The following is a 115,343-nucleotide window of genomic DNA, read 5'->3' as shown; positions in this document are numbered from 1 at the left end:
GCGGCCCTGGCGGCTGCGGTTGACGACCAGACGGCGGCCGTGGTGCTGGAGGTGATCCAGGGCGAATCCGGAGTGCTGCCCGCGCCCGACGGTTTCCTGGCGGCCGCCCGCCGGATCACCACCGAACACGGCGCGCTGTTGTGGGTCGACGAGGTGCAGACCGGCATCGGGCGCTGCGGTGAACTGCTCGTGCACCGGGCCGACGGCGTCACGGCGGACGTGGTCACCGTCGCCAAGGGGCTGGGCAATGGCTTCCCCATCGGCGCCTGCATCGCCACCGGCGCTGCGGCCGGGCTGCTGACTCCTGGCCTGCACGGTTCGACGTTCGGCGGGAACGCGGTGGCGGCCGCCGCTGCGAACGCGGTTCTCGATGAACTCGAGGCCGGGGTGATGGCCAACGCCCGCGAGGTGGGGGACTGGTTCGCTGCCGCCGTGGAGTCCCTGGGTCACCCGGCCGTAAGCCACGTCCGGGGCCGGGGCCTGCTGCGTGGCGTGGTGCTGACCGAGGACATCGCCCCGGGCGTGGTGGAGGCTGGGCTGTCCGCAGGCTGGGTGCTGAACGCGCCCAGGCCGAACGTGCTCCGGGTCGCTCCGCCGTTGATCATCACCAAGGATGAACTGGCTGGCTTCGTCGAGGCGTTGCCCGGACTCCTGGAGACGGCGCGTGGCTGAAGTCGCCCGCTCCGCCCGGCTCTCGCTGCTGCGGGGGCTGCTGGAGCAGGCCAGGTTCACCTCGCAGCAGGAGCTGAGCGCCGCCTTGGCAGCGGAGGGCGTGTCCGTCAGCCAGCCGACGCTCAGCAAGGACCTGGTCTCCCTTGGAGCGATGCGACGCCGGGCCGACGACGGGACGCTGGTGTACGCGATCGACGACAGGCCACAGGGCGCCGCGCTCGTCCAGTTGGCGCGGCTGTGCAGCGAGATGCTGCAGTCCATCAGGGATGCGGGCAACCAGATCGTGCTGCACACCCCGCCGGGTGCTGCCCAGTACTTCGCGGCAGCGATGGACACCGCCCGGCTGCCCGGCGCGATGGGGACGATCGCAGGGGACGACACGGTGCTGGTCATCGCCACCGACGACGCGGTGGCCCGCCGGCTCGTCACCACCTTGTCCGAGATGACCCGGACGGGGAAACCACACACGACAGGAGAACGAAGTGAGCGGAACAGACCAGGGCCGGCTGTGGGGCGGACGGTTCGCAGGCGGTCCCAGCGAGGCAATGTTCGCGCTCAGCAAGTCCACCCAGTTCGACTGGCGGCTCGCGCTGCACGACATCGCAGGTTCCCGGGCCCACGCCAAGGCCCTGCACGCCGCCGGTCTCCTGACCGCTGACGAGGCGGCGGCGATGGACGAAGGGCTGGCCGAACTGGCACGCCGCGTGGAGTCTGGCGAGTTCGTGGCCGCAGACAGCGATGAGGACGTCCACGGTGCCCTGGAGCGTGGGCTGAAGGAGGTCGTCGGAGCCGAACTCGGCGGACGCCTGCGCGCCGGACGCTCCCGCAACGACCAGATCGCCACGCTGATCCGTTCCTACCTGCGCACCGAGATCCGCCTGCTGGCACAGGATCTCGACGGCGTCCTGGCGGCCCTGGCCGGCCAGGCCCGGGACAACCTCGGCGCCGTCATGCCCGGCCGCACCCACCTGCAGTCGGCCCAGCCCGTGCTGCTCAGCCACCACCTGCTGGCGCACGCCTGGCCGCTGGTGCGCGACGTCGACCGGCTGCTAGACCTCGACCGCCGCCTGGCCGTCAGCCCGTACGGTTCGGCCGCGCTGGCCGGCACCTCGCTGGGGCTGGACCCGGAACTGGTCGCGACCGAACTCGGCTTCGCGTCGTCGGTGCCCAACTCGATCGACGGCACCGCCGCCCGGGACCTGGTGGCGGAGGCCGCGTTCGTGCTCGCGCAGATCGGCGTGGACCTCTCGCGCCTGAGTGAGGACGTCATCATCTGGTGCACCGCCGAGTTCGGCTTCGCCAAGCTCCACGACTCCTGGTCCACGGGCAGCTCGATCATGCCGCAGAAGAAGAACCCCGACGTCGCGGAACTCGCCCGCGGCAAGGCCGGCCGCCTCATCGGCAACCTCACGGGGCTGCTGGCGACCCTGAAGGGTCTGCCGCTGGCCTACAACCGGGACCTGCAGGAGGACAAGGAGCCCATCTTCGACGGTATCGACCAGCTGCACATCCTCATCCCCGCTGTCGCCGGCATGGTTGGCACACTGACCTTCGACCGGGAGCGGATGGCCGCCGTCGCTCCCATGGGGTTCTCCCTGGCCACCGACGTCGCGGACCACCTGGTGCGCCGACGCGTCCCCTTCGCCGTCGCCCATGAGGTGGCAGGCGAGACGGTCCAGTACTGCGAGGACCGTGGGATCACGCTGCAGGACCTCACGGCCGCGGACCTTACCGCCATCTCGGAACATCTCGACGAGACGGTGCTTGGCGTGCTGACCGTCGAGGGGTCGGTGGCTGCCCGCAACGGCAGGGGAGGGACGGCCCCGGAGCGGGTCGCCGAGCAGCTTGAGGAGCTGGAGTCGCTCCGGGGTGAGCTCTCGGCTTGGGCGGCCACAGGCGCGGCGATAGGCTGACCGCCGTGAACCAACTCCTTGACGACCTCTCCTGGCGGGGCCTGATCGCCCATTCGACGGATCCGGAAGCGCTGGCGGCGCACCTGGATGAGGGGCCGGTCAAGTTCTACGTCGGCTTTGACCCGACCGCCCAGAGCCTGCACATCGGTCATCTGGTCCAGCTCCTGCTCGCCCAACGGCTGCAGCGCGCCGGCCACCTGCCCCACATGCTCGTCGGCGGCGCCACCGGACTCATCGGGGACCCGAAGGAGACCGGCGAGCGCGTGATGAACTCCACCGAAGTCGTGGCCGGCTGGGTGGAGCGGATCCGGACGCAGGTCGAGCGGTTCGTCGACTTCGACGGTCCGGCGGCGGCCACCATGGTCAACAACTACGACTGGACCTCGGCGATGAACGTGCTGGAGTTCCTGCGAGACGTTGGTAAGCACTTCCCCGTCAACCGCATGCTCGCCCGCGACGTCGTGGCCCGGCGACTTGAGGAGGGGATCTCCTACACGGAGTTCTCCTACGTCCTGCTGCAATCGCTGGATTTCCGGGAACTTCGCCGGCGACACGGTGTGACGCTGCAGTTCGGCGGCAGCGACCAGTGGGGCAACATCACCGCGGGCGTGGACTTCATCCGTCGCAGCGACGCCGAACGGGTGCACGCGGTGGCGACGCCGCTGGTCACGAAGGCCGACGGCACGAAGTTCGGCAAGACCGAGGGCGGGGCCGTCTGGCTGGATCCCGAACTGACCAGCCCGTATGCCTTCCACCAGTTCTTCCTGAACGCAGAGGACGCCAAGGTCGTCGATTACCTGAAGGTGTTCACGATGCGCAGCCGTGCCGAAATCGAGGAGCTGGAGAGGGCGACCGCGGCCGAGCCCCACAAGCGAGCAGCCCAGCGCGCACTCGCCGACGATGTCACGGACCTCGTGCACGGCGTCGCCGAGCGGGAGTCAGCGGTGAAGGCCGCGGCGGCGCTCTTCGGGCGGGAGGACCTGGAGGCGTTGCCGGAGGCGACCCTCGCTGGCGTGATGCGGGAGGTCGGCGCCGTGCCGGTTGCGGGGGAGGTGTCGGTCACCGACGCGTTCGTGGCGGCTGGGCTGGTGGAATCGAAGTCCGCCGCGCGCCGCGCGGTGGCGGAGGGCGGTGCCTACGTGAACAACCAGAAGGTCACCGACGCCGATCTGCCGCTGTCCGCTGAGCACCGGCTCGCAGGCAAGTACGTCGTGCTGAGGAGAGGTCGCAAGACGGTCGGTGGAGTCCACTTCGGCTGACGAGAACCTCAGCGCTCGGTCAGGCCCTCGGCGCCGACCGAGAGCACCGTCGCCCTGGTCCGCGCAGCGGACTCCCGCAGTGCCTTCGCGTCCCCCAGCCCTGCTGCGAGGGCGTCGCTGACGATGTGGACCCGTGCCGGCGCGGCGCTGCGGTGTTTGGTGATCATGGTGGGTGCGAACTCGGCCGCGCTCGATGCGAAGGAGCCGTCGGCGCGTTCGACGAAGGTGAACGTCGCGAGGTAACCGTCGTAGGTCCACGGCTGGGCCGGCCCGCTCTGGGCCATCAGGTTGCCCGCACCGTAGGCCACCCACTTGCCGTTCATCCGGACGATGGGCTGGACCACGTGGGCGTGCTGCCCGATCACCAGGTCTACGTCCGGTGAGGCGGTCATGGCCTCGGCGAAGGCGACCTGCTCTGGGTTGGGGTCAGCCTCGTACTCGGTGCCGGCGTGCATGTGCACCACGACGATGTCAGCGCCCGCCGCACGTGCGCGGGCCGCCTGCGCGAGTGCGTCGTCAGCGTCCATGAGGCTCACAGACCAGGGCTTGCCCTTCGGCAAGGGGATCCCGTTGGTCCCGTAGGTGGAGCTCACCACCCCGACGCGGACCCCGGATGCTGTGGTGAAGATGACGGGGGTGTTGCGCGCCTGGCTCGTTGCGTAGGTGCCGGATGTCAGGATCCCGTGGGCGGCATGCTCGGCGATGGTGCGTTCAAGCCCCGCGAAGCCGTCGTCCAGGGAGTGGTTGGACGCCGTCGTGCAGACGTCCCAGCCGATCGCCGGCAGCGTGGCGGCGATCTCCGGAGGCGCCTTGAACATCGGATAGCTCGCATAGGGCCCTCCCTCGACGGCGAAGGGGACCTCCGAGTGGCAGATGGCCACGTCCGCGGCACTGACGTAGTCGGTCAGCCCGGCAAGCTGCGGCCCGAAGTCCATCGGGCCCCGGCCGTCGATGCGGGCTGACTCCCAGAGGGTGTTGTGCCACAGGAGGTCTCCCGAGAAGTTGATGGTCACGCTCAGGGCCGGGCGCCCACTGGTCGCGGAGGGCGACGGCGTGCCCTGCGGTTGAACGGGTTCCACCGGGGCAGAGGGAGAGACCGGCGGCGATGGCTTTGGTTCGGGAGTGGAACTGCCCTCGACGTACGTGGGACTGGATCCTTGTGGGCTTGACGCCTCTGCGTTGGGTGCAGGGGTCGAGGAAACAGGCACCATGCCGGTGGGAGTGCAGCCGAGCAGCAGCGGGACTACGAGCGCGGCCACCCCTAGTGGTCGGCCGGAACCTCGCCGTGGAAAGTCGGTCACAGCTCCAAACTAGTCCAGCCCGGGTCACCCTCAGGAGGACCCCCCTCGCAGACCCGATTTGCACCCTCGCTGGGCTGTGTGTAGAGTTCTCAACGCTTCGAGGTGAACCGGACGCCAGCTGGTGGCCGAACCCGAAGCCCCACCACCGACAACAGTCCCGGGGCGAGTGTGCGTTCAGAAGGAACCCGCTCAAGGCCTCAGGACAGTGACTGGTGCGGTCCGAGACAGGGCTACGGCCCTCGACGCGACAGGGAACCAGGGCCTCCGGGCCCGCCGACACAACTCAATGAAGGTCGTTGTCAGGTCGATTTGACCGGGGAGCGAACACCTGAGTAGAGTTGGTCGAGTCGCCTCAACGAGGTGGCAAACCGGAAGCCAGCCCCGATTTGATCGGAGCAGGACGAAGGAGTAAGGTAGAAAGGCCGCCAGGGGAACCTGGCAGCAAGAAATTGAACAACTCAACACGGATCCAGGGCCAAGACGCCAAGTTGACAGCCCAAGGAACACCGAGTAGAGTTGATCGAGTTGCCCCAAGCATAACAGACCTGGTCTGGGAGCGCGGGACGCACCCGAAACTTGAGAACTCAACAGCGTGCTTAAAGTCAATGCCAAAACATGCACATTGCAATTTATTGCAGTTGCGAAACCCGTCGATGACTTCGGTCATCTTCGGATTCCTTTGATTAATTGATAGATCCAGCAATGGAACTCTGTCGGGTAATCAAACTAACCAAATTGACGGTAAACAGGCTTCGGCCTGACCGAAAAATTTCAACGGAGAGTTTGATCCTGGCTCAGGACGAACGCTGGCGGCGTGCTTAACACATGCAAGTCGAACGGTAAGGCCCCTTCGGGGGTACACGAGTGGCGAACGGGTGAGTAACACGTGAGTAACCTACCCTTGACTCTGGGATAACACCTGGAAACAGGTGCTAATACCGGATACGAACCTCCTAGACATCTTCGAGGTTGGAAAGCTCCGGCGGTCATGGATGGACTCGCGGCCTATCAGCTTGTTGGTGAGGTAACGGCTCACCAAGGCTTCGACGGGTAGCCGGCCTGAGAGGGCGACCGGCCACATTGGGACTGAGATACGGCCCAAACTCCTACGGGAGGCAGCAGTGGGGAATATTGCACAATGGGCGCAAGCCTGATGCAGCAACGCCGCGTGCGGGATGACGGCCTTCGGGTTGTAAACCGCTTTCAGCAGGGACGAAGCTAACGTGACGGTACCTGCAGAAGAAGCACCGGCTAACTACGTGCCAGCAGCCGCGGTGATACGTAGGGTGCGAGCGTTGTCCGGATTTATTGGGCGTAAAGAGCTTGTAGGCGGTTTGTCACGTCGGGAGTGAAAACTCAGGGCTCAACCCTGAGCCTGCTTCCGATACGGGCAGACTTGAGGAAGGTAGGGGAGATCGGAATTCCTGGTGGAGCGGTGGAATGCGCAGATATCAGGAGGAACACCAGTGGCGAAGGCGGATCTCTGGACCTTTCCTGACGCTGAGAAGCGAAAGCGTGGGGAGCAAACAGGCTTAGATACCCTGGTAGTCCACGCCGTAAACGGTGGGTACTAGGTGTGGGGGACATTCCACGTTCTCCGTGCCGCAGCTAACGCATTAAGTACCCCGCCTGGGGAGTACGGCCGCAAGGCTAAAACTCAAAGGAATTGACGGGGCCCCGCACAAGCGGCGGAGCATGCGGATTAATTCGATGCAACGCGAAGAACCTTACCTGGGTTTGACATATACCGGAAACACCTAGAGATAGGTGCCCCTTTTTGGTCGGTATACAGGTGGTGCATGGCTGTCGTCAGCTCGTGTCGTGAGATGTTGGGTTAAGTCCCGCAACGAGCGCAACCCTCGTCCAATGTTGCCAGCGGGTAATGCCGGGGACTCATTGGAGACCGCCGGGGTCAACTCGGAGGAAGGTGGGGATGACGTCAAGTCATCATGCCCCTTATGTCCAGGGCTTCACGCATGCTACAATGGCCGGTACAAAGAGCTGCGAACTCGCAAGGGTGAGCGAATCTCAAAAAGCCGGTCTCAGTTCGGATTGGGGTCTGCAACTCGACCCCATGAAGTCGGAGTCGCTAGTAATCGCAGATCAGCAACGCTGCGGTGAATACGTTCCCGGGGCTTGTACACACCGCCCGTCAAGTCATGAAAGTCGGTAACACCCGAAGCCGGTGGCCCAACCTTTTGGAGGGAGCCGTCGAAGGTGGGACCGGTAATTAGGACTAAGTCGTAACAAGGTAGCCGTACCGGAAGGTGCGGCTGGATCACCTCCTTTCTAAGGAGCCTCAGTCGAGTACCCAGTGGGTACCCGACCATTGCTGGTTTCCGATGCAAACGTCATCGGGCCGGCAGGCACCGGAATGTGGAACATTGACCTGAAGCCGAAAAGCCAACTTCGTCAGTACAACCAGGTTTACCTGGAGTGGAAAATCGAAGGGACGCGAATCGGCCCAAGCACGCTGTTGGGTCCTGAAGGGTCGGTTGCTTTGCAACGCCTTCTACGCGGACCAGACGCCAGTAGTCACCGAATGGTGATGCCTGGAGCTGGGCCCGCCCGTATCTTGAGAACTTCACAGTGGACGCGAGCATCTTTGTAGTAACAACAAGCTACTAAGTGCGATCGGTGGATGCCTTGGCACCAAGAGCCGACGAAGGACGTTGTAACCTGCGATAAGCCCCGGGGAGCTGGTAAACGAGCTTTGATCCGGGGATCTCCGAATAGGGAAACCTCGAAACACCGGAGTTATGTCCGGCGACCTCTGCCTGAACACATAGGGCAGTTGGAGGGAACGTGGGGAAGTGAAACATCTCAGTACCCACAGGAAGAGAAAACAACAGTGATTCCGTAAGTAGTGGCGAGCGAACGCGGAAGAGGCCAAACCATGTGTGTGTGATAGCTGACAGGCGTTGCACATGTGGTGTTGTGGGGCCGTTCAGGCTGAACTGTCAATCAGCCAGAGAGTCAAAAATGATCAATGAAGTTGAAGGGCCTGGAAAGGCACAGCAAAGAAGGTAATACTCCTGTACACGTAAGTTGATCACTCTCGAGCGTAACCCCAAGTAACACGGAACCCCTGAAATTCCGTGTGAATCTGGCGGGACCATCCGCTAAGCCTAAATACTCCTTGGTGACCGATAGCGGACAAGTACCGTGAGGGAATGGTGAAAAGTACCCCGGGAGGGGAGTGAAATAGTACCTGAAACCGATCGCATACAATCCGTCGGAGCCCGCAAGGGTGACGGCGTGCCTTTTGAAGAATGAGCCTGCGAGTTAGTGGTATGTGGCGAGGTTAACCCGTGTGGGGAAGCCGTAGCGAAAGCAAGTCCTAATAGGGCGATTCAGTCGCATGCTCTAGACCCGAAGCGGAGTGATCTATCCATGGCCAGGTTGAAGCGACGGTAAGACGTCGTGGAGGACCGAACTCACTTGGGTTGAAAACCGAGGAGATGAGCTGTGGATAGGGGTGAAAGGCCAATCAAACTCCGTGATAGCTGGTTCTCCCCGAAATGCATTTAGGTGCAGCGTCGCGTGTTTCTTACCGGAGGTAGAGCACTGGATGGTCTAGGGGGCCCAAAAGCTTACCGAAATCAACCAAACTCCGAATGCCGGTAAGTTAGAGCGCGGCAGTGAGACAGTGGGTGATAAGATTCATTGTCGAGAGGGAAACAGCCCAGATCATCAGCTAAGGCCCCTAAGCGATAACTAAGTGGAAAAGGATGTGGAGTTGCGGAGACAACCAGGAGGTTGGCTTGGAAGCAGCCACCCTTGAAAGAGTGCGTAATAGCTCACTGGTCAAGTGATTCTGCGCCGACAATTTAGCGGGGCTCAAGTTATCCGCCGAAGCTATGGCATTCGTACACATGACCGTAAGGTCGTACGGATGGGTAGGGGAGCGTCGTGTGCGCGTTGAAGCGGCGGGGTGACCCAGCCGTGGAGAGCACACGAGTGAGAATGCAGGCATGAGTAGCGAAAGACGGGTGAGAAACCCGTCCGCCGAATATCCAAGGGTTCCAGGGTCAAGCTAATCTGCCCTGGGTAAGTCGGGACCTAAGGCGAGGCCGACAGGCGTAGTCGATGGACAACGGGTTGATATTCCCGTACCCGTATCATACGGACCCTGCCGAACCGAGTAATGCTAAGCACGCAAGGCTGGTGGACGTCTTCGGACTGATGCCGGCTGAGTCTGCGACCCAAACTCGTATTAGGCAAGCTGCGGAGGGACGCAGGAAGGTAGCTCATCCCGGGCGTTGGTTGTCCCGGGCTAAGTGCGTAGGGCGAAACGTAGGCAAATCCGCGTTTCACAAGCCTGAGACATGACGGGTCTGCACATTAGTGTGGATTGAGTGATCCTATGCTGCCTAGAAAAGCTTCGTGAGCGACGTATGTTATGGCCCGTACCCCAAACCGACACAGGTGGATAGGTAGAGAATACCAAGGCGATCGAGATAATCATGGTGAAGGAACTCGGCAAAATACCCCCGTAACTTCGGGATAAGGGGGACCGGACGCGTATTAGAATTTACTTCGAAAGCGCTGAAGGTCGCAGAGACCAGGCCCAAGCGACTGTTTACTAAAAACACAGGTCCGTGCCAAGTTGAAAGACGATGTATACGGACTGACTCCTGCCCGGTGCTGGAAGGTTAAGGGGAAGTGTTAGCTTCGGCGAAGCACTGAACTTAAGCCCCAGTAAACGGCGGTGGTAACTATAACCATCCTAAGGTAGCGAAATTCCTTGTCGGGTAAGTTCCGACCTGCACGAATGGAGTAACGATTTGGGCGCTGTCTCCACCATGAACTCGGCGAAATTGCACTACGAGTAAAGATGCTCGTTACGCGCAGCAGGACGGAAAGACCCCGGGACCTTTACTATAGTTTGGTATTGGTGATTGGGACGACTTGTGTAGGATAGGTGGGAGACTTTGAAGCCCGGACGCCAGTTCGGGTGGAGTCAACGTTGAAATACCACTCTGGTCGTTCTAGTTATCTAACCTAGGTCCATTATCTGGATCAGGGACAGTGCCTGATGGGTAGTTTGACTGGGGCGGTCGCCTCCTAAAAGGTAACGGAGGCGCCCAAAGGTTCCCTCAGCCTGGTTGGTAATCAGGTTTCGAGTGTAAGTGCACAAGGGAGCTTGACTGCGAGAGAGACATCTCGAGCAGGGACGAAAGTCGGGACTAGTGATCTTCTGGTGGCACATGGAAGCGCCAGGACTCAACGGATAAAAGGTACCCCGGGGATAACAGGCTGATCTTGCCCGAGCGTCCATAGCGACGGCATGGTTTGGCACCTCGATGTCGGCTCGTCGCATCCTGGGGCTGTAGTCGGTCCCAAGGGTTGGGCTGTTCGCCCATTAAAGCGGCACGCGAGCTGGGTTTAGAACGTCGTGAGACAGTTCGGTCCCTATCCGCTGCGCGCGTAGGAGTCTTGAGAAGAGCTGTCCTTAGTACGAGAGGACCGGGACGGACTAACCTCTGGTGTGCCAGTTGTTCTGCCAAGAGCACGGCTGGTTGGCTACGTTGGGAAGTGATAACCGCTGAAAGCATCTAAGCGGGAAGCACGCTTCAAGATGAGGGCTCCCACAGAATAATCTGGTAAGGCCCCCTGTAGCCCACAGGGTGATAGGTCGGATGTGGAAGTGCTGAAAGGCACGGAGCTGACCGATACTAATAGGCCGAGGGCTTGTTCCTACAAAGATGCTACGCGTCCACTGTGAGGTTCCCGAGATACGGTCGGGAATCGTTCGACAACTCAATGAAGTTGCCGGTTCACGATCACTATCTCAATAGTGTTTCGGTGGCCATGGCGAGAGGGAAACACCCGGTCCCATCCCGAACCCGGAAGTTAAGCCTCTCAGCGCCGATGGTACTGCAGCGGAGACGCTGTGGGAGACTAGGACGCCGCCGGACTTACAAAACACCCCCTGGTTCGCCAGGGGGTGTTTTTTTGTTTCAGGGCCTTTGTCCGTTCCGAGGCCGGCCAGCGATGCTTGTCGGCCCAATCTGCTGTGGGAGAATGTTCACATGCCTGCAAAACCAACGCCCGATCCCGAAGACCGTCCGCGTGAGCGACGCGATGACCGTCGCGCGTCTGCTCCGCGAAGTGGCCCGCGCAGGGATGGTGGCCGCCCCTACTCCCGAGAGGGACGCGTAACCGGTCCAGGTGCCCGGGATCGCGATCGGCAAGGGGGCGCAGGGCGCGGAACAGGAGACCGCAGCGGATACCGCGCGGGTGAAGACTCCGCAGGGAAAGCTCGTGCGCATGGGCAGGACGATGATCGGGGAAGCGCCAGTCGCTCTCCGGTGAGCCGCGACCGGCCGCGGGGGGACTCGGCGCGCGGTGGGTTCCGTCGTGACGACTCGCGTGGTGGGGAATCGGGGCGTGGTGGGTTCCGTCGCGATGACTCGCGTGGTGGGGAATCGGGGCGTGGTGGGTTCCGTCGCGAGGACTCCCGTGGTGGGGATTCGGGGCGTGGTGGGTTCCGTCGCGATGACTCCCGTGGTGGGGAATCGCCGCGTGGTGGGTTCCGTCGCGATGACTCCCGTGGTGGGGAATCGTCGCGTGGTGGGTTCCGGGGCGATGACGCTCGTCGGGGTCCAGCTCGTGGAGGAGAAGGTGGAGGCTATCGTCGCGACGACCGTGGTGCGGACCGTGGCGGACAGTCGGGAGCCCGCTCCGATTTCCGGCGAGAGCCTCGAGATGAGGACTACGTACCTCGCCCGGGGACTGCTGCCGCCGTCGACGAACCTGCAACCCCAACGGATTTGGACACCTCGGAGTTGCCCGCCGGCGTTCGCGCCGAGTTGAAGGGACTACCGAAGGAACTTGCGGAGATCGTGGGCGCGCACATCCTGGCGGCAGGGGAGCTGATCGACGTCGACCCCGAACTGGCGTTCAAGCATGCCGAGGCGGCTCGCCGTCGAGCTGGCCGGATCCCCATGGTCCGAGAGGCCGCTGCGGAGACTGCCTACGCGGCGGGGCACTATGACGTGGCGCTGCGGGAGTTCCGCGCCTTGCGGCGGATGAACGGCGGTGACGAGTTCCTGCCGGTCATGGCTGACTGCGAACGCGCGCTTGGGCGTCCAAGGGACGCGCTGGAGCTGCTCGCGTCCCTGGATTCGAACACGAAGGACATCGGCCTGCGGATCGAGTGCCTGCTCGTCGAAGCTGGCATCCGCAACGACCTCGGCCAGCGCGGCGAGGCCCTTCGGCTGTTGAAGTCCGCCATCACGCGAAAGATCGGTCCCAAGCAGGCGCAGGCGCGGCTGCGTTACGCCTACGCCGAACTCATGGAGAACGACGGCCAGGCCGACGAGGCCCGGCAGTGGTTCCTGGCCGCGGAGAAGCTCGATACCGAAGGTCAGTTGGACATCGCTGAGCGCGTGGCGGCGATCGACGGAATCTTGCTCCCGGAAGACTTCGAGCTGGACGAGCACGAGGACGAGGACCACATCAGCGGTCAGGGCGAGGAGGGGGAAGAGTGAAGCGACTGGTCGACTCCTACGACGCCGCGCTGTTCGACCTGGACGGGGTCATCTACCTGGGCCCGCATGCCATCGACGGCGTCCCCGAGGCTCTGGCCGAGCTGCGGTCCTCCGGCGCGCACGTCGGGTTCGTGACGAACAATGCGGCGCGCACCCCAGCCACCGTTGCCGAGCACCTGGTCGAACTCGGGATCGAGGCGGCCGAAGGTGACGTGGTAAACAGCACTCAGGCGACCGTGCGCATGCTCACGTCGGAGCTCCCGGCGGGCGCAAAGGTGCTGGTGGTCGGGACGGGCGCCCTCGCGTCCCAGCTCGCCGACGGCGGTTTCAGCCCGGTGCACACTCTGGAGGACGAGCCCGTCGCGGTGGTGCAGGGCTACCACCCCGACATCGACTGGAAGCTCCTTGAACTCGGCGCCATCGCGATCCAGAACGGCGCCCCTTGGTACGCCACCAACCCGGACATGACCCGTCCCACGGAACGCGGCATCCTGCCGGGCTGCGGTGCGCAGGTGGCTGTCGTGCGTGCCTGCGTGGACGTGGACCCCAAGGTAGCGGGCAAACCGTTCAGGCCGCTCCTGGACGAGACCGTGCTCCGGCTTGGGGCGCAGCACCCCATCTTCGTGGGAGACAGGCTGGACACCGACATCCTCGGCGCGAACACCGTCGGGATGGACTCCCTGTTCGTGTTCACAGGGGCGCACGGGAAGGCGGATCTCGCTGGAGCGGACGCGCAACACCGGCCGACGCACATCGCGTGGGACGTCTCCGGTCTGCTCGCTCCGGAACGCGTCCTCACGATCCAGGACCACCGGGCAAGTTGCGGTGACCAGGTCGCGGAGCTCCGCGAAGGCAGGGTTGAGATTGCCACGGCGCCGACCCAAGTCGACGCCCAGCTGGATGCGCTCTGGGCAGCCCTCCAACTGTCCTGGCGCAGCGGAGCAGAGTTGTCATCCGCCCTCGCCGGCCTGGACCGCATTCGCTGAGGGTATCGTCGATGACCATGAACCAGCCGACGCCGAAGGACGCAGCGCCCGCCGTCGAACGCCGCCGCGAACTGGTGGCGGAAGCCATGGCCAACCTCGCAGAGGTTGAGCAGCTGCCGACCACCGAACAACTGGCCCGCCTGGACGAGACTCAGGCCGTCCTGGCTGCAGTCCTCAACAATCAGGAAGTCAGCCAACTCGGCATTCCGGGCGTCCACGGGAGATCCTGACGGTCTCGGGATGGGAACGTGATGAGGCTGGATGTCGCATTGGTGGCCCGGGGCCTGGCACGCTCCCGCAACCAGGCCGCACGGTTGATCGCCGACGGCCAGGTTCGCGTCGACGGGACCGTGGCCTCCAAACCCTCACAGCCCGTCACCGAGGCCTCGCAGCTCACAGCGACGCTCGAGCCCTGGGTCTCGCGCGCCGCCCACAAGCTCCTCGGAGCGCTTGAGGAATCGGACACAGCGGTTCCCGCGCGCGTGCTCGACGCCGGCGCCAGCACGGGCGGGTTCACCCAGGTCTGCCTTTCCCGGGGAGCCGAACGGGTGTACGCGTTCGACGTGGGGCACGACCAGCTCGCAGCCGAACTGCGTCTGGACCCACGGGTGGTGCGCCGAGACGGCATCAACCTTCGCGACCTCACACTGGCTGACCTTGACGAGAAGCCGGTGGACCTGGTGGTCGCCGACGTCTCGTTCATCTCGCTCACCATCCTCCTGCCACCCCTCCTGTCGGTACTCGACCCGGGCGGGAAGGCCCTGCTACTTGTCAAACCCCAGTTCGAAGTGGGGCGGGACAGGCTCGGGAGCGGCGGCGTCGTCCGTGACGACGCGGACCGCCGACGCGCCGTCGACACCGTCGTCGAGGCTGCGGCGCGTCTGGGATGGCGCTGCGACTGGCGGGGGACCAGCGTCCTGCCCGGTGCCGACGGCAACGTCGAGTTCTTCGTCAGGCTGGTGTTCTGAACCAGCCTTGGGAGTGACTCGATAGGGTGGTACCCGTGGAGAACCGAACTGTCGCAGTGCTGCAGCACCCCGAACGCGGGGAGGCGCTGGAGGCCGCCGTCGAGTTCATCATGCACATGGACACCGCCGGCTTCGACGTCCTCGTGTTTCCGGGCGAGCTGCATCGCCTGCGGGCTCTCCTCCCGACGGCCCGACTCGAGGCGCTCGGTGACCGGCCCGCCGAACTGGCCGTCGTCTTCGGCGGCGACGGCACCATCCTGCGGGCTGCGGAATGGGCACACCCGCGCCGCGTGCCGCTCCTCGGCGTCAACCTGGGCCACGTCGGGTTCCTCGCCGAACTGGAGACCTCCGACATCCACGTCCTGCACCATGCCGTGATCAACAAGGAGTACCAGGTGGAGGAACGCCTGGTCCTGGAGGTTACGGTCTGCGACGCCGGGGGCCGTCGGACGTGGGAGTCGTTCGCCGTCAACGAGGTCTCGCTCGAGAAGCGCGCCCGGGAGAAAATGCTGAACGTCATGGTGAGCATCGACGAGCGGCCACTTTCCCGGTGGGGCTGCGACGGCGTGCTCGTGGCCACCCCGACGGGGTCCACCGCCTACGCCTTCTCAGCCGGTGGGCCGGTGGTTTGGCCCGACGTGCGCGCGATGCTCGTGGTGCCGTTGTCGGCGCACGCCCTGTTCAACCGCCCCATGGTCCTGAGTCCGTCGTCAGAGGTCAGGATCGACATACCCGCGGAGGACACACCCGGGGTCCTCTGGTGCGACGGGCGCCGGACCGCCGACGTCGAGGCCGGTGACGTGGTGAGCGTCTGGGCCGACGACACGCCGCTCCACATCGCGCGGCTGGCCGAGCAGCCCTTCACCACGCGCCTCGTGCGGAAGTTCGCCCTCCCGGTGAACGGCTGGCGCCGGATGCGCGAGCCAGACGTCTGATGTTGACGGAACTGCACCTCACTGGGCTGGGGGTGGTGGCCGACGCCACGGTCGAGCTCGGCCCGGGCCTCACCGCCCTCACCGGTGAGACGGGGGCCGGCAAGACCATGATCGTCGCCGGACTGGGTCTGTTGCTCGGTGGGAAAGGCGATTCGGGCATCGTGCGGCACGGTAGCGACCGCGCGGTGGTCGAGGGGAGATGGCTCGTCGGACCCGAGGTGGCCGAGGTCGTCGCCGATCTCGGTGGTGACCTCGACGACGGGGAGGAGCTGACGTGCCGCCGCCAGGTGGGCTCCAACGGGCGTTCCCGCGCCGTCGTCGGGGGCGTCCAGGTGCCCGTCTCCACGCTCGCCACGGTGTTGTCGGACCTGGCCACCATCCACGGCCAGTCCGAACAGCTTCGGCTCTCCAGCAGTGACCGCCAGCGCGAGATCCTCGACCAGTTCGCCAAACCCATCGGCCTGGTCCAGTACCGCGCCGACCTCAGCGAACGAAGGAGACTGGCCGGGGAACTGGCGCGGCTGGTCGAGGCGGCCGCCACGCGCAGCCGCGAGATCGAGCTGCTGCGGTTCGGGCTGGAGGAGATCAACGCCGTTGAACCCGTCGAGGGGGAGGACCATGCCCTCGCCACCGAGGCGCTGCGGCTCCAGGACGCCGATCACCTCAGGGAACTCGCGGCGACGGCGCAGCGCGCACTCAGCGGCGACGAGGACGTCTTCGAAGCCGTCAGCGCCGTTGCCCTCGTGGACGCGGCCCGCAAGGCTGCCGAGAGCCTCGCAGAGCGTGACGAGACGGCAGCCGAACTCGCCGAACGCGTCCGCGAGGCCAGCTACACGCTTCACGACCTCGCCTCCGAGGTCGCCAGCTACGCGGCCGACCTGGTCACCGACCCCCTGCGTCTCGAGGCCGTGGCCGAGCGGCGCGCTCAGCTCGTCGCGCTCACCCGCAAGTACGGACCCGAACTCACAGACGTCGTGGCTTGGGCCCAGTCTGCCGTGACCCGGTTGGGTGAGCTCGAACAGGCCGACGACCGGATCGGGGCTCTTCGGGAGCGGGTGGCGGAACTCGACGAGCGCCTGACCCGCGCTGCGCAGTCGATCTCGGAGGACCGGCAACGAGCGGCCGACGAACTGGCCGCACTGGTGGCCGACGAACTCCGAGCCCTCGCGATGCCGCACGCAAGGCTGCACTTCGAGCTGACGCGCACCGAACTCGGAGCGCACGGGTGGGACCGGGTTGAACTCATGTTCACCGCCAACCCCGGCAGCGCGCCGGCTCCACTGGGCAAGGTCGCCTCCGGCGGTGAGCTGTCCCGCGTGCGGCTGGCCCTGGAGGTGGTCCTCGCGTCGCAGACGGGCGGTCACACGTTCGTCTTCGACGAGGTGGACGCGGGCGTGGGCGGTGCCGTCGGCCTGGAGATCGGCAGGCGGCTGAAGCGCCTGGCGGCCAAGTCCCAGGTCGTCGTCGTCACGCACCTGGCGCAGGTGGCCGCTTTCGCGGACGCCCATTTCGTCATCGCGAAGTCCAGCGCGGACCAGGTCACCACCTCCGACGTGCATCGCCTGAGCGATGAGCAACGGGCGGCCGAGCTGTCCCGGATGATGGGCGGGTCCGGGGAGTCGGAGGCGGGGATGGAGCACGCCGCGGAGCTGCTCCAGCGCGCGGCCAAGTCCTGAGCGGCCGCGGGCTAGGCTGGGGGCACCTTCAACCAGGGAGAGCCACCATGACCCGAGCACTCATCGTCGTAGACGTCCAGAACGATTTCTGCGAAGGCGGGTCGTTGGCGGTGGCAGGCGGGGCGGACGTCGCCTCACGGATCGACTCGCTCCTGACGGCCGACCACGGCTACGACGTCGTCGTCGCCACGCGGGACCACCACATCGACCCGGGCTCGCACTTCAGCAGCGAACCCGACTACATCGACTCCTGGCCGCCGCACTGCGTCGTCGGCACCCCGGGAGCCGACTTCCACCCGAACCTGGGCCACCGTGACTTCGACGGGGTCTTCGACAAGGGAGAATACGCTGCCGCCTACTCGGGGTTCGAGGGCAGGGACCACTCCCAGGACGACGTCTCGTTGACCGACTTCCTCAGGTCCCGCGACGTGAGCGAGGTCGACATCGTCGGCATCGCCACCGACCACTGCGTGAAGGCCACCGCAGAGGACGCCCTCAGCGCAGGCTTCGACGTCTCGGTCCTGCTGGACCTCACTGCTGCCGTGACTCCGGACAATGTCCCCGCCCTCGTGGACTACTGGGAAGAGGCCGGTATCTGGGTGGGCAAGGACTGACGTCATGGTGGAGCGGAACTGGGCCGGCAACGTCGTCTACGGGGCCGAGCGGCTCCTGCAACCCCGGGGCCTCGACGAACTTGCGGACCTGGTCAGCTCCAGCCCGCAGGTGCGCGTGCTGGGCACCAGGCACTCCTTCAACAACCTCGCCGACACCGCCGGGACGCTGGTCAGCCTGCAGCAGATCCCGGTGGACCCGGAGCGCGACGTCGTCGTGGATGCCGGAGCACGCACCGTGCGGGCACCGGGCTGGATGCGTTACGGCGAGCTCACCCGGGTGCTGACCGGCCACGGCCTCGCTCTGGCAAACCTGGCCTCCCTCCCGCACATCTCGATCGCCGGCGCCGTCGCCACCGGCACGCACGGCTCCGGCGACCGCTCAGGTTCGCTCGCCACCCAGGTGGTGGGGCTGGACATCCTGGACGGTCTGGGTGATCTGCACCGCCTTCGTCGCGGAGACGTCGGATTCGACGGTGCTGTCGTCTCGCTGGGTGCCCTTGGCATCGTCACGCACGTCACGCTTGCCGTCGAACCCGCCTACGACGTGGCGCAGACGGTGTTCGAGGGGGCGACGTGGGACCACGTGCTCGGCGACCTCGACGGCGTCACGGGAGCGGGGGACAGCGTCAGCCTCTTCACGACCTGGGGAGACGCAGACCTCGTCGACCAGGTCTGGGTGAAGACCCGGCTTGGGCGCGAGCCGCGGGCCCCCCTCCCCGGACTCCGGCCCGCGGACGGCCCTCGCCACCCGATTCCAGGCATCGACGCCACCCCCGCCACCCAGCAACTGGGCATCCTCGGCCCCTGGTACGACCGCCTGCCGCACTTCCGGCTGGAGTTCACGCCCTCGGCAGGGGAGGAGATCCAGTCGGAGTACCTGGTACCACGAGCCCGGGCCGTGGCCGCCATCGAGTCGGTGCGGGCTCTGGCCCCCCGGATCTCGCCGATCCTCCAGGTCTGCGAGGTGCGCACAGTAGCGGCGGATTCCCTGTGGCTGAGCGCCGCGCACGAGCGCGACGTCGTCGGGCTCCACTTCACCTGGGTGAAGGACCCCGCGGCCGTGGCCGCAGTGCTGCCCGAGCTCGAGGCGGTACTGCCCGAAGAGGCTCGTCCGCACTGGGGCAAGGTGTTCGCAGACCATGGCCGTGTCGCTGGTCTCTACCCGCGGGCGCGGGACTTCCGGCAGCTCCGCGAGCAGTTCGACCCGGAGCGACGCTTCGCCAACGACTATCTGCACCGCGTCGGGCTCGTCTGAGCCTCAGGCGTCGAAGACCTCTCCCAGGTCGTAGGCCAGGGCACGCTCCACCTGATCGATCCGGCAGGAGCTGGGCTCCCGGTCCGGTCGCCAGCGCAGGAACGAGGCGGCGTGCCGGAAACGGTTGCCCTCGAGCTGGTCGAACGCCACCTCCACGACGAGCTCTGGGGCGAGCGGCACCCAGGACTGGTCGCGGTCACCGGAGAACCGGGAGGCGGGCGCCGCCAGGGAAGGGTCGGCGTCGTCGATCACGAGTTCCTGGAGTTGCTCCAGCAGTTCGCGCCGCGTCTTCATCGGCAGCCCCACGATGCCGCCCACCCGCCGGAGCTCGCCGGCGTCGTCGTACATCCCCAGCAGCAGGGAGCCGACTCCCTCGCCGCTCTTGTGGACCCGGTAACCCACCACGACCGCCTCGGCGGTTCGCTTGTGCTTGATCTTGAGCATCGTGCGCCGGCCCTGCTCGTAGGTGCCTTCGAGCGCCTTGGCGATCACGCCGTCGAGTCCGGCGCCCTCGAACCGGTTGAACCAGTCGGCGGCAACGGCCGGGTCCCTGGTCACCGCGCTCAGGTGCAGGCGCTCGTGGAGATCGGCGTCGAACAGTTCCTCCAGGCGAGCGCGGCGTTGCGTCCACGGCCGGCCGGTCCAGTCGTCGTCGTCCAGGGCCAGAAGGTCGAAGCAGACCAACTCCGCAGGGGTGCGTTCGGACAGGAGTCGGACACGGCTGGCGGCGGGGTGGATGCGCTGGCTGAGGTTCTCCCAGCTGAGGCGCTCCGCACCGGGTTCACCCGTGCGCTGGATCACCTCGGCGTCGATGATGCACCGCTCGGGGAGCGACGCCACGGCTGGGAGCAGTTCCGGGAAGTAGCGCGTCAGCGGCTTCTTGCCGCGGCTGCCCAGTTCCATGAGGTCTCCGTCGCGGATGATGATGCAGCGGTAGCCGTCCCATTTCGGCTCGTAGGCGTAGTCACCGACGGGTACGTCGTCGACGGCCTTGGCCAGCATGGGTTCGATGGGCAACTCCAGTGGCAGCATTGACCCATCATCGCATCGCGCGCCTGTTGTGGCGGGGCATCCGGCAGGTCTAGGCTGGAGGTCCGTGGAGCACACGAGAACGACCAAGCACATATTCGTCACCGGAGGCGTAGTCTCCTCCCTCGGCAAGGGGCTCACGGCCTCCAGCCTCGGTAACCTGCTGGTCGCACGCGGCCTCAAGGTAACGATGCAGAAGCTGGATCCCTACCTGAACGTGGATCCGGGCACGATGAACCCCTTCCAGCACGGTGAGGTCTTCGTCACCGAGGACGGGGCTGAGACCGACCTGGACATCGGCCACTACGAGCGGTTCCTCGACGTCAACCTGAGCGCCGACGCCAACGTCACCACCGGCAAGGTGTACTCCTCGGTGATCGCCAAGGAGCGTCGCGGGGACTACCTCGGTGACACGGTCCAGGTGATTCCGCACGTCACCGGTGAGATCCGGGACGCGATGCTTGCGATGGGCAGGGATGTCGACGTCGTGATCCACGAGATCGGCGGGACCGTCGGAGACATCGAGTCACAGCCGTTCCTCGAGGCGGCCCGCCAGGTGCGCCACGTCGTCGGCCGGGACCACGTGTTCTTCCTGCACGTCTCCCTGGTGCCCTACATCGGGCCCTCTGGTGAACTCAAGACCAAGCCCACGCAGCACTCGGTGGCTGCGCTCCGCCAGGTCGGCATCCAGCCCGACGCCATCGTGTGCCGTGCCGCGTTCGAAGTCCCGCAGGCCCTCAAGCGCAAGATCGCCCTGATGTGCGACGTCGAGGAGGAGGCGGTGATCTCGTGCGCCGACGCGTCGTCGATCTACGCAATTCCCCGGGTGCTGCACTCCGAGGGCCTCGACGCCTACGTCGTGCGGCGCCTGAACCTCAGCTTCCGCGACGTCGACTGGCGGACCTGGGGGGAGTTGCTGAGGCGGGTGGAGTCACCCAGGCACGAGGTCACCGTCGCGCTGGTGGGCAAGTACGTCGACCTCCCCGACGCCTACCTGTCGGTCACCGAGGCGTTGCGGGCGGGCGGTTTCGCCAACTGGGCGAGGGTCAACGTCAAGTGGGTGGCATCGGACAACTGCGAAACCCCCGACGGGGCTGCAGCCGAACTCGGCGACGTCGACGCCGTGTGCGTGCCTGGTGGCTTCGGCATCCGGGGCGTGGACGGCAAGCTCGGCGCACTGAGGTACGCGCGTGAGCAGCGGATCCCCACCTTGGGCCTGTGCCTGGGGCTGCAGTGCATGGTGATCGAGGCGGCACGCAACCTGGCCGGGATCTCCGACGCCGCCTCCAGCGAGTTCCAGGCCGACACCGAGCATCCCGTGATCGCGACCATGGCCGAGCAGGTGGCCATCCTCGACGGCGGGGGCGACCTCGGCGGGTCCATGCGGCTCGGGTCGTGGCCGGCGGAGCTGGCCGAAGGCTCCGTGGTGCGCTCCCTCTACGGTTCAGCCGAGGTCACCGAACGGCATCGGCACCGCTACGAGGTCAACAACGCCTATCGGGGCCGGCTGGAGGAGGCTGGGCTGGTGATCTCCGGCGTTTCGCCCGACTCGTCGCTGGTGGAGTTCGTCGAACTGCCGGCCGACGTGCACCCGTTCTACGTCGGTACGCAGGCGCACCCCGAGCTGAAGTCGCGCCCCACCCGGCCGCACCCCCTGTTCGACGGCCTTATCCGCGCGGCCCTCGCGCGGCAGGAGGCGAAGTGATCGCCGACAAGCCGGTGGCCTGGGAGGTCACCTCCCGCGAGGTGCTGGGCGAGGGCAGGGTCTCCAGCTTCGTGAATGAGGAGGTGCGCACTCCCTCGGGTGAACTGATCCAGCGCCAGTACCTCACCCATCCAGGCGCGGTAGCGGTGCTCGCATGGGACGAGGAGGCCGATACCGTCGCTTGCCTGCGGCAGTACCGGCACCCGGTGCGCATGGAACTCGTCGAGATCCCCGCGGGCCTGCTGGACCTTGACGGCGAGGACTGGGTGGTGGCCGCGCAGCGGGAGTTGACCGAGGAGATCGAGCTCGCCGCCAGCAAGTGGCAGGTCCTGGTGGACATGTGCTCGACGCCGGGGGCGTGCGAGGAGTCGTTGCGCATCTACCTCGCCCGCGGGTTGAGTGCCACGGCGCGTCCCGAGGGGTTCGAACTCGAGGGCGAGGAGGCGCACATGACCTGGGAATGGGTCTCCCGCTCGGAACTGACACAGGCGGTCTTCGACGGTCGCTGCCAGAGCCCCAGTCTCGTCGTGGGCGTGCTGGCACTCGAATCCGCCATCCTGGGGGGCCGCACCGAGGCGTTGCGGCCGGCGATGTCGCCGTGGCCTATCCGTGAGAGGCTGCCCGCGACGGGTTCCGACCACTCATGAGCGCGCTGGCGGCTGTCGTCAACGACTACCTGGGCCACGTCCGGGTGGAGCGCGGACTGGCAGCCAACACCGTCGCCGCCTATCGCCGCGACCTGGCCCGCTACGTGGCCTTCCTGGAGGAGCGCGGGATCCTCGAACTGTCCGAGGTGACCCTCGTGGAGTTGTCGGAGTTCGTGCGCGAGCTGTCCGCGCAGGTGGCCAAAGCGTCGGTGGCCCGCACCGTGGTGTCCGTCCGGAACCTGCACGGCTTCGCGCACGAGGAGGGCGTCACCCCCGACAACCCGGCACTCGACCTGCACCCGCCCAAGCTCGACCAGAGGCTGCCGAAGGCGCTGAGCATCGCGGAGGTGCAGGCCCTGCTCGACGCCCCGGACACCGACGAGGTGGTCGGCCTGCGCGATGCCGCCCTGCTGGAGTTGCTCTACGGCACGGGTGCCCGCATCTCCGAGATCTGTGCGCTTGACGTCGACGACCTCACGGCCATCCTCAAAGACCCTGACGCAGGCCTGCGGTTGCTGGGGAAGGGTGGCAAGGAGCGGCTGGTGCCGTTGGGCAGTTACGCCCGGGCCGCCGTCGATGCCTACCTGGTCCGGGCTAGGCCCGTGCTGGCCGTTCGGGCACGTCGCAGCGAGCACGCCCTGCTGCTGAACCAGCGCGGCGGGCGGCTTTCGCGCCAGTCGGCCTGGGCCGTCATCGGGCAAGCGGCCGCGACCGCCGGCATCAAGACCGAGGTCTCCCCGCACTCGTTGCGGCACTCCTTCGCCACGCATCTCCTCGACGGTGGAGCCGACGTCCGCGTCGTCCAGGAACTACTGGGGCACGCCTCGGTGGCGACCACCCAGATCTACACGCTCGTGACGATCGAGACGCTGCGGGAGGTATATCTGGGTGCGCATCCGCGAGCCCGGTGAAGTCGGACCGCCGCCCGCTACCCGCCGCCCGCCGCCCGCTACCGCTCGTCGGCCGCGCTACCGCTCGTCGGCCGCGCTACCGCTCGTCGGCCGCGCTACCGGTCGGCGGCCGCGCTACCGCTCGCCGGCCGCGCTACCGCTGTGGCGGTGGCATCGAGCCCGGAGTGCAGCGAACGGGGCTTTGGGTGGCGAACGCAAGAAGAGGGGCAAGACGGCGCGGATGCGTAAGCACCGAGTTTTCCACAGAACTTGTCTGCCCCTTGTACGGGACCTCCCAGTTCGGCTGGAATTTAGCCATGGAAGAAGCGCTGCAGCCCAACTTCACCTACTCCCAGCTGGTGGCCACGGGACTGAGCGAGGCCGACATCAGAGCCCGCGTTCGGGCCGGTGACCTCATCCGGCTGCGCCGGGGGATCTACTGTTTCCCCGAAATGCTGGAGCCAGGGGCCGCACACCTCAGGCTCGCCAGGGCAACCATGCCTCTGGTGCATGAGTCAAACGTCCTCAGCCACCAGTCCGCGGCTTGTGTTCACGAGCTGCCGGTGCCGCGCGCCTTGCTGGACACCGTCGCAATGACACGCCGCACGCAAGCCCACGGGAGGGGTCGTTCCAAGCTGCGAATCTACGCTTCCCGGCTTCACGGCGACGAAGTCACCACAGTGCGGGGCCTGCCGGTGACGACGCTGACCCGAACCATCGCGGATCTCGCCAGGACCCAGCCGTTCCACTGGGCCGTCGCGGCTTGCGACGCCGGGCTGGCGATGGGGGTGGGACGCGACGAGTTGCTCTCAGGACTCGCGCGGCATCCGGGCCTCCATGGGCTCCCGGTCGCGAGGAGCGCCGTGCGATTCGCTGACGCTCGGAGCGAATCTCCCGCCGAGTCGTTGAGTCGTGTGCAGTTCCTCCGCCACGGTGTGCCGGCGCCCGTGTTGCAGTTCGCAGTCCGCGACGTCGAAGGGCAGACGGTCGCGACGTCGGACTTCGGATGGCCGGACCTCCGGCTGGTCGGTGAGGTGGACGGCAAGTGGAAGTACGGTGAGCTGCTCAAACCCGGACAGAAGCCCGCGGACGCCATCATGGCTGAGAAACGACGGGAGGAGGCCATCCGGTTGGCCGGGTACTGGATCGTTCGCTGGGACTGGCCGATCGCGACGAACGGACCGGAGCTGGCGCGCCGCGTCCTGCGGGCCATGGAGTTCCAGCGCAAGCAGGTCGCGGCCTGAGCATCTACCCACGCGTGCCGTCGCGGAAGGTCGGCGCCACCGTTCGCCGCCCTCGCCACCGTTCGCCGACCTCGCCACCTCTGTGGCGGTGGCGAACCGGCCGGAGGGCAGCAGGCTGGGTCAGGGGTGGCGAGCGGGCCGGGGGGCAGCAAGCTGGGTCAGGGGTGGCGAGCGGGCCGGGGGGCAGCAAGCTGGGTCAGGGGTGGCGAACGGACCGGGGGCAGCAAACTGGGTCTATGGCGGGACCCACGGAGGTTACCGGGAAGGGGAGGCGTGGCCGACGAGGGCACCGGACTTCCGTCTGTAGGGGACGGCGGTGCGCGACGCGTCGAGGGACTCGCTGGGGATAGGCTGTGCCAAAGTCGACAAGGAGGCATGCCGTGACCGAAGAGGGCCTGTTCACTGATGGCACACCGAAGTTCGAGGTGCCGGACGCACCGGCCGTCTCGACCTTGGTTGACACCGGCGACATCGGCCCGACCGGCAGACCGCTGCCCAAGTTCCCGACCCCTCCACCGCCCGACCCCAACCGTCGAATGCACGCGACCATCATCTCGATGTGCAACCAGAAGGGCGGCGTGGGCAAGACGACCACCACCATCAACCTGGGCGCGGCCATCGCCGAACTCGGGTTCAAGGTGCTGCTCGTGGACTTCGACCCGCAGGGCTCGTTGTCCGTGGGCCTGGGGGTGAATCCGCACACGCTCGAGCGCAGCATCTACAACCTGCTGCTGAGCAGGCAGTTCACCGCCGACGAGGTGATCCAGCACTCCAGCGTCAAGGGCATGGACATCCTGCCGAGCAACATCGACCTGTCCGCCGCCGAGGTGCAGCTGGTGAGCGAAGTGGCCCGCGAGCAGACCCTGACCCGGGTCCTGCGGCACCTGCGCCATGACTACGACTTCATCCTCATCGACTGCGCGCCCAGCCTCGGCCTCCTCACCATCAACGCACTGACCGCCAGTGACTACGTGCTCATGCCGCTGGAATGTGAGTTCTTCGCGCTGCGCGGTATCGCGTTGCTGACCGACACCATCTCCAAGGTGGCGGACCGCCTGAACCCGGACCTCAAGGTCGTCGGCATCCTCGGCACCATGTACGACTCGCGCACCCTCCACGCCCGAGAGGTGCTGGAGCGGGTCGTCCAGGCCTTCGGCGACGACGTGTTCCACACCGTGATCCGACGCACCGTGAAGTTCCCCGAGACCACTGTCGCGGGTGAACCGATCACAACCTACGCCTCCGCCTCCCCGGGCGCCGACGCGTACCGCCAGCTCGCGCGGGAGGTGCTGCAGCGATGCCAGGACCGGTGAACAAGGGCAGGCGCGCCTCGCTGCCGGGCGCCAACGAGTTGTTCCGTCCCACCCGCGCCCAGACCGCGGCCGCCGACCGCGTGAGCACACCGTCGGAGTCCCAAGGGTCCCAGGACGCGGACAAGACCGACGGCGCCACGCCGGCCGCCACCGGCAGGGTCAGGCATGACCAGAAGATCACCGTCTACTTCTCCTCCGAGGAACTGTTCGCGCTAGAGGACGCGACGCTGGCCCTGAAGCGACGCCACGGGCTCGCTCTGGACCGTGGCCGGCTCGTCCGAACCGCCGTCGCCCTGGCCCTGGCGGACCTCGCCGAGCACGGCGAGGCGTCGGCTGTCGTGGAAGAGTTGCGCCAGCAGTGAAGGCCAAGCGGGGCAAGTCGCACCCCCGCCCGGAGCACCAGGACCAGGTGGCGGGCTTCGACGTCCACCTGTCCAACTTCGAGGGCCCCTTCGACCTGCTGCTGCAGTTGATCGGACGCCACGAGCTCGACGTCACCACGGTCGCCCTCAGCAAGGTGACCGACGAGTTCATCGCCTACGTGAAGGCCGGCGGCGGCGTCTGGGACCTGGACAAGACCAGTTCCTTCCTCGTGGTCGCTGCGACGCTGCTGGACCTCAAGGCCTCACGGCTCCTGCCCGGCGGGGAGGTCACCGAACCCGAGGACCTGGCGGCGCTGGAAGCCAGGGACCTGTTGTTCGCCCGGCTGCTGCAGTACCGGGCGTTCAAACAGCTGGCGGCCTGGGTGGAGGGGCACATCGACGCAGCCAGCCTGACCCATTGGCGCCCCGGTGGCCTCGAGGAGCAGTTCCGGGCCGTCCTGCCAGAGGTGGAGCTGCCGTTGACGCCCGACGACGTCGCCCGACTCGCGGCGGGCGCGATGACCCCCAGACCCGCGCCGATGGTGGAGCTCACCCACCTGCACGGCGCACGCGTCAGCGTCGTCGAGCAGATCGCACAGGTCTCGCGGCGCCTCCAGCAGGCAGGTGCGCTCACCTTCCGGGCGCTGGTTGAGGGATGCGACAGGCTGACCACGGTGGTGCGGTTCCTCTCGATCCTGGAGCTGTACCGCGCGCGGCAGGTGGCCTTCGAGCAGGCCTCCGCGCTCGCGGAACTGCACATCCGCTGGGTTGGCGGCGACGAGGCCGAGCTGCCCGACGTCGACGAATACGACCAGCTCCCCGACCTGGAGGAATCATGAGTCTTTCCCGAGCGCTCGAAGCCATGTTGTTGATGGCCACCGAACCGGTCACCGCCACCGACCTGGCCGCGTCCCTGGACGTGCCCGAGGCGGAGGTTGCCACGCAGCTGGAGGCGATCGCCCGGCACTACCGCGACACCGAGCGGGGCTTTGAACTCAGGCGGGTGGCCGGGGGCTGGCGGCTGGCCACAGCGGAGGACCTCGCGGAGGTGATCGAGGCGTGGGTGGTCTCCGACCAACGCGCCCGGCTGAGCCAGGCCGCCCTGGAGACCCTCTCCGTCATCGCCTACCTGCAGCCGGTGACGCGGGGGCGGATCGCGGGTATTCGGGGGGTGAACGTCGACGGCGTGGTCAAGACCCTGTTGGTACGTGGTCTCATCGCGGAAGCGGGGGAGGACCCGACGTCGGGCGCCATGAGCTTCGTCACCACCGCACTGTTCCTGCAGAAGCTTGGCCTGGACTCACTCGACGAGTTGCCCGACCTCGCGCCCTGGTTGCCCGACGCCGTAGCCTTGGAGGCTGAGCTGAGTCAGCTCGTGGAGGACCAGCCGGTCCCCGTCCATCCTGAGGAGAACCAATGAACGCCGAGCCCGAGGGCATCCGTCTGCAGAAGGTGCTGGCGGCGGCCGGGATCGCATCCCGGCGTGCCAGCGAGATCCTCATCGACGAGGGCCGGGTGGAGGTCAACGGCAAGGTCGTCACCGAGCAGGGAATGCGGGTGGACCCGGAACGCGACCACATCCGCGTCGACGGCTCCAGGATCCCGCCGCCCCGTCGCCACCTGTACGTCCTTCTCAACAAGCCCCGTGGCGTGGTGTCCACCATGGAGGATCCCGAGGGGCGGGAGACGCTGAGCGACTACCTGCCCAAGACCAAGGAGCGCCTGTTCCATGTGGGCCGTCTGGACACAGACACCGAGGGCCTCATCATCCTCACCAACGACGGCGATTTCGCGCACAAGATGGCACACCCGTCGTTCGAGGTGCCCAAGACCTACCTCGCCGAGGTGGTCGGCACCGTCGACAACCGGACCATCAAGCGGCTGGAGAAGGGCATCACCCTGGAGGACGGCCCGGTCAAGCCGGACCGGGTCTCGCTCAAGTCCCGCACCGACTCCCGCAGCCTGCTCACCATCACCCTGCACGAAGGCCGCAACCGGATCGTGCGACGGATGATGGACTCAGTTGGGCACCCGGTTGATCGGCTCGCGCGGGTGGCCATCGGACCGGTGCGTCTCGGATCCCTCCAGGTGGGCAAGACGCGCGACCTCACCAGGGAGGAACTGGGGGCCCTGCTGGACCTCATCGGCATGTGACAAGGGCTGACAGCCCGGTTCGGGTGGCTTGCCCGCTTCGGGTAGGATTCCGCACGTGAGTTTCACCCCTGATCTTTCCCGTCCTCGCCGCGCTCTCGTGGCCCTCGTCGCAGTCGCGGGACTCGGGCTGAGTGCCTGTGGCCAGCCCTCCAGCGAGAGCACCGAGACCCCCGACGCCACTGTCTCGCCCTCAGCCAGCGCGACAGCCGAGCCGTCGCCGAGCGAGAGCCCGTCGCCCACGCCGACGATCGAGCCGGCGAGCGACCTCGAGGCAATCACGGTGACCGACGGCGAGGAGCCCGAGGTTGAGATCCCGGCGCCCTGGGCCATCGACGAGACCCGCACCAAGGTGGTCACCCCTGCACCCGAGGGCGGCCAGGTGCTGAAGGAGACGAGCACCGCGAACCTCCACTACGCGGGATACAACGCCCGGACGGGCGAAATGTTCGACAGCTCCTGGCAGCGGGGCGCGCCAGCCACGTTCCAGTTGCAGCAGGTCGTACCCGGCTTCACCAAGGGCCTGACCGGACAGTCCGTGGGCTCGCGGGTCCTGATCGCGATGCCGTCGGAGGACGGGTACGCGCAGGGCAACCCCGCCGCCGGCATCGAGGTCGGTGACACTCTGGTGTTCGTCGTCGACATCCTCGGCGCCAACTTCGAGGAGGCCACCGGCGAGCCCGTGGCACCCGCAGCCGGACTGCCGGCTGTCGACATGTCCAGTGGGACCCCTGAACTTGCCAAGCCCACCGGCGAGGCGCCGAAGGAACTCGTCGTCCAGACCTTGGTCAAGGGCCCGGGAGCGGTTGTCGAGGAGAACTCGACCATCCAGGTCAAGCACCGTTCGTGGGTATGGGGGAGCGGAGAGCTGCTCGAGGACGCCTGGCGTCCCCAGCAGGGTCCCCTCGACACCCTGATCGAGGGCTGGAAGCAGGGACTCGCCGGCCAGACCACCGGCTCCCGAGTGATGCTCGTCATCCCGCCGGAACTCGCCTACCCCGACGGTTCGCCCACGCTGGGCCTCGACGCAGGCCAGACGTTGGTCTACGTGATCGACATCCTCGACGCCACCACGCAAGCGTGAGCAGGCCTTCGACGAGCCCGGGAAACGGGTCGGTTGTCCTGAGCTAGTCGAAGGATCACACCACCCGAAGCATCCCCTCGGCATCGTGCCAGACGGCCCCGCGCCAGAAGGCGCTACCTGCCCGCGGCAGGCCATGGTGTGGCATCGCGGCGAGCGCGTCGTCGGCGGTCTCCTGGGCGCCCAGCCCGAGGGACGCGCTGAGGGTTGCCATCACCTGCCGTTCCGACAGGCCGCGCGCTGCCAGATCTCCCAGCGTGACCGAGCCGTCCCGCTTGGCCAGGCGGACGCCGTCGGGGTTGGTGACCAGCCCGATGTGGGAGTACTGCGGCGGCGTCCCGCCCAGGCGCTCGCAGAGCCACGCCTGTCGGGGCGCGGACGTGAGCAGGTCAGCGCCACGGGTGACGCGCGTGACGCCCTGGGCCAGGTCGTCGACGGTGACCGCGAGGTTGTAGGAGTAAGCACCGTCTCCGCGGACGAGCACGAAGTCGTCGACGAGGCCGGTGAACTCGCCCAGTTGCAGGTCGGTGATGCTGAAGGCCGCGCCCTCGGCACGCACTCGAATGGCCGCCGGCCGCTCCTCGCGCCGTCGGGCGGCCTGGGCGGCACTGAGCTTCGCGCAGGTACCGGGGTAGGGCCGGTAACCGTCGTCGTGCGGGGCCGACGCCGCCTCCGCGATCTCGCGCCGGGTGCAGAAGCATTCGTAGGTTGCCTCACCCAGGGCTGCCACTGCGGCCGCGTAGGCGGCTGTGCGCTCCGACTGCCACACCACCTCTCCGTCCCAGTCAAGGCCCAGGGCCAACAGGTCCGTCAGTTGTTCCTCGGCAACGCCGTCGGCAGCCCTGACGCGGGCCCGGTCGAGGTCCTCGACGCGCACCAGCCAGCTCCCGCCCGCGCGCCTGGTCAGCAGCCACCCAGCCAGTGCCGTGCGGAGGTTGCCCAGGTGCAGACGAGAAGTCGGGCTCGGTGCATAACGATCGATGACGGACACGGCTCAATTGTGGCCTGCGTCCCAATACAGGGTGCGGTAGCCTGCGCGCGGAGGGGGTTTGGAGTGAAGAAGGCCAAGTCCGAGCGGCTGATCAATCTGGTCATCCTGCTGCTGCATTCGCGCCACTACGTCACGCGAGCCCAGATCCGGGAGACCATCGAGGGCTACGCGGGGCAGACCGACGCCGCGTTCGAGCGCATGTTCGAGCGCGACAAGGAGGAGCTTCGCGCCGCAGGCGTCCCGATCGTGACCGGATCCAACCACCCGGACTCCGACGAATTCGACGGCTACCGCATCCTGCGCACCGACTTCGAGCTGCCACCGGTCTCGTTCACACCCGAGGAGCTGGCCGTGCTCGGGGCCGCGAACTCGGTGTGGCAGGAGAGTGTGGCCGCGCAGCGGACCAACGAAGCGCTGGAGACGCTCCGGGCAGCCGGGGCAAACCCCGACCCGCACCGGCTCGACGTGCTGCGCCCCAGGATCCCCGCCGAGCCGGGCTTCGACGAGTTGCTGGAGGCCATCCACCAGCGCCGGGAGGTCGGGTTCGCCTACCGAGGCCAGCCGCGCCGGGTGCAGCCGTGGCGGTTGCAGCAGAGGGGCGGTCGGTGGTTCCTGCTGGGCTTCGACCTGGACCGCACGGCCCCTCGGCACTTCAAGCTGAGCCGGATCAGCGACGGCGTGCGCGCGACCGGCAGACCCGACGCCTTCGCCGCCCCTTCGCCGGAGGTGGTCGAACAGCATCTGGAGTTCAACGACTCCAGCGAAGCCGTGACCGGCATCGTCGGGATACGGAAGGGGGCCGGCGGGGACCTGCGACGCAATGCCACCACTGCGGACTGGGACGGCCCCGTCCCCGAGGGGTTCGACGTCCTCAGCGTCACACGCCCACACCATGGAGCGCTCGTGGACGAGATCTGCTCGCTGGGACCCGATGCCATCGCCCTCGCCCCGGCGTCGGTACGCGACGACGTCGTCGAGCAGCTCCAGTGGGTCGCCAAGAGGTGGGGCCGGTGAGCAACACGCCACAGGTGCAGCGCCTGCTGAACCTAATTCCCTACCTCCAACGCCACGAGTTCGTGGAAGTGTCCAAGGTTGCCGAGGACTTCGGCGTCACGGCCAAGCAGGTTCTGAGCGACCTGGAGGTGCTGCAGTTCTGCGGGCTGCCCGACGGACTCTACGACGACCTGTTCCACGTAGACCTTGAGGGGGCGCGCGAGGACGGCTTCATCTCCTTCCGGAACGCCGACGTGCTGACCCGCCCCCGCAAGCTGCGGGTCGACGAGGCGAGCAGTCTCGTGGTTGCGCTGGAGTCCCTGCTGGAGCTCTCGGGGGGCTCCGATGCCGCCAGCAGCGCGCTCGCCAAGCTGCGCGACGTGATGGGCGACATCGAGGCCCCCGTCAGCGTGTCCGTGGCGGCGGGGAACCCCGAGCACCGCGACGTGCTGCGGCGTGCCATCGAGGAGCACGAGGTGGTGGAACTGGCCTACACCGCGTCGTCCGGAGGTCCCAGCGTCGCAGCGGTGGAGCCGGCACTGCTCAGGATCGTGGACGGCATCGCCTACCTGGAGGCCTGGAGCCGGTACCGGCGCGACTGGCGTTCCTACCGGCTGGACCGGATGGACTCGGTCACCCCCACCGGGGAGCAGTTCGCGCCGCGCCCGGACGTCCCCGAAGCCGACGCGCCCTGGTTCCGCGACGCCGACCAACTCACACTGGTGGTCGAGCCGGCCGCCCAGTGGCTGCTTGAGTACCTGCCCGTCACCTCGGCGGAGCGCGGGGATGACCGCGTGACCATGACGCTGCCGCTGGGTTCCCGGAGCTGGGCGACGGGTCTCCTCCTGCGTCTGGGCAGTCGAGTCCTGGACGTCTCGGACGAGTCCCTCGCTGCGGCCGCGGGCGGCGCCGCAGCCGAGGCTCTGCGGCGATACGCCGGAGCAACTGGAACGGATTGTCTCGATCCGGACCCGGCCGGGTAGCATTCCACCGTGATCTGGGTATACGTGTTCCTGGGCATCGGCCTCGCGGGGCTGGTGACGGCGGTCTCGTATGCCGTATGGCTGGCGCACAAGGCCTCCGACCTGTACAGCGAGGTACGAATGCTGGGTAGGCGGGCTGAGGAGGCGGCTGAACTGGTGGGCCGTCTGCAGCTTTCGACGGATCGCACGACTACACTCGACTGAGCAAGCTATCCCGGCGATTGCCGGGGAAAGAAGGATTCGAAATGCCTGGTGGATGGGAATGGCTCATCATCCTGGCCATTGCGTTGCTGCTGTTCGGCGGTTCGCGGTTGGCTGGTCTCGGCAAGGGCGTCGGGCGCTCTATCCGGGAGTTCAAGGAAGAGGTCAAGCCGCTGGGTGACGGCAGCGACGAGGACAAGCCCGAAGTCGTCGACGCCGAGATCGTGCAGCGTCCCGAGCCCCGCCGCGATCCCGCCCAGATCGACCGCGCGGCCGACATCGAGGCTCGCGAGCGCGAACTCGCTGCCCGTGAGGAAGAGCTCCGTCGCCAGCGCGAAGCCGAGACCGGGAGCTGACATTGGCCACCACCGCCACCGAACCGGACGCGAAGAAGCGCCGGCTCGGTTGGTTGCGCCCTCCGGAGATGGAGGAGGGCGGCACGATGGCGTTGGTGGACCATCTGCGGGAGGTCCGCTACCGGGTGACGATCTCCGCGATCGCGATCATCCTGACCGCCATCGCCTGCATCTTCATCTACCGCCCGCTCATGCTGATCGTGATGCGCCCCTACTTCATCGCAAAGGGTGAGGTGGAGTCCTCCAACGACGAGGCGCTGCTCCAACTCGCCAACAGTGGCGTCACCGGTCCGTTCACACTGGCGGTCGTGACGGTCCTGCTGGCTGCGGTGATCTTCACGATCCCGATCTGGATGTACCAGGTCTGGGCCTTCGTGGCGCCCGGGCTGCTCGCGAAGGAGAAGAAGTACGCCTTCACCTTCCTCGGCGCCGCGATCCCGCTGTTCCTCCTGGGATGTGCCGTCGGCTACTGGGTGTGGCCCAAGGGCATCGCGGTCATGCTGAGCTTCACGCCGGAGGGGCTGGGTGTGATGAACATCCAGGACATGGGTGAGTTCATCATGCTCGAGGTGAAGGTGATCCTGGTGTTCGGGGTCTCCTTCCTGCTGCCCGTGATCCTCGTGACGCTGAACGTCTTCGGCGTCGTCCGGGGCTACCAGCTTGCCAAGGCCCGTCGTTTCGTGATCTTCGGGACCTGCGTGTTCGCCGCAGTGGCGACCCCCTCGACGGACCCCTTCTCGATGCTTGCCCTGTTCGTGCCGATGACGGTGCTGTACTTCGTCGCCGAGCTGATCTGCAAGGCGCTCGACAAGCGCAAGGGCATCACGGAGGAGGACGCGGCCGAGTTCGCGGTCGATGTCGATGTCGAGGACGGTAAGTGACGCGGGCGCTGGCGAAGCCGCGCCTGTACACGGTTGTTGTCAACGAGTCCTCGGGGGGCGGCCGGGCGGGCAGGCAGTTGCCCAAGGTGGTCCGCTACCTGCACGAACACCTGCCCACAGCGGACCTGCACATCGTGCGCTCGGAGTCCTTCGAGGAGGCCGAGAGCGCCTGCCGCGCGGCTGCCGACGCGTGCCGCGAGGGTGACGCAGTCATCGTCATGGGTGGCGACGGCATGGCCCATCTTGGGCTGAACGCCTGCGCCAATCGCGACGCCACCCTCGGCATCATCCCCGCTGGCACCGGCAATGACTTCGCCCGGGGCGTCGGCCTGCCCAAGTCCATCGCGGAGTCCGTGGCGGCCATCGCGAGGGGCCGGACGGGGGTGCTGGACCTTTCCCGGATCTCGAACGAGACTTTTGCCGAGCGCTACGTCGGGGCCATCGTGTCCACCGGCTACGACGCGCGGGTCAACAAGGCCACCAACGACATCAACCTACGCTTCGGACCGCTCAGCTACGGCTACATCGCCCTGCGGGAACTGAAGTCCTTCTCCCCGTTGCAGTACCAGTTGCGCATCGACGGGCAGGAGCGCAACCAGGAGGCGATGCTCGTCGCCGTCTGCAACACCGGCGTGTTCGGCGGCGGGATGAAGATCGCTCCCGACGCGGACCCGACCGACGGCCTCCTCGACGTCACGATCGTCCACCCCACCAGTCGTGGGACCCTGCTGAAACTGCTGCCGAGGATGTACTCGGGGAAGTTCACCCATCCGGCCATCGAGCGGCTGCAGGCCACCGAGGTCGAGATCGACGGTGATGAGCTGTTCGTGATGGGCGACGGGGAGGAACTGGGCACCGTCCCGGTCACCATCACCTCACAGCCGCGGGCACTTCGCATCTTCGTCGACTGACTCACTCAGGGCGCTGCTACGTTGAATGGGTGACAGACGTTGCTTCGGCCGCCCTGGACCCGCGGGTCGTTGAGTTCGCGGACACCTACGAGTTCGGCCTCGACGACTACCAGCTCGACGGCTGCCAGGCCCTCGCCGACGGCGGGGGAGTCCTCGTGGCGGCCCCCACCGGCGCGGGCAAGACGGTCATCGGCGAGTTCGCGGTGTGGCTGGCAATCGACGAGTCCCGCAAGTGCTTCTACACCACCCCCATCAAGGCGCTGTCCAACCAGAAGTACCACGACCTCGTCGAGGCCTGGGGACCGGAGCGGGTCGGGCTGCTGACGGGCGACTCATCGGTGAACCCGGACGCGCAAGTGGTCGTGATGACCACGGAAGTGCTGCGGAACATGATCTACGCCAACTCCCCGACGTTGGGAAACCTCGGCTACGTGGTCATGGACGAGGTCCATTACCTGGCCGATCGCTTCCGGGGCGCGGTCTGGGAGGAAGTCATTCTCGGTCTCGATGAGGCCGTTGCCATCGTCGCGCTGTCCGCCACGGTCAGCAACGTCGAAAGCTTCGGCGAGTGGCTGCGGACCGTGCGCGGGGAGTTCTCGGTGGTGGTCTCGGAACGGCGTCCGGTGCCGCTCTACCAGCACGTCATGGTGGGCGACAGGCTCGTGGACCTCTTCGAGGGCGTGGCGCCGACCGCGCAGGAACTGCCGTCGGAGCGGATGGCCCGGGTCAACAAGGAACTCCTGAAGGTCAGCAAGGCAGAGGCCTTCCGGGTCCGGGACGACTCCCGCCGACCCCGTGGCCGGTCCGGCAGGGGGAGGTCGGACCACGGCCGCGGCTCGGGGAGCTTCGGGGACGCGACGCATCCGCGCTTCGCAGCCAAGCCCATCCGACGGGCGGACATGGCCCGGGTCCTGGCGCGCGCCAAGCTCCTGCCGGCCATCTGCTTCATCTTCTCCCGGGTGGGTTGCGACGCGGCGGTCAGTCAGGTCCAGGGCTCAGGCGTGGTCCTCACCAGCCGGGAGGAGGCGCGCGCGCTCGGTGAGATCGCGGACCGCCACGTCGCCGGGCTGTCGTACGAAGACCTGGAGGCGCTGCGTTTCGAGGAGTTCCGCGAGGCCTTCTGCGCGGGCGTGGCCGCCCACCACGCGGGGCAACTTCCCGCCTTCAAGGCGATCGTGGAGGAGGGATTCGCCAGTGGTGCGCTGAAGCTGGTCTTCGCCACCGAGACGCTGGCGCTGGGCATCAACATGCCGGCCCGCACGGTGGTGCTGGAGAAGCTCGTCAAGTACAACGGCGAGGCGCACGTCGACATCACGCCGGGGGAGTACACGCAGCTCACGGGACGGGCGGGTCGCCGTGGCATCGACACCCGCGGTCACGCCGTCGTGCTGTGGCAGTCCGGGATGGATCCGAAGGCAGTCGCCGGCCTCGCATCCAGGCGCACGTACCCACTCAAGTCCAGCTTCGCGCCCACCTACAACATGGCGGTGAACCTCACTTCCATCCTCGGCCGCGAGAACGCCCGGGAGATCCTCAACCAGAGCTTCGCCCAGTTCCAGACCGACAAGTCCGTCGTCGAGGCCACCCGCGCCGGCAGGCAGGTCACCGAGGACCTGACCGACGCCCGGCAGGCCATCGAGTGCCACCTGGGTGACTTCATGGAGTACGCACGGATGCGCGAGGAAGTCTCACAGTTGGAGAACACCAGCGCCAAGCAGCGCCGCGCCCAGTGGACCCAGGACGTCGGCGACGCCCTGCGCCGGCTGGTCCCGGGCGACGTGATCCACGTGCCCCGGCAGGGCTGGTCGGTCGTGCTGGCGGTGAGCTCCAAGGAGGCCGGGGCGCAGGTCATCTCGGTGGACCACACGGTCCTGCGCATAAAGCCCCACGACCTGGTCGCGGTCCCCGAGGCAGTGACGCGGGTACGGGTGCCTCGGGGCTTCGACCTCTCGGACCGCAAGTCCCGGCGCGCCCTGCTGGCAGCGATGGCCGACCGCATCGAAGCCCTTGACCCGGCCGAGCCGGAGCCGGAGCCCACACCGTCGGAGGAGGCGCACGCGTCCCGCATCGCCGAACTGCGCCGCGAGCTTCGCAACCATCCCTGCCACGCCTGCGAGGACCGGGAGACCCACGCCGTGGCCGCGGCCAAGGTCATCCGGCTGGAGCGCGAGGCCCGGGCCCAGCAGACCAAACTGGCCGGGCGCACCAACTCGCTCGCCTTCCAGTTCGACGCCGTCTGCGCGGTCCTGTCCGAACTCGGCTACCTCGAGGGAGACGAACTGACCGATGCCGGGCGGATGTTGCGCCGCATCTACAACGAATTGGACCTCGTCGCTGCCGAGTGCGTCCGCCGCGACGTCTTCGCCGGGCTGGACGCCCCCCAGCTGGCCGCCGTCCTGTCCACCCTGCTGTACGAGTCCCGCCCGAGCCGCGACGCCGCCACGCCCCGAATGCCCGAAGCCGCGAGCGAACGTGCCCAGTCCGAACTCCGTGCCGTCTGGCGGGAAGTGGGGCAACTGGAACGCAAGCACCGGCTGGACCGGGGACGCGAGCCCGACATCGGGTTCGCGGAGGTCGCGTGGCGGTGGGCCAGCGGCCAGGACCTCGCGAAGGTCCTGCGCGAGGGTCAGCTGTCGGCCGGCGACTTCGTGCGCTGGGTCCGGCAGGTGATCGACTTCGCGGGCCAGCTTGCCCAGGCCGTGGGTCCCGGGGACCTACGTCGCACCTGTCGCGAGATCGTGGTGGCCATGCGCCGTGGTGTGGTGGACGTCGACATCGAGGAGGACTGACCCACCCCGTCGGCCCGTAGGATGGCGGCATGCCTGTTGCACTGCGCGTCATTCCCTGTCTGGACGTCCACGACGGCCGGGTGGTCAAGGGGGTCAACTTCCGCAATCTCCGGGATGCCGGGGACCCGGTCGAACTTGCCGCCACCTACAGCGCGGCCGGCGCCGATGAGCTGTGCTTCCTGGACATCTCCGCCTCCTCCGAGGGCAGGGCCACCACTCGCGACATGGTCCAGCGCTGCGCCGAGACGGTGTTCATCCCGCTGACAGTGGGGGGAGGCGTGCGGGAGGTGTCCGACGTCGACGCGCTCCTGCGTTGTGGCGCCGACAAGGCGGGCATCAACACCGGCGCGCTGGCCCGGCCCGGTGTGATCGACGAGATCGCCGCGCGCTTCGGCAACCAGGTCCTGGTCCTGTCCCTCGACGCGCGCCGCGAGCCCGGCATGCCGTCGGGTTTCGGGGTCACCACCCACGGTGGGCGGCGCTCGGCTGGCCGCGACGCCATCGAGTGGGCGCGGGAGGCCGTCGAGAGGGGAGTGGGTGAGGTCCTCCTCAACTCCATGGACGCCGACGGCACCACCGCCGGCTTCGACATCGAGATGATCGAGGCGGTCCGCCGGGTCATCGACGTTCCGCTGATCGCCTCCGGAGGCGCGGGCACGGCCCAGCACTTCGTCGAGGCGGCAGACGCGGGTGCCGACGCCGTGCTCGCCGCCTCCGTTTTCCACTACCAGCAGCTCACCGTCGCAGAGGTGAAGGAGGCCCTCCGTGAGGCGGGCCATGTCGTCAGGGAAGGGGCCACGCTATGAGCGACAAGGACTGTCTGTTCTGCAGGATGGTGGAGGGCCAGGTGCCGATCAGACAGATCTATTCCGACGACATCGCGATCGCCTTCCTGGACATCTCGCCGTGGCAGGAGGGGCACGCACTGGTGGTGCCGCGTCGCCACGTCGTCGACGTGCTCGCCGACGACGAGGTGCTGGCCGAACTCTCCCCGGCCGTCGTGGCGGTGGGCAACCTGCTGAAGGACAAGCTGAGCGCCACTGCCTGCAACATCCTCACGAACGCGGGGGCCGACTCAGGCCAGGAGGTCTTCCATGCCCACGTCCACGTGATCCCGCGCTACGCCGACAACCCCGGAATCGCGAACCTCCGGGGGGTCGTGGAGGTGGACCTGGACGCCGTCCACGCCCGAATCAATGCCTGATCCCCAATAAGCGGACCCCGTTGAAAAAGCCGAATGGCGGTGGAAGTAGTGTTCTGTCCGTCAGCTCCCGGTGGACAACAAACCGGGGCCAATTGATACAAGGAGCAGGTATGAAGACCACGAAGCTCGTGGGCATGTTGTCCATCATCGCAGGCATCGTCATGGCGATCGCCGGCATCGTCACATACGTCACCGTCAGCCAGCAGCTGGCGTCCGAGAACATCACCGTCCCCGACGACGCGGCCTTCCTGGCCGGCGACAAGGTCGACGGCCCCTTCTCGGCGTTCGCCCAGGCCGACATCATCAACCACCACGCGCTCGACGCGTCGGAGGGCAAGACCTACGCCGAGCTCGGCGGCCTGGCCCGTCAGGCCGAGGCCGACGGCGACACCGAACTCCAGGAGAAGTACACCCAGCAGCGCGGCACCGTCATGAACGCCTCGTTCCTGCGCGCCTCCCTGTTCACCTCCGTCGTCGCCTTCGGCGTCGCAGCCCTGGTCATCGGCCTGGGCATCCTGTTCGGACTCATCGGCTGGGCGCTTGTTTCCCTGGCCAACGATGTGGACCGCCGAGCTGTCGTCGCTCGCGACGAGGTTCTCGTCAGCTGAACCGAGTCACCCTGACTCCGACAAGGACGGGCCGCCCCTTCGGGAGCGGCCCGTCTCAGCATTCAGAACGCCGGCCGGTAACGCTTGACAGGTTCCTCGCGGGTGCGCAATTGTGGCTCCGTGACCATCAGCCTGATCGTAGCCAGCTAAGCGTTTCGTACCCACACGGAACGCTCCCTCGAGTGCCCTCGCGGCGCCGGGGGTTTTTTGTTGGGCAGGATCAGGCGCAAACGAAGGGAGTGCAATGTCGCATCATGACGACCGCATGCTGACAGGCGCGCAGTCGCTCGTCGAATCGCTGGAGCGGGTCGGTGTGGACGTAGCCTTTGGCATTCCCGGTGGCGCCATTCTTCCCGCCTACGATCCGCTGTTCGACTCCTCGATCCGGCACATCCTCGTGCGGCACGAGCAGGGCGCCGGCCACGCGGCCGAGGGCTACGCCATGGTCACCGGACGCGTCGGCGTGTGCATCGCGACGTCGGGGCCGGGAGCCACCAACCTGGTGACCCCCATCGGCAACGCCTACATGGACTCCACGCCGCTGGTGGCCATCACCGGTCAGGTCAACTCGCACGCCATCGGAACCGACGCCTTCCAGGAGGCCGACATCCGCGGCATCGTGATGCCGATCACCAAGCACAGCTTCCTGATCAAGCGCACCGAGGACATCCCGCTGGCCATCCGGGAGGCGTTCCACATCGCCGCCACCGGAAGGCCGGGCCCGGTCCTGGTGGACATCGCCAAGGACGCCCTGACCAACACCGCGCCGTTCGTTTGGCCCGAGGACCTGGACCTGCCCGGCTACAAGCCGACCACCAGACCACACATCAAGCAGATCCGCGCGGCTGCGAAACTGATTTCCGCGTCCAGGAAGCCGGTCCTCTACATCGGGGGCGGAGTCATGGGCGCCCGGGCATCAGCGGAGCTCGCCGAGCTCGTCGAGAAGACCAGGATTCCCGTCGTCACCACCCTGATGGCACGCGGAGTCATCCCCGACAGCCACGAGCTGAACATGGGGATGCCCGGCATGCACGGCACCGTGGCGGCCGTCGGCGCGCTGCAGCAGGCAGACCTTCTGATCGCCATCGGCACCCGCTTCGACGACCGGGTCACCGGCAAGCTGGACACCTTCGCTCCCAAGGCGAAGATCATCCACGCCGACATCGACCCGGCCGAGATCGGGAAGAACAAGTCCGTCGACGTGCCCATCGTCGGTGACGCCAAGGAGATCCTTCGCCAGCTCTGCGACGCGATGGACGCAGTGGCGGCGCCGGACGCCGAGGCCTGGCGCGCACGCCTGGGAGGCATGAAGGCCCGCTACCAGCCACGCTGGGAGGAGGCCCCCGACGGGCGCCTCTCTCCCCAGGAGGTGATCCAGCGGATCGGGCAGTTGAGCCCCCCGGACACCATCTACGTCGCCGGCGTTGGCCAGCACCAGATGTGGGCAGCCCATTTCCTGCCGCACGAGAGCGCCAACAGCTGGCTGAACTCCGGGGGAGCGGGGACCATGGGGTTCTGCGTCCCGGCCGCGATGGGGGCGAAGGTCGCAGCACCGGACCGTACCGTCTGGGGCATTGACGGCGACGGCTGCTTCCAGATGACCAACCAGGAGCTGGTCACCTGCGCGCTGAACAACATCCCGGTCAAGATCGCTGTCATCAACAACAACTCGCTGGGCATGGTCCGGCAGTGGCAGACGCTGTTCTACAACGAGCGTTACTCCAACACGGACCTGCAGACCGAGTCCATCCCGAACTTCCCGATGCTGGCCGAGGCGATGGGCTGCGTCGGCCTCCGCGCCACCAACGAGGAGGAGATGGAGTCGGTCATCCAGCAGGCGCTGGAGATCAACGACAGGCCCGTTGTGGTCGAGTTCGTCGTCCACAAGGACGCGATGGTGTGGCCCATGGTCGCGGCCGGCACCAGCAACGATGAAATCCAGGTGGCCCGTGACATGGCCCCCGACTGGGAAGAGGAAGTCCTGTGAGCACACACACGCTCAGCGTCCTGGTCTCCAACCGGCCGGGCGTCCTGACCCGTATCTCCGCCCTGTTCTCGCGGCGCGGCTACAACATCGAGTCCCTGGCGGTCGGCCCCACGGAGCGTCCCGACATCTCGCGGATGACGATCGCGGCGCAGGTGGAGGATGAGGCTGCGCTCGAGCAGATCGTCAAGCAGCTCAACAAGCTGATCGAGGTCCGCAAGGTGCTGGAGCTCGGGGGCAACACCGTCAGGCGCGAGATGATGCTGGTGAAGGTCCGGGCCGACGTCAACAGCCGCAGCCAGATCATCGACGTCGTGTCGCTGTTCCGGGGCAAGGCGGTCGACGTGAGCCCCGAGTCGGTCACCATCGAAGCCACCGGCAGCCCCGAGAAGCTCGAGGCCCTGCTGGAGATGCTCTCCCCGCACGGGATCCAGGAGCTAGTCCAGTCCGGCCAGGTGGCCCTCGGCCGGGGTGCCCGGACGATGGCCGAAACCAAGTCCAAGTAGTCAAGACCAGTTGCACAGAAACCAGAAGGAAGCTCACATGGCAGAGATGTTCTACGATTCCGACGCCGACCTCTCGATCATCCAGGGTCGTCAGGTCGCCGTCATCGGCTACGGGTCCCAGGGGCACGCGCACGCGCTGAGCCTGCGGGACTCCGGCGTCGACGTCCGCGTGGGCCTGCGCGCCGGCTCCAAGTCGGCCGCGAAGGCCGAGGCCGAGGGCCTGCGGGTGCTCCCGGTGGCCGAGGCCGTCGAAGAGGCGGACCTCATCATGATCCTGGCCCCCGACCAGGTGCAGCGGAAGGTCTACGCCGAGGACATCGAGCCCAACCTCGCGCCTGGCGACGCCCTGTTCTTCGCGCACGGGTTCAACATCCGTTTCGGTTACATCAAGGCTCCCGAGGGCGTCGACGTGTGCATGGTGGCTCCCAAGGGCCCCGGACACCTCGTGCGCCGCGAGTACGCCGAGGGTCGTGGCGTCCCGGCCATCATCGCCGTCGAGACAGACGCCACCGGCAACGCCTGGCCGCTTGCGCTGAGCTACGCCAAGGCCATCGGCGCCCTGCGGGCCGGAGGCATCAAGACCACCTTCACCGAGGAGACCGAGACTGACCTGTTCGGTGAACAGGCCGTCCTTTGCGGCGGCGCCTCCGCGCTGGTGCAGGCCGGGTTCGAGACCCTCGTCGAGGCCGGATACCAGCCCGAGGTGGCCTACTTCGAGTGCCTTCACGAGCTGAAGCTGATCGTCGACCTGATGTACGAGGGCGGCATCGCCAAGCAGCGCTGGAGCGTCTCCGACACTGCTGAGTTCGGCGACTACGTCTCCGGCCCCCGCGTCATCGACGCCCACGTCAAGGAGAACATGAAGGGCGTGCTCGCCGACATCCAGTCCGGCGCCTTCGCCAAGCGGTTCATCGACGACCAGGACGCGGGCGCACCCGAGTTCAAGAAGTTCCGCGAGCAGGGCGAACAGCACCCGATCGAGGCCACCGGGCGCGAGCTCCGCGGCCTGATGAGCTGGGTCAAGGGCGCTGACGACGACTACGTCGAGGGTTCCGCCGCGCGCTGAGCCAGCACAACCCGGCCACGGCCGTCCACAGCCATCACGGCTGGGGGCGGCCGTTCGGCTTGCCAGCCTGTTGCGACGATGGGGAGGGCCGGGCGGCGAACGATCCCCGCAGTGGATATGGTTGACATTACGAGTTGACCAGAGGCGGGGTAGTGGCAGTCTTCCTGACGATCGGCGTGATAGGCATCGTCGTGGTCCTCGCCGCCCTCCTCCTGGGCGACGCCATCGAGTCAGTCATCGACGTCGATGCCCTCGGTGGTGACCTGTTTTCACTGGCGAGCATCGCAGCCTTCATCGGCGCCTTCGGGTTCGGCGGCTACATCAGCCTGGCGCTGGCCGACATCACCTGGCTGGCGGTTGTCGTCGGCGTGGTCTCCGGAACGCTTGCGGGCTGGGGCGCGGCCTCGCTCACCCGCTGGCTGAAGCGGAGTGAATCCGCCGCCACCTTCCGCTCCGATCGTCTGATCGGCTCCCCGGGCAAGGTGATCACCGACATCCCAGAGGGCGGTTACGGCGAGGTGCGCATCTTCGGGCAGGGCGCATCGCGCAAACGCGCAGCCCGCTCGGAGGTTGCCATCCCCGCCGGGACCGAAGTCTGGGTATCGGCCATCCTCTCGCCAACCGCCGTCGAGGTCACGGCATCCCACCAGCTTCCGGCACCGCCGGAGTGAACCCATCCGGGTTCGAAACCACCGACAAGCCCGACAGGAACTGAAAACCATGCCTGAACTGCCCCCGCTCGTGGTGGGGATCGGCGGAGCCGTGCTGCTCCTGGTCCTCATCGTCTGGTTGGTCGCAAGCCGCTACAAGGTTGCGCGCCCCAACGAGGCCTACATCATCACCGGCCAGAAGGGCAAGGCGGTGACCAACCCGGAGACCGGGATGATCTCCACCGACCTCAGCGGCCAGAAGGTCATCATGGGCGGCGGTGTGTTCGTCGTCCCCTTCATCCAGCGAATGCACGTGCTCGACCTCTCCAGCCGCCGCATCATGGTGCAGATCCGCAACGCCGTCTCCGGGCAGGGCATCAAGCTGAACCTCGACGGCGTCGCCATCGTCAAGGTCGGGGGCAACGAGGACTCCATCCGGGCCGCCGCGCAGCGCTTCCTGATGCAGCAGGACGAGATCGAGACCTTCACGCAGGAGACGCTCGCGGGCTCGCTGCGCAGCATCGTCGGTTCGCTCTCGGTCGAGCAGATCATCCGTGACCGGGCCGCCTTCGCGCAGCGCGTCGCTGACGAGTCCGAGTCCTCCCTGACGGGTCAGGGTCTCGTGCTGGACACGTTCCAGATCCAGGACATCACCGACGACGGCACCTACCTGTCCGACCTCGGCCGCCCGGAGTCCGCACGGCTCGGGCGAACGGCCGCCGTCGCCGAGGCCGAGGCCCGTCGGGAGGCCGAGCAGGCCCGGTTGATCGCCGAGCAGGAGATCGCCGTCGCAGAGCGCGCGCTGGTGCTCAAGGAGGCCGAGATCAAGGCGGAGACCGACGCGGCGCGCGCCAAGGCCGCAGCCGCCGGCCCCCTCGCGCAGGCCGACCAAGACCAGGCCATCCTCGCCGAGCAGGAGAAGGTTGCCGTGCGTCAGGCCTCCCTGAAGGAGCGTCAGCTCGACACCGAGGTGCGCAAGCCCGCTGACGCGCAGCGTTACCAGATGGAGACCGAGGCCCAGGGCAGGCGCAACTCGGAGATCTTCGAGGCCGAAGCCCGCAAGGCCGCAGCCATCGCAGCCGCCGAGGCCGAGGCGGAGAAGGCCCGGCTCACCGGCGTCGGCGAGCAGTCCCGCCGTTCCGCCCTCGCGGAGGCCGAAGCCATCGAGGGTGCCAAGCGTGGTGAGGCCGAGAAGGCACGCCGAATCGCCGAGGCCGAGGCCGTCAGGGCCGAGGGCGAGGCGCAGGCCGCGTCCGTCCTGGCGGTGGGGAGCGCCGAGGCCGAGGCGATGGACAAGCGCGCCGCCGCCTTCGCCAACTACAACGAGGCCGCGGTTTTGCAGATGCTGATCGAGGTGCTGCCCAAGGTGGCCAAGGAGGTGGCGGCCCCCATGTCCAACATCGACAAGCTGACCGTCGTCTCCACCGACGGGGCCGGCGCGCTGCCCAAGCAGGTCAACGACAACGTCCTGCAGACGGTGGAGATGATCAAGAACACCACCGGCATCGACCTGATGGACGTGCTCAAGCGCAAGGTGGGCTCCTCGTCGGAGACCATCCCCGGTGACCTCGTGAAGACCGACTGACCTGGCCCAGAACAAAAAACCGGCCCCCTGCGCGTCAGAGCAGGGGGCCGGTATTTTGCCGTGCGTCAGAGCGAGGCGGCGATCCGGTCCCCGATCTCGGTGGTGCTGCCCGCATCGGCGCCACGAGCCGCGATGTCGCTCGCGACGGCGCTCTCGATCCGCCTGGCCTGCTCGTCCATCCCGATGTGGGCCAGCAGGAGCGCCATGGAGGAGATGGCGGCGGTCGGGTCAGCGATGCCTTGACCGGCGATGTCGGGAGCCGAGCCGTGGACCGGCTCGAACATCGAGGGGAACTTGCCGCTCGGGTTGATGTTGGCACTGGCGGCCAGGCCGATGCCCCCGGTGACGGCAGCGGCGAGGTCGGTGACGATGTCCCCGAAGAGGTTGTCGGTGACGATGACGTCGAACTGGGCCGGGTCCACCACCATTGCGATCATGGCCGCATCGATGTGCAGGTAGTTGCGCTCGACGTCGGCGTACTCCTCGCCCAGTTCGTTGAAGATCCGGTTCCACAGAGCGCCCGCGTTCACCAGCACGTTGTGCTTGTGCAGCAGCGTGATCTGGCCGCGTCGGGCGCGGGCGCGCTCGAACGCGTCGCGGACCACCCGCTCGACACCGAAGGCGGTGTTGATGGAGACCTCGGTGGCCAGTTCCTGGTCCGTGCCGACGCGGACGGCGCCACCATTGCCGCAGTAGAGGCCCTCGGTGCCCTCCCTGACGACGACGAAGTCCACCGGCCCCTTGGCGAGCACCCCCGGCGCGAGGGGGGTGGGAACTCCGGGGTACAGCTTCGAGGGACGCAGGTTGATGGCGTGGTCGAAGGCGAATCGGAGCTTCAGCAGCAGCCCGCGCTCCAGCAGCCCGCTGGGGATGGCCTTGGATCCTGGCGCCGCCCCGACGGCGCCGAGGACGATGGCGTCGACGCCCTTGAGCTCCTCCAGAACGGTGTCCGGCAGGACCTCGCCGGTGCGCTGCCAGCGTTCGGCACCCAGGTCGTACTCGACGAAGTCGAACGCGTCCTCCCCGGCGACGGCGCGCAGCACCTTGAGGGCCTCTGCGGTCACTTCGGGGCCGATGCCGTCGCCGCCGATGACAGCGATGGTCTTGGTCGTCTCATTTCCCATGCGCTGAACCATACCTACGATCACGCCGCCCAGACTCACCGGGCGTGGACGTCGTCCCAACTGGCGAGACATGGGGGTTAGGCTCTGTCGAAACACATTCAGCGTTGCCGCAGGAAAGAACCATGACCTCCACACCCACAATGCCCGAAGAGTTCCACATCTTTGACACCAGCCTGCGCGACGGCGCGCAGCAGGAAGGGCTGCGCCTGAGCGTGCCGGACAAGCTGAAGATCGCCGTCTACCTCGACGAACTGGGCGTCACCTTCATCGAGGGCGGCTGGCCCGGCGCCAATCCCGCCGACACCCAGTTCTTCGTCGAGGCACGGGAGCTGGACCTGAAGACCTCCAAGCTCGTCGCCTTCGGCGCCACGCGCAAGGCCGGGGGCTCTGCCGCGACGGATCCGCTCACCAAGGCGCTCGTCGACGCGGGCACCGACTACATCTGCATCGTCGCCAAGAGCCACGACGAACACGTCACACGGGCGCTGCGGACCACGCTAGAGGAGAACCTCGCGATGGTCACCGACACCGTGACCTACCTGCGCGAGCAGGGCAAGCACGTCTTCGTCGACTGCGAGCACTTCTTCGACGGCTACAAGGCGAACCCGGAGTACGCGCTGCGCGTGGTGCGCACCGCCGCTGAGGCCGGCGCCGAGGTGGTGGTCCTGTGCGACACGAACGGGGGCATGCTTCCCAACGCGATGGGAGAGGTGGTCAGCGCCGCGGCCCAGACCGGCGCGAACCTCGGGATCCACTGCCACAACGACACCGCGTGCGCCGTGGCCAACACCCTGGCCGCCGTCGACGCCGGGGTGATGCACGTCCAGGGAACGTTCAACGGCTACGGGGAGCGCACCGGGAACGCCGACCTCTCGGCCGTCATCCCCAACCTGCAGCTCAAATACGGCTGGGACCTGCTGCCGCCGGAGAACCTGGCGGAACTGACGCGGGTGGCGCACGCCATCGCGCTGGTGGCCCACCAGCCACTCCTCGGCCGCCAGCCCTACGTGGGACAGAGCAGCTTCGCCCACAAGGCGGGACTCCACGCCAGTGCGATCAAGGTGGACGAGAACCTCTACCAGCACATCGACCCGCTGCTGGTCGGCAACGACATGCGCATGCTCGTCTCCGACATGGCGGGGCGCGCCAACATCCAGATCAAGGGCGACCAGTTGGGCTTCGACCTCAGCGACCGCGAACTGGCGGCCCGCGTCACCGACCGGGTCAAGGCCAAGGAGGCGGAGGGGTACAGCTACGAGTCCAGTGATGCCAGCTTCGAGATGCTGCTGCGCGACGAACTGGGTCTGCTGCCCGAACCCGTCGAGGTCCAGTCGTGGCGGGTGTTCACCGAGGAGCGGGGCGGGGAGAACATCACGGAGGCGACGGTCAAGCTCATCGCCAAGGGCAACAAGCACATGGTCGTGGGGGAGGGCAACGGCCCGGTGAACGCCCTCGACAGCGCGCTGCGCAAGGCGGTCGCGCCCGCCTACCCCGAGGTGGACCAGTTCGAACTGACCGACTACCGGGTGCGGATCCTGGACGAGGGCCACGGCACCGACGCCACCGTCCGGACCCTGATCGACACCTCCTACAACGGTCACACCTGGACCACGGTGGGGGTCGGCACCAACGTCATCGAAGCGTCCTGGGAGGCGCTGTTCGACGCGATGGTCTACGGGATCTTCACCCACGTGGAACCCGAACTGAAGCCGGAGTCGGCCACCCTGAGGTCTGCCTGAACAACCGCCGGCAGCCAGTAGGCTGTCGCACATGCGTATTGCTCGTTTCGCCGCCGCCGGTCAGGATCCGGCCTACGGCATCCTCGAACTGGCCGTCGACGGCGGGGACCACCCGGACTCGGTCGCCGTGATCACGGGGGACCCCCTCGCAGGGGTCCCGGTCAACTACACCGGCGAGCGGCACGCCCTCGCCGACGTCCGACTGCTCGCGCCCGTGATCCCGCGCAGCAAGGTGGTCGCCGTCGGCAAGAACTACGCCGACCACGCCGCGGAGATGGGCGGGGAGGTCCCCGTCGACGCGCCGCTGGTCTTCCTCAAGCCCAACACCTCGGTGATCGGCCCCGGGGACCCGATCGTTCGCCCCGCAGGCGTCGCGGAACTGTCCTACGAGGGTGAGCTGGCCATCGTCATCGGCAGGATCTGCAAGGAGGTGCCGCCCGAGCGCGTCCCCGACGTGATCTTCGGCTACACCGTCGCCAACGACGTGACCGCCCGGGACTGGCAGCGCGCCGACGGCCAGTGGAGCCGCGCCAAGGGCTCGGACACCTTCTGCCCCCTCGGCCCCTGGATCAACACTCACCTCACCATCGCCGAGGCGGAGAACCTGGGGATCGAGACGAGGCTGAACGACGAGGTGAGGCAGCAGGGCAACACCTCGCAGATGGTGCGTGGGATCACTGAACTGGTGACGTTCATCACGTCGTTCACCACGCTGCTGCCGGGCGACGTCATCCTCACGGGCACCCCTGCCGGGGTGGGTGTGATGGCCGACGGCGACGTGGTCCACATCGACATCGACGGTTTCGGAACGCTGAGCAACCCCGTCGCCGCCCAGTGAGCCAGCAGCTGGTCGCGCCCAGGGCGAGCGATCCGCCCGGGGCCGTCGGCTACCCTCTGGTCCTGACCGGGCCCGATCAGAGCCCCGCCAAGCACCTCACGGGGGTGATGGTCACCGTCCTCGCCTTCGTCATCCTCGTCCCGCTCACCTCCCAGTTGATCCTGCGGATCACGTGGCTCGCTCGGGGTCGTCCGCCGTTCGACGACTACTCCTCCGAGGCGATGGCCTACGTGCTCCCCGAGGGACTGGCGGCCTCCCACCTGGGGCTCGCGATGCTGATCCCGATCTCTCTGCTTGCCGTGCGCTACCTGCACGGACGGTCCCCGGGGTGGCTGGTTTCGGTACAGCCGGGGTTCCGCTGGCGCTACCTGGCTGCGACCCTGCTGGTGGCGCTCGTGGTCCTCAACGGCGTGCTGTGGTTGTCGTTCCTGGCCATCGAGCTGCCCGTGTTCCAAGCGCCCCAGCCGCAATGGGCCGTCTTCCTGGGCATCATCCTCATCACGTCCCCGCTGCAGGCGTTGGCCGAGGAGTTCTTCTTCCGCGGCTACGTCCTGCAGGCGCTCGGATCCGCGTTCAACCAGGCGTGGGTCGGGATCATCGGCTCGACGTTGCTTTTCGCGCTGTTCCACGGGGTCCAGAACCCCGCGCTGTTCGTCGACCGGCTGGCCTTCGGGGTCCTCGTGGGTTGGCTGGTCCTGCGAACCGGGGGCCTGGAGGCAGCCATCGGCGCCCACGTCGTGAACAACGTCTTCGCCTTCGGATACGGCATCTTCACCGGGGGAGTGGCCGCCACCAAGGCGATCAGCGTCATCGGGTGGGACAAGGCGTTCTTCGACGTCCTCGGCTTCGGGCTGTTCGCCGTCGCGGCCTGGTGGGTGGGGCGTCGCATGAACGTTGCCACCGTCACACCTGACTGATGACCTTGTCGGGGGCTGGTTTGTTGCCCAGCTTGGCTTTGGTGTAATCTTTCTCTTCGTGCTCGTCCGACGAGCGCGGTGGGGTATAGGGTAATTGGCAGCCCGACTGATTCTGGTTCAGTTAGTCTAGGTTCGAGTCCTAGTACCCCAGCGGATGTGACAGCAACCAGCTGGTTGCTCTAGCATTTCACCGCCTGGCCCCGTTGTGTAGCGGCCTAGCACGCCGCCCTCTCAAGGCGGTAGCGCGGGTTCGAATCCCGTCGGGGCTACCAGTGCGAAACACCCCGCGATCCTTGCCGGATCGCGGGGTGTTCTGGTTGCAGGAGCGGAGTCGCCTCAGTCGGCGTTCCCGGAGCGACGCAGCACCTCGCTCAGGCGTTCGGCGGCGGCCATCACGGCGGGCGCGTGCAGGCGCCCCGGCTGCCGGGTGAGGCGCTCGATGGGCCCGGACACGCTGACCGCGGCGATGATGCGCCCCGAGGGCGCCAACACCGGTGCGGACACAGACGCGACGCCCGGTTCGCGCTCACCGACGGACTGTGCCCAGCCCCGGCGACGGACGGTCTGCAGCGAACTCGCGGTGAAGGCGGCGTGTTCCAACAGTTTGGGGAGCCTGTCGGCTTCTTCCCACGCGAGCAGCACCTGTGCGGCCGAGCCGGCCGACATCGAGAGCTGGGCTCCGACGGGGATGGTGTCGCGGAGGCCGCTGGGGCGCTCCACGGCGGCGGCGCAGACGCGCATGTCGCCCTGCCTGCGGTAGAGCTGGGCTGATTCGCCCGTGATGTCGCGCAGCCGGGTGAGGATGGGGCCTGCGGTGGCGACGAGGGGATCCTCGGACGCGGAGTCCGCAAGTTCCACCAGGCGCGGCCCGAGTACGAACCGCCCCTGCAGGTCCCTCCCGACGAATCGGTGGTGCTCCAGCGCCACGGCCAGTCTGTGCGCGGTGGGCCGGGCGAGGCCGGTGGCCGTCACCAGGCCCGCGAGGGTCAGGGGGTTCTGCTCGAGCGCGGCCAGGACCGCTGCCGCCTTGTCGAGTACGCCCACTCCACTTGTGCTGTCCATATGGCGAGATTAGCGTTTCGAATGGCGGACACGCAAGAGTAATCTGTTCTGCGACGGCGAAGCTGTCACCTACAAGATCGGCAACCACGCAACCAAGAGGTGGGAAACATGGGCAAGACCCTGGCGGAGAAGGTCTGGGACGCACACGTCGTGCGCTCGGTCGAGGGAGAGCCGGACCTGCTCTACATCGACCTGCACCTGGTGCACGAGGTCACCAGCCCGCAGGCGTTCGAGGGTCTCCGGATGAACGGACGCAAGGTCCGCCGGCCCGAGCACACGCTCGCCACCGAGGACCACAACACCCCCACCCTGAACATCAACCGCCCCATCGCGGACCCGGTCTCACGCACCCAGGTGGAGACGCTGCGCAAGAACGCGGCAGAGTTCGGAATCCGGATCCACTCGCTGGGTGACCGGGACCAGGGCGTCGTGCACATCATCGGCCCGCAGCTGGGCATCACCCAGCCGGGCATGACCATCGTGTGTGGGGACTCCCACACCTCGACGCACGGGGCCTTCGGCGCACTGGCGTTCGGCATCGGCACCAGCGAGGTCGAGCACGTCCTCGCCACGCAGACACTGCCGCAGAAGAAGCCCAAGATGATGGCCGTCAACATCAACGGCAAGCTGCCCGAGGGCGTCACGGCCAAGGACGTCGTGCTGGCGCTGATCGCCAGGGTCGGCACCGGCGGCGGCCAGGGCTACATCGTCGAGTATCGCGGCTCGACCATCGAGGAGCTCTCCATGGAGGGCCGCATGACCATCTGCAACATGTCCATCGAGTGGGGCGCCAAGGCCGGCATGATGGCCCCTGACGAGACCACCTTCGCCTACCTCAAGGGCCGCCCGCACGCCCCTGAGGGCGCGGAGTGGGACGCCGCCGTCGAGTACTGGCGCACGCTGCGCACCGACGACGACGCGACCTTCGACGTCGAGGTGGACATCGACGCCACCCAGCTCACCCCCTTCGTCACGTGGGGCACCAACCCCGGTCACGGCGTACCGCTGGGCGGTGTGGTCCCCGCGCCGGAGGACTTCGAGTCCGAGGTCGAGCAGGCCACCGCCAAGCGTGCGCTGGAGTACATGGACCTCCAGCCCGGGACACCCATGCGCGACATCAAGGTTGACACGGTGTTCCTGGGGTCCTGCACCAACGGTCGCATCGAGGACCTGCGCCTGGCAGCCTCGGTCCTGAAGGACCAGAAGCTGGCAGAAGGCGTTCGCATGCTGGTCGTGCCTGGCTCTGCACGCGTCCGCCTCCAGGCCGAGGAGGAGGGCCTGGACAAGGTGTTCCTCGACTTCGGTGCCGAATGGCGGGCCGCCGGTTGCTCGATGTGCCTGGGCATGAACCCGGACCAGCTGTCGCCGGGGGAGCGGGCCGCCTCCACGTCCAACCGCAACTTCGAGGGCAGGCAGGGCAAGGGCGGACGCACGCACCTCGTCTCGCCCGCCGTCGCCGCGGCCACCGCAATCACCGGGCACCTGAGCGCGCCCGCAGACCTGATCGGAGCGTGACCCCATGGAAGCCTTCACCACCCACACCGGCATCGGCGTCCCGCTGCGCCGCTCCAACGTCGACACCGACCAGATCATCCCCGCGGTCTACCTGAAGCGGATCACGCGCACCGGGTTCGAGGACGGGCTGTTTTCGGCGTGGCGCAATGATCCGGAGTTCGTGCTCAACCGCGAGCCCTACAACCGCGGCTCCATCCTGCTCCCGGGCCCAGACTTCGGCACCGGCTCGTCGCGTGAGCACGCCGTCTGGGCGCTGCAGAACTACGGCTTCCGGGTGATCATCGGCACCCGTTTCGGTGACATCTTCCGCTCCAACTCCGGCAAGGCCGGCCTCCTGGTGGCCGTCGTCGACGAGGCCACCATCGAGGCGCTGTGGACCGCGGTGGAGACCAACCCCGACCAGCAGCTGACCGTCGACCTGGAGTCTCAGACCGTCTCGGTGGGTGGGCAGAGCTTCCCGTTCGAGATCGACCCGCACACCAAGCACCGGCTGCTCAACGGCCTCGACGACATCTCCTCGACCCTGCAGCACGAGCCCGACATCACGGCCTACGAGGCCTCGCGGCCCTCGTTCAAGCCGAAGACGCTGCCGGCCCGGACGGCCGACACCATGGCCTGAGGTAACGTTAACCTGCGAACTGCGCTGAGGTGCCGCCATCCGAATTGGATGGCGGCACCTCACGTTTGTGTCGCACTGGGCAAGGTGCCGTAGTGCAGCGCGGCGCCGCGAAATGGTTATCTCAGTGCTTAACCAATGGCACAGCCGGACTCTAGCCGAGGAGCACGGATGCGCTCAGCTCTGCGCTGATCGTACCGATCTGTACGAACTCCTGAGTTGGACCTCTTTAGTGACCCAGAGTTCTGAGCATCCTGGCGGTCGCGTCGGGGATCGCAGGCTCGGCTTGTAGTTGTTGGTCGCCGACGCTGATGGTGACGTGTTGGAGCGGGCGGAGGGTTTTGACGATCTTGCGGATGCTCCATCCCGATCGGGCCTGGAGGTCACGGGCGATCGCGAGGGCGGTGAACACGATGGTGAGGTGGGCCTCGATCGCATCCAGGGTGCGGTGGAAGATGGGTCTGGCTGCCAGGTCGGTCTTCGACATCCTGAAGGACTGCTCAACGTGCCAGAGGTCGTGGTAGCTCGCGATGACCTCGGCCGGTGGCATTGTGTCGGCGGTGATGTTGGTGACGTAGCCCTTCAGCCCGACGAGCGCACGGGCCCGCTCCAGTGAGGCGGTATCGAGGGTGGTCTTCTGTCCGCTGGTCTTCACGAACCGGGCCTTCTTTGCAGGGCGGCGCCCCTCGATGATGTCCAGGGCGCGGTTCTCTTGCAGGGTGAGGGTGTGTCCGTCCCGGACGGCGCGTTTCCTCGAGTACTGCCAGATCGCCCGCCACGACTCGGGGTGCTGTTCGTGGTGCCAGACCGGTTCGCGGCGGGTCTTGACCCGTTCTGGGTCGGGCTTGTGGCGGCGCATCGTGATGGTGTCGATGACTTGGCCGTCGTTGAAGCTGTCGCCGTGCCAGTGAAAGTGCTTGGCCAGGTCATGGGGCGCTTTCGTCACCCGGGAACCGACGATGAACCGCAGCCCGGCCTCGTCGATCGCGGTCAGGTTCGTGTTCGAGAGCATCCCGGCATCGGCGACCACCACCATGTCGGCGACCTGGTTGCGTTCCTGGAAGGCGGTCACGACGGGGATGATGGTGTGGGTCTCCGGCTGGCTGCCCTCGAAGCAGGCGATCTCCAACGGGAACCCGGTGCGGTCCACCAACAGTCCGACCACAATCTGTGGATCCACGCGGCGTTCCTTCGAGAAGCCGACCTTGCGGAGGTCGTCCTCGTTCTCGGCCTCGAAATACAGGGTGGTCACGTCATACATCAACAGGCTCACGTCGCCGCCTGCGCCGGACCAGACGTGTTCGAAGCAGGCTGTCTGGACCAGTGACCGGTAGTCCTTGTCCGAGCACCGTTTCAAGGCTCGTTTCATCGTGGACAGGTGGACCGGTTCCACCCCGAGATCCTTGATCACGCGCAGGCTGTCCAGTTTCGAGGTCGGTTCCACCAGTCTGGCAAGCACTAGCTGGAAGAACGCCTCATCGTCCACGACTCCGAACCCGAGCCGGTCCCAAGAGGCGCGGATCACGTCGACCAGCAGTTGTGAGGACTTGCCTTCCACTACCGCAGCTCCGGCGCGGGGACGGCCACCGGTCCCGGCGTCGAAGTCCAGTTCCGGCTGGGGGCTGCCAGCTTCGCCCTGCCGGCATGCATCAGCGCCGCCAGCTGGGCTTCGGTGTGGGCTGAGCCGAGGTGCTCCACTATCTTGCGTTGCCCGTGCTTCTTCTCGACGATCTGCACGGCCGTGGCCCCCGAAGCGGTCTTCACTTTCCGCAGGAACGGGCTCATGGACGTGATTCTACCGAGGTTCTTAGTGCCCCACCCGCCACATCCGAATCGGTCTGACAAGCGTCTATACGCCCACGATCACCTGAAATCTAGCCAAGAGGTCCAACTCAGGCCGGACTCTAGCCGAGGAGCACGGATGCGCTCAGCTCTGCGCTGATCGTACCGATCTGTACGAACTCGCAACCAAGCCCCCAATCACCAACATGCTGCCCGACGGCCACGAGTTGCCCGTCGCTACTGGCGTAGAACCACGGCCCACCGGAATCGCCGTAGTCGCAGACGGTCGAATTGGTTCTTGCGAGGAGAGTAGTGCTGCCGTCAGACATCGTGCGCGCGAAGTGCCCCTTCACCGTGGTGGAGTGGTAGCCGCTGGTGCGGCCATACAACGCAACTACCTGAGTTGCCGGAACATTCAGGTCGTAGCCCTTAACAGTACGCTTATCGGTGTAGCCGACCCAAGCAGTTGGAGCGAATGATGTACCGCTTGCCGCACGGATGAGCTGTGTGTCGGCTGCAACGTCATAGTGGTACCGATTCCCCACCAGGCTCCCGGGCGGCGTCCTCCACACCTGCGTGGGCGAGGTAGGTGTCGGAACGTACGGGTAGCAGTGCTCCGCCGTTGATCCGAAACGTTCGCGTGTGGTCCACTTGTCCCACACGAACCCGGAGGTGCAACCCACTGAACCCAGTGCTGCGTTGATCGAGGCGCCAGCAGACCAAGGCGAGTTGTCCGCCCCGCTGGACTGCCAACCCTCCTTTTCAGGCAATGGTTCGGACGTCGCGACCCTGACAGAGGCTGGCAGACCGAGAACTTCGTCGGCCTGAAGGGAGGGGGCTGGCGACGTCCCCGGCGGCAGAACAATCTCAAGCCCAGCGTCGGTGAAGCCGATGTCTTGTGGTATGGCGCCGAACACGTCGAGGGCCATTTCCGAATCTGTCGCTAGCTGCAGAACGGCATTCTTCAGGTCCTCGCGTGTGTAATCGGTGCCTTGGATATCGACAGTGATCGACCCAGAATCCACCGACTGGACGGCCTTGACGTAGGTAGACGCGTTGCCGTCCTGCGGGTTGTAGCGCTGGAGGATCGTTTGGGTTTCGTAGTCAATGGTCGTCGTGCCTGCAGTGGAGGAGAACCGTTCTGCGATCTCACTCAGTAGGCCCGCGACCCGATTCGTCTCAATTGTGAGGCTGTCTTGTCCAGCGAGTGCAGGCGGCGGTTCGGGATCGCTGGGTGCATCGGCTAGCGAGGTCACAGGGGCGGTGAACAAAATTGCGGCAGCACACGCGACGGTGGCTATGGCCTTGACTCGTTGCATTGTTCCTATTCCTTTTGTCATTGTGCTGGGACCCGGATGTTGACGCGGTTGCATGACGTTGTGAAGGTGGGTGCCGTGGCTGGCCTCGGGTGCAGAGCATCCCCGCACGTGCTAAGGACATGTCCGCAGGGGCTCGGTGGCGCTCTGGCGAAGCGCGAAGACCTCAAGATGGTCGGAGTCGTCGCGGTAGTAAATGCGATCGCCCTCAACGAGGATCTCTCCGTGTGAGGCAGGAGTGGCCCAGCCCAGTGGAGGGTTGCCATCGCCATCGCTCAAAGGGCCACCTATCCGCAGGTACCACCTGCCGGCATGGCTCAGCTCCCAGATACCGCATCGCGTTTGAAGCGAATAGGGCTCCCAGGTCCCTTCTGGGGTTGGCTCCTTCTTTGGATTGATTGGCACTTCACTCGAGGCGGACAATGTTCGGATCACCGGATTGAAGCGTGTGAAGTCGAGTACCTTGGGGGACAGGATGGTTGCGATCCGGTTTATGTCCTTTTCGTGGATTGGAGCCAACTCCAGCCAAAGGCCCGTCCGAGACTCGACAGTGCCGTAGTTGACCTCAGGCTCAAGTTCATCTATCGCCGTCGTGGCCTGCAAAACTGCAGCGGCGTCCGGTCCCGGGACTGTGCCAACGCAGAACGCGCCATGGAACACACTCCTTAGTGTGGCGATGGCATTGTCCACCTCCATTGTCACCGCGACGTTGTAGGTAGTCTGGTCTTGGGAGAGCCACAGTGCCTGGAATCCTGGTAGTGCTCGCGCCGCAGTGCTGAGGGCATCCGAATTACCCGCCCCAATGCCCTGTTGTGGAACCGGACACAGCGGCCTACGGTCGGGGGCATTTAGGGCGGGACTGCGGGGAGCTGCTTCGTCATCGGTGGCAAAGACCCTCTCGACATGCATTCGGGTCCCGTCGAACCTTCCGACCAGAATGGCCTCCGCCCAGCTCACATCGGAGGCGGACTCTGCCCAGCCAATGGACGCCCAATTCACTCCGTCCACGGGAAACCCGTGGTCGCATTGAGGGGGCAGCGAGTGAAGAGTGCTGATGCATGCATTGACCTTCCCGTCCCGTTGGATGAGTGTCAGTGGGATCGTGAACTCCCGTCCCGACGAAACGTCTCTTGTCGGATCATCCGCAGGGACTCCCTCGGATGGTGATGGTTCCGGGATTGCAACTTGAGGTAAGCTCATCATGGTTATGATGCCTCCCGCACCAAGCGTCAGCGCCAGAACTGCGGCGACGGCAGGGAACCAACGTCGGTAGCTCCGGCGCTTCTGGAGGACCTCGTCGAGAATCACATCCTTGCGCGTGGGCCAGTTCGGGTCGATTCGGCTCAGATCTCTGGGGGCCAGCCGGGTGAGGTCGTCAAACATTGGTACTCCATGGGTTATGTAATGTGATCGCTGCGGCCATCTTGGCGCGGGCGCGGTGGAGACGGGACCGGTACGCTGAGTGAGTGAGCCCCACCGCGGCGGCTGCGTCCTGGCCGCTCAGACCGTCCCATGCTGTCAGCAGGACGAGCTCCCGTTCGTCGTCCGTGAGAGCGCTCAATGCCGAAAAAAGATCAGCTCGGCGTTCGGCGACGACTTCGGCGGACTCGTCCGCCAATTTCTCCAGTCGACCGATCTTTGCCGCCAGGGTGAAGCCTCGGGCCTCCGCTCGGAAGCGGTTTCGAATGATGTTCCTGGCCGTGGTTATTAGCCAAGGGAGAGGTGCATCGGGGAGCTCTTCCAAGCGGCGCCATGCCACAAGAAATGTGTCTGCCATCGCATCCTCGGCGGCGGAGGCTGGGAGATGGCGAAGGCAGTAGGCCAACACCCTGTCGGCGTTGGCCTCGTAGATGCCCGTGAAGTGAGCCCTGTCCGTCCCCATACCTAGAAGTGTCGCCAATTGGCCGTTTGTTTCACAGCAACCTTGGCGAGGTGGCGATTGGAGTCATCTGCCACCACCGGCAGGAAGCTTCGTTGCCGGACCGGGTGTACCGGCTTCCTTCACAAGGGCATAGGATCAGCACGGGACGCCACAGGAGGAACACGTAACCGCACCGAGGTGCTCCGCTCCCAACCGAGTTCTTCGACGCCACCGGCCACGTCTCGGAACAGCGCCTCGCAACCTCTGCCGACGGCACCCGGATCCCGCGCTCCGTCGTGCGGCCCTGCGCTGGACATGCGCATCTACCACCTCCTCCTGGCCGGGGCCTCATGGTTGGAGGAGTACGGGGATGCGGACGTGCCTGAGGGCTGGGAGTTCATCCGGACCTTCTCCCCGTACCACTTGCTGGACGACGCGGCCAACCTGCCGCCGACCCTGCTGCTCACCTGCATCCGGGACGACAGGGTGCACCCCGGCCCCGCGCGCAAGTTCCTGGCCAAGCGGCGTCGCGGCGGGCCAGGTGGCGCTCTGCCGCGCGAACATCCAGGGCGGTCACCAGGCAGCGGCGGACAACCGACAGCGCGCCCACATGGACGCTCCGTACCTGACGTTCCTGCGGGATCGGCTGTCCGCCACGAGGCGCTTAGGCAGTGCCGTGCGCGTCGCCAAGGGCTGGGCTCGCTAGGCTGGCGCGCATGTCACCGATGACCAAGCCCTGGCGCCTGCCACTGAAGGCCGTCAACCGCGAGCCGGCGCCCGGCGTCTACCCTGGGCTGGTCTGGCTGGTCCGCAGGGCGTTGTCGCTGCTCGTGCGGCGACACTGGGGCGGCCGGGAGAACGTGCCGTCCGACGGCGGCGTGCTGGTGGTTGCCAACCACATCAGCAACTTCGACGTTCTCGTGCTCGGAGAGTTCGTCATCTGGGCTGGCCGATGGCCCCGATTCCTCGGCAAGGCCGAGATCTGGAAGGTGCCCGTCCTGGGCTGGCTGGCCCGTTCCTGCGAGCAGATCCCCGTCCTGCGCAACACCGCCGCCGCACGGGACTCCCTCATCCATGCCGAGCGCGCCCTCCAGGACGGCAAGGCGGTGGCCGTGTACCCGGAGGGCACGATCACGGCCGACCCCGACGGTTGGCCCATGACGGCGCGCACCGGTGCGGCAAGGCTGGCGTTGAAGACGGGTGTTCCGGTGATCCCGATTGGGCAGACGGGCTCCGAGCAGGTACTGGGGGGCAAGCGACTGGAGTGGCGCCGGTTGTTCAGCCTCCGGCGCCGGCCCGTGCACGTCCTGGCTGGACCCCCGGTGGACCTGAGTCGTTTCCGCGCCGACGGCGAACCCACGCGCGAGGCCATCGAGGGGGCCGCCGTCGCGATCATGGACGCCATCACCGCGCTCGTGGCAGAGTTGCGCGGCGAGCCGGCACCGCCGGATCGGTGGGACCTGCGGGCCAAGGCGCGGGTGCCCCGGAATGAGGCCGGGTAGTTCCTCTGGGATAGGGTTTCGCTCGACAAACCCAATCTGGAGGTCTCGTGGACAAGCGCATCCGGGTCGCACTCATCTTCGGCGGCCAGTCGCCCGAGCACGGCGTCTCGTGCCTGACCGCGGCAAGTGTGCTGGGGGCAATCGACAAGGAGCGCTTCGACGTCGTCGGCGTCGGGATCACGCGCACCGGGCGCTGGACCCAGGTTCCGCTGGAGGTCGTGGCCGGGTACCGGATCGTCGACGGCCGGGTGCCCGAGGTGGGCGAGCCCGAGCGCGATGCGGTCTGGATGGTAGGCGCCGACGGCTGTGAGGTGGCCACCAGGGACGGCGAGCGCCTCGTGGACATCAACGGCGTCGACGTGGCCTTCGCGCTGCTGCACGGTCCCTTCGGTGAGGACGGGACCATCCAGGGCCTGTTCGAGATGATGGGCATCCGCTACGTCGGCTCCGGCGTCACCGCCAGCGCCATCGGGATGGACAAGCACCACATGAAGGTCGCGTTCGCGGCTGCGGGTCTTCCCGTATGGCCCTACGTCGTGGCCAGCGACCGACGCTGGCGGGAGGAACGCGGAGAGGTGCTGGCGGAGGTGGCAAAGCTCCAGTACCCGGTGTTCGTGAAGCCGTCGCGTGGAGGATCCTCCCTGGGAATCACGCGCGTGACGGATCCTGCACAACTCGCGGAGGCCATCGAGGCCGCCCGCGCCTACGACCCCAAGGTGGTCATCGAGCAGGGCTTTGTCGGGGCCCGCGAGCTGGAGTGCGCCGTGATCGCCAATCCGGATTCGCCGGGAGGGTGCGACGCCTCGGCGGTCGGGGAGATCCGGGTCCACACCTCGGATGGTTTCTACGACTTCGACGCCAAGTACATCGCCGACGACGAGGCATCGCTGGACGTGCCCGCCGACACCAGCCCGGAACTCGCCGCAACGATCCAGCAGGTCGCGAAGCGGGCCTTCGACGCGGTTGGTGGCGAGGGGCTCGCGCGCGTGGACGTCTTCGCCACGGCCGACGGCCAGGTCTGGCTCAACGAGATCAACACCATGCCGGGCTTCACGGAGATCTCGATGTACCCCAAGCTGTGGCAGCACAGCGGGATCAGCTACCCCGAGCTCGTCGGCCGCCTGATCGAGCTCGCGCTGCTGCGACCCATCGGGCTGCGCTGACATGGACCTCGGCGAGTTCGAACTCATCGCGCAGGTCACCGACCACCTGCCTGCCGGGGATGACGTCGTGCTCGGCGTCGGCGACGATGCGGCCGTCCTCAGACCGCTGGGCGACGTGGTGGTCACCACCGACATGCTCGTGGAGGGCATCCACTTCCGGAAGGTGTGGAGTCCGGCATTCCAGATCGGCCGCAAGGCCGTGGCGGTCAACGTCTCCGACGTCGAGTCCATGGGCGCCACGCCGAGCGCGGTGGTCATGGCGCTCGGACTGCCCGAGGATGTCGACCTGGACTGGGTGAGGCAGCTCTCCGCAGGCGTCCGTGACGAGTGCGCGCGTGCCGGGGTCAGCCTCGTGGGCGGCGACGTGTCCCGCGCCCGGGAGGTGGTCATCACGGTGACGGCGCTGGGCAACCTCGATGACCGTGCTCCTGTGACGCGCAGCGGCGCCAGGGTCGGCGACGTGGTGGCGGTCGCCGGCCGGCTCGGGTGGGCGGGCGCGGGACTCACCGTGCTCCAGCGCGGGTTCGGGTCTCCCAAGGAGCTGGTTGCGGAGCAGCAGTGTCCGACGGTGCCCTACGGCCAGGGCGCCAAGGCCGCAGCGGCCGGGGCCACTGCCATGGTCGACATCTCCGACGGGCTGCTGGCCGATCTGGGACACATCTGCGAGTCCTCCGGCGTGGGCATGGACCTGGGCACCCACCACTTCGAACTGCCGGATGCGATCCAGCGGCTCTCCGCCGCCACCGGGCTCTCACCCTGGACGTTCATCCTCGGCGGGGGAGAGGACCACGCGCTGGCGGCGACCTTCCCCGACGGCGCAGCGCTGCCCGACGGCTGGCGTCAGGTGGGCGTGGTCACCCGTGGTGATGCCGTGACCGTCGACGGCGAGGCCTGGGACGGCCCGCGGGGCTGGAACCACTTCGCCTGAGCCCTTCCGGCGCCGGGCGGGGGCAGAGTCCGCGCCGTCGGCCCCGGAGTGGGATCCGGGAATCCCGCGCGCCGTCCGCTAACGTGCAACCCATGGCGTCCCGCGGAACTTCCTCGTCGCGGAACTCCAGCACCAAGACGCGCACGTCGAGGGCTGCCAGTTCCAGCAAGAGCACCAAGACCACCCCCTCCAGGCCGAGGGGGTCCGCGAGCGCGCGCAAACCCGCGCCCCGGACGCCCGCCAAGCAGGCCGGTCCCAACCCGCTCCTCCGGTTCCTGGGAGCCGTTCTCGGAGGACTGGCGCACGGCGTCGGAGCCATCGCCCGCAGCTTCGGAGGGGCGGCGGAGGACGTGGATCCCAAGCTGCGCCGCGACGGCGTCGGCCTGTTCCTGCTGGCGCTGGCCATCCTCGTGGCCGCGCGGATGTGGTTCCAGCTGCCCGGACCAGTCGGCGGTGCCATCGAAGTCGGCGTCACCACCATCTTCGGGTCCCTGGCCGTGGCGGTGCCCGCCGTGCTCTTCTACGGTTCCTGGCGTGTGCTGCGGCACCCGCGCGACGTCGAGGCCGCTCCCCGGACCAGCCTGGGTTGGACGCTCATCACCTTCGGCGGCCTGGGCCTGCTGAACATCGCCAGCGGCCTGCCCCGGCCCGACGACATGGTGGCGCTCCGCGACGGCGGCGGCATCCTTGGCTACCTGTCGTCGAGCCTACTGACGGACCTGGTGACCGTCTGGGTGTCGGTGCCGCTGCTGACGATTCTCACGCTCTTCGGAGTGGTCGTGGTGATCGGACGGCCGCTGCACGAGATCTTCGCTGGCATCTCCGCGGTGTTCAGCACCCTCGTGGAGCGCCCCGACGGCGAGGAGGCACCGCCCAGGAAGGGCAAGAAGGACAAGGCGCTCAAGCTGGGCGTCGACGTTCCCTACGACACCCCCCTGGTCGAGGACGAGCAGTCCGAAGGGATCTACGACTGGGATGCCGCCGAGACCGACGTCCTCCACACCGAGTCCGAGGCGGACGTCATCCCGGCACCGAAGACGGCCCCCGGGAAGCGGAAGGATGCCCTGCCGCCCCCGGCGCACACCCCCGCGCCGGCCCAGGGGGTGCAGATGCAGCTCGGCGGCGACGTCGTCTACCAGCTGCCCCGCGACACGATGCTGGCGCCCGGCACCAAGCCGAAGTCCCGCACCGAGGGCTCCGACAAGGTGGTCCGCCAACTCGCCGACACCCTCAACGAGTTCGAGATCGACGCCCGCGTCACCGGTTACACCCGGGGTCCGACGGTGACCCGCTACGAGGTGGAGCTCGGCAGCGCCATCAAGGTCAGCAAGGTCACAGGCCTGGCCGACAACATCGCCTACGCCGTCGGCTCCAACGAGATCCGCATCCTCACGCCCATCCCCGGCAAGTCCGCGATCGGCATCGAGATCCCCAACCTCGACAAGGAGGTGGTGAGCCTCGGTGACGTGCTGCGCTCCAACAAGGCCCGAAACGACCACCATCCGCTCACGGTCGGGCTGGGCAAGGACGTCGAGGGCGGCTTCGTCGTTGCGAACATGGCCAAGATGCCCCACCTGCTCGTGGCCGGCGCCACCGGCTCCGGCAAGTCCAGCTTCATCAACTCCCTGATCACCTCGATCATGATGCGCGCCACCCCCGACGAGGTCCGCATGCTGCTGGTGGACCCCAAGCGGGTGGAGCTCAACCACTACGAGGGCATCCCGCACCTGGTCAGCCCCATCATCACCAACCCCAAGAAGGCCGCCGAGGCCCTCGCCTGGGTGGTGCGTGAGATGGACATGCGCTACGACGACCTGGCGGCCTTCGGCTTCCGGCACGTCGACGACTTCAACAAGGCCGTCCGCGCGGGTCAGGTGAAGCTCCCGGAGGGCTCCGAGCGCGTACTGGCGCCCTACCCCTACCTGCTGGTGGTCGTCGACGAGTTGGCCGACCTCATGATGGTGGCCCCGCGCGACGTCGAGGAGTCAGTGGTGCGCATCACCCAGCTGGCACGAGCCGCCGGCATCCACCTCGTGCTGGCCACCCAGCGACCCTCCACCGACGTCGTCACCGGCCTGATCAAGGCCAACGTCCCCTCCAGGCTGTCGTTCGCCACGTCGTCCATGACCGACTCGCGGGTGATCCTCGACCAGCCCGGTGCGGAGAAGCTGGTGGGCAAGGGCGACGGTCTGTTCCTCCCCATGGGCGCCGGCAAGCCGATCCGCGTCCAGGGCGCGTGGGTCAACGAGTCGGAGATCCGCGACGTCGTGGCGCACGTCTCGGCGCAGTTGCAGCCCAACTACCGCGAGGACGTCGCCGCACCGCAAGCCGAGAAGAAGGTGGTCGACGACATCGGCGACGACCTGGAACTCGTGCTCGACGCCGCGCGCCTCGTCGTCGAACTGCAACTCGGGTCCACCTCGATGCTGCAGCGCAAGTTGCGCGTCGGGTTCGCCAAGGCGGGGCGGCTGATGGACATCCTCGAGAGCCGCGGCGTCGTCGGCCCGTCCGAGGGCTCCAAGGCGCGTGAGGTCCTGGTCAAGCCCGAGGACCTCGACGAGCTGCTGGCCAACCTCGCAGACGGATGACTCCCGCGCCAGGTGCGATACTGGGTGCGATGACTGCCACCGATGAACTCCGCAAGGTCCACATCTCCACGCTCGGGTGTGCCCGCAACGACGTGGACTCCGAGGAACTCGCCGGCCGCCTGGAGGCCGGCGGCTTCGTGCTGGTCGACGACCCGGAGCAGGCCGAGACGGTGGTGGTCAACACCTGCGGTTTCGTCGAGCAGGCGAAGAAGGACTCCATCGACACCCTCCTGGCCGCGGCCGAGCTGAAGGACGGGGGCGCGACCCGCGCCGTCGTCGCCGTGGGCTGCATGGCCGAGCGCTACGGCGTCGAACTGGCCAAGGAGTTGCCCGAGGCCGACGCCGTCCTCGGGTTCGATGACTACGCCGACATCGCCGACAAGCTGCGTCTCATCCTCGACGGGCATGCCCCGGCACCGCACGTCCCGAGGGACCGCCGCAAACTGCTGCCGATGGCACCCGCGGACCGCTCGGCTGCTGCCCGCGGGGTCGCCGTACCCGGCCACGCCCCACTGCCGGAGGGCCTGGCGCCCGCGACGGGGCCCCGGACGCTGCGCCGTCGGGTCTCCTCCGGCCCGTCGGCCCCGCTGAAGATCGCATCCGGCTGTGATCGTCGCTGCTCCTTCTGCGCCATCCCGGCCTTCCGGGGCAGCTACCTGTCGCGGCCGATGGCCGACATCGTCCAGGAGGCCCGCTGGCTCGTCGGTGAGGGGGTTCGCGAAGTCTTCCTGGTCTCGGAGAACACCTCGAGCTACGGCAAGGACCTCGGGCCGGACGAACGGCTGGAGGAACTCCTCGGCCACCTCTCAACCGTGGACGGCCTCGACTGGATCAGGGTCTCCTACCTGCAGCCGGCCGAGATCCGGCCGTCGATGCTTGAGGCGATGCTCCACACGCCGAAGGTGGTCCCCTACTTCGACCTGAGCTTCCAGCACGCCTCGCGTTCGGTCCTGCGGTCCATGCGCCGTTTCGGAGACCCGGACTCCTTCCTCGACCTCATCTCGAGGATCCGGACGGTGGCACCTGAGGCGGGCATCCGAAGCAATGTCATCGCCGGGTTCCCGGGAGAGACCGACGCCGACGTCGAGACCCTGCGCCAGTTCATCATCGACGCGAACCTCGACGTGCTGGGCGTCTTCGGCTACTCCGACGAGGACGGGACGGAGGGGGAGCGGCTCCCCGGCCACCTCAGCACCTCCGAGGTGGAGGCCCGGCGAGCGCTCCTGGCCGACGTCGCCCTGGCAGTGAACGAGTCCCGGGCCGCCGAGCGCGTGGGCCAGTCCGCGACGGTGCTCGTGGAGGGGACCGACGACGGCGTGGTCGGCAGGGCGCCGCACCAGGGCCCGGAGACCGACGGCGTCGTGGTCCTCGAGGGGTCCGCAGCGGTGGCGGTTGGTGACTTCGTGGAGGTCGAGTTCGTCGACTCCGAGGGGATCGACCTGATTGGAGTCCTTCGATGAGCGAGCCCACGCCCCAAACTGCCAAGCCCAGCAACTGGAACGTCCCCAACGCGCTGACGGTGATCCGGATCCTGCTGGTGCCCGTGTTCCTGGTGGTCCTGTTCGTGGCCCCCGACGACCAGGGGTGGCGCCTGGCGGCCACCGCGGTGTTCACCGTCGCCATCCTCACCGACCTGGCCGACGGCCGGATCGCCCGGAAGTACAACATCGTCACCGACTTCGGCAAGCTCTGGGATCCGGTGGCCGACAAGGCCCTGACCGGGGCCGCCTTCATCTCGCTGGGCATCCTCGACGAGCTGTACTGGTGGATCATCGTGGTCATCCTGCTGCGGGAATGGGGGATCACCTGGCTGCGGGCGGCCATCGCGAAGTACGGCATCATGCCCGCGAACCGCGGTGGCAAGGCGAAGACCGTGACGCAGTCCGTCGCGCTCATCCTGTTCCTGCTCTGGCTCCCCGCGTTGCCCACGGTCGTGCAGTGGATCGCGTGGGGCCTGATGATCGCGGCCCTGGTGCTGACCGTTGTCACCGGGCTGGACTACATCCGCCAGGCCATGAAGATCCGTCGCGAGGCCATCGAGAAGTCAGCCGCCGGTTCCGACGGGCCGCTGGGATAGGCTCGCAGAAGGCCCCGCAGACTTGGAGGAACGATGACCGCTGAATCAGCCAAGGAACTGGTCACCTTGATGACCACCCGCTCCACCACACTGGCCACCTGCGAATCGATCACCGGTGGCGGCATCGGCGCGGCGCTGACCGCGGTGCCTGGGGCCTCGAAGATCTTCCGCGGCTCGCTGGTCACCTACGCCAAGGATCTCAAGGCCAGCCTCGCCGGTGTGGACCCGGAACTCATCGACACCGAGGGTGTGGTGAACGAACTGACCGCCATCCAGATGGCGCTGGGCGCACAGACGCGCTGCGACGCGGACTGGGCGGTGGCCACCACGGGCGTGGCCGGTCCCACGGAGATCGACGGCGTGAAGGTCGGCACGGTCTGGTTCGCCGTCGTTGGGCCGGCGCCGGGCATGTCGCCCCGCCCGCAGTACACCGAACTCAAGCATTTCGAGGGAGACCGGCAGCAGATCCGCGAGGCCGCCATCGACCACGCAATCGACATGCTGCTGCGAGTGCTCTGACCGGCATTTCGCCCTCCGCGGAATAGATTCCTCGCTCGCCGCGTTGTGAAGGTGTGGCGGGCATTGGGTCCGCAGAACGAAGGTAGGGCTGAGATGAAGACGATTCTGATCCGCAAGGTCATGGGTGAAACCCTCCGGGAGATCCGGATGGGCGCCTCGATGACGCTCCGCGAGGTCTCGGTCGCCAGCATGGTCAGCCTGGGATACCTCAGCGAGATCGAGCGCGGTCACAAGGAGGCCTCCAGCGAGGTCCTGTTCTCCATCTCCGCGGCTCTGGGAGTGTCGCTCTCCGACCTCCTGGCCATGGTGAGCGACAAGGTCTCCCAGATCGAGACCGAGGCGACGCCCAGGGTCGCGCTTGCCGCCTGAGTCAGTCGCTTTCCGTCTCCACGGCGGGCACGATGTGGACGTCGACGCCGGCCTCCCGGATCTTGTTCAACTCCGTGGGCGAGGCGGTCGAGTCCGTCACCAGGACGTCGATGTCGCTCAGGTTCGCCATCCTGGCCAGGGTCACGGTTCCGATCTTGGAGGCGTCGGCCACCGCTATGACGCGCTGAGCCCGCTCGATCAGGGTGTGGTTGGTGCGGGCCTCGATCTCGTCGTGCGTGGTAAGCCCTCCGACCGCACTGACCCCGTCGGCCCCGACGATGGCCGTCCCGATGTTGACCAGCCGCAGCGTCGCCTCCGCGAGTGAGCCGACCAGTTCGAGGGAGTTGGGGCGCAGCACGCCGCCGGCTATGAGGACCCTGGCCTGGCCCTGCTCGGCCGCCTCCATCCCGATGCTGAGCGAGTTGGTGATGATCGTCAGGTCGTCGCGATGCTGCAGGGCGCGCAACACCTCTGCCGCGGTGGTTCCTCCGGTCAGGCCGATGGCGTACTTGCCCTGGGGGATCATGTGTGCGGCGGCGATGGCGATTCGTGACTTGGCCTCCTGGTTGCGCCCGTCGCGCAGGCGGACGGGAAGTTCCTTCATCCCCTGGACGAGACGAGCTCCGCCGTGCGTCCGGTCCAGCAGGCCCTGTGCAGCCAGTGCCGCGACGTCGCGGCGAATGGTGGCCTCGGAGGCGCCGAGTTCCTTCGCGAGCTGCGACAAGGGGAGTTGTCCGTGCTGCCCAAGTAGGGCGAGGAGGGCGACCATCCGGTCGGAACGCTTGTGGGACGATGTGCCGGTGGTGCTCAAGACTGGCTACCCCTTTGTTGTCTGGTCGATTGCGCGGTTCGTTGCGCGAATGTCGAGCCACACTCTACGGCCCGGCGGGCATTCGTGAGCGGCGATGATCGGTTTCGTCCATTCCGCTCCCCTGAGGGTGCGCGGGGAGCTCCTTGCGCCCATCGGATACCGTTGCGCTGTGCGTGAAGCAGAGCTGTGGGCGAGGCTGGGCAAGGTGCTGCCCGACGGCTACGCGGCCGTGTGGGCGGAGCAGGTCGTCCTGGCCGACCTCGGTGGCCGGACGGTCCGCGAATCCCTCGCTGCGGGGCTGCCCTGCAAGCGGATCTGGCGCGCGGTGTGGGCCCAGCTGGAGTTGCCGCAGACGTTGCTCTAGGGCACTGAGACACGCCGCGCGTGTCGCGGGACAATCGAACAGGTGTTCGTCTAGAGTAGGTCCCGCTGAAGGTTCTCCACAGGCACCTGTGCTCCGTGGTGTTTCGTCAGTCCCAAAACCTAGAGTGTTGGTCGAGCACAAATTGGTCCGCCGGACGCGGGCACCGAGGATAGGAGCAACCCATGGCCGTTGCGGATCGCGCCAAGGCGCTGGAAGCGGCACTGTCGCAAATCGAGAAGGTCCACGGCAAGGGATCAGTCATGCGCCTCGGCGCGGACACCCGCCTGCCGATCGACGTAATTCCCACCGGATCCGTTGCGCTGGACGTCGCGCTCGGCATCGGTGGCTTGCCCCGTGGCCGCGTGGTGGAGATCTATGGCCCGGAGTCCAGCGGCAAGACCACCGTCGCGCTCCACGCCATCGCCAACGCGCAGCGGGAGGGTGGCATCTGCGCCTTCATCGACGCGGAGCACGCCTTGGATCCGGATTACGCCCAGAACCTGGGGGTGAACACCGACGAACTCCTCGTGTCGCAGCCGGACAACGGCGAGCAGGCGCTTGAGATCGCTGACACGCTGGTGCGCTCCGGTGCCATCGCGCTCGTGGTCATCGACTCGGTGGCGGCCCTGACCCCGCGCGCCGAGATCGAAGGAGACATGGGCGACTCGCACGTGGGCCTGCAGGCACGGCTCATGAGCCAGGCACTCCGCAAGATGACCGGTGCGCTGAAGAACTCCAACACCACGGCAATCTTCATCAACCAGCTCCGCGAGAAGATCGGCGTGATGTTCGGCTCGCCGGAAACCACCACGGGCGGCCGCGCCCTCAAGTTCTACTCGTCAATCCGCCTCGACGTCCGCCGCATCGAGACCCTGAAGGACGGCACCGTCAGCGTGGGCAACCGCACGCGCGTGAAGGTCGTCAAGAACAAGGTGGCCCCGCCCTTCAAGCAGGCGGAGTTCGACATCATCTACGGCGAGGGGATCTCCCGCGAGGGCAGCCTGATCGATCTCGGGGTGGAGTCGGGTGTGGTCCGCAAGGCCGGTGCGTGGTTCACCTACGAAGCCGACCAGCTCGGCCAGGGCAAGGAGAACGCGCGCGCGTTCCTGAAGAAGAATCCAGAGGTGGCAGCCGAGATCGAGCGCCGCATCCGGATGCACCTCGGTGTTGACAAGGATCCCAACGCCGTCGAGGAGAAGATCGACCCCGAGAGCGGCGAGGTCGAGGTTGACTTCTGATCCCGTCGGCGGGATGAGCCGTGACCAGCAGGTGGAGTTCGCCTACCGAATCGCACTCCGCCTGCTGGAGACTCGGGCCAGGACCGAGCACGAGCTGCGTGCGGCGATGCGGAAGAAGGACGTCCCATCCGACGTCGCCGACGAGATCATGCAGCGCCTGAAGGAACTGCGCTACGTGGACGACGATGCGTTCGCGGAGGCGCTGACCGTCAGCCGGGTGAACGTGTCGCACCGCGGACGAACCCGCATCCGACAGGAGCTCCAGGCCAAGGGCATCCAGCGCGAGGCGGTGGACGAGGTGCTGGCCGAACTGGACCCGTCCGACGAGTGGGCCGCGGCCCGCGCTTTCGCCACCCGCAGGGCCGGCTCGCTGGCCGGTCTCGAGCGTCACGTGGCGATGAGGCGGTTGCGTGGTGCCCTGGCGCGCAGGGGCTTCGGGATGGACATCGTCGTCGGGGTGTCCGAGGAGGCGCTGGGGCGCTTCGACGATTGAGGCACGCCGGAGCTTGTGTTTTCCACAGGGGGGCCATAATCTCGAAGCAAGGTCTAGGTGACCCCGCATGAAGACACCTCTTCACCGTTTGGGTGAAGGCAATTGGAATATTGGACTAATAAAACCCCGGGCCCGGAGCTTACGACTCCCGGCCAGCAAACGGGATCTGACAAGCTCATAAGCCAGACTGGGTCGATTCGTCGACGCAGCGTCCAGCGCCGTCGTCGCTGGGCGCCCAGTGGTGCACCCCTGCGGGAGGCATGACCTCGAGGCTGAGGAGTGTGCAATGGAGTGGATTGGTTGGGCGGTGGCAGCCGTCCTCGCCGTCGTCTTGGTGGTCGTGGTCCTGAGGCAGCGGCGGGCCGTGCTGGGTCTGGTCGAGGAACACGCGCGGATGGAGAAGCGCTCGCGCTCCGTCGCGGCTTCCATCCGCGAGCAGGCCGAGGAGAGCGCCAACCACGTTCGCGCTGATGCGGAGCGAGTCCTCCAGCACTCACAGGAGCGGGCCAAGGAAGCCATGGCCGACGTCGAGCGCCGGCGTGCCGAACTCGAGGCATCCATTGCGGCTCAGCGCAACGAACTCCGTGAGATCCGTGCTGCCCAGGAGCGGCAGGAGGCAAGGCTCCACGAGCGCGAGGACCGGGTGGCCGCCGACGCCGAGGGGCTACAGGTGCGCACCGAGAAGTTGGATGCGCAGAAGGCCGAGGTCAAGGCAGCCCGGGCCAGGCTGGAGGAAGAACTGGAACGCGCCACCGCAGAACTTGAGCGCGTGGCCGGACTCAGCGTGGCGGCCGCCCGCGCGGAAGTGCTGGCGGAGGCGGAACGACAGGCGAAGCTGAGCGCAACGGGCCTGGCCCGCGACATCGAGCAGCGCGCCCGTCGGGACGCGGACAAGATCGCGCGAAGCATCATCGTCACCGCCATCCAGCGGGTCGCCTCGGAGCAGACCAGCGAATCGGTCGTCTCCAGCGTCGACCTGCCTTCGGACGACATGAAGGGCCGCATCATCGGCCGCGAGGGCCGCAACATCCGGGCGTTCGAGCAGATCACGGGCGTCAACGTGCTGATCGATGACACCCCGGAGTCGGTCCTCCTGTCCAGTTTCGACCCCGTGCGTCGTGAGACCGCCCGGCTGACCCTCGTCGACCTCGTGGCCGATGGCCGCATCCATCCCGCCCGGATCGAGGAGGCTTTCGAGAAGAGTCAGCGCAACATGTCGGAGATCCTCAACCGCGCGGCCCAGGACGCACTGGCAGAGGTGGGCATCGTCGACCTGCACGAGGACCTCGTGCCGGTGGTCGGGGCGCTGGCCTTCCGGACCTCCTACGGTCAGAACGTCCTGCGCCACCTGGTGGAGAGCGCACACCTGGCCGGAATGATGGCGGCCGAACTCGGTCTGGACGTGGCCTTCTGCAAGCGCGCTGCGTTCCTCCACGACATCGGCAAGGCGTTGACCCATGAGCAGGAGGGCCCGCACGCGATCGTCGGCGCAGACCTGCTCCGGCGCCACGGCGAGCATCCAGACATCGTGCACGCGGTGGAGGCCCACCACAACGAGGTCGAGCCCCGCACCGTCGAGGCAGTCCTGGTCCAGGCTGCCGATGCCATTTCCGGGTCACGCCCGGGCGCGCGCAGGGAGCCCTTGGAGGCCTACGTCGAGCGCATGGAACACCTGGAGGCGATCGCCACCAATCACGAGGGTGTCGAGCGCGCCTACGCCATGCAGGCCGGCCGCGAGCTGCGCGTGATGGTCGCCCCGGACGTCGTCGACGACATCGCTTCGCAGACCTTGGCGCGCGATCTCGCCAAGGAGATCGAGAAGAACCTCACCTATCCGGGACAGATCAAGGTCGTCGTCGTGCGCGAGTCGCGTGCCATGGAGACGGCGCACTAACCCTTCAGGTGGCGCGGACGCCCCAGACCGAGCGCGACTCCTGGCCGGGGGCAAGGGTGATCATGCCGGCGTGCGTGGGGCCCTCGTTGAAGGCGTCGGGTCCGCAGGTCATCGGCTCGACGGCGATCGCGTGGCGCTCGGGACGAGTCGTGTAGACCTGCACCCATGGGAGCGTCTCGTCGGCCCAGATGGACACGACCCGCGCGGGGCCCCGCAGCTCTACCGCCCACTCGGCGCTCTGCGGGCCGGTGAAGGCGGTGTCGAACTCGACCTCGGCGAGGGGCCGCGCAGCCCGGAAGTCCCTCTCCGCCGAGATCGGCTCCACGGAGACCGGCAGCAGTCGCGCCGGATCGACGGTCAGTTCCTGCTCGAACGGCAGAAGCAGTTCCACCTCGGACAGGTTGCCGAACTCGAAGTAGGGGTGGACGCCGTAACCGTAGGGCAGCGGGCTGGCGCCATCGTTGACCACCTGCACCTCCACGCGCAAGCCCTCGTCATCGAGGCTGTGGGTGATGCTCGCGGTGAGCGTCCCCGGCCAGCCGGGCTCGGGGTGGAACGTGTGACGCTGCACCACGGTGTCACTGGTGTGGGCCACGAGCTCCCAGGCCCGGCCGGCGTTCAGGCCGTGCAGGGCGGTGTTGCGCTCCACCTCGTTGATCGGCAACTGCTGGTCGCTGCCGGCGAAACGGTAGGCGCCGTCCGCGATCCGGTTCGGCCACGGCAGCAGCTGCAGCCCCTGGCTCGACCGGGGGATCTCGTCGGGCCCGAAGGTCCACAGCAGTTCCTCGCCGTCGACGCTCAGGCTGCGCAGCGTGGCACCGACCTCCGTCGTGACGGCGGCGTAGCGGCCGTGGGTGATCTCGTACTGGGCCCCGGTGGGGAGAACTGTCATGCGGGGAAGCCTACTGACGGTTTCATCCTCACGGCGCCCGCGTCTAGAGTTGTCACACCATGTCGAACGCCCGCACCTACAACGTCATCACCTATGGCTGCCAGATGAACGTCCATGACTCCGAGAGGATCTCGGGGCTGCTGGAGGAGTCTGGTCTGAGCCGCATCGACGCCGTTCCCGGGGCTCCGCTGGGTGGCGGTGCCGACGTCGTGGTGTTCAACACCTGCGCGGTGCGCGAGAACGCTGACAACCGCCTCTACGGGAACCTCGGGCACATGGCGAAAGTCAAGTCCGAGCACCCCGGCATGCAGATCGCCGTGGGTGGCTGCATGGCCCAGAAGGATCGGGAGGTGATCCTGCGCAAGGCTCCCTGGGTGGATGTCGTGTTCGGGACCCACAACGTCGGCTCGCTGCCGATCCTGCTGGAGCGGGCACGGGTGGAGAACGAGGCGCAGGTCGAGATCGTCGAAGCGTTGCAGAACTTCCCGAGCAACCTGCCCAGCCGGCGCGAGTCGCCCTACTCCGCCTGGGTCTCCGTGAGCGTCGGCTGCAACAACACCTGCACGTTCTGCATCGTCCCCGCGCTCCGGGGCAAGGAGACCGACCGACGGCCGGGCGACATCCTGGCCGAGGTCCGGATGCTCGTGGACCAGGGCGTCCAGGAGATCACCTTGCTGGGCCAGAACGTCAACGCCTACGGGGTCGAGTTCGGCGACCGGCACGCCTTCGCAAAGCTGCTGCGGGCCTGTGGGGAGGTCGACGGCCTCGAGCGCGTCAGGTTCACGTCGCCGCACCCCAAGGACTTCACCGACGACGTGATCGACGCGATGGCCCAGACCCCCAACGTGATGCCGCAGCTGCACATGCCACTCCAGTCCGGATCCGACGCCATCCTCAAGGCGATGCGCCGCTCCTACCGTCGTGAGCGCTACCTGGGGATCATCGAACAGGTCCGCGCTGCCATGCCGCAAGCTGCTATCACTTCCGACATCATCGTCGGCTTCCCCGGGGAGACGGAGGAGGACTTCCGTCAGACCATGGAGGTCGTCGCCGCGTCGCGGTTCTCGGCAGCGTTCACCTTCCAGTACTCCAAGCGGCCCGGCACGCCTGCCGCAGAGATGCCCGGGCAGATCCCCAAGGAGGTGGTCCAGGACCGCTACGAACGTCTGGTCGACCTGGTCAACGACATCTCCTGGCAGGAGAACCGGGCGCTGGAGGGCACTGAGGTCGAGGTGATGTTCGCCCTCGGCGAGGGTCGCAAGGACCTCGAGACCAACCGGATGAGCGGGCGGGCCAGGGACAATCGCCTCGTGCACGTCACGGTCGGCGACGACGCGGCGGAGCGCCCTCGCCCCGGCGACATCGCCCTGGCGACCATCACGCACGCCGCCCCCCACCACCTCAACTCCGACCTTCCAATCCGTGGGCTGCGCAGGACCCGGGGTGGCGACGCGTGGGAGGCCACGACCTCCCAGGCCCCGGCCCCGGTCGGCGTCGGTCTGGGCATGCCGGGGATCGGCCGTCCGGCGGGGGTCTGAGGCATTGCCTGTGATCGTGCTCGTCGGCCCCACGGCCACGGGCAAGTCCGAACTCGCCGTCGAGGTTGCCCTGCAGTTGCAGCACCGCGGGATCCTCGCCGAGGTGGTCAACGCCGACTCAATGCTGGTCTACCGCGGAATGGACATCGGGACGGCCAAACCCTCCGCCGCTGAGCGCAGGGGCGTGGTCCACCACCTCATCGACATCCTGGACGTCACCGAGCGTGCCACCGTGGCGGAGTTCCAGGGCCTCGCGCGCTCGGCCATCGCCGACATCCGGGAGCGCGGGGGCATTCCCGTCGTCGTCGGGGGCTCGGCGCTGTACACCCGGGCGATCCTCGACTCCTTCGAGTTCCAGGCCTCCGACGAGGTAGTCCGAGCCAAGTGGGAGGCCGAACTGGAACGCGTCGGCCCCTTCGAGCTTCACCGTCTGCTGGCCCTGAGGGCCCCCGAATCGGCGGCGAAGATCGAACCCGGGAACGGTCGCCGGACCGTCCGGGCGCTGGAGGTCAATGAGCTCGCCGGTGGACACGTCGCCTCCCTGCCCGAATGGACCTACGAACTCCGCAACGTGTGGCAGTTCGGGCTGCAGCAGGACCGCGCGGAGTTGGACAGGCGCGTGAACGAGCGGGTCGAGGCCATGTGGGAAAGCGGGCTGGTGGACGAGGTGCGCCGGCTCCTCGACGTCGGGCTGCGGGAGGGCGTGACCGCGCGCCGGGCGATCGGGTACCGACAGGTCATCGACCTGCTGGACGGGCTGACCACGGCGGAGGAAGCCAAGGAGCTCGTGAAGAAGGCCACCAGACGATTCGTGCGCAAGCAGTTGGGCTGGTACCGGAGGGACCCCAGGATCCAGTGGCTGCAAGCGGGGGAGCCGTCCAACCCAACAGTAATCCTCTCGCGGGTAGGATTGCCCCCTACAGCTGCAACGGAGGGGAGTCATGCGCAGGTTCACGTTCCTGAAGGGCCACGCGACCCTCAATGACTTCATAATCATCGACGACCAGCACGGCATGCGCGACCTCTCGCCGGCCTTCGTGCAGCAGCTTTGCGACCGGCGCGGAGGGATCGGCGCCGACGGCCTGCTTCGGGTGGTGCGTGCCCAGTACGTGAAGGACTGGGACGGCGACCCGGAGCTCTGGTTCATGGACTACCGCAACTCCGACGGCTCGCTCGCCGAGATGTGTGGCAACGGACTGAGACTTTTCGCTCGCCACCTCATGAACGAGCAACTGGTGCCGTCGGGCCGCTTCAGTGTGGCCACCCGCGCTGGCGTCAAGGACGTCAGGATCGCCCGGGGCGGGCTCATCTCGGTCGACATCGGCCGCCCGCGGTTCGAGGAGCGGGAGGTGAGGGTCAGCCACCAGGGCCGGGACTGGCCGGCGGTGGCCATCGACGTGGGCAACCCGCATGCCGTTGTCTTCCTCGACGACGTCGACGAGCTGGCCGCGCTGGACCTCGGCCGGGCGCCGCTATGGGCACCTCAGGACGTGTTCCCGCGTGGCGTCAACGTGGAGTTCATCCACGCCACCGAGGCGGGGCGCGTCCGGATGCGCGTCCACGAGCGTGGCAGCGGGGAGACGATGAGCTGCGGTACCGGGGTGGTGGCCGCCGCAGCGGCCTATGCCCAGCGCTCCGGTCACGACGGTCAGGTGACCGTCACCGTCCCGGGCGGGGAGTTGACGGTGGACTTCGAGGGGGAGCATGCCTGGCTGACCGGGCCCGCCGTCATCCAGATGCGCGGCGAGTACTGGGCCTGAGGAGCCGGGGTTTTCCACAGGCGTAACAGTGATGCTTGGAGGCCGGGGCCCGGCCTGCGAGAATGGACCCCACGATGAACCAACCTGACACGCAACCCACGCCCGCGGACCTCCTCGACGAAGAGTACGAGGACTTCGACGGTGACCAGGAAGACCTCGAGGCCCGGCGCTCGCTGCGCCGCGTGGCCGGCATGCGCACCGAACTCCAGGACGTCACCGAGGTCGAGTACCGGCAGCTCCGTCTGGAACGAGTGATCCTGGTAAGCGTCTGGACCACGGGCACGCAGGCCGACGCCGACAACGCGATGGCGGAACTGAAGCTGCTCGCGGAGACGGCGGGCTCCGAGGTGCTCGAAGCGCTGGTGCAGCGCCGCAGTCATCCGGATCCCGCAACCTACATCGGAAAGGGCAAGGTCACCGAGGTTGCCGAGGTGGTGCAGGCCACGGGGGCTGACACGGTGATCTGCGACGGTGAGCTTGACGCCTCCCAACTGCGCAACCTTGAGGACCGGCTGAAGGTCAAGGTGGTGGACCGCACCGCCCTGATCCTCGACATCTTCGCCCAGCACGCCAAGAGTGCGGAGGGCAAGGCCCAGGTCGAGCTCGCCCAGTTGCAGTACCTGAAGCAGCGTCTCCGTGGCTGGGGTGGCAACCTGTCCCGCCAGGCCGGTGGTCGCGCGGCCGGCGGTGCGGGCATCGGCGGCAGGGGCCCCGGCGAGACGAAGATCGAGACGGATCGCCGTCGCATCCAGCACCGGATCTCGCAGCTACGCAGACGCCTCAAGGAGATGGAGACCACGCGGGAGGGCAAGCGCGCCGAACGCCGTCGCAACCAGGTCCCGTCGGTGGCCATCGTCGGGTACACCAACGCCGGCAAGTCGTCGCTGCTGAACCGGCTGACGGGCGCCGGGGTCCTGGTGGAGGACGCTCTGTTCGCGACCCTCGACCCGACCACCCGCCGGTCTCAGACCCATGACGGCCGGGAGTTCACGCTGACCGACACCGTCGGTTTCGTCCGCCACCTGCCGCACGACCTGGTGGAGGCCTTCCGCTCGACGCTGGAGGAGTCCGCCCAGGCGGATCTGCTGCTGCACGTCGTGGACGCCTCGGACCCGGACCCGGAGGGGCAGATCTCAGCGGTACGCCAGGTGCTGGCCGAGATCGAGGCACTCACGGTCCCGGAACTGCTGGTCTTCAACAAGGCAGATGTGGCCGACCAGACCGCGCTCATGGCGCTGCGCGCGAACCACCCGGAGTCGATCATCGTCTCCGCCCGCTCCGGCCGCGGAATCGACGAGCTGGCCAAGGCGGTTGCCGAGTGGCTCCCACGCCCGGAGGTGGAGATCCACGTGGTGATTCCGTACGAGCGGGGGGATCTGGTGGACCGGATCCACCGCACCGGTCGCATCCAGCAACTCGACCACGTGGCCGAGGGCACCGAGGTGCGCGCCCTGGTGCGTCCGGCCCTGGCCGACGAACTGGCCGAGTTCAGGCATGCCTGAGGAAGTGGCCCTCGAGATCCTCCAGGCCGCCGTCTCCGGCATCGAGGGACGCGAACGCCCGGGTCAGCAGGCGATGGCCCTGGCTGTCGCCGAGAGCCTGGACAGCGGATTGCACCTGCTGGTGCAGGCCGGGACCGGCACCGGGAAGTCGCTGGGGTACCTCGCCCCGGTGCTGGCGCGCGTGGTCGAGTCCGACGAGCGAATCATCATCGCGACGGCCACCCTCGCGCTCCAGGCGCAGTTGGCGAACAAGGACATCCCCGCTGCCCTGGCCGCAGTCAAGAAGGTGACTGGCAAGGAGCCGAAGACTGCCATCCTCAAGGGGAGGACCAACTACGCGTGCCTCTACCGGTCGCGCTCGGGGGGTACGTCCGCGCAGGGCTCCCTGCTGGGTGCCGAGGAACTGCAGACCTCCCCGGGAACCGACGCCGTCAGCAAGCTGGGCGTGGAGGTGCTGGCACTGCGGGAATGGGTGGAGGAGGAGGCCGAGCGTGGTGGACTCGCCGACCGCGACGATGCCCCCAGCCACACCGCTGCGGGTTGGCAGCAGGTCTCGATCCCCACCCGCGAATGCCTTGGAGTGGCGGCCTGTCCGTTCGGTGACGAGTGCTTCGTCGAGGCCTCCCGCGAGGAGGCTCGGGCAGCGCAGGTGGTCGTCACCAACCACGCTCTGCTGGCCATCAACGCCATGCACGGCAGGACCGCCCTGCCCGAGCACTCGGCGCTGATCGTCGACGAGGCGCACGAACTCCCCTCACGAATCACCACGGCAGCCACGAACGAGCTGACCCCGATGATCGTCGAGCGGGCTGCCCGGCGGGCCCTGACGTGGCTGGAGGACGACCTCGCCACCGAGTTCCTGGAGTGCTCGGACGCCCTGCGCACTGCGCTGGACGAGTCCAGCCTGACGCGGATCGAATCCGCGTCGGCCCCCGTCACCTACGCAGCGGCGCAGATCCGCGACGTCAGCAGACGGGTGGTCAGTGCGCTCTCCGGCAAGCATGACGACCCCGAACGGACCCAGGCGAGCGCCGCAGTGCAGGAGGTCTTCGACATCTCCGCCCGGATTGCCGCCCTCGCCGATGCCGACGTGGTGTGGGTCAGCGACTCGGATGTGCGCGGACGAACTGTGTGGGTGGCACCGTTGAACGTGGCAGGACTCCTGCGAGAGCAGGTCTTCGGGGAGACCCCGACCATCTGCACTTCCGCCACCTTGGTGTTGGGCGGTGACTTCTCCGCGTTCGCGGCCAGCGTCGGTCTGTCCCGCCGGGACGAGGTGGCTGAAACTGAATCGGACCCTGAGGTCTCACCGTTGTCATGGCGCGGTCTGGACGTCGGGTCGCCGTTCGACTACCGCACCCAGGGGATCCTCTACGCCACCAAGGCGCTGCCCAACCCTGGTCGCGACGGACTGACCGACGAAGTGCTCTCCGAGATTGCGCAGTTGGTGTGGGCCGCGGGGGGCAGGACGTTGGGGCTGTTCGCCTCCCGACGCAACGCGGAGCAAGCCGCTGCCCATTGCCGCCGTGAACTGCCGGAGCTGAAGATCCTGTGCCAGGGAGACGCGCAATTGTCCGAGCTCCAGCGGGAGTTCATCGCGGATCCGGAAACCTGCCTGTTCGGAACGATGTCGCTGTGGCAGGGAGTGGACGTGCCCGGGGAGACCTGCCAGCTCGTGATCATCGACAAGATCCCGTTCCCACGCCCTGATGACCCGCTCATGCAAGCCCGGAAGAAGGCGGTTGACGACGCCGGGGGCAACGGCTTCATGTCGGTCGCAGCCACCCACGCGGCGCTGCTGCTGGCGCAAGGCACGGGCAGGCTGATCCGGCGCAGCGAGGACAGGGGAGTGGTGGCCATTCTCGACCCCCGGCTGGTGACGGCTCGTTACGGCAGGTTCCTCGCCAGTTCCCTGCCCGGATTCTGGGCCACCACGGACCCGGACGTCGCGGTCAACGCGCTGCGTCGGCTCCGCGGCGAGGAGTGACTCAGACCCGTCGGAGGATGGCGACGACCTTGCCCATGATGTGGGCGTTGGTGCCATCGATGGGCTCGTAGTTCTCGTTGTGCGGCATGAGCCACACCTTGCCGTCCTTGCGCTTGAGAGTCTTCACCGTGGCCTCGTCCTCGATCAGGGCTGCGACGATGTCTCCGTTGATGGCGTCGTTCTGCTGCCGGACCACGACGAAGTCGCCGTCGCAGATCGCGGCGTCGATCATGGAGTCACCACTGACCTCCAGCAGGAACAGGTTGCCATCACCCACCAGTTGCTTGGGCAGCGAGAAGACGTCCTCCACCCGTTCCTCGGCGAGGATGGGGCCACCAGCCGCGATCCTTCCGACCAGTGGGGCGTTCACCGAGTTGGGGGCGTTGTTGTAGCTCTGCTCGGAGGAGAGTTCGGCCGACGCGGCCTGGCGGGGGGCTGCACCGTCTGGAATGGTGACCACCAAGGCGCGGGGGCGGTTCGGATCCCGGCGCAGGAATCCCTTCTCCTCCAGCACCTTGAGCTGGTAGGACACGCTTGAGGTGGAGGCGAGCCCTGCCTGGCGGGCGAGTTCCCGGATGGATGGTGGGTAGCCGACCGTCTCCACGGCTTCCTTGATCACCTGCAGGATGCGACGCTGACGATGGGTCAGCCCGTAGGCGTCCTCGGGGCCGTCGGGGAGGATCGCGATGCCGTCCAGGTCCGCCTCGACCTGGGCCGTCGTGGGACGACCGGCCCGGGAGGCCCGCTTCGGGGGGTTCTTTCGCTCGTCTGCCATGCCCGAAATCATAGCCAATAATCCGAACACTTGTTCGATCCCGCTGGCGTGTCGCGTCCCAACCGTTTTGTCAGAGCCTCCTGATTGTGTAGCTCGCGAGGGGACACGCCGGAAGGAAGATTCGAACGATCGTTTGAATTGGCCTCCTCCTGGGGTATCGTTTCCATTCGAACACACGTTCGACATCTCGCGGATGGCGGGTGTCACGGATAAGGAGTCAGTATGAGCATCGCGGTTGCAGCACCCGGTACCCGGACCGTCACCACTTCTCCCAGGCGGAAGCGCCCCAGCGCCCCCGGCAGCCGGCGCCCAGCGCCTGGCCCACTCGCAAGCCCGGCGACGACGCCGTCACCGGGGCGCACACGCTCCCTTGCCTCATGCGTCATCGACCGTCGGCCCCGGGCCTCGGTCCTGTTGACCGTGAAGGTTGCACTCGTGTCCGTCGTCGCCCTGCTGGGTGTTGGTGTCTCAACTGCGGAGTTCGCCAGTTGGTCCACCCCGGACCCGGCGGTCCAGTTCGTTCAGGGCGACCCGGCCTGGGCCCACGTCGAGGGCCGCTGAGCGATTTCTGAAGATCGGCGAGCGACACGCCGACGGGTATTGACCCGCGTCCCCGACGGACCTAGGGTTTACTAGATCTAGTAGTTACAACGGTGTTCTTCCCCAACAAGTTGTGGTTTGGGGATAACGCCTGGATCATTAGTAAACCGGCCTCACCCGTGAGGTCATCCCGATGAGAGGACCCCCGCCGTGCATTGCCCGTTCTGCCGCCATGAGGACACCAAGGTGTCCGATTCGCGCGCGACGGACGACGGCGCGGCCATTCGCAGGCGTCGCACTTGTCCCGTGTGCGAACGGAAATTCACCACGGTCGAGCAGGTTCAGTTGACCGTTGTGAAGCGCTCCGGAGTGACCGAGCCCTTCAACCGCGAGAAGGTGATCAAGGGTGTGACCAAGGCCTGCCAAGGCCGTCCCGTCACCTCCGCCGAACTCGCGGCCCTCGGGCAGCAGGTCGAGGAGTCCCTTCGCTCCAGTGGCTTGGCGGAGATCCCTGCGGAGGCCATCGGCGTGGCCATCCTCGGCCCCTTGGCCGAACTTGACCCCGTCGCCTACCTGCGATTCGCAAGTGTGTACAAGAACTATGAGTCGGTCGATGACTTCGCGGCCGAGATAGATGCTATGAGGGCGCGGATCTCCGAGCGGAGTACGCCTTCGGAGGTCCCCGCCACTGGACGGAGCTCGTCCAGCCGGCAACGCAAGTCAATGTCGCAAGAGCCCCTGATCGGCTGAGCCGGTCCACAAACAACCAGTGAGGATAGTTATGACCACGACTGCCACCAAGCCAGCTGCCGGCCGGGCCAGCAAGTCGAACCAGCCCAAGGCGTCCCGGGGCCTGACCATCTCGCGGGTCTTCACCACCCCCGGTGTACACCCCTACGACGAGGTGGAGTGGGAGCTGCGCGACGTCTCGCAGGTGAACTGGAAGACGGGGGTCTCGGTCTTCGAGCAGCAGGGCGTCGAGTTCCCCAGCTTCTGGAGCGTCAACGCGTCCACGATCGTCACGACGAAGTACTTCCGCGGGGCCGTCGGCACGGACAAGCGCGAGTCGAGCCTCAAGCAGCTGATCGACCGCGTGGTCAAGACCTATGCGCGCGCAGGCGCGGACCACGGGTACTTCGCCACGCCTGCCGACGCCGAGATCTTCGAGCACGAGCTGACCTGGATGCTGCTGCACCAGTACTTCTCGTTCAACTCACCGGTTTGGTTCAACGTGGGGACGCCGTCGCCGCAGCAGGTCTCCGCCTGCTTCATCCTCAGCGTCGATGACTCGATGGACTCCATCCTGAACTGGTACAAGGAGGAGGGCTTCATCTTCAAGGGCGGCTCCGGCGCCGGTCTGAACCTCTCCCGCATCCGTTCCTCCAAAGAACTGCTGAGCTCCGGCGGTACGGCCTCAGGCCCCGTCTCGTTCATGCGAGGCGCGGACGCATCCGCCGGCACCATCAAGTCCGGTGGTGCCACCAGGCGTGCAGCGAAGATGGTCGTGCTTGACGTCGACCACCCCGACATCGAGGAGTTCGTCGAGACCAAGGCGCGGGAGGAGGACAAGATCCGCGCGCTCCGTGACGCCGGCTTCGACATGGACCTGGGCGGCAGGGACATCACCTCGGTGCAGTACCAGAACGCCAACAACTCGGTCCGGGTCAACGACGAGTTCATGGAGGCCGTCGAGGCTGATGGGCCGTTCGGGCTGCGTGCCCGAGGCGACGGCAGCATCATCGAGGAGGTCCGGGCCAAGGAACTGTTCCACAAGATCGCCAAGGCGGCCTGGGAGTGCGCGGACCCCGGCATCCAGTACCACGACACCATCAACGACTGGCACACCAACCCGGTCACGGGACCCATCACCGCGTCGAACCCTTGCTCGGAGTACATGAGCCTGGACAACTCGTCGTGCAACCTGGCCAGCCTGAACCTGCTGAAGTTCCTGAAGGACGACGACACGTTCGACTCGGAGCTGTTCGTCAAGGCCGTGGAGCTCATCATCACGGCCATGGACATCTCCATCTGCTTCGCCGACTTCCCGACCGAGTCGATCGGTGAGACCACCCGCAACTTCCGTCAACTCGGCATCGGCTACGCCAACCTCGGCGCCCTGCTGATGGCCATGGGCAAGGGCTATGACACCGAGGGTGGCCGTTCCACCGCGGCGGCCATCACCTCGATCATGACCGGTGCTTCCTACCGTCGCAGCGCCGAACTCGCCGGGATCGTCGGGCCCTACAACGGCTACGCCGAGAATGCCGAGGCCCACCAGCGCGTCATGCGCAAGCACCAGGCCGCCAACGACTCCCTCAAGGTTCTGCCGACCGACCGTGGCATCCACGCCGTCGCCACCCGTGAATGGGACCAAGTGGTCAAGCTGGGCGCCCAGAAGGGGTTCCGCAACGCCCAGGCCTCCGTGCTGGCGCCCACGGGCACCATCGGCTTCATGATGGACTGCGACACCACTGGTATCGAGCCCGACTTCTCGCTCGTGAAGTTCAAGAAGCTCGTCGGCGGCGGATCGATGCAGATCGTCAACCAGACCGTCCCGCGTGCCCTGCGGCAGATGGGATACGGCCCGGAGCAGGTCGAGGCGATCATCGAGTTCATCGCGAGCAACGGCCACGTCATCGGTGCCCCCGGCCTGGCTGCCGAGCACTACGAGGTCTTCGACACCGCGATGGGCCAGCGCGCGATCGCTCCGATGGGCCACGTGCGAATGATGGCCGCCGTGCAGCCCTTCCTCTCGGGAGCCATCTCGAAGACGGTCAACCTGCCGGAGACGGCCACCGTCGAGGAGATCGCGGACGTCTACCTGCAGGGCTGGAAGCTCGGCCTCAAGGCGCTGGCGGTCTACCGCGACAACTGCAAGGTGGGCCAGCCCCTCTCCGACGGAAAGAAGAAGGCCGAGGAGAAGGCCCCGGAGGCCAAGCCGGAACCCGAGGTGCGCGTCGAATACCGTCCCAAGCGGACCCGTCTGCCCAAGTCCCGCAACAGCCGCACGACGAGCTTCTCGGTCAACGGTGCGGAGGGTTACATGACCTCGAGCGCCTACGAGAACGGTGGTCTGGGAGAGGTGTTCCTGAAGCTCGGCAAGCAGGGCTCCACCCTCGCCGGAGTGATGGACGCCTTCTCGATCGCGGTGTCCATCGGTCTGCAGTACGGCGTGCCGCTGGAGAGCTATGTGCAGAAGTTCACGAACCTGAAGTTCGATCCCGCCGGCATGACCGATGATCCGGACATCCGGATCGCGCAGTCCTTCATGGACTACATCTTCCGCCGCCTCGCGCTGGACTACCTGTCCTTCGACGACCGTGCCGAGCTTGGCATCTACACGGCTGCCGAGCGTGCCCGCTACGTCGAGACCGGCAGCTACGTCTCGGAGGAGGAAGAGGCGGCCATGCCGGAATCGCAGACCCTGCGCAACGACGACGGCGACAACTTCAAGGTCGACGGTGCGCGTCAGCCCTCCCTCATCGAGGCCCCGGCGCCGATCGAGTTCGGCAAGGCGCACACCACTGCGGAACTGATGGAATCCATCACTGGCACCGCTGTCGACGCCCCGCTGTGCTTCACCTGCGGCACGAAGATGCGCCCGAGCGGATCGTGCTACGTCTGCGAGGGCTGCGGCTCCACCAGCGGTTGCAGCTGATGAGCTGATGGTGAGCTGAGAAGCACTGCCGCGAAAGGCCCCGGGGAGCCCCCTCCGGGGCCTTTCCGCTTGCTGCGCGTCCGGGGATACCCCCATGGGGTGGCAGCACCCCGCCGAACCGGGATTCCGGGACATTACGTATGGTGGTCTGCGACAGCTACCGGAGCACTCGAAGGACGATAGTGATGAAGAAGACCCTGCTGGCCATCGCGGCCGTGACCGCACTGCTGGCTTCAGGCTGCTCGGCCCCCACCCCGGCCACGCCCGCGTCGTCGTCGGTGCCAGCCAGCAGCGCCGTCGTCCAGGACACTGACGCCATGCTCGCCCGCCACGGAATGGCGGGCCTGAGTCCGCGCGAGGTCGTCGAGACCATGGACCAGGACCCCAGCCCCCGTCCGCTCCCGATGGTGGCGTCCGTGCGCTATGACCAGGTGGTGCTCGCCGACGAGCAGGGAGAGGTCACGATGCCGCTGGACGGAGAGGACTTCTACCTCTCGATCGCCCCCTACGTCACGTTCACCCACGACTGCTACTTCCACAACCTCGGCACCTGTCAGGGCGAACTCGCAGGCGAGACTGTCCACGTCAACATCACCACCGAGGGCGGTGACGTGCTCGTGGACGAGGAGGCCACCCTCCAGGCCAACGGCTTCGTCGGGTTCTGGCTGCCCAGGGACGTTGCCGGCACCGTCACGGTCACCTACGACGGCAAGACCGCGGTCTCGCCCTTCAGTTCTGACCCGGAAGGTCCCACCTGTCTCACCACGCTGGAACTGAAGTAGCAGTCCCCGGTCTCGCTTGACGGACGCTCAGTCTCTGCATGTGAGACGGTAGCGGCGTCGGAGTAGGCTCCGCCTGGAGAACTACCAGGAAGTGATTCGATGCCCCAACTGCGCTCCCGCACCACCACCCATGGCCGCAACATGGCAGGCGCCCGCGCCCTGTGGCGCGCGACCGGCATGGGAGAGTCAGACTTCGGCAAGCCGATCGTCGCCGTCGCCAACTCCTTCACCCAGTTCGTGCCCGGTCACGTGCACCTGCGGGACATGGGCAAGCTGGTCAGCGAGGCGGTTGCCGAGGCCGGGGGAGTGGGTCGCGAGTTCAACACCATCGCCGTGGACGACGGCATCGCCATGGGCCACGCCGGCATGCTCTACTCTCTTCCGAGCCGGGAACTGATCGCCGACTCGATCGAGTACATGGTGAACGCGCACTGCGCCGACGCGCTGGTGTGCATCTCCAACTGCGACAAGATCACCCCCGGCATGTTCCTGGCGGCCCTGCGCCTGAACGTGCCGACCGTATTCGTCTCGGGAGGACCCATGGAGGCGGGCAAGGCCATCATCACCGACGGCGGGACGGTGGAGACCTCGCTCGACCTGATCAACGCGATGGTCGCCGCCGTGGACCCAGCAGTCTCCGACGACGAACTGCAGCGCATCGAGGCGAACGCCTGCCCCACCTGCGGCTCCTGCTCCGGGATGTTCACGGCCAACTCCATGAACTGCCTGCTGGAGGCCATCGGCCTGGCGCTGCCGGGCAACGGGTCGACGCTGGCCACCGCCGCTGCCCGCCGGGACCTGTTCGTGCGGGCGGGCAAGCTCGTCGTCGAGCTGGCAAGGCGGTACTACGAGGAGGACGACGAATCGGTCCTGCCCAAGTCGATCGCCACGAAGAACGCCTTCGCCAACGCGATGCGGCTCGACGTCGCCATGGGCGGCTCCACCAACACCGTCCTGCACCTGCTGGCCGCCGCGCAGGAGGCGGGCGTCGACTTCGACCAGCGCGACATCGACGCCATCAGCCGCGACACGCCGTGCCTGGCGAAGGTCGCGCCCAACTCCGAGCGCTACTACATGGAGGACGTGCACCGGGCAGGCGGCATCCCCGCGATCCTCGGCGAGTTGCACCGGGGAGGAAAGCTGAGCGCGGACGTCAACAGCGTCCACTCGGAATCCCTGCAGGCCTGGCTGGACGAGTGGGACATCCGCGGGGGCAGCCCCTCCGATTACGCCGTGGAACTCTTCCACGCCGCCCCGGGAGGGGTGCGCACCACGGAGGCCTTCTCCTCGACCAAGCGCTGGGACAGCCTGGACACCGATTCCCTCAGCGGCTGCATCCGTTCCGTCGAGCACCCCTACACCGCCGACGGTGGCCTCGCGGTCCTCTACGGCAACCTCGCTCTCGACGGCGCCGTCGTCAAGACCGCCGGCGTGCCCGAGCATCAGTGGGAGTTCACGGGACGCGCCCGGGTGGCCGAGTCCCAGGACGAGGCCGTCGAGATGATCCTCGGCAAGCAGATCGTCGAGGGCGACGTCGTGATCGTGCGCTACGAGGGTCCCAAGGGTGGCCCCGGGATGCAGGAGATGCTCTACCCGACCTCGTACCTCAAGGCGCTCGGGCTCGGTCCCAAGTGTGCGCTGGTGACCGACGGCCGGTTCTCGGGCGGGTCCTCGGGGCTCTCCATCGGGCACGTGTCTCCGGAAGCCGCCTCCGGAGGGACCATCGGGCTCGTGGAGGACGGGGACCAGATCACGATCTCCATCCCCAACCGGTCCATCACCCTCGACGTCGACGAGGAGACCCTGGCGCGCCGCCGCGAAACCGTAGAAGCACGGGGCTGGCTGCCGCTCACGCGGAAGCGAGAGGTCTCCACTGCTCTGCGCGTCTACGGCGCCCTGGCCCAGTCGGCTGACAAGGGTGCCGCGCGCCGGTTCGACTGACCCGCTGCTGGTCCACAGACGCGTCGATTTCCTTTGCTAGGTTGAGTTCGCGAAGGAGGGGCGCATGGCTGACATCGAGGATTTTGACTTCGACCGCACCACCAACATGGCCTGGCAAGCCTTTACGGAACGCCTGGACGAGGTCCTCTCCGTGATGGACGCCTCGGCCGACCTCACGATCTCCGTCTCGCGCAGTGGAGCCAGCTACGACGTGCCACCGGCCATCCGGTTCTCGATGGTCCGGCCGGGGATCGTGGAGGCCACCCTCCTGGGCCCCGACGACGCCAGGCTGGGAGAACTCGGCTGGGTGGCGCACGCCGACGGCACCGAGCGGGTCGAGGTGGACCAGGAGGAGTCCCGACGACTCGCGGAGATCACCACGGCCACCCTGTCCGAAGTGCTCGGGGTACTGCATCCGGTGTTCCTCGAGCCCGACCAGCTCGCCGAGCTCCTCAGTGGCGTGCCGCACTCCGACGACGAGCCCATCGTCGAACCCCTCCCACGGTCGGTCGCCAGGCCCGCCAACCAGGAGGAGCTCGACGCGATGGTCGACGAGGAGCTGGTCCGGGAGTTCGGCCATCCGCCCATGCGCAATGCCGACGGCGACGTGGCCATCCGCGTCGGCTCGACCATGATCTTCCTCCGTACCACTCCCGACGCCAGGGAACTCCTCTTGTTCGCGGCCCTGGTCCACGACGTCGCAGGCCGCTCCAGGGCGTGCGAGATCCTCAACGACCTGAACGTCGAGGCCCGGTACTGCCGGTTCGCGTTGCATCGCGACCGGGTGTTCGTGCAACTGTCGGTGTTCACCCAGCCGTTCGTGCCGGAGCATCTGCGGCACGCGCTGGACGCGATCTCGAAGGTGGCTGATGCGATCGACGACGAACTCGCGACTCGTTTGAGCGGCCGGACCACATTCCCCGGATAGAATTGTCATAGAACCCCTCGGGGTGCAGCCAGGAGGTCACCATGGAAGACAAGAAGTCACCCCTCGTAGTCGTCGGCGTCGATGGCAGTGAGGACGGCCTCCGGGCAGTCAGGTTCGGCGCTGGCACCAGTCTCGCCATGGGTGCGGAGCTCCTGCTCGTCCACGCGGTCGACGACGCCATGCTCGCGGGCGCCTGGGGCGTCGTCTACGACCCGGAGGTCCTCCAGAACGCCGGCGCAACCGCCAACGAGCAGGCCAAGCAGGTGGCGATCGAGCGCGGGGTGCCCGAGAACCGCATCCGCACCGAGGTGGTCCTGGGATCCCCAGGTGGCGTCCTAGGCCGGCTGAGCGAGGTCGCGGACCTCATCGTCGTCGGTCGCCGCTCCGTCTCCGGTCTGGAGCGCATGTTCGTCGGCTCCACCAGCGTCAGCGTGGTGGCCAACGCCGCCTGCCCCGTCGTGGTCATCTCCGCAGCATCCACGCCGAAGCCCGTTGGAGGACTCGGGGTGGTCGGCGTGGGCCTGAACACGAGCCCCGGCAAGCACGAGACGCTCGAGGCGGCCTTCAAGTTCGCCAAGCGGCAGGGAGCGCGGCTGGAGATCGTCCACGCGCTCCAGCCGCCCATCGGGATCTTCGGCCCCAAGATGTCACCGGACCAGCTCGAGGAGCAGCTGGAGTTCACCCGCGGCGGGATCGAGGCGGTGGCGCGGACCATGGCAGAGAAGTACCCCGAGGTCTCCTACGACGTGGTCGTGGTGGCCGACAGTCCCATCAACGAACTCGTCTCCCGCTCGGCCCATTACGACATGCTCGTGGTGGGAACCAGTGAGAGCGGCATCCCCGGATTCGGGCTCGGGGGCCTGCTGCGGGGGCTGATGGCGCACGCGTCATGCCCCCTCCTGATCGTCCACTGAGCGCGTTGACCCAGACCCACACACCCAGGCTCGAGTTCGACCCCGCCCTACCGATCACGGCGGAGGTGCCGCACATCGCGGCGCTCATCCGGGACAACCAGGTGGTCGTCGTCGCGGGTGAGACCGGCTCCGGCAAGACCACGCAGCTGCCGAAGATCTGCCTGCTCGCCGGCCGCGAGCGGATCGCGCACACGCAGCCCAGGAGGATTGCCGCCAGGACCGTGGCCCAACGCATCGCCGACGAGTGCGACGTCGAGATCGGCGAGTTCGTCGGCTACCAGGTGCGCTTCACCCGAAAGGTCACCCGGGCCACCCGCATCAAGGTCATGACCGACGGCGTGCTGCTGAGCGAACTGGCCCACGACCGCGACCTCAGGCGCTACGACACCATCATCATCGACGAGGCTCACGAGCGCAGCCTCAACATCGACTTCCTGCTCGGGTACCTCAAGCAGCTCCTGGTGCGGCGTCCCGACCTGCGCGTGATCGTCACGTCGGCCACCATCGACACCGCCCGGTTCTCCCAGCACTTCAGCGACGCCCCTGTGGTGGAGGTCTCGGGCCGCACCTACCCGGTGGAGGTGCGCTACCGTCCGGTTGCGGAGGACCGCGACGAGGTGGACGCCATCGCCGACGCCGTGGCGGAGATCGCCACCGAGTCGGGCACGGGTGACGTGCTGGTGTTCCTCTCCGGGGAGCGAGAGATCCGCGACGCCGCCGACGCCGTCAGCGCTCTGGGGCTCGACTGGGACATCCTTCCCCTGTTCGCACGGCTCTCGGCGGCGGACCAGCAGCGCGTGTTCCAGAACCACACCCGACGGCGGGTGGTGCTCGCCACCAACGTGGCCGAGACCTCCATCACCGTCCCGGGGATCCGCTACGTCGTCGACGTCGGCAACGCCCGCATCTCCCGCTACTCGGCGCGCACCAAGGTGCAGCGTCTTCCCATCGAGCCGGTATCCCAGGCCAGCGCCAACCAGCGCGCAGGCCGCTGCGGTCGGCTGGGGCCCGGAATCGCGATCCGGCTCTACAGCGAGGACGACTACGAGTCCCGCCCCCGCTTCACGGAACCGGAGATCCTGCGCACCAACCTCGCGACGGTCATCCTCCTCATGGCCCAGGCCGGGCTAGGGGACGTGGAGTCGTTCCCGTTCGTCGAGGCCCCCGAAACCTCGCAGATCAACGACGGCCTTCGGGTCCTGTCCGAACTTGGAGCGATCAGCCCCAGGAAGCGCCACGAACAGATCCGGCTCACGCGAACCGGCCGTCTGCTGGCCCAGATGCCGGTGGACCCCCGGCTGGGGCGCATGCTGCTGGAAGGGTCCAGGCGCGGCTGCCTGGACGAGGTGCAGGTGCTCGTCGCCGCCCTCACCGTGCCCGACGTGCGCGAACGCCCGGCAGACCACCAGCAGGCGGCCGACGTGCTCCATCGACGGTTCTGGGAAGGTGTCCCCGGCCAGGTGGCGGCTGCGGTGGAGGCGCCCTCGACGGAGCCGCTGCGGCACACCGTCCACACAGGCACGCGCAAGGAGCCGTCCCGGGCCCGTCTGGAGGGCGGGGACTTCGAGGTGCTGCTCAACGTGTGGAACTACCTTCGGGCCAGGCGCAAGGAACTCTCCGGCAACGCGTTTCGGCGGATGTGCCGCGAGGAGTACCTGCACTTCGTACGGTTCCGGGAGTGGGAGGACCTGGTCTCGCAGTTGCGCGAGGTGTCCAAGGAGCTGGAGCTCAAGCGGGGCGGTGGCGGTGCCATGCCCGAGATCCTGACCAGCCTGCTGTCAGGCCTCCTGTCACACGTCGGTCTTGCCGAGACCGAGCGCTCCAAGCCGGTGCAGGGCAGGCGCAAGCCCCTGACCGAGTACCAGGGCGCGCGCGGGGCCAGGTTCGCCATCCAGCCCGGCTCCTCCTGCGCCCGCTCCACGCCACCCCTGGTGATGGCCTACGAGCTCGTGGAGACGTCCCGGCTGTGGGCCCGCACCGTCGCCCCGATCAAGCCCGAATGGGTGGAGGCGGTAGGGGCCCACGTGATCACCCGGACCATGTCCGAGCCACACTGGCAGCAGCGCACCGGCACGGTGGTGGCGAGCGAGACGGTGACGTTGTTCGGCGTGCCCCTCATCAGCGGCCGCCGGGTGGGTTACGCCGCCAGGGAACCTGAGCAGGCCCGGCAGATCTTCATCCGTACTGCCCTGGTGGAGGGGGAGTGGGAGACCTGGCAGGACGTCGTCGTGGCCAACCGGTTCGCCATGGCAGAGGCCCAACGCCTCACCGACCGGATGCGTCGACCGGACCTGCTGATCCCCGACGACGCGCTCTACGACTTCTACGACGCCCGCATCCCGGCCGACGTGCACTCGGCCGCGACCCTCGACAAGTGGCTGCGCTCGCTGGCCGACGACTCCTTCCTGCGGCTCACGCCTGCCGACTGCATGGTGCAGCCGGGGGCTGTCAGCGTCTCGGACTTCCCCGACAGGTGGCAGGTCGACGGCCACTCCCTGCCCATCACCTACGTCTTCGACCCCGGAGCGGGTCACGACGGGGTCACCGTCGAGGTCCCGCTCGAGTTGCTGCCCCAGCTCGACGGCGCCCCCTTCAGCTGGCAGGTCCCGGGGTTGCGCGCCGAACTGGCGACAGGACTCCTGCGCAGTCTTCCCAAGCAGGTCCGCACCAGGTTCGTGCCGGCCCCGGACTGGGCGACCAAGGCCTTGGGATGGCTGGACGAGCACCCGGGACCCGAGGGCGAGGACTTCACCGCTGCCCTCGCCAGGGCATTGCTGGCCCTCACGGGGGAGCGCGTCCAGGCGACCGACTGGAACCGCGACGCCCTGGAGAGCCACCTGCGGCCCACTTTCATCGTTTCCGACGGCACCCGCGAAGTGGCGCGTGGCCCCGACCTGGACCGGCTGCGGGTGGACCTCGCGCCCAGGGTTCGGAGCAAGCTGAACCGGTCGGCCAAGCGCATCACGGCCACCGGCCAGACGTCGTGGACCTTCGGCACCATCCCCGTCAGCGTGGAGCTCGGGCACGGAGTCGTCGGCCACCCCGCCCTGGTGGACGAGGGAGCGACGGTGGGCGTCGCCGTCGCCGACAGCGCCGAGCGGGCGCACTGGCAGCACGCGCTCGGCCTGCGTCGGCTGCTGGTCTGCACCAACCCCTCGCCAGTCCGCTCGGTGGTCGCCCACATGTCCAACTCGGACAAGCTGGCACTCGGGTCGAGTGAGTACCCGTCGGTCCAGGACCTCCTGGCCGATGCCTGGCTCAAGGCGAGCGGCCAGCTGATGCATCGTCTCGGCGACCCGGACCGGATTCGTGATGCGGAGGCCTACGCCCGTCTGGCCGATCTCGTGCGCCAGGACTGCGCTCCCCAGACCCAGGAAGTGGTACGGGTCGCGGCCCGCGCCCTGGCGACGGCGGCGGAAGCGCGACGCCAGCTGGAGAGGTTCCAGGCGACCGACCCGGTGCGCCTGGACGTCACCGAACAGCTCGCGAACCTGACGTTCAACAAGTTCATCTCATCCACCCCCGATCCCTGGTACGAGCGGCTGCCGGCCTATGTGCAGGCCGTCGTCGTCCGGCTCGAGAACGCGCTGAAGAATCCCGCGCGGGACCAGCGCGCGCGCCACGAGGTGGAGGAGATGGAGGCGCTGTACGCGCAGCTCTGCGATGCCCAGCCACCCGGGCCGCTGCCGCCGCCGGTCGAAGAGGTGGGGTTCCTGATCGAGGAGCTACGCATCAGCCTCTTCGCGCAGGGCGTCCGCACCGCCGTTCCAGTCTCTGCCAAGCGCATCAGGCAGGCGATCGCCGCCGCCGGCGCGGCGGTGGCATGATGTCGGGGTGCCCCATACCGTCGAAGATCTCGTAGCCCTGTTCGACATCCTGCAGGTTGGCGACCTCAAGTTCCGCGGACCGCAGCCCGACACCTACTTTCAGCGCCTCTTCGGGGGCCAGGTGCTCGCCCAGACCTTGTGGGCCGCGATGCAGACCGTCCCGGACGACCGTCCGGTCCACTCTCTGCACGCCTACTTCCTGCGGCCCGGCTCACCGAACGCTCCGCTACGGTTCGAGGTGGACGACCTGCGCAACGGTCGCACCTTCAGCGCGCGCCGCGTCGTCACCCGCCAGGGCGACGACGAGATCTTCCAGCTCAATTGCAGCTTCCAGCTGCCTGAACCGGGCCTCGACCACTCTGCTAAGCCACCCACCGACGTCAGCGCCCCCGAGGACTGCCCGCCGCTGCGCGGGGTGCTGGAGGAGCAGTTCGGCAGCCGTCTGCACCACCTCTCGGAATGGGATGCCCTGGACGTGCGCCTGGCCAGCGAGCCGCGGCCGAGCGACCAGGGCGGGGTGATGCGAGCCTGGGTCAGGACCCAGACCCCGCTGCCCGACGACGGCAGGCTCCACGCCGCCGTCGCCGCGTACCTGTCCGACATCACGCTGCTCAGCGTCTCGACGGTGCAGCACGAGCTCGCCTTCATGTCTCCCGGACTGCAGGCGGCTTCGGTGGACCACGCGATGTGGTTCCACCGTCCGTTCAGGTCCGACGAGTGGCTGCTCTACGACATGATTTCGCCCTCGACGTCGGGGGCCCGGGGTTTCTGCAAGGGCAGCCTCTACCAGGACGGTCTGCTGGTGGCCTCATGCGCGCAGGAGGGCCTCATCCGCGTGGGATGAGGCCCTCCTGGGCTGTTCCTTGGATCAGGCGGCGTTGCTCTGGGCTGCGTCCGTCGTCTCGCGCATCTTGGCCAGTGCCATGCGCTCGATCTGGCGCACGCGTTCGGCCGTGATGCCCCACTGCTGACCGATGTCTGCCAGCTTCGCCTGCCTGCCGTCCAGGAGGCCGTAGCGGCGACGCACCACGTCGGCCGAGCGCTCGTCCAGGCCGGAGAGCATCCCGTCGAGGCGGGCGCGGTCCTCCGCGTCCAGGACCATCTCGTCGGGCCCGGGGGAGGTCTCACGTGCGATCAGGTCGCCCAGGGCGGTGTCACCGTCGGCCTCAACGGGGGCGTCCAGCGAGACGTGCTCGCGGGAGTAGCGGATGAGGTCGATGATCCGCGACTCCGGCAGGTCCAGTTCGGATGCGATCTCGGCCACTTCGGGCTCGCGTCCCAGCTGGCGCTCCAGGTTCCGGCGTACGGCCGACACCTGGTTTACCTGCTCGGCCACGTGGACGGGAAGCCTCACGATGCGGCCCTGCTGGGCGATGCCTCGTGAAATCGCCTGCCGGACCCACCAGGTGGCGTAGGTGGAGAACTTGAAGCCCTTGGCGTAGTCGAACTTCTCGACCGCCCGGATGAGGCCGGTGTTGCCCTCCTGGACCAGGTCCAGCAGCGGCATCTGCGCCCTGCCGTACTTGCGGGCGACCGAGACCACCAGCCTCAGGTTGGCCTTGATGAAGTGCTGCATCGCGCGCTCACCCTCAGCGGCGATCTGCTCGAGTTCGTCCGTGGTGGCGTCGGTCTTCGTCTCCACTTCGCCTTCGAGGACCTTGCTGGCGTAGAGGCCCGCCTCAATGGTGCGTGCAAGCTCCACCTCGTCGGCGGCCGAGAGCAGAGCGGTCTTGGCAATCGAATCCAGGTAGAGACCGACCGCATCCTTGCCATCGATGCCGTCGGTGCTCCGGTTCCGAGCGGTTGAGATCATTTCATGTCCCTTTCTCGCGTCTTCAGATGTAACAACGCACCTCGTCGCCAGAAGGTTCCACACCAGCGGGTAGGTTTGTCAGAATCAGACTCCGGTCTGACGCAGCCCCCGCGGGAACAGGGCCGACGGCAGGGGATCTCCCCGATTCCGGTTTGAGTCCGGCCAATCCGCGTGGAATCATTGAGGACGACGTCCCTTGACTGACACGGGTCGTTGCGTGCCCAAAAACCTGTAGGACCCTCGAGAGGAACGCTGTGACTGCTGGATCGAGTCAAGATCAGAACCCCGCGAAGGCTACGCGCTCCCGCAAGACTGCGGGGGCGGCTGCTGAGAGCAACACCGCCGAAGCGAAGCCTGTGACCCGTTCCCGGACCAAGGCCGGAGCCGCCGAGCCCGCGTCGAAGCCCGCCGCCCGCGCGAAGACCGCGCCTGCCGCCAAGGGCGCCCGATCCTCGGCGAAGGCCAAGTCGGCTGGCGCCGCGTCCACCGAACCCACCATCGAGCAGGTGGCCGGAGGCGAGATCGAGGTCGAGTTCAAGCGCGACGGCGACGACGTCGTGCTCACCGTCGGTGGCAAGAAGCGCACCCTTGACGACGTCGACGACTCGGCCTTCTCGGAGGAGAAGGAAGCGCCCCTGGAGAAGGAACTCGTGGAGGAGGAGGGTTTCGCCCTCAAGGACTCCGACGACGCCGACGAACCAGAGCAGCAGGTGGTCTCCGCCGGCGCAACCGCGGACCCCGTGAAGGACTACCTCAAGCAGATCGGAAAGGTGGCCCTGCTCAACGCCGTCGAGGAGGTCGAACTCGCCAAGCGGATCGAGGCCGGGCTGTTCGCCGAGGAGCGCATCGCAGACACCGAGCAACCCGTCAGCGCTGAGGACCTCGAGGACTATGAGTGGATCGCTGCCGACGGCCGCCGGGCCAAGAACCACCTGCTCGAGGCCAACCTTCGACTCGTGGTTTCGCTGGCCAAGCGCTACACCGGCCGCGGCATGCTGTTCCTGGACCTGATCCAGGAGGGCAACCTCGGCCTCATCCGCGCGGTCGAGAAGTTCGACTACACCAAGGGCTTCAAGTTCTCCACCTACGCCACGTGGTGGATCAAGCAGGCCATCACGCGAGCCATGGCGGACCAGGCGCGCACCATCCGCATCCCGGTGCACATGGTGGAGGTCATCAACAAGCTCGCACGCGTGCAGCGCCAGATGCTGCAGGACCTCGGCAGGGAGCCGACCCCGGACGAGCTTGCCAAGGAACTGGACATGACCCCGGAGAAGGTGGTCGAGGTCCAGAAGTACGGTCGCGAGCCCATCTCGCTGCACACCCCGCTCGGCGAGGACGGTGATTCGGAGTTCGGCGACCTGATTGAGGACTCCGAGGCGGTCGTGCCCGCCGACGCGGTCAACTTCACACTGCTGCAGGAGCAGTTGAACGACGTGCTGGATACCCTCAGCGAGCGGGAGGCCGGTGTGGTCTCGATGCGCTTCGGGCTCACCGACGGGCAGCCCAAGACCCTGGACGAGATCGGCAAGGTCTACGGGGTCACGCGGGAACGGATCAGGCAGATAGAGTCAAAGACCATGTCGAAGCTCAGGCATCCCTCGCGCTCGCAAGTCCTGCGCGACTACCTGGACTGAACCGCGTAGCGCTCCACGAAACGCCGCAGGATGCTGTGCACCTGCGGCGTTATCGCTGCCTGCGCGGTGGCCTCGAGCAGCTGTTGGGTCTCAGCCGGGTGGAAATAGCCCGCGTGCTTGTAGACGTTGATGCGCAGCGCGATCCCCGGCGCGTCCAGCTCAGGGTGGAACTGGGTGACGTAGCAGTTCGCCCCGACCCGGAACATCTGGACCGGGCAGGGCCCGCTCGTCGCCAGCAGCACGGCGCCGTCGGGGAGTGACGAGACCGCTTCCTTGTGGCCGACGAAGGCCCGGAACCGGTCCGGCACCTCGGCCAGCAGGGGATCGCTCCGGCCGGCGTCGGTCACATCGATGTCCACCGCACCGACCGGTTCCCCGAAGCGGCGGTCGACGACGCCTCCCAGCAAGGAGGTGACGGTGCCGATTCCGTAACACAGTCCCAGGAACGGCCTGTCGGTCGCGATGACGTCGTCGAGGACCCGGCGCAGGTCGGCCTCGACGCGGAGTTGGAGGTCGGACTTGTCGGCGTCGCTGGAGTTGAACGGGCCGCCACCGAGGATGACTCCCGAGTAGTCGTCGAGATCGATCCGCGGGAGTGGGGCGGCCTCGACGCGGAACTGGCGCGCGCCGTCGGGTGGCAGCGCGCCGAACCGCACGACTGCTTCCAGTTCACCGGCGGCGGCGGCGTCCTCCGGGCGGGTGCTGAGCAGCAGGAACGGCTTCACTGCGGCCCCTCGAACCTCGGGCGCCCCTGCATGGTCTCCGCGATCACCGACCGCACCACCGCCCCCAGGTCTCCGGTCTCCGCGTGCACGCGGCGTTGGCGGACGTAGCTTGGTCCGCCCGCGGCCAGCCGGGCGCAATCCTCCAGATTCGCGGCGCAGCCCAGCTCCGCCGCAGTCGGCGCCAGCTCCTCCAGCCAGCGGCGAAGGCCTTCACGGATCATGATGGTGTGCTCCTCCGGGCGGGGGGTGATGACCTCGGCTCCCATCCCGTAGCGGGCGGCGCGCCACTTGTTCTCCCGCATGAACCAGAATGGCAACCTGTCGATGGCGCCGCCGGCGTCGAGCTCCCGCGACATGCGCTCCACCAGAGTCTGGCTGAGCGCGGCCAGAGCGCCGATCTCCATGAGCGTGGGTACGCAGTCCATGGACCGGTTCTCCACCGTCCCGAACGTGGAGGGCCGCACGTCCCAGCGGATCTCGGAGGGGTTCTGGATGAGGCCGACGCCCTCGAGTTCCGAGGCGTACTTCTCGTACTCCTGCCACGAGGTCATGTGGTAGGGCAGCCCGTTGGTGGGCAATTGCTGGAACAGCATGGTGCGCTGGGAGGCGAACCTGGTGTCGATGCCCAGCCAGAACGGTGACGATGCCGACAGGGCGATGAAGTATGGGATGAACCTCGCCAGACCGTAGGTCATGGGAAGGGCCTTGTCCCTGCTCGCCACCCCGGTGTGGATGTGGAGGCCGTTGATCACCATCAACTCGCCCCACCACCCGTTGCGCTCCCGTACCCGCCGGTACTGGGCCTTCTTCACGGGCGGCTGCTCGGTGGGGTCCCCGAACGGATGCGCGCCCATGGCCAGCACAGTGCAACCGTGCGGCTCAAGCACCTCGATCACGTGGTGCAGCAGTCGGGACAGATCTTCGAGCACCCCTGCGACGGTGTGGTGCACACCGGAGACGAGCTCGATCATGCTCTGCAGGTACTCGCCCCTGATGGGGCCGTTCACGGGATCCTCGACTCCATCGAGCACGTAGTGGGCGGCGGGAACCTGCTCCAAGGTGGCCAGGTCAACGATGGCGAGCTCCCACTCCACGCCAAGCGTCGACTGGGGTGATTCGCCGAAGCCGATCTTCATCCGTACTCCCTCGGTTGAGTAGAAGATAGTGCAGTTCGGGGGCGGCGGCAGGTTCGGTCCGCGATCGTCCCCGACTGTAGGCTTGAGCGCGCAGACGACGAAAGGTGCACTCCATGACCATCCTCGACCGGACAGAGCTCGCCCCCGCAGACCCGATTCTCGGGCTGACCGAGGCCTTCAACTCCGACGACAGGACTACCAAGGTCAACCTCGGCGTGGGCGTGTACCTGGGCGAGGACGGCAGGATCCCGCTCCTGGACTCCGTGCGGGCTGCCGAGGAACGTCTGACCAAGGCCGCTCGTCCCCACGGGTACCTCGGGATCGACGGGTTGGCCTCCTACAACGTCGCCACCAAGGAGTTGGTCTTCGGCGCGGATTCCGACGCGGTCGGCTCCGGGCGGATCACCACCGTCCAGACCCTCGGGGGGACAGGTGCCCTCAAGGTGGCGGCCGACTTCCTGCGAACCATCGACGGCGACGCGACCGTGCTCATCTCCTCGCCCAGCTGGGAGAACCACCGCGCGTTGTTCACCCGAGCCGGATACCCCGTCGAGGAGTACCGCTACTACTCTCGCGAGACCCGCGGGATCGACTTCGACGGAATGCTGGAGGACCTCCGCGCGGCCGCGCCCGGCACCATCGTCGTGCTGCACGCCTGCTGTCACAACCCCACCGGTTATGACCTCGACTCCGCGCAGTGGGACCGGGTGATCAGCGTCATCCGGGAGGGTGAACTGGTGGCACTGGTGGACATGGCCTACCAGGGCTTCGGCTTCGGCATCGAGGAGGACGGGGCCGTCATCGGCAAGTTCATCGATGCCGGTCTCGAGTTCCTCGTGACCACCTCGTTCTCCAAGTCCTTCAGCCTCTACGGCGAACGGATCGGCGCCCTGCACGTGGTCTCACCCGACGCCGAGACCGCGCGCAAGGTCCTTTCGCAGTTGAAGATCTGCATTCGCACCAACTACTCCAACCCCGCCACCCAGGGGGCTGCCCTGGTGGACACCATCCTCCGCGACCCGGAACTGCGCGCGAGCTGGGAGAACGAGCTGGCCGGCATGCGCAACCGGATCAAGTCCCTTCGTGGACGCCTGGTCCAGGGCCTCCGCGAACACGGCATCGAGGACATGGACTTCATCAACGACCAGCTCGGGATGTTCAGCTACTCGGGGTTGTCCAAGGACCAGATGATCGCGCTGCGCACCGAGCATGCCGTCTACGGCACCGATTCGGGGCGCATGTGCGTGGCTGCTCTCAACAGCAGCAACGTCGACCACGTCGCGCAGGCGATCGCCGCTGTTCGCTGATCGTGCCCCGAGGCGTCCGCCTCGCGTCAGCGGCCCAGACCGCTGGCCCGGCGCGCCGGGGTCTCGATGGCCTGCCTCAGTGATTCTGGGCTGCCGTAGATCCGAACGCCCCGTCGCGCCCGCGTGACGGCCGTGTAGACGAGCTGTCTGGTGAGCAGTGGGGAGCCCACGGGCGGCAGGATGACGCTGACCGCGCCGAACTGGCTGCCCTGGGACTTGTGGATCGTCATGGCATGGAGGTCCACCGCCCCATCAAGGACAGCCGGATCCCGCCACAGGGGTCCACGGGCGCGGTCGATGCATGCCACCAGCCGACCCCCGCGAAGGGTGACCACGGCAGTGTCGCCGTTCGCGACCGTGTCGCTGCTGCGCGTTATCAACAGGGGTTGACCGGCCCACGGGCCGGCCGTGAGCCCGTAGTCGGTCAGCTGTTCGGACAGCCAGGAGCGGGCCGATGAGCCCCAACGGCTGACCCCGAAGGGGCCCTCCCGGTGTGCGCACAGGATGCGGTGGCGAGCCAGTTCCCGGTTGGCGAGTTCGCCGTCGCCCGCCACCGCCGCCGCCTGGACCGCCGAGGCGCAGTCGAGGACGTCGGCGGTCAGCTCGGAGAAGGTGGCGAACCCCTCCGTCCCGGTGTAGGGGATGAGGCTGCAGGTCTCGCCCTCGGTCAGCAACTCGAGGGCACGCTCGGACTGGCCGTCCCGGATGGCGGCCGACAACTCGTTGATCTCCTCATTGCTTCGCCAGTTGTGGGTGAGCGCGACCACGCCGCTGCCGGAGCTCGAGGTGACCAGAGCCTCGGAGCCCGCGATGTCGGCGAGCACGGCCCCCACCTCGACCGACTCCAACTGGTCCGGGTCTCCGATCAGCACGAGCCTCGTTGATTCCGGGACCGCCTCGAGCAGCCAGGACATCATCGTCAGGGAGACCATCGACGTCTCGTCAACGATCACGACGTCGTGGGGGAGCGGGTTCTCGGGCCCGAAGGTGCGCCGTTCCCGGCCGGGAACGATGTCGAGCAGCTTGTGAAGGGTGGAACTCCGCACGCGCAGCCCCCCGGCATCCCCGAGAGCGTCCCGTACGGAGGTCTCCAGCCGCGTGGCCGCCTTGCCGGTGGGCGCGGCCAGAGCCACCAGGGGTGGATGCTCGGAATCCTGCAGTCCGCGCAGGATTCGCGCAACCGTGGTGGTCTTGCCGGTGCCGGGCCCGCCCGTGATCACGGTGGTTGCGTTGGTGAGGGCGGCCTCCACCGCGACGCGTTGCGGGTCGGTCGGCGCCAGGGGCGGATCGGTCTCGAGCGCGCGTTCCAGGCCTTCCCGGGGGACGGGCATCGCCGACAATGAGCTCCTGCTCAGCAGGCAGGCCTCCACGGTCCGCTCCTCCGCCCAGAACCGATCCAGGTAGAACAGCGCACCAACCAGCCGGAACGGGCGATCGGGGCCGTCGGCTCCTGCGACTGCCGGTGAGTTCCGCAGTAGCTCCAGCCACTCGCTGGGCTCCGGCCAGTCGAGCGGGGGAGCCGGTGAGTCTGCCCCGCCCACTTGTGTGCCGTCGTCACCGGTGTCCGGCAGCAGGGTGTGCGCGGAGGTGATGTCCAAGCACACCGACCCGAGCCGCAGCTCGCGGGTGGCGAGCGCCATCGCCAGCTCGACCCGCTCGTCGGTCTCACGGCTGAGTTGGGCCATTCTGCGGGCCAGGTGGAAGTCGACCGGCCGCAGCATTCCGGACTCACAGAACTGCAACAGCAGGCCCTGTGCCGCGATCGGCACCTCAGCTGTCCTCATCGGGTTCCTCCGATCAGTCGGGAAGCCTCAAGCACCAGCTCGGCGCTCGGGTGCCAGGTGAAGACGCCGCAGGTGTGACCGTCGATCACCGGAGTCGCCGGACCAGCCATGCCCCGCACGAACAGGTACGCAACTCCTCCCAGGTGGGTGCCAGGTTCGTAGCCAGGCAACCGCCAGGTCAGGTACCGGTGCAACGCGACGCAGTAGAGCAACGCCTGCAGGGGGTAGTGCGACTGGATCATGGCCTCGGCCATGGCGCGGTGGTTGTAGTGGCCCACAGCCAGGTCCTCACCGGGGCCGACCGGCAACCGGTTGGTCTTGTAGTCGATGACCACGAAACCTCCGGCCGGCGTCCGCACGACCACGTCGATGGACCCCGTCAGCATTCCGTTGAGCACCTGTGGGGCCGCGGGGGACTGGGCCAGATGCCGGGGATAGGCGGCCAGGGCGTCGCCGTCCGGAAGGTGCCTGCCCATGGCGGCTGCAAGGGCGGCCACGTCGGCCGGACTGCCGCGATCCGCCATTGGCAGGTCGAAATCCAGCTCGGCCAAGCGGTCGGCCAAGGGCAGCTCGCTGAGACTGGCGCCCTGTGACACGGGACCGAGTCGGGTGGTGCACACATCGATGACGGCAGAGGTGAGCGTGGCGTGGAACTCCGGGGCAAGTCCGTGGCGGGGGGCCAGCTTGCCGACCACCTGCTCGGCGCTGGCCTGGAGCTGCGCCGGAGCCCAGTCGACCTGTTCGAGAACCGCGTGCACCAGGGTTCCGAACGAGGCTCCGCCCGGCAGTTCGGCCATGGGGGACGGCGTGGCCGCCGCCCCGGTCGGCTGGGCCTGCGGTTCGAGATCGGCTTCCGGTTCGTCGTTTCCCGCCGCGTGCGCGAACTCATGCAGACCAGCCGTCAGGCCCGAGTAGGACGTTCGCCGCCAGGTCCGGTCCACCTCACGTGTCAGCCGGGAAACAGTGAGCGGACTCGTGCTCGCCTCGGGGGCGGAGCGAGTGGGCTCCTCGCCGTCGTGGAAGCGCGTGACGCTGACCAGCCGGGAGTCCAGGGGCGGGGTCCTGGGGATCCGCGAATAGGCCGCGGCCAGCATCGGGTTGGCACGGTCCCGCGCCAGCAACGCGGTGAGTGGACCAGAGCTGCTTCTCCTGCTCTCGACGTGCCAGGCGATGGCCAGATGCTTCGCCCTCGTCAGGCCGACGTAGAGGAGTCTGAGCTCCTCGTCGCGCAACTGCCGTTCGTACTCCTTGCGGGTCTGGTCCTGACGGTCCAGCTTCGGTCCTACGTACAGGCGGCGGCCCTCGTCGGTCAGCAGCGGGAAGGGCTGTCCGGGGAACAACGAGAGCTCGCTCACCTCGGGCAGGAGGACGACACCGAACTCCAGGCCCTTCGCCGAGTGCAACGTCAGGACGCGGACGGCGTCGGCGTCGGAGGCCATGCGGTGGTCCGCCGAGTCCACGTCGCGGGACCTGGTGTCCAGCTGCTTCGCGAACCAGTCCACGAGGTCCTGCAGGCTGCTGGCCGGGGCGCACGACAGCAACTCCCCGACGTGCAGCAGGTCCGTCAGCCGGCGCGGGCCGTCCGGCAGGGACATGAGCCGTCGGTGCAGGTCTGTCTGAGCGGCGATGGTGGTCAGCACCGCGGCGAAGCCGCCCTTGTCGAAGGCGTTCGCCAGGGAACGAACCATCACGAAGGCCTGTTCGCTGGCTCCGCTGGCGTCGTCGATCAGCTTCGCCAGATCGAACCCGAGCAGGTCTGTGCAGGCTGCGAGCACGGTGCTGGAGCGGGTCGGGGAGGTCATCGCCCCCAGGACGTGCGTCCAGTCGCTGGCGGCCTGCGTCTCCAGGACGTTCTCCTGGCCAGCCGCCACGGCAGGGATGCCGGCGCGCTCCAATTGCGTCAACAGGGCCTTGCCCTCAGCCCGGCTGCGGACCAGCACGGCGATGTCGGACGGCACCAGGGGCCTGCCCTCGATCTCGGCGTGGGCCAGCAACTGGTTGGTCATTGACACCAGATCCCGGGATATCGCGGTGTCAGCGGCGACCCCGAGTTCATCCTCGGTCGCGCAGCGCACGAGGACCTTCGCAACGGCCCCGCGCATCTCCAGACGGGACTCGTGGCGTGAGACCACCGGCTGCACGGTGATGCGTTGGTCCCCGAGGGTGACGTTGCCGAAGAGTTCGCCGACGCCGTCCACCACTGCCCTGTCCGAACGGAAGTTCACACCCAGGCTCTGCTTGGTGGCGGTCTCGCTCGCCTCCAGATAGCTCAGCAGGTCCGCGTTGCGGAAACCGTAGATCGACTGCTTCGGGTCACCGATCAGCACGGTGGCGCGATCCCTGCCCAGGAAAGCGCCCCGCAAGATGTCCCACTGCACGGGATCGGTGTCCTGGAACTCGTCGACCATCACGAGCCGGAAGCGATCGCGCAACTCCTGGGCCACGACGGGGCCCACCTGGCGCGAGGAGAGCAGCTGGCTGAGCCTGACTGGCATGTCGTCGAAGGCCACCACCCCCAGTTCGCGCTTCCGGCTGGCGAACCTGGCCCGGACCGCCTCGCAGTACTCGGACTCCAACTGCCGGCTCGACGTGAGCGGGAGGGTGGACTCACACGCGCGCTGCGCGATCTCCAGCGCACGCTTCGGGGTGAGGTCAAGGTCTGCGACGTCGGAGTAGCGCGTGAGGTACACGTCGGTGGCGCATTGCTCGATGAGCGCCCTCGGGTCCGTGAGCACCGTGTCCTCGGCGTCCCAGTCACCGAGCACGCCCAGTTCCCTGAGCATCGACTCGCAAAAGGCGTGGATGGTGGAGATCATGCTGCGGTCGAAGTTCTCCAACGCCCGCCTGAGCCGATCGGCTCGCAGCTCGACGTCTCCCGTGCAGATGAGCGCCGAGACCTCGTCATCGGGAAGTTGCCCCGACTCGAGGAACAGGGTCAGGTCCTGCTCCACTGCCTGGAGCCGCTGGAACACCCTGCTGCGCAAGTCCCGTGCGGAGCGCTCCGTGAAGGTGATCAGGAGCACCTCGTCGATCGGTGTGCCCTCCTCGGCGACGAAACGTGCCGTGAGGGTGGCGATGGCCCAGGTCTTGCCCGTGCCGGCGCTGGCCTCCAGCAACAGGGGACTGGTGGGCAGGGGCTGCCGGAAGTCGAACATCAGCGACCTCCTTGGAGCATGGGCAGGTAGATGGCGGCAGTCCAGGCGGCGAAGGCGGAATCCAACTGCGCTCCTTCGGGCGGTTCCGGATCCCGGGAGGTGGCCGGGTCATCGAACAGCTCTGCCGGAACGTCGGAATAGAAGAGGCGCCATTGGTGGCCCATGCGGGACCACTTCGTCCGCTTCCAGTCCGAGGAGGGGATCTCCCAGTCCTTGCGCTTGTGTTCACCCGCTGCCAGTTCCCGAGCCAGTTCGAGGGCCGGTTCCTGCGGAAGGGGGATGAACCTGGTGCGTCCCTGGGACCAGGCTCGGGCAACGGCGAGCAGCACGGTTCGGGCAGTATCGGGGTCGGGCACCGGTAGCACTGCCGTCTCGGGAAGCCAGGTGGAGTAGTTCCGCAGCGGCCTGTGGATCACCGCCTCGGCAGGGATCCCCGAGGCGGCCAGAGCGAGTTGCTCGAGCCAGGGCTTGAGCTCGGTGGACCGGCCCTGACTGGCCGTCACCTCGACAATCCTGCCGCCCCGCGTGCGGATTGTGTCCGCCAGGACGGCGTCGCCCAGGCGGAGTTCCACCCGGTGATCTGCGGGGTCGCCCGACCAGTCGTTCCAGGCCTGCCGCCACAGGGCCTTCGTCAACTCAAGGGGCACTTCCAGCAGGCGTCGTCCGACGTGACCGGGCGGGAGGAGCTCACGTTCGACTTCCCGCACGGCTGCCTCATCCGGGTGGGCGCCGGACTTGAAGGACTCGAGGAGCCGATCCTTGATTCCCCATTCCTCCAATCCGTCCAGAACGAATGGCAAGGCATCGGAGAGTCTGGCTGACTCGTACATCCGAACCCCGGCCGCGGAGCGGAGGAAGTCCTTTGCGGGATCTTTCAGGAAGGATGCCAGGTCCCTGATGCCAACCTCCACGTGCTGTGGCCCATGGGGCAGGCCGAGCGCGTCCCTGCGGCGGATCACGTGGGCGGCCTCGGCCCGGGTGGCTGCCAGCCGCAATGCCTTGGCCGCCCCCAGTGCCTGTTGGTCAAAACTGCGGCCAGCCGTGAAGTTGGGCTCGCTGTGGGCGAGCAGGGGATGCTCGATGGTGCCCTGGTCGGGGAAGCCGAGTTCCCGCAGGAGCCAGGCGACAGTGGTGGCCCGGGCCACCGGGCGGTCGGTCAGGGGATCCCGTGTCTGCGTGACCACGAGGACCTCGTCGGCGGCGCGGGCATGGGCCACGAGGCGGGCCAGACGGAGCTGGCGGGAATCGAGGACCGCTTCTCCCAGGTCCACGGCGTCGACATCGGCTGAGCCGTGGTGATCGGCGAGACCCAGCAGGCAGACCAGCCGGAAGTCGACTTGGGCCAGGTCACCCGTTGCGACGACCTGGAGAGCACCGTTCCCGACCGTCGGGCGTGGCGCGAACTCCCTGGTCAGTGATTCGAACAGCCTCGCGAACTCACCGCGTTCGAGAACCGCGGGGACATCTGCCAGTTGTTCTGCCAGGTCCGACAGGGCTGCGTTGGCCTGCAGCGCCATCCATTCGTCCTCGAAGGCGCAACCGACGACCTCGGTGAGCAACTGGCGGACGCGGTCCACCCACACCACCGCGGTGGCGGGGGTGGAGGCGCTGTGGTTGAAGCGCCTCAGCCGGGACAGGAGCTCACCCAGCGTTCCGACCAGTTCCAGATCCGACGTGCCGACCGTCGCGACGCCTGTGACGGCGAGCGGAGCGCTGGACCCTGGGGCTACCGCCAGGCCGGTCAGGAGCCGGTCAACACCTCGAAGCCACGTGTTCTGGGAGACCCCCGGTACCTGCAGTTGCGAACGGTGGTGCTGGTCCAGGCCCCAGCGGATGCCGGAGCTCGATACCAGTTCCAGCAGCTCCTGCCGGTGGGCGCCGAGGCGCCAGCGGTGAGCTACCGGCGACAGCAGCAGCAGCTCCGTGACTTCGCTGGCGGTTGCACGAGACTCGGACAGGCGCAGGCACCTGCGGATCACCTCCACCACCAGGTTGGGCGGGAGCACCGAACCGGCCTCGAGACGCAGGCGCCGACCCGGATGTGACAGCGGATCCTCCTCCGACGGCGAGAAGGCGCTCACCAGGTGTGGGCGCCAACTTGCGGGGTCTTCACAGACCACCAGGACGTCGCGCGGTTCCAGCGTGGGGTCTGCCGCGAATCGGCGGGTCAGTTCGTCGCGCAGCACCTCCACCTGACGGTTCGGACCGTGGGACCCGTGCACTTCCACCGTGCTCGGGACCCTTGGCGTCGCCGGGGCGACGACCTCGTCCGCCAGAGCCTCGGTCCAGTCCGGGAAGCCGCCGCCACAAACCTGGAAGATCCTCAGCTCACCGGCACCGCCGGCCGCGGCCAGGATGGAGCGGTGCGCCGCCGGGGGCTGCGGCACGGCGAAGACGACGGGTGCCTCGCGGGGGCGATCAGCGGCCGCGTGTTCGAGCGCGGACCACAGATCCACGGGATCCACCTGCAACTCCTCGGTAACCAGGCGAAGCAGCGCGGGCTGCCACGCCAGGTGGGCCGGCAGCTCACGCCCGGAGGCATCGACGTCGGCACCCTCCAGCCACCCGGAGACCATCCCCGGAGCCTGCTCGGCGTAACGGCGCAGCAGCTGCATGCAGCGCTGGGCCAGCTGCTGGCGGCGCGCGGCGGAACCGCTTGAGTTCAGGTGTGCCGCCAGGATGGGGTGCTCTTCCCCCAGCTCCAGGAGGGCGTCCGCGGCCACGACGGATGCGCGGACCGAGTGCCACGTCTCCAGGTCTGCTGCCAGGCCCTGTTCGGAGGCGACCCGCCGGATCCACTCCGGGACGGTCAGCCATGCAATGCCCGCAGTGATGCCACCGGGCAGTTGCGTGGAAAGCGCCTGTCCCAACATCCGACCGGCTCCGTGGGAGCTCACCAGCACCTCCACCATCGCGAAAGGTCCGGGAGGGGAGACCGAAAGCGAGGAGGCCAAGGAGGAGACGAGGTCCTTCCAACGCTCCCGACGCAGTACCGACACGGCCAAGGCGGCCTCCTCTCCACTCCCTGCATCACCCTAGCCAGCCCCTCCGACAATCGAGGGCTCCGGTCCGTCGTGGACGGCACTTGTCGGAAGGGTGGACCACAATGGGGGCGTGACAGATCCCATCCTCGACGTCCTTGACCCAGAGCAACTGCGCGTGGCGACGCTGCTGGAGCACCCTCTGGTGGTGCTGGCAGGTGCGGGCACCGGCAAGACGAGAGCCATCACCCACCGCGTCGCCAACGCTGTCCGCGAAGGGCGGTATTCACCGACGGCCACGCTCGCGGTCACGTTCACGACCAGGGCCGCGGGGGAGATGCGCACCAGGCTGGCAGGGCTGGGTGTTCGGGGGGCGCAGGCCCGCACCATCCACGCCGCGGCGCTGCGACAGTGCAAGTACTTCTGGCCCGCCGCCTTCCACAGCGAGTTCCCACCCGTCGCAGACAACACCTTCTCCTTCGCAGCGCGCGCCGCCAACGCGGTGCTCGGCAACGCCGACACCGCCCTGATCCGCGACCTGGAGGCAGAGATCTCCTGGGCGAAGTCCAGCAACGTGGCGCCGTCGAGCTACGCCGAGCTGGCAGGGCCGAACAGTCGCGAGGTTAACGGGGCCAGCCCCACCCAGGTTGCGGCTGTGATGGTCCACTACGAGAAGGCGAAGTCCGCGGCCGGGCAGGTCGACTTCAACGACGTCCTCCTCTGCGCAGCCTCGCTCCTGGCCGAGCACCCTGCCATCGCGGAGACGATCCGCGACCAGTACCGGCACTTCATCGTCGACGAGTACCAGGACGTGTCCGCCCTGCAGCACAGACTGATCGCGCTGTGGGTGGACGGACGCGACGACGTGTGCGTCGTGGGCGACCCGAACCAGGCCATCCATTCCTTCGCGGGCGCCCGGGCGGACTTCCTGCTGGGGTTCGCGACCGAGTTCCCCCAGGCCGAGCAGGTGCGGCTGGTGCGCAACTATCGATCCACACCGGAGATCCTCGTCGCCGCCAACAAGGTGCTGCGCGTGCGTCCATCAGAGCCGACGGCGCTGCGTCCCACCCGCGGTTCCGGACCGGCACCGTCGTTCCCCGTGGACGGCTCGGAGGCCCAGGAAGCAGGCGCCGTGGCGGACTGGTTCAAGGGCCTGCACGCGGGTGGGACGCCATGGTCGGAGATGGCCGTGCTGTACCGGATCAACGCTCAGGCCCCGACGTTCGAGGCGGCCTTCACGGACGCGGGCATCCCGTACTCCGTGCGGGGTACCGACTCCTACTACGAGCGGGCGGAGGTTCGTCAGGCCGTGCACGTCATCTCGAGCGCGGCGGAGAGGGATCCGGAAGGGGACCCGGTCGAACTGGTCGAGTCCTACCTGTCCGGCACGGGCTGGACGCCGGATCCGCCGTCTGGGATGGGCAGGCAGCGTGAGCGCTGGGAGTCGCTGAACGCCCTGCGGGACATGGTGGTCGCGGAGGCCGAGAGCCAGCTCGCCTGGACGTCGGACGAACTGCGGGTGTGGTTGGCCGAGCGTGCTGCCTGGCAGGCCTCCCCGGTGGCGGACTCCGTGACGCTGAGCACGATGCACGCTGCCAAGGGACTCGAATGGGACGCCGTCGCGGTCGTCGGCGTCCGCGAGGGTCTGGTTCCTTTTGCACTCAGTCAGGAGGAGCCGGCGCTCTCCGAGGAGCGGCGGTTGCTGCATGTGGCGCTGACCCGGGCGAGGACACATCTGCGGGTCAGCCATCCCCAGTCACCCTCCAGGGGAAAGGGCATTCGCTCGCGCTTCCTCGACGGCATCGCCCCCGGGCGTGACTCGGGTCCGTCAGCACCGCGGCGCTCGTCGCGGGCTTCCAAGTGCTCCGTCTGCGCCCTGCCGTTGGCCACTGCCATGGAACGCAAGCTCAGCCGCCATGTCGACTGCGAGGTGGACTACGACGAGGAACTGCTGGAGGCCCTCAAGGCCTGGCGGAAGGAGACCGCTGCAACGGCTTCGGTCCCGGCCTTCGTGGTGTTCACCGACGCCACCCTGCGAGCGATGGCCGAGGCTGCACCGCGCACGGAAAAGGACCTGCTGTCGATCTCCGGTGTGGGGAGGGTGAAGGTGGACCGCTACGGTGACGGCTGCCTGGCGGTCATCGACAAGCACCTTTCTACTTCCCGCCAATGAGAACGGGAGCGGGCCGGTGAATCAATCACCGGCCCGCTCCCGTTGGAGCCCTTGGGCTCAGGCCTTGCCGAGGATGCGGTTCAGGTTGGTGCCGCACACCGGGCACTTGCCCTTGGCCATCTTGGTGCCCTTTGCGTTGACGACGACTTCACCGGTGGCGTCGCGCTTCTCCTTGCACTTGACGCAGTAGAACGAGCCCTCGTAGGTCTCTGCAGCCATTGTTTCCTCCTAGATTCCTGTACAACCGCTCCGTTCTCCGAAGCGAGTTCTGTGCCACTGTAGCCGCACCCGGGCGTAAACCGGCGCACATTGCGGCGCAATTCCCGTTGGACGTGGCGCCCAGGAAAAGCGAGAGTCCCGGCAGCCGCACTCGCCTTCCCCTGCGCGTGCGTCCGTTCGGGACTCTCGTCAATGAGTGTGTCGGGGTTCGGACCCGGCGTCAAGTGCTGCTAAGAGCCGTCGGAGTCGAGGAGGCGGCGCAACTCGGCATCGAGGTCGTCGGGCGCCGCTTCGGCCTCGGCTTGCCTGCCGTAGGACAGGGGGTCGGCCAGATGCTCCGCCGTGGGCAGCAGGTCGGGATGCTGCCAGACCGCGTCACGGGCGTCGGAGCCCCGATCATGCTCCACGGCTGCCCAGAGATTCTCCGCGTCGCGGACGAGCCGGGGTCTCAGTTCCAGGCCCAGCAGGTCACCGAAGACCTCCTGGGTGGGCCCGGCTGCCGCCCGTCGGCGCCGGACGACTTCGCTCAAGGCACCTGCGTTGGGGAGCCACGGCTCAATCGCTCGGTTCGCAACGTGGTCCACCCAGCCCTCGATCAGCGCCAGCAGGACCTCGAGCCGGCCGAGGATCTCGAGCTGGATCTCGGTACTGGCAGGCTTGAAGAAGGAGCCGCGCACCTGCTCGCCGACCTTGACGATGTCCTCCAGGGTGAACTGCTCCAGATTCGACGGGTCGAAGCCGGAGGAGATGGCCTCGAAGTCGATCACGATCTCGCGGGCATAGTGGGCCAGCAGCGCGTTGAGTTGCGGGGACAACCAGCCGACGTGATGGAACAGGCGGATCCTGGCCGCCTCCCGGAGCACCAGGTACAGCAGGACGTCGGACTCCGGGACCTCCAGGTCCCGGGTGAACTCGGCGACGTTGCTCTGCAGGATGGTCACCCTGGCGCGCGGAAGCAGGTTGATGCCGATCTCGGTGCCCGTGAGGGTTGAACTGGCGACCTCCGCGAGCACGCGCTTCAGCCGGTCGCGATAGATCAGCGACGCTGACTGGCGCATCATCGGCGCAAGCATCGACGACAGCATGCCCAGCTCGGAGTCCTCCTCCTGGACGGCACCCCTCTCAAGTGCCTCTGCCAACCCGTTCATGATGGGTTCCACGATCGCCCGCCAGCCTGCGCTGGTCTCGTCGAGCCACTCCTCGCGACGCAGCGTCTCCGGCGGTATCCCCGTCTCGGGGAAGGTGGTCTGGGTGGACAACCAGCTCTGCGCCAGGCGTTCGGCGTCGACGATCGCGACCCCCTCGCCGGCGGTGAGTGCCGGGTCTGGGCCCAGCGCCTGGGTCAACTGCTTGGCAGAGGTGATGGTCGTGCGCCAGGCCGCATCGGGATCCCGATCCGCGTTTGAGAAGCCGAAAGCCCCACCGCCCTGAGCCTGGGCCTTGGCGAACTGCTCCATCAGCTGACCGAAGTCGACGTCACCGCCGCCGGTCATTCCGAGTTGCTCAAGCAGCTTGCGCAGCTCCTCGAAGTCGAAGCCGCCGAAACCTCCGGGGTTGGGTCCTGACGTGTCGCCGCCTGGCATGGTCGATCCCTTTCATCAGCTGTGAACCCCATTCAACCCCACGGCGCAAACGAGCGGAACCGGGGTTCGTGCGGTGGTTGGTAGTCTGGGGCAGTCCGGGTTGTCGGCGGTGAAGGGAGGCCCGGTGTCACGCAACGTGGTGGCGATCGTCTCCTCAGTGCTGTTCGTGGTGCTCGCAGCGTTGCTCGTCGTCGTCCCCGTCCCCGTCGTGACGTGGCGCCCCGGGGAAACGGTGGACGTACTGGGGTCGACGGGCGACGGTCCGCTCCTGCAGGTCAACGGCCTCCAGAACTTCGAGACGGCCGGTGAACTGCACCTGGCCACCGTCTCAAGGTCCAGCGTCGATGCCGCGGTCAGCCTGCCAGAGGCGCTCATCGCCCACATCGCCCCGGACTCCGACGCAATGCTCCGCGAGTTGATCTATCCCGCCGGCAAGTCGAACGAGCAGGTGCGCGAGGAGGCGGTGGCCTCCATGGACACCTCCCGCACCCACGCGGTCGTCGCCGCGCTTCGGGCCGCAGGCCAGCCGGTGATCGACATGCCCATGGTGGCCTCGGTACTGCTCAGCGGCCCCGCGAACGGCAAGCTGCAGGCGGGCGACCTGATCGAGAGCATCGACGGGATGGTGGTCTCCTCCCGTGACGACGTCGCAGCGGTGATCCGGAACCGTTCCGTAGGCGACCCGGTCGTGTTCAAGGTCCTCCGCTCGGGGGTGTCGCAGACCGTGAGCGTCGTGACGACCGCGAACGGCGAGTCGGAGCCGATCGCGGGGATCGATGTCGGGATCGGCTACTCCTACACACCGCGGGTCGAGTACCGGATCGATCCCAGCGTGGTGGGGCCGAGTGCGGGCCTGGTGTTCGCGCTGGCCGTCTACGACAAGATCACCGAGGGTGAGCTCATCGGGGACCGGGTCGTCGCCGTCACCGGGGAGGTCGATGCCTCCGGACGTGTGGCGGCCATCGGTGGCATCCGGGAGAAAATGCGGGGCGCGGAGCGCGCCGGCGCCACCGTCTTCGTGCTGCCCAGCGACACCTGCGACGACATCGGCGACTTCTCCACCGAGATGCAACTCGTCCCCGTCGCCACCCTCAAGGACGCGATCTCCGCGCTGCAGTTGATCAAGGAAGGCCAGTCCAACATGGAGGTTCCCACCTGTGAGTGAGCCGGACAACAGCAGACTCATCGCCTGCTTGGCAGACATCGAACGCCATGTCTCCGAGAACGGCTGGGACCAGCCCGCACGACTGTTCGCGTTGGTCACGACGTCATCCCTCCTCGAACTCGAGCCACAACTTCGCACCCGGGTGCCGGAGTCGATGCCCGATGCCCTCACCGCGATCGAGCAGGACAACTTCGCCGCCGGCACCGAAGTGCTGGAGCGCCTGGCCGGGATCTTCTGGCCGGACACGGTCGAGGGCGCCGCGATCGCCTTGGAACGTTCCTTCCTCGCCCCGGAGTACGAGGCCCAGATCCCCGATGACCCGGACGAGGCCATCGACTTCGTCAGGAAGCACCCGCAACGCATCGACGTGCGCGTGGTGGTGGGAGTCCAGCGCGACGGCGCGCGTCACGGACTGGCCCGCCTGCTGTCGAACCCCGACGACCTGCTCGGCGCCCCTGATCTGGTGCCTGGACTAGCCGACGCCCTCATGGGCACCTTCGAAGGACACACTCAGTGAGCACTTCCGCTTCCCACATCTCAGACGAACCCCAGCGTCGCGGCGCACTCCTGCCGGCCATCATCGTCCTGGCCGTGGTAGTGACGGTGATCGTGATCGCCTCGAGGATCTGGACCGACCTTCTCTGGTTCCGGAGCATCGAGATGGGAACCGTGTTCACCACGCAACTGGCCGCGCAGGCCGGTCTCTTCGTGGTGTTCGGGATCCTGATGACCGGCATCGTCTACGGCAGTCTGGCGATCGCCTACCGGCTCCGTCCACGCGTCCGGCACGCGAACCTGGACTCCGAGATGCTCGTCCAGTTCCGCGACGTGCTGGACAGGCGTTCGTCGCTGATCATGGCGGTGCCCGCCGTGATCCTCGGTCTGCTCGGCGGTGCTGTGGCTGCGAGTGCTGCGCAGATCTTCTTGGCCTGGATCAGGGCGACGGACTTCGGCACCACGGAGTCAGTGTTCGGCCTTGACGCCTCCTTCTACGTGTTCCACCTGCCCTGGTGGCGTTTCGTCATCGGCTACGTGACCTTCGCCGTCGTGCTGGGCTTGATCGGCGCACTCATGGTGCACTTCCTCACCGGGTCGATGACCTCGAAGGCATTGCGCGGCCTCGGAAACGTCTCGGGGCGTGCCCGCAGTGGCCTCGCCGCCCAGCGCCAGTTGTCGATCCTGCTCGGCGTCGTGCTTCTGCTGTTCGCCGCGTCGCAGGTGCTGGACCGGTTCAGCCTGCTCACCACCACCAACCATCTCTTCACGGGCGTGTCGGCCACCGATGCCACCTCCAGGATCCCGGCGCACCTCATCATCGCCGTGATCGCGGCCATCTGCGCCCTGGTCTGCTTCTATAACGCCTGGCGGGTGCGCTGGAGCGTCCCCGGAGTGGCGATCGCGCTGCTCGTGGTGTCGTCGCTGATCCTGGGCATCGGGTACCCGTGGTTCATCCAGACCATCGAGGTGGACCCTGACGAGCCCGACAAGGAACGCCCCTATATCGCGGCCAACATCGAGGCCACCAGGCACGCCTTCGACATCGACGACGTCGAGATCACCGACTACGAGGCCACCACCTCGGTCAGCGCCGGTCAGCTGCGCGCCGATGCCTCCGCCCTGCCCGCCATCCGGCTCATGGACCCGGCGGTCGTCCCGCCCACCTTCGAGCAGCTCCAGCAGGTGCGCGGGTACTACGCCTTCCCGCAGACCCTCGACGTCGACCGCTACGTCATCGACGGCGAACGCGCCGACGCAGTGGTCGCAGTCCGGGAGCTGGACCTGGCCTCCGTCGAATCGGGCGATACCTGGAACAACATGCGAACCGTCTACACCCACGGGCACGGCCTGGCCGCCGCTTACGGCAACCAGCGCCAGTCCAACGGGGAGCCCGTGTTCTTCTCGGGTGGCATCCCCACTGTCGGGTCGCTTCCTGAGCACGAGCCGCGGATCTACTTCGGGGAGCGCTCGGACCACTGGGTGGTCGCCGGCGGCGCGGAGGGCAGCGACCCCGTCGAACTCGACACCCCGGGCGGCGGCGAGGGCGGGACGGAGTCGAAGAACACGTACCAGGGCATCGGGGGCGTGGCTGTCGGTGACTTCTTCACCAAGGCCCTGTTCGCAATCCGGTTCGGTGATGTCAACCTCATGCTTTCGGACCGCGTGAACGAGCAGTCCAGGCTCCTGCACAACCGGGTCCCGGTGGAGCGGGTACAGGAGGCAGCCCCCTGGCTGACTCTGGACTCCGACCCCTACCCGAGCGTGGTCGACGGCCGCATCGTGTGGATCATCGACGCCTACACCTCCACGGCCAACTACCCCAACTCCACTCGCGTGGACTGGGCGCAGGCGATCTCCGACACCAGGACCTCGGCGGACCGGCTCCTCATGGGCACGCAGGTCAACTACGTGCGCAACTCCGTGAAGGCAACGGTCGACGCCTACGACGGGACAGTCACCCTCTACGAGTGGGACCAAGAGGACCCGATCCTCAAGACCTGGTCCAAGGTCTTCCCGGGCGTGATCACTCCCAAGTCGGACATCTCTCCTGAACTCCTGGCGCACCTGCGCTACCCGCAGGACCTGTTCAAGATCCAGCGCCAGGTGCTCGGCCGCTACCACACCACCAACACCAACACGTGGTACCAGCAGTCCGACATCTGGGAGGTCCCGAACGACCCGGTCAGTGGTGGCCAGCAGCAA

Annotated in this window: 92 protein-coding genes, 2 tRNA genes, 3 rRNA genes and 2 pseudogenes (2 of these 99 running past the window's edge); 79 read left to right on the top strand and 20 right to left on the bottom strand. The window is 67.3% G+C overall.

Annotated features, from left to right (window positions below):
* The 4 genes in view from LKO27_RS07185 to tyrS are tightly spaced (at most 5 nt apart) and all read left to right on the top strand, a layout consistent with a single transcriptional unit that may run on beyond the window.
* A protein-coding gene (locus LKO27_RS07185; protein WP_227736537.1) for an acetylornithine transaminase crosses the window boundary here: on the top strand, nt 1-672 show its 3' portion. Its footprint begins 507 nt before the window's first position; the window shows 672 of its 1,179 coding nt (coding positions 508-1,179); its start codon lies beyond the left edge, outside the window; it ends in the stop codon at nt 670-672.
* Nucleotides 665-1,330 (top strand): hypothetical protein, encoded by a 666-nt coding sequence (locus LKO27_RS07180; RefSeq protein ID WP_227736535.1) that lies wholly within the window; start codon nt 665-667, stop codon nt 1,328-1,330. Before LKO27_RS07185 ends, LKO27_RS07180 begins: the two co-directional genes overlap by 8 nt.
* The gene (gene argH, locus LKO27_RS07175; protein WP_227737242.1) at nt 1,218-2,585 is read left to right on the top strand and encodes an argininosuccinate lyase; all 1,368 of its coding nucleotides are present in this window, start codon (nt 1,218-1,220) and stop codon (nt 2,583-2,585) included. Before LKO27_RS07180 ends, argH begins: the two co-directional genes overlap by 113 nt.
* A gap of 5 nt (nt 2,586-2,590) precedes the next feature.
* Nucleotides 2,591-3,844: a tyrosine--tRNA ligase gene (gene tyrS / locus LKO27_RS07170; protein ID WP_227736533.1), complete on the top strand. Its 1,254-nt coding sequence runs from the start codon at nt 2,591-2,593 to the stop codon at nt 3,842-3,844.
* Nucleotides 3,845-3,852: 8 nt separating this feature from the next.
* On the opposite strand, the gene LKO27_RS07165 is transcribed toward tyrS, so the two are convergent.
* Nucleotides 3,853-4,923, bottom strand: a complete 1,071-nt coding sequence (locus LKO27_RS07165) for a CapA family protein (RefSeq protein WP_227736532.1) — start codon at nt 4,921-4,923, stop codon at nt 3,853-3,855.
* Between the two features lie 993 nt (nt 4,924-5,916).
* On the opposite strand from LKO27_RS07165, the gene LKO27_RS07160 reads away from it, so the two are divergent.
* The 11 genes from LKO27_RS07160 to LKO27_RS07110 all read left to right on the top strand — a co-directional run bounded on the left by LKO27_RS07160 (nt 5,917) and on the right by LKO27_RS07110 (nt 19,075).
* Nucleotides 5,917-7,434, top strand: a 16S ribosomal RNA gene (locus tag LKO27_RS07160).
* A 325-nt stretch (nt 7,435-7,759) separates the two neighbouring features.
* Nucleotides 7,760-10,847 (top strand): 23S ribosomal RNA (locus LKO27_RS07155).
* A 102-nt stretch (nt 10,848-10,949) separates the two neighbouring features.
* Nucleotides 10,950-11,066 (top strand): 5S ribosomal RNA (gene rrf / locus LKO27_RS07150).
* Together the 16S, 23S and 5S rRNA genes form the textbook arrangement of a ribosomal RNA operon.
* 870 nt (nt 11,067-11,936) lie before the next feature.
* Entirely contained in the window at nt 11,937-12,641 is a 705-nt protein-coding gene (locus tag LKO27_RS07145) for a tol-pal system YbgF family protein (protein WP_227736531.1), read from the top strand.
* Nucleotides 12,638-13,627: an HAD-IIA family hydrolase gene (locus LKO27_RS07140; protein ID WP_227736530.1), complete on the top strand. Its 990-nt coding sequence runs from the start codon at nt 12,638-12,640 to the stop codon at nt 13,625-13,627. Before LKO27_RS07145 ends, LKO27_RS07140 begins: the two co-directional genes overlap by 4 nt.
* An 11-nt stretch (nt 13,628-13,638) precedes the next feature.
* Nucleotides 13,639-13,857 carry a hypothetical protein gene (locus LKO27_RS07135; RefSeq protein WP_227736528.1) on the top strand — a complete coding sequence of 73 codons (219 nt, stop codon included), beginning with the start codon at nt 13,639-13,641 and terminating at the stop codon, nt 13,855-13,857.
* A gap of 21 nt (nt 13,858-13,878) precedes the next feature.
* A complete protein-coding gene (locus LKO27_RS07130; RefSeq protein WP_227737241.1) occupies nt 13,879-14,595 on the top strand; it encodes a TlyA family RNA methyltransferase in 717 nt (238 codons plus the stop codon).
* A 26-nt stretch (nt 14,596-14,621) separates the two neighbouring features.
* Nucleotides 14,622-15,530, top strand: coding sequence for an NAD kinase (locus LKO27_RS07125; RefSeq protein ID WP_227736526.1), 909 nt, complete (start codon nt 14,622-14,624; stop codon nt 15,528-15,530).
* Complete coding sequence (gene recN, locus LKO27_RS07120; RefSeq protein ID WP_227736523.1) at nt 15,530-17,206, top strand: DNA repair protein RecN; 1,677 nt, start codon at nt 15,530-15,532, stop codon at nt 17,204-17,206. Before LKO27_RS07125 ends, recN begins: the two co-directional genes overlap by 1 nt.
* Before the next feature lie 47 nt (nt 17,207-17,253).
* Nucleotides 17,254-17,820, top strand: coding sequence for an isochorismatase family protein (locus LKO27_RS07115; RefSeq protein ID WP_227736521.1), 567 nt, complete (start codon nt 17,254-17,256; stop codon nt 17,818-17,820).
* 4 nt (nt 17,821-17,824) lie between these two features.
* Entirely contained in the window at nt 17,825-19,075 is a 1,251-nt protein-coding gene (locus LKO27_RS07110; RefSeq protein WP_227736519.1) for a D-arabinono-1,4-lactone oxidase, read from the top strand.
* A gap of 3 nt (nt 19,076-19,078) precedes the next feature.
* On the opposite strand, the gene LKO27_RS07105 is transcribed toward LKO27_RS07110, so the two are convergent.
* A complete protein-coding gene (locus LKO27_RS07105; protein ID WP_227736518.1) occupies nt 19,079-20,107 on the bottom strand; it encodes an ATP-dependent DNA ligase in 1,029 nt (342 codons plus the stop codon).
* Here LKO27_RS07105 and LKO27_RS07100 point away from each other — a divergent pair.
* The 10 genes from LKO27_RS07100 to LKO27_RS07055 all read left to right on the top strand — a co-directional run bounded on the left by LKO27_RS07100 (nt 20,085) and on the right by LKO27_RS07055 (nt 29,500).
* Nucleotides 20,085-21,809 (top strand): CTP synthase, encoded by a 1,725-nt coding sequence (locus LKO27_RS07100; protein WP_255621840.1) that lies wholly within the window; start codon nt 20,085-20,087, stop codon nt 21,807-21,809. The genes LKO27_RS07105 and LKO27_RS07100 overlap by 23 nt on opposite strands.
* Nucleotides 21,806-22,456, top strand: coding sequence for an NUDIX domain-containing protein (locus LKO27_RS07095; protein WP_370629958.1), 651 nt, complete (start codon nt 21,806-21,808; stop codon nt 22,454-22,456). The genes LKO27_RS07100 and LKO27_RS07095 overlap by 4 nt, the downstream gene beginning before the upstream one ends.
* Nucleotides 22,453-23,367, top strand: a complete 915-nt coding sequence (gene xerD, locus LKO27_RS07090) for a site-specific tyrosine recombinase XerD (RefSeq protein ID WP_227736513.1) — start codon at nt 22,453-22,455, stop codon at nt 23,365-23,367. The genes LKO27_RS07095 and xerD overlap by 4 nt, the downstream gene beginning before the upstream one ends.
* Before the next feature lie 296 nt (nt 23,368-23,663).
* A complete protein-coding gene (locus LKO27_RS07085) occupies nt 23,664-24,590 on the top strand; it encodes a type IV toxin-antitoxin system AbiEi family antitoxin domain-containing protein (RefSeq protein WP_227736512.1) in 927 nt (308 codons plus the stop codon).
* Between the two features lie 380 nt (nt 24,591-24,970).
* Complete coding sequence (locus tag LKO27_RS07080) at nt 24,971-25,903, top strand: ParA family protein (RefSeq protein WP_370629957.1); 933 nt, start codon at nt 24,971-24,973, stop codon at nt 25,901-25,903.
* Nucleotides 25,888-26,265 (top strand): hypothetical protein, encoded by a 378-nt coding sequence (locus tag LKO27_RS07075; protein ID WP_227736510.1) that lies wholly within the window; start codon nt 25,888-25,890, stop codon nt 26,263-26,265. The genes LKO27_RS07080 and LKO27_RS07075 overlap by 16 nt, the downstream gene beginning before the upstream one ends.
* Complete coding sequence (locus LKO27_RS07070; protein ID WP_227736507.1) at nt 26,262-27,104, top strand: ScpA family protein; 843 nt, start codon at nt 26,262-26,264, stop codon at nt 27,102-27,104. Before LKO27_RS07075 ends, LKO27_RS07070 begins: the two co-directional genes overlap by 4 nt.
* Entirely contained in the window at nt 27,101-27,685 is a 585-nt protein-coding gene (scpB, locus tag LKO27_RS07065) for an SMC-Scp complex subunit ScpB (RefSeq protein ID WP_227736506.1), read from the top strand. Before LKO27_RS07070 ends, scpB begins: the two co-directional genes overlap by 4 nt.
* On the top strand, nt 27,682-28,419 hold the full coding sequence (locus LKO27_RS07060; protein WP_227736504.1) for a pseudouridine synthase: 738 nt from the start codon (nt 27,682-27,684) through the stop codon (nt 28,417-28,419). The genes scpB and LKO27_RS07060 overlap by 4 nt, the downstream gene beginning before the upstream one ends.
* A 55-nt stretch (nt 28,420-28,474) precedes the next feature.
* Complete coding sequence (locus LKO27_RS07055) at nt 28,475-29,500, top strand: FKBP-type peptidyl-prolyl cis-trans isomerase (RefSeq protein ID WP_227736502.1); 1,026 nt, start codon at nt 28,475-28,477, stop codon at nt 29,498-29,500.
* 55 nt (nt 29,501-29,555) lie between these two features.
* Here LKO27_RS07055 and gluQRS read toward each other — a convergent pair whose 3' ends face one another.
* Nucleotides 29,556-30,488, bottom strand: a complete 933-nt coding sequence (gluQRS, locus tag LKO27_RS07050; RefSeq protein ID WP_227736500.1) for a tRNA glutamyl-Q(34) synthetase GluQRS — start codon at nt 30,486-30,488, stop codon at nt 29,556-29,558.
* 63 nt (nt 30,489-30,551) lie between these two features.
* Here gluQRS and LKO27_RS07045 point away from each other — a divergent pair, with 63 nt between their 5' ends.
* From LKO27_RS07045 to LKO27_RS06975, 15 genes are all read left to right on the top strand, one after another.
* Nucleotides 30,552-31,502, top strand: a complete 951-nt coding sequence (locus LKO27_RS07045) for a WYL domain-containing protein (protein WP_227736498.1) — start codon at nt 30,552-30,554, stop codon at nt 31,500-31,502.
* Nucleotides 31,499-32,464 (top strand): WYL domain-containing protein, encoded by a 966-nt coding sequence (locus tag LKO27_RS07040; protein ID WP_227736497.1) that lies wholly within the window; start codon nt 31,499-31,501, stop codon nt 32,462-32,464. Before LKO27_RS07045 ends, LKO27_RS07040 begins: the two co-directional genes overlap by 4 nt.
* Nucleotides 32,465-32,473: 9 nt before the next feature.
* Complete coding sequence (locus LKO27_RS07035) at nt 32,474-32,668, top strand: hypothetical protein (protein WP_227736495.1); 195 nt, start codon at nt 32,474-32,476, stop codon at nt 32,666-32,668.
* Between the two features lie 41 nt (nt 32,669-32,709).
* Nucleotides 32,710-33,021, top strand: coding sequence for a twin-arginine translocase TatA/TatE family subunit (tatA, locus tag LKO27_RS15200; protein ID WP_255621836.1), 312 nt, complete (start codon nt 32,710-32,712; stop codon nt 33,019-33,021).
* A gap of 2 nt (nt 33,022-33,023) precedes the next feature.
* On the top strand, nt 33,024-33,902 hold the full coding sequence (gene tatC, locus LKO27_RS07025) for a twin-arginine translocase subunit TatC (RefSeq protein ID WP_227736493.1): 879 nt from the start codon (nt 33,024-33,026) through the stop codon (nt 33,900-33,902).
* On the top strand, nt 33,899-34,813 hold the full coding sequence (locus LKO27_RS07020) for a YegS/Rv2252/BmrU family lipid kinase (protein WP_227736491.1): 915 nt from the start codon (nt 33,899-33,901) through the stop codon (nt 34,811-34,813). The genes tatC and LKO27_RS07020 overlap by 4 nt, the downstream gene beginning before the upstream one ends.
* 53 nt (nt 34,814-34,866) lie before the next feature.
* Nucleotides 34,867-37,602 carry an RNA helicase gene (locus tag LKO27_RS07015; RefSeq protein WP_227737239.1) on the top strand — a complete coding sequence of 912 codons (2,736 nt, stop codon included), beginning with the start codon at nt 34,867-34,869 and terminating at the stop codon, nt 37,600-37,602.
* A gap of 29 nt (nt 37,603-37,631) precedes the next feature.
* Nucleotides 37,632-38,408, top strand: a complete 777-nt coding sequence (gene hisF / locus LKO27_RS07010; protein ID WP_227736489.1) for an imidazole glycerol phosphate synthase subunit HisF — start codon at nt 37,632-37,634, stop codon at nt 38,406-38,408.
* Nucleotides 38,405-38,806 carry an HIT family protein gene (locus LKO27_RS07005; RefSeq protein ID WP_227736487.1) on the top strand — a complete coding sequence of 134 codons (402 nt, stop codon included), beginning with the start codon at nt 38,405-38,407 and terminating at the stop codon, nt 38,804-38,806. Before hisF ends, LKO27_RS07005 begins: the two co-directional genes overlap by 4 nt.
* 110 nt (nt 38,807-38,916) lie before the next feature.
* Complete coding sequence (locus LKO27_RS07000; protein WP_227736485.1) at nt 38,917-39,414, top strand: aromatic ring-opening dioxygenase LigA; 498 nt, start codon at nt 38,917-38,919, stop codon at nt 39,412-39,414.
* Between the two features lie 244 nt (nt 39,415-39,658).
* A complete protein-coding gene (locus tag LKO27_RS06995) occupies nt 39,659-41,401 on the top strand; it encodes an acetolactate synthase large subunit (RefSeq protein WP_227736483.1) in 1,743 nt (580 codons plus the stop codon).
* Nucleotides 41,398-41,904 carry an acetolactate synthase small subunit gene (gene ilvN, locus LKO27_RS06990; protein ID WP_227736481.1) on the top strand — a complete coding sequence of 169 codons (507 nt, stop codon included), beginning with the start codon at nt 41,398-41,400 and terminating at the stop codon, nt 41,902-41,904. The genes LKO27_RS06995 and ilvN overlap by 4 nt, the downstream gene beginning before the upstream one ends.
* A 10-nt stretch (nt 41,905-41,914) precedes the next feature.
* Complete coding sequence (gene ilvC / locus LKO27_RS06985) at nt 41,915-42,970, top strand: ketol-acid reductoisomerase (RefSeq protein WP_370629956.1); 1,056 nt, start codon at nt 41,915-41,917, stop codon at nt 42,968-42,970.
* A 152-nt stretch (nt 42,971-43,122) separates the two neighbouring features.
* On the top strand, nt 43,123-43,641 hold the full coding sequence (locus LKO27_RS06980; RefSeq protein ID WP_227736477.1) for an NfeD family protein: 519 nt from the start codon (nt 43,123-43,125) through the stop codon (nt 43,639-43,641).
* Nucleotides 43,642-43,690: 49 nt separating this feature from the next.
* The gene (locus tag LKO27_RS06975; protein WP_227736475.1) at nt 43,691-45,205 is read left to right on the top strand and encodes a flotillin family protein; all 1,515 of its coding nucleotides are present in this window, start codon (nt 43,691-43,693) and stop codon (nt 45,203-45,205) included.
* Between the two features lie 65 nt (nt 45,206-45,270).
* On the opposite strand, the gene LKO27_RS06970 is transcribed toward LKO27_RS06975, so the two are convergent.
* Nucleotides 45,271-46,329, bottom strand: coding sequence for a 3-isopropylmalate dehydrogenase (locus tag LKO27_RS06970; RefSeq protein WP_227736473.1), 1,059 nt, complete (start codon nt 46,327-46,329; stop codon nt 45,271-45,273).
* A 122-nt stretch (nt 46,330-46,451) separates the two neighbouring features.
* Between LKO27_RS06970 and cimA the strand changes: the two genes are divergently transcribed.
* The 5 genes from cimA to LKO27_RS06945 all read left to right on the top strand — a co-directional run bounded on the left by cimA (nt 46,452) and on the right by LKO27_RS06945 (nt 50,095).
* A complete protein-coding gene (cimA, locus tag LKO27_RS06965; protein WP_227736471.1) occupies nt 46,452-48,068 on the top strand; it encodes a citramalate synthase in 1,617 nt (538 codons plus the stop codon).
* 31 nt (nt 48,069-48,099) lie between these two features.
* Nucleotides 48,100-48,906 carry a fumarylacetoacetate hydrolase family protein gene (locus LKO27_RS06960; RefSeq protein ID WP_227736469.1) on the top strand — a complete coding sequence of 269 codons (807 nt, stop codon included), beginning with the start codon at nt 48,100-48,102 and terminating at the stop codon, nt 48,904-48,906.
* Nucleotides 48,903-49,823: a type II CAAX endopeptidase family protein gene (locus LKO27_RS06955; protein ID WP_227736467.1), complete on the top strand. Its 921-nt coding sequence runs from the start codon at nt 48,903-48,905 to the stop codon at nt 49,821-49,823. The genes LKO27_RS06960 and LKO27_RS06955 overlap by 4 nt, the downstream gene beginning before the upstream one ends.
* 79 nt (nt 49,824-49,902) lie before the next feature.
* Nucleotides 49,903-49,974, top strand: a tRNA-Gln gene (locus LKO27_RS06950).
* A gap of 45 nt (nt 49,975-50,019) precedes the next feature.
* Nucleotides 50,020-50,095: transfer RNA gene (locus tag LKO27_RS06945), tRNA-Glu, on the top strand.
* Between the two features lie 64 nt (nt 50,096-50,159).
* On the opposite strand, the gene LKO27_RS06940 is transcribed toward LKO27_RS06945, so the two are convergent.
* Nucleotides 50,160-50,885 carry an IclR family transcriptional regulator gene (locus LKO27_RS06940; RefSeq protein WP_227736465.1) on the bottom strand — a complete coding sequence of 242 codons (726 nt, stop codon included), beginning with the start codon at nt 50,883-50,885 and terminating at the stop codon, nt 50,160-50,162.
* A 108-nt stretch (nt 50,886-50,993) separates the two neighbouring features.
* Here LKO27_RS06940 and leuC point away from each other — a divergent pair, with 108 nt between their 5' ends.
* Both leuC and leuD read left to right on the top strand, forming a co-directional pair.
* The gene (leuC, locus tag LKO27_RS06935) at nt 50,994-52,400 is read left to right on the top strand and encodes a 3-isopropylmalate dehydratase large subunit (RefSeq protein WP_227736464.1); all 1,407 of its coding nucleotides are present in this window, start codon (nt 50,994-50,996) and stop codon (nt 52,398-52,400) included.
* 4 nt (nt 52,401-52,404) lie between these two features.
* The gene (gene leuD / locus LKO27_RS06930; protein WP_227736461.1) at nt 52,405-53,019 is read left to right on the top strand and encodes a 3-isopropylmalate dehydratase small subunit; all 615 of its coding nucleotides are present in this window, start codon (nt 52,405-52,407) and stop codon (nt 53,017-53,019) included.
* Nucleotides 53,020-53,245: 226 nt separating this feature from the next.
* On the opposite strand, the pseudogene LKO27_RS06925 reads toward leuD, so the two are convergent.
* From LKO27_RS06925 to LKO27_RS06910, 4 genes and pseudogenes are all read right to left on the bottom strand, one after another.
* Nucleotides 53,246-54,801: pseudogene (locus LKO27_RS06925) on the bottom strand (IS1634 family transposase).
* Nucleotides 54,802-54,920: 119 nt separating this feature from the next.
* Entirely contained in the window at nt 54,921-56,117 is a 1,197-nt protein-coding gene (locus LKO27_RS06920) for a S1 family peptidase (RefSeq protein WP_227736459.1), read from the bottom strand.
* 111 nt (nt 56,118-56,228) lie between these two features.
* A complete protein-coding gene (locus tag LKO27_RS06915) occupies nt 56,229-57,497 on the bottom strand; it encodes a hypothetical protein (RefSeq protein ID WP_227736457.1) in 1,269 nt (422 codons plus the stop codon).
* Entirely contained in the window at nt 57,490-57,996 is a 507-nt protein-coding gene (locus tag LKO27_RS06910; RefSeq protein ID WP_227736455.1) for an RNA polymerase sigma factor, read from the bottom strand. The genes LKO27_RS06915 and LKO27_RS06910 overlap by 8 nt, the downstream gene beginning before the upstream one ends.
* Nucleotides 57,997-58,691: 695 nt before the next feature.
* Here LKO27_RS06910 and LKO27_RS06905 point away from each other — a divergent pair.
* From LKO27_RS06905 to LKO27_RS06870, 8 genes are all read left to right on the top strand, one after another.
* Entirely contained in the window at nt 58,692-59,477 is a 786-nt protein-coding gene (locus tag LKO27_RS06905) for a 1-acyl-sn-glycerol-3-phosphate acyltransferase (protein ID WP_227736453.1), read from the top strand.
* 47 nt (nt 59,478-59,524) lie between these two features.
* Nucleotides 59,525-60,640 carry a D-alanine--D-alanine ligase family protein gene (locus LKO27_RS06900; protein ID WP_227736452.1) on the top strand — a complete coding sequence of 372 codons (1,116 nt, stop codon included), beginning with the start codon at nt 59,525-59,527 and terminating at the stop codon, nt 60,638-60,640.
* A gap of 1 nt (nt 60,641) precedes the next feature.
* Nucleotides 60,642-61,568 carry a thiamine-phosphate kinase gene (locus LKO27_RS06895; RefSeq protein ID WP_227736449.1) on the top strand — a complete coding sequence of 309 codons (927 nt, stop codon included), beginning with the start codon at nt 60,642-60,644 and terminating at the stop codon, nt 61,566-61,568.
* A gap of 92 nt (nt 61,569-61,660) precedes the next feature.
* Nucleotides 61,661-64,156, top strand: a complete 2,496-nt coding sequence (locus LKO27_RS06890; protein WP_227736447.1) for a DNA translocase FtsK — start codon at nt 61,661-61,663, stop codon at nt 64,154-64,156.
* Between the two features lie 29 nt (nt 64,157-64,185).
* The gene (gene rimO, locus LKO27_RS06885) at nt 64,186-65,616 is read left to right on the top strand and encodes a 30S ribosomal protein S12 methylthiotransferase RimO (protein ID WP_227736445.1); all 1,431 of its coding nucleotides are present in this window, start codon (nt 64,186-64,188) and stop codon (nt 65,614-65,616) included.
* The gene (gene pgsA, locus LKO27_RS06880; RefSeq protein WP_227736443.1) at nt 65,613-66,233 is read left to right on the top strand and encodes a CDP-diacylglycerol--glycerol-3-phosphate 3-phosphatidyltransferase; all 621 of its coding nucleotides are present in this window, start codon (nt 65,613-65,615) and stop codon (nt 66,231-66,233) included. The genes rimO and pgsA overlap by 4 nt, the downstream gene beginning before the upstream one ends.
* 33 nt (nt 66,234-66,266) lie before the next feature.
* Entirely contained in the window at nt 66,267-66,752 is a 486-nt protein-coding gene (locus LKO27_RS06875; protein WP_227736441.1) for a CinA family protein, read from the top strand.
* Nucleotides 66,753-66,845: 93 nt separating this feature from the next.
* Nucleotides 66,846-67,121 (top strand): helix-turn-helix domain-containing protein, encoded by a 276-nt coding sequence (locus LKO27_RS06870; RefSeq protein WP_227736440.1) that lies wholly within the window; start codon nt 66,846-66,848, stop codon nt 67,119-67,121.
* A 1-nt stretch (nt 67,122) separates the two neighbouring features.
* Here the strand turns inward: LKO27_RS06870 and LKO27_RS06865 are convergent, their stop codons facing one another.
* Complete coding sequence (locus LKO27_RS06865) at nt 67,123-67,890, bottom strand: DeoR/GlpR family DNA-binding transcription regulator (protein ID WP_227737238.1); 768 nt, start codon at nt 67,888-67,890, stop codon at nt 67,123-67,125.
* 211 nt (nt 67,891-68,101) lie between these two features.
* Here LKO27_RS06865 and LKO27_RS06860 point away from each other — a divergent pair, with 211 nt between their 5' ends.
* The 4 genes from LKO27_RS06860 to rny all read left to right on the top strand — a co-directional run bounded on the left by LKO27_RS06860 (nt 68,102) and on the right by rny (nt 71,921).
* Nucleotides 68,102-68,296, top strand: a complete 195-nt coding sequence (locus LKO27_RS06860) for a DUF3046 domain-containing protein (protein ID WP_227736438.1) — start codon at nt 68,102-68,104, stop codon at nt 68,294-68,296.
* 182 nt (nt 68,297-68,478) lie between these two features.
* A complete protein-coding gene (gene recA / locus LKO27_RS06855; RefSeq protein WP_227736436.1) occupies nt 68,479-69,534 on the top strand; it encodes a recombinase RecA in 1,056 nt (351 codons plus the stop codon).
* A gap of 13 nt (nt 69,535-69,547) precedes the next feature.
* Nucleotides 69,548-70,027: a regulatory protein RecX gene (locus LKO27_RS06850; RefSeq protein WP_227736434.1), complete on the top strand. Its 480-nt coding sequence runs from the start codon at nt 69,548-69,550 to the stop codon at nt 70,025-70,027.
* Nucleotides 70,028-70,313: 286 nt separating this feature from the next.
* Nucleotides 70,314-71,921 carry a ribonuclease Y gene (gene rny / locus LKO27_RS06845; protein WP_227736432.1) on the top strand — a complete coding sequence of 536 codons (1,608 nt, stop codon included), beginning with the start codon at nt 70,314-70,316 and terminating at the stop codon, nt 71,919-71,921.
* Between the two features lie 4 nt (nt 71,922-71,925).
* Here the strand turns inward: rny and LKO27_RS06840 are convergent, their stop codons facing one another.
* Entirely contained in the window at nt 71,926-72,813 is an 888-nt protein-coding gene (locus LKO27_RS06840; protein WP_227736431.1) for an aldose 1-epimerase family protein, read from the bottom strand.
* A gap of 59 nt (nt 72,814-72,872) precedes the next feature.
* Between LKO27_RS06840 and miaB the strand changes: the two genes are divergently transcribed.
* The 5 genes from miaB (at nt 72,873) to LKO27_RS06815 (ending at nt 79,600) form a co-directional block, all read left to right on the top strand.
* Nucleotides 72,873-74,351, top strand: a complete 1,479-nt coding sequence (gene miaB / locus LKO27_RS06835; RefSeq protein WP_227736428.1) for a tRNA (N6-isopentenyl adenosine(37)-C2)-methylthiotransferase MiaB — start codon at nt 72,873-72,875, stop codon at nt 74,349-74,351.
* A gap of 10 nt (nt 74,352-74,361) precedes the next feature.
* On the top strand, nt 74,362-75,336 hold the full coding sequence (gene miaA / locus LKO27_RS06830; protein ID WP_227736426.1) for a tRNA (adenosine(37)-N6)-dimethylallyltransferase MiaA: 975 nt from the start codon (nt 74,362-74,364) through the stop codon (nt 75,334-75,336).
* Nucleotides 75,293-76,111 (top strand): diaminopimelate epimerase, encoded by an 819-nt coding sequence (gene dapF / locus LKO27_RS06825; protein WP_227736424.1) that lies wholly within the window; start codon nt 75,293-75,295, stop codon nt 76,109-76,111. The genes miaA and dapF overlap by 44 nt, the downstream gene beginning before the upstream one ends.
* Before the next feature lie 74 nt (nt 76,112-76,185).
* Complete coding sequence (gene hflX / locus LKO27_RS06820; protein ID WP_227736423.1) at nt 76,186-77,613, top strand: GTPase HflX; 1,428 nt, start codon at nt 76,186-76,188, stop codon at nt 77,611-77,613.
* Complete coding sequence (locus tag LKO27_RS06815; RefSeq protein ID WP_227736420.1) at nt 77,606-79,600, top strand: ATP-dependent DNA helicase; 1,995 nt, start codon at nt 77,606-77,608, stop codon at nt 79,598-79,600. Before hflX ends, LKO27_RS06815 begins: the two co-directional genes overlap by 8 nt.
* 1 nt (nt 79,601) lies before the next feature.
* Here LKO27_RS06815 and lexA read toward each other — a convergent pair whose 3' ends face one another.
* The gene (gene lexA / locus LKO27_RS06810; protein WP_227736418.1) at nt 79,602-80,375 is read right to left on the bottom strand and encodes a transcriptional repressor LexA; all 774 of its coding nucleotides are present in this window, start codon (nt 80,373-80,375) and stop codon (nt 79,602-79,604) included.
* A 435-nt stretch (nt 80,376-80,810) separates the two neighbouring features.
* Between lexA and LKO27_RS15195 the strand changes: the two genes are divergently transcribed.
* The 9 genes from LKO27_RS15195 (at nt 80,811) to LKO27_RS06770 (ending at nt 93,809) form a co-directional block, all read left to right on the top strand.
* Nucleotides 80,811-80,936 carry a hypothetical protein gene (locus LKO27_RS15195; RefSeq protein WP_255621826.1) on the top strand — a complete coding sequence of 42 codons (126 nt, stop codon included), beginning with the start codon at nt 80,811-80,813 and terminating at the stop codon, nt 80,934-80,936.
* A gap of 189 nt (nt 80,937-81,125) precedes the next feature.
* Nucleotides 81,126-81,665, top strand: a complete 540-nt coding sequence (gene nrdR / locus LKO27_RS06805) for a transcriptional regulator NrdR (RefSeq protein ID WP_227736416.1) — start codon at nt 81,126-81,128, stop codon at nt 81,663-81,665.
* Nucleotides 81,666-81,696: 31 nt separating this feature from the next.
* Nucleotides 81,697-84,573, top strand: coding sequence for a vitamin B12-dependent ribonucleotide reductase (locus LKO27_RS06800; RefSeq protein ID WP_227736414.1), 2,877 nt, complete (start codon nt 81,697-81,699; stop codon nt 84,571-84,573).
* Between the two features lie 185 nt (nt 84,574-84,758).
* Nucleotides 84,759-85,355 (top strand): CueP family metal-binding protein, encoded by a 597-nt coding sequence (locus tag LKO27_RS06795; RefSeq protein ID WP_227736412.1) that lies wholly within the window; start codon nt 84,759-84,761, stop codon nt 85,353-85,355.
* Between the two features lie 99 nt (nt 85,356-85,454).
* Entirely contained in the window at nt 85,455-87,296 is a 1,842-nt protein-coding gene (gene ilvD / locus LKO27_RS06790) for a dihydroxy-acid dehydratase (RefSeq protein ID WP_227736409.1), read from the top strand.
* 64 nt (nt 87,297-87,360) lie between these two features.
* Nucleotides 87,361-88,224, top strand: coding sequence for a YbjN domain-containing protein (locus LKO27_RS06785; RefSeq protein WP_227736408.1), 864 nt, complete (start codon nt 87,361-87,363; stop codon nt 88,222-88,224).
* A gap of 41 nt (nt 88,225-88,265) precedes the next feature.
* A complete protein-coding gene (locus LKO27_RS06780) occupies nt 88,266-89,138 on the top strand; it encodes a universal stress protein (protein WP_227736406.1) in 873 nt (290 codons plus the stop codon).
* A complete protein-coding gene (gene hrpA / locus LKO27_RS06775) occupies nt 89,114-92,965 on the top strand; it encodes an ATP-dependent RNA helicase HrpA (RefSeq protein ID WP_370629955.1) in 3,852 nt (1,283 codons plus the stop codon). The genes LKO27_RS06780 and hrpA overlap by 25 nt, the downstream gene beginning before the upstream one ends.
* Nucleotides 92,966-92,972: 7 nt before the next feature.
* Nucleotides 92,973-93,809, top strand: a complete 837-nt coding sequence (locus LKO27_RS06770) for an acyl-CoA thioesterase II (protein WP_227736402.1) — start codon at nt 92,973-92,975, stop codon at nt 93,807-93,809.
* A gap of 24 nt (nt 93,810-93,833) precedes the next feature.
* Here the strand turns inward: LKO27_RS06770 and LKO27_RS06765 are convergent, their stop codons facing one another.
* Nucleotides 93,834-94,778: an RNA polymerase sigma factor RpoD/SigA gene (locus LKO27_RS06765; protein WP_227736400.1), complete on the bottom strand. Its 945-nt coding sequence runs from the start codon at nt 94,776-94,778 to the stop codon at nt 93,834-93,836.
* A gap of 221 nt (nt 94,779-94,999) precedes the next feature.
* Here LKO27_RS06765 and LKO27_RS06760 point away from each other — a divergent pair.
* A pseudogene (locus LKO27_RS06760) lies at nt 95,000-96,415 on the top strand (RNA polymerase sigma factor); the annotation flags it as partial.
* Here the strand turns inward: LKO27_RS06760 and LKO27_RS06755 are convergent.
* Together LKO27_RS06755 and LKO27_RS06750 are read right to left on the bottom strand one after the other, a co-directional pair.
* Nucleotides 96,403-97,140 (bottom strand): glutamine amidotransferase, encoded by a 738-nt coding sequence (locus LKO27_RS06755; protein ID WP_227736397.1) that lies wholly within the window; start codon nt 97,138-97,140, stop codon nt 96,403-96,405. The pseudogene LKO27_RS06760 and the gene LKO27_RS06755 sit on opposite strands and share 13 nt — an antisense overlap.
* A complete protein-coding gene (locus LKO27_RS06750; protein ID WP_227736395.1) occupies nt 97,137-98,276 on the bottom strand; it encodes a YbdK family carboxylate-amine ligase in 1,140 nt (379 codons plus the stop codon). The genes LKO27_RS06755 and LKO27_RS06750 overlap by 4 nt, the downstream gene beginning before the upstream one ends.
* Before the next feature lie 113 nt (nt 98,277-98,389).
* Between LKO27_RS06750 and LKO27_RS06745 the strand changes: the two genes are divergently transcribed.
* Nucleotides 98,390-99,583, top strand: coding sequence for an amino acid aminotransferase (locus LKO27_RS06745; RefSeq protein WP_227736392.1), 1,194 nt, complete (start codon nt 98,390-98,392; stop codon nt 99,581-99,583).
* A gap of 26 nt (nt 99,584-99,609) precedes the next feature.
* Here the strand turns inward: LKO27_RS06745 and recD are convergent, their stop codons facing one another.
* The 3 genes from recD to LKO27_RS06730 are packed head-to-tail and all read right to left on the bottom strand — an operon-like array spanning nt 99,610 to nt 107,521.
* Nucleotides 99,610-101,367 carry an exodeoxyribonuclease V subunit alpha gene (gene recD / locus LKO27_RS06740; RefSeq protein ID WP_227736390.1) on the bottom strand — a complete coding sequence of 586 codons (1,758 nt, stop codon included), beginning with the start codon at nt 101,365-101,367 and terminating at the stop codon, nt 99,610-99,612.
* Nucleotides 101,364-104,522 (bottom strand): UvrD-helicase domain-containing protein, encoded by a 3,159-nt coding sequence (locus tag LKO27_RS06735; protein WP_227736387.1) that lies wholly within the window; start codon nt 104,520-104,522, stop codon nt 101,364-101,366. The genes recD and LKO27_RS06735 overlap by 4 nt, the downstream gene beginning before the upstream one ends.
* Nucleotides 104,522-107,521 carry an exodeoxyribonuclease V subunit gamma gene (locus LKO27_RS06730; RefSeq protein ID WP_227737237.1) on the bottom strand — a complete coding sequence of 1,000 codons (3,000 nt, stop codon included), beginning with the start codon at nt 107,519-107,521 and terminating at the stop codon, nt 104,522-104,524. The genes LKO27_RS06735 and LKO27_RS06730 overlap by 1 nt, the downstream gene beginning before the upstream one ends.
* 115 nt (nt 107,522-107,636) lie before the next feature.
* Here LKO27_RS06730 and LKO27_RS15550 point away from each other — a divergent pair, with 115 nt between their 5' ends.
* Complete coding sequence (locus LKO27_RS15550) at nt 107,637-109,676, top strand: ATP-dependent DNA helicase UvrD2 (RefSeq protein WP_227736385.1); 2,040 nt, start codon at nt 107,637-107,639, stop codon at nt 109,674-109,676.
* A 57-nt stretch (nt 109,677-109,733) separates the two neighbouring features.
* On the opposite strand, the gene LKO27_RS06720 is transcribed toward LKO27_RS15550, so the two are convergent.
* Nucleotides 109,734-109,895 carry a DUF5679 domain-containing protein gene (locus LKO27_RS06720; RefSeq protein ID WP_185975793.1) on the bottom strand — a complete coding sequence of 54 codons (162 nt, stop codon included), beginning with the start codon at nt 109,893-109,895 and terminating at the stop codon, nt 109,734-109,736.
* Between the two features lie 230 nt (nt 109,896-110,125).
* Nucleotides 110,126-111,478 carry a zinc-dependent metalloprotease gene (locus LKO27_RS06715; RefSeq protein ID WP_227736384.1) on the bottom strand — a complete coding sequence of 451 codons (1,353 nt, stop codon included), beginning with the start codon at nt 111,476-111,478 and terminating at the stop codon, nt 110,126-110,128.
* A gap of 124 nt (nt 111,479-111,602) precedes the next feature.
* On the opposite strand from LKO27_RS06715, the gene LKO27_RS15545 reads away from it, so the two are divergent.
* The 3 genes in view from LKO27_RS15545 to LKO27_RS06700 are tightly spaced (each overlapping or abutting the next) and all read left to right on the top strand, a layout consistent with a single transcriptional unit that may run on beyond the window.
* A complete protein-coding gene (locus LKO27_RS15545; RefSeq protein WP_227736382.1) occupies nt 111,603-112,643 on the top strand; it encodes a S16 family serine protease in 1,041 nt (346 codons plus the stop codon).
* Nucleotides 112,636-113,160 carry a PPA1309 family protein gene (locus LKO27_RS06705; protein ID WP_227736380.1) on the top strand — a complete coding sequence of 175 codons (525 nt, stop codon included), beginning with the start codon at nt 112,636-112,638 and terminating at the stop codon, nt 113,158-113,160. The genes LKO27_RS15545 and LKO27_RS06705 overlap by 8 nt, the downstream gene beginning before the upstream one ends.
* Nucleotides 113,157-115,343: the 5' portion of a UPF0182 family protein gene (locus LKO27_RS06700; RefSeq protein WP_227736378.1), read on the top strand. Its footprint extends 696 nt past the window's final position; the window shows 2,187 of its 2,883 coding nt (coding positions 1-2,187); its start codon is at nt 113,157-113,159; its stop codon lies off the right edge, out of view. Before LKO27_RS06705 ends, LKO27_RS06700 begins: the two co-directional genes overlap by 4 nt.

It is taken from the genome of Tessaracoccus sp. OS52 (assembly GCF_020687685.1).
Taxonomy (GTDB): domain Bacteria; phylum Actinomycetota; class Actinomycetes; order Propionibacteriales; family Propionibacteriaceae; genus Arachnia.
This window is presented reverse-complemented; position numbering and strand designations above follow the sequence as displayed.

Bases quoted from the DNA above. Each gene is read 5' to 3' on its own strand.
- argH (WP_227737242.1), top strand. From the start codon at position 1,218: ATGTTCGCGCTCAGCAAGTCCACCCAGTTCGACTGGCGGCTCGCGCTG.
- LKO27_RS07135 (WP_227736528.1), top strand. From the start codon at position 13,639: ATGACCATGAACCAGCCGACGCCGAAGGACGCAGCGCCCGCCGTCGAA.
- LKO27_RS07130 (WP_227737241.1), top strand. From the start codon at position 13,879: ATGAGGCTGGATGTCGCATTGGTGGCCCGGGGCCTGGCACGCTCCCGC.
- recN (WP_227736523.1), top strand. From the start codon at position 15,530: ATGTTGACGGAACTGCACCTCACTGGGCTGGGGGTGGTGGCCGACGCC.
- LKO27_RS07115 (WP_227736521.1), top strand. From the start codon at position 17,254: ATGACCCGAGCACTCATCGTCGTAGACGTCCAGAACGATTTCTGCGAA.
- LKO27_RS07110 (WP_227736519.1), top strand. From the start codon at position 17,825: ATGGTGGAGCGGAACTGGGCCGGCAACGTCGTCTACGGGGCCGAGCGG.
- LKO27_RS07100 (WP_255621840.1), top strand. From the start codon at position 20,085: ATGGGCAACTCCAGTGGCAGCATTGACCCATCATCGCATCGCGCGCCT.
- LKO27_RS07105 (WP_227736518.1), bottom strand. From the start codon at position 20,107: ATGCTGCCACTGGAGTTGCCCATCGAACCCATGCTGGCCAAGGCCGTC.
- xerD (WP_227736513.1), top strand. From the start codon at position 22,453: ATGAGCGCGCTGGCGGCTGTCGTCAACGACTACCTGGGCCACGTCCGG.
- LKO27_RS07085 (WP_227736512.1), top strand. From the start codon at position 23,664: ATGGAAGAAGCGCTGCAGCCCAACTTCACCTACTCCCAGCTGGTGGCC.
- LKO27_RS07075 (WP_227736510.1), top strand. From the start codon at position 25,888: ATGCCAGGACCGGTGAACAAGGGCAGGCGCGCCTCGCTGCCGGGCGCC.
- scpB (WP_227736506.1), top strand. From the start codon at position 27,101: ATGAGTCTTTCCCGAGCGCTCGAAGCCATGTTGTTGATGGCCACCGAA.
- LKO27_RS07060 (WP_227736504.1), top strand. From the start codon at position 27,682: ATGAACGCCGAGCCCGAGGGCATCCGTCTGCAGAAGGTGCTGGCGGCG.
- tatA (WP_255621836.1), top strand. From the start codon at position 32,710: ATGCCTGGTGGATGGGAATGGCTCATCATCCTGGCCATTGCGTTGCTG.
- hisF (WP_227736489.1), top strand. From the start codon at position 37,632: ATGCCTGTTGCACTGCGCGTCATTCCCTGTCTGGACGTCCACGACGGC.
- LKO27_RS07005 (WP_227736487.1), top strand. From the start codon at position 38,405: ATGAGCGACAAGGACTGTCTGTTCTGCAGGATGGTGGAGGGCCAGGTG.
- LKO27_RS07000 (WP_227736485.1), top strand. From the start codon at position 38,917: ATGAAGACCACGAAGCTCGTGGGCATGTTGTCCATCATCGCAGGCATC.
- LKO27_RS06995 (WP_227736483.1), top strand. From the start codon at position 39,659: ATGTCGCATCATGACGACCGCATGCTGACAGGCGCGCAGTCGCTCGTC.
- LKO27_RS06975 (WP_227736475.1), top strand. From the start codon at position 43,691: ATGCCTGAACTGCCCCCGCTCGTGGTGGGGATCGGCGGAGCCGTGCTG.
- LKO27_RS06970 (WP_227736473.1), bottom strand. From the start codon at position 46,329: ATGGGAAATGAGACGACCAAGACCATCGCTGTCATCGGCGGCGACGGC.
- cimA (WP_227736471.1), top strand. From the start codon at position 46,452: ATGACCTCCACACCCACAATGCCCGAAGAGTTCCACATCTTTGACACC.
- LKO27_RS06960 (WP_227736469.1), top strand. From the start codon at position 48,100: ATGCGTATTGCTCGTTTCGCCGCCGCCGGTCAGGATCCGGCCTACGGC.
- LKO27_RS06940 (WP_227736465.1), bottom strand. From the start codon at position 50,885: ATGGACAGCACAAGTGGAGTGGGCGTACTCGACAAGGCGGCAGCGGTC.
- leuC (WP_227736464.1), top strand. From the start codon at position 50,994: ATGGGCAAGACCCTGGCGGAGAAGGTCTGGGACGCACACGTCGTGCGC.
- leuD (WP_227736461.1), top strand. From the start codon at position 52,405: ATGGAAGCCTTCACCACCCACACCGGCATCGGCGTCCCGCTGCGCCGC.
- LKO27_RS06920 (WP_227736459.1), bottom strand. From the start codon at position 56,117: ATGCAACGAGTCAAGGCCATAGCCACCGTCGCGTGTGCTGCCGCAATT.
- LKO27_RS06915 (WP_227736457.1), bottom strand. From the start codon at position 57,497: ATGTTTGACGACCTCACCCGGCTGGCCCCCAGAGATCTGAGCCGAATC.
- LKO27_RS06910 (WP_227736455.1), bottom strand. From the start codon at position 57,996: ATGGGGACGGACAGGGCTCACTTCACGGGCATCTACGAGGCCAACGCC.
- LKO27_RS06905 (WP_227736453.1), top strand. From the start codon at position 58,692: ATGTCACCGATGACCAAGCCCTGGCGCCTGCCACTGAAGGCCGTCAAC.
- LKO27_RS06895 (WP_227736449.1), top strand. From the start codon at position 60,642: ATGGACCTCGGCGAGTTCGAACTCATCGCGCAGGTCACCGACCACCTG.
- LKO27_RS06890 (WP_227736447.1), top strand. From the start codon at position 61,661: ATGGCGTCCCGCGGAACTTCCTCGTCGCGGAACTCCAGCACCAAGACG.
- rimO (WP_227736445.1), top strand. From the start codon at position 64,186: ATGACTGCCACCGATGAACTCCGCAAGGTCCACATCTCCACGCTCGGG.
- pgsA (WP_227736443.1), top strand. From the start codon at position 65,613: ATGAGCGAGCCCACGCCCCAAACTGCCAAGCCCAGCAACTGGAACGTC.
- LKO27_RS06875 (WP_227736441.1), top strand. From the start codon at position 66,267: ATGACCGCTGAATCAGCCAAGGAACTGGTCACCTTGATGACCACCCGC.
- LKO27_RS06870 (WP_227736440.1), top strand. From the start codon at position 66,846: ATGAAGACGATTCTGATCCGCAAGGTCATGGGTGAAACCCTCCGGGAG.
- LKO27_RS06865 (WP_227737238.1), bottom strand. From the start codon at position 67,890: ATGGTCGCCCTCCTCGCCCTACTTGGGCAGCACGGACAACTCCCCTTG.
- recA (WP_227736436.1), top strand. From the start codon at position 68,479: ATGGCCGTTGCGGATCGCGCCAAGGCGCTGGAAGCGGCACTGTCGCAA.
- LKO27_RS06850 (WP_227736434.1), top strand. From the start codon at position 69,548: ATGAGCCGTGACCAGCAGGTGGAGTTCGCCTACCGAATCGCACTCCGC.
- rny (WP_227736432.1), top strand. From the start codon at position 70,314: ATGGAGTGGATTGGTTGGGCGGTGGCAGCCGTCCTCGCCGTCGTCTTG.
- LKO27_RS06840 (WP_227736431.1), bottom strand. From the start codon at position 72,813: ATGACAGTTCTCCCCACCGGGGCCCAGTACGAGATCACCCACGGCCGC.
- miaB (WP_227736428.1), top strand. From the start codon at position 72,873: ATGTCGAACGCCCGCACCTACAACGTCATCACCTATGGCTGCCAGATG.
- dapF (WP_227736424.1), top strand. From the start codon at position 75,293: ATGCGCAGGTTCACGTTCCTGAAGGGCCACGCGACCCTCAATGACTTC.
- hflX (WP_227736423.1), top strand. From the start codon at position 76,186: ATGAACCAACCTGACACGCAACCCACGCCCGCGGACCTCCTCGACGAA.
- LKO27_RS06815 (WP_227736420.1), top strand. From the start codon at position 77,606: ATGCCTGAGGAAGTGGCCCTCGAGATCCTCCAGGCCGCCGTCTCCGGC.
- lexA (WP_227736418.1), bottom strand. From the start codon at position 80,375: ATGGCAGACGAGCGAAAGAACCCCCCGAAGCGGGCCTCCCGGGCCGGT.
- LKO27_RS06800 (WP_227736414.1), top strand. From the start codon at position 81,697: ATGACCACGACTGCCACCAAGCCAGCTGCCGGCCGGGCCAGCAAGTCG.
- LKO27_RS06795 (WP_227736412.1), top strand. From the start codon at position 84,759: ATGAAGAAGACCCTGCTGGCCATCGCGGCCGTGACCGCACTGCTGGCT.
- ilvD (WP_227736409.1), top strand. From the start codon at position 85,455: ATGCCCCAACTGCGCTCCCGCACCACCACCCATGGCCGCAACATGGCA.
- LKO27_RS06785 (WP_227736408.1), top strand. From the start codon at position 87,361: ATGGCTGACATCGAGGATTTTGACTTCGACCGCACCACCAACATGGCC.
- LKO27_RS06780 (WP_227736406.1), top strand. From the start codon at position 88,266: ATGGAAGACAAGAAGTCACCCCTCGTAGTCGTCGGCGTCGATGGCAGT.
- hrpA (WP_370629955.1), top strand. From the start codon at position 89,114: ATGCCCCCTCCTGATCGTCCACTGAGCGCGTTGACCCAGACCCACACA.
- LKO27_RS06765 (WP_227736400.1), bottom strand. From the start codon at position 94,778: ATGATCTCAACCGCTCGGAACCGGAGCACCGACGGCATCGATGGCAAG.
- LKO27_RS06750 (WP_227736395.1), bottom strand. From the start codon at position 98,276: ATGAAGATCGGCTTCGGCGAATCACCCCAGTCGACGCTTGGCGTGGAG.
- LKO27_RS06745 (WP_227736392.1), top strand. From the start codon at position 98,390: ATGACCATCCTCGACCGGACAGAGCTCGCCCCCGCAGACCCGATTCTC.
- recD (WP_227736390.1), bottom strand. From the start codon at position 101,367: ATGAGGACAGCTGAGGTGCCGATCGCGGCACAGGGCCTGCTGTTGCAG.
- LKO27_RS06735 (WP_227736387.1), bottom strand. From the start codon at position 104,522: ATGTTCGACTTCCGGCAGCCCCTGCCCACCAGTCCCCTGTTGCTGGAG.
- LKO27_RS06720 (WP_185975793.1), bottom strand. From the start codon at position 109,895: ATGGCTGCAGAGACCTACGAGGGCTCGTTCTACTGCGTCAAGTGCAAG.
- LKO27_RS06715 (WP_227736384.1), bottom strand. From the start codon at position 111,478: ATGCCAGGCGGCGACACGTCAGGACCCAACCCCGGAGGTTTCGGCGGC.